The following is a 111862-nucleotide window of genomic DNA, read 5'->3' as shown; positions in this document are numbered from 1 at the left end:
ACTCGGTTCCGACCTTCCGTCGAATGGCCTCCAGATCCTCTGCCGATACGATGGACAATTGCCGTGTGTTGCGGATTTCCGTGCCCGGTTCGTATTGGGCCGTCACCCGCAGGCAGGACGGACGGGTTAAACCGGCATGATCCTCCCCTTCCGGGCCGGCAAATGTCAGGTGCAACCTGTCGCGCGGGCAAGACGAGAGGGTGAGGTCCCGGGCCGGAACGACCCCAACCCAAGTGACATGGCCTGATATCAGCGTGGCTTTAAGTGCTGGCATGGAAACCTCCGAAAACCCCTCAGGCGTAGCCGCGGATCCAAAGGAACAGAGAGATCAGCAGTGCCGTGGCAAAGCCAAGCTCCAGGAATTCTTCGACGAAGATTGTAAACAGTCCCTGTGCTTCGCTGAGTTCGACGCCGAATGGGGCCAGCTTGCGACCCAGCCCGTCCACGCTCTTGGCCACCACGCCACTGACGAAGCCAAGCGCAATGGTGATAGCCCAGCCTTCCCGCGCACGCAGGGCAACCAGAAAAGCGCGTCCGTTGTGGCGGACCACCCGATACAGGCAGATCAGGACAATCGCGATCACCATGGCCCCGATGAATTTCAACACCAACGGCGCATCGCCGCTATAGAGCCGTAGTTTCAGCACGCCGACTTCCATGAATCGTTTGTCAAAATCCAGTTCCCGAAGGACAAAAAGCAGGGTCAAAGCTGGCAGATGCCATTCCGGACCCATCGCTAAACTTGGCAGTCGGAGAATGAAAAGGCCGAAAGTCAGCACCAAGGCGATCACCGTTGCCAGCTCCAGCGCACCACCTTCATTGATCAGCCCTGCTTTCCACCACCCAAAGGCAAAAGCGGCAATAATCCCCCAAACGCAGAAATCCCCGTAGGGGCGTATCTTTGTCGCATCATCATGAATCGGCATCATCTTCCCCGGCCCGTTCGATCTTTACGTGGTCTTAGAGGGGCTGCGATCCCAAGAACACCTATTTGAACGAAAACCCCCGGCGCGAGGCCGGGGGAGTGTCCTGTCAGGCACTTGGTTCGGGACTTAGGTCGGGTCCCTTGGGCTTGGGCTTGGTCTTTGGCACCGCAGTCAGGCTGCTGCCGCCGGTATCGGCGTCGTCGTCATCGTCGCTCCGGGTCAACACTTCGCCGTTGATCACCTTCATGATCTCTGCGCCCGTCAGCGTTTCGTACTCCAACAGACCTTGAGCCAAGTTCTCCAACGCGTCTGACTTCTCGGTCAGGATACGCTTTGCAGTTTCGTAACCATCGTTGATGATCTCGATTACCTTCTCGTCGATCTTACGCTGGGTATCGGCGGAATGGCTTGCACCGCCGCCGTAGTTGCCCAGGAAGGACTGTTGCTCATTAGCGTAGTCGACGAAGCCCAACTCCTCATGGGCGTACCCATATTGCGTGACCATCGCTCGCGCCATCTGCGTGGCCTGCTTGATATCTTGGCTCGCACCTGACGTGATGTGCTCTTTGCCGAAGATCAGCTCCTCCGCGACGCGGCCGCCCATGGCCATCGCAATGCGCGACGTAAACCAAAGATAGCTGGCCGAAATACGGTCTCGTTCGGGCAACGACAGAACCAATCCCAAGGCACGGCCCCGTGGGATGATCGTCGCCTTATGGATCGGGTCGTGCTGCGGGACGTTCAGGCCGACAACGGCGTGCCCAGCCTCGTGGTAGGCTGTCAGCTTCTTCTCGTCCTCGGTCATGACCATTGAGCGGCGCTCCGCTCCCATCATGACCTTGTCTTTTGCGTTCTCAAAATCCTCCATCGTGACGACGCGTCGCCCGATCCGCGCAGCCGCAAGAGCAGATTCGTTCACGAGGTTTGCAAGGTCGGCACCCGAGAAACCGGGCGTGCCGCGGGCAATGATACGCAGATCGACATCAGCCCCCAGCGGGACCTTCTTGGCATGCACGCCAAGGATCTTTTCGCGGCCCTTGATGTCCGGGTTAGGCACTTGCACCTGACGGTCGAACCGACCGGGGCGCAAAAGTGCGGGATCCAGAACGTCGGGGCGGTTGGTCGCCGCGACAATGATGATGCCTTCGTTGGCCTCAAAGCCGTCCATCTCCACGAGCAACTGATTGAGCGTCTGTTCGCGCTCGTCGTTGCCACCGCCGTATCCCACGCCACGGGACCGGCCCACGGCGTCGATCTCGTCGATGAAGACAATGCACGGTGCGTTCTTTTTCGCTTGCTCGAACATGTCGCGTACGCGGCTGGCACCGACGCCCACGAACATCTCGACAAAGTCGGATCCGGAGATGGTGAAGAAAGGTACGCCCGCTTCGCCGGCCACAGCGCGGGCCAGCAGGGTCTTACCCGTTCCCGGAGGACCAACAAGCAGAGCGCCTTTGGGGATTTTTCCGCCCAAACGGGAGAATTTCTGCGGGTTGCGCAGGAATTCCACTATTTCTTCAAGATCGTCCTTGGCTTCGTCGATGCCCGCGACGTCATCGAACGTAACACGGCCCGACTTCTCGGTAAGCAGCTTCGCCTTCGACTTGCCGAAGCCCATTGCACCGCCTTTGCCGCCACCCTGCATCCGGTTCATGAAGAAAATCCAGACGCCGATCAGGACGAGGAACGGAAGCCATAGGCCAAGCGCGGACAAGAAGCCCGACTGTTGTTGGCTTTCGGCGCTGATCCGCACGTCATTCGCAAGAAGTGTGTCGGTGACGTCCACCTCGGTCGGTTTGATCGTCACCATGTCGGTGCCGCCGCTGCCGCGGAAATAGATCTGTTCGCCGTCCAGCGTCACTTCCGATACGGAGCCGTTCTCGACCTGGTTGATGAAGTCCGAATATGGCACTTCGCGGCCCGACATGGCCGAGTTGCCGCCTGAGAACAGCTGGAACAGGGCCATGACCAAGACGAAAAGCAGCACCCAGAAGGCGATATTGCGCGCGTTACCCAAGAAAATTCTCCGATCTGGGCGCGGATGGGCCGCGCCGTGTCTTTGTATTGAACATAGGGCGCGCAGGGCAGGGGTTCAATCAAAGACGGAAGGCGAGGGACGGAGTGTCGCGGAAAATTGTTCCGAAGCGTGTGCCGTATAGCCGTGCGAAAGGCCCGCAACGGGTGCCGCCACCAGCGCGCCGTCCGCATCGCGCACCGCCGGAGACGCCATCAGAGAGACGCGAGGCAGGCCTACATCGCGCCAGGGCGTTTGGCTGATGGCATCGCCGAGTGCCCCGATTTCAAGGCCGGAACGTTGCGGGCCAATAACCGCCCATCGTCCGTCCCACAGCGTAACCGTCGCCGCATCGCCCGGGGTTTGTGGCACGGCCGGGGCCGCCGCTGACCACTCCCTCGCGAAGCGGATGGCATGATCCGATGAGCCGTCGGGCAAGATAATGCAGCCAGCCAGGGTCTGCGGGGCCTGCAACCTCGGTAACTGTGAAAGGAGACGGGTCTGCTCGGCCTCGCGGGGGGGGGGCTTGCCTGTGATGGAGGTCAGAATCAGCATGACCAATCGGCGCAACCGGTCGCTTTGAAGGGAGTCGATTGCATTGCCCTGCAAGACAAAATCGCCGCGGTCTTCGCGTACCAGTTCACGGCGGTCCTCCATGGCGACCGTATCAAGGGAGGTACGGGCATCGCTGAGGTGGCGGGCGCTTCGGGCAAGCATGGTCGGGTCAAGGCCTAGAGCCCGCATTGTTTTGCGCACGGCGACCCGCTCGAACCTCGTATCGTCATTGGATGGATCCTCCAGCGGGACGATGCCCCGCGAGGCGAGGTCCGCGCGCAAGTCTGTTCGGGACTGCCCAAGAAAAGGGCGCCCGAAGTTAACGTCCTCGACCTGCCGCCACTCGGGGATGGAGGCAAGGGCGTCGAGGCCCATGCCGCGCTTGAGCCGCATCAAGAGTGTTTCGGCAACGTCGTCCGCGGTATGCCCCAGAAGAACCTGCGACAGGCCCTGCGCCCGCGCCCAGCCCGCCAGCGCGGCATATCGCGCGTCGCGGGCACGAGCCTGAAGCGCGGGGCCGTCATGTAATGTGGTCAGACGCAGCGTGGTATGCGGGATCGCGCAGCTTTCGCAGAGCGCGGCAACCCACGCCGCTTCGGCCGCCGCGCCTTCGCGCAGCCCGTGATCCACGGTGGCCGCAAGGACCGGAATGTCGCGCTGGGTGGCCCAATCCTGCGCCGCAAGCAGAAGAGCGGTGGAATCCCCACCGCCCGAAACCGCCACGCCGATCGAGCGCGGCGTACGAACCGACGAACCTGAAAGCAGGCGGTCGATTGCTGCGGTCAGCGCGGTCTCATCCGGTGCAGCCAAGGCCTGCCCGTGCCGAATTGGCCTGTGCGACGGCGGGGGACTGCGGAAAGCGAATCGCCACTTCCGACAAGGTCAGGCAGGCTTCGTCGGTCTGTCCTAACGAGCCGAGCGCGGTGCCCAGCCCGACGAGCGACTCGGCCGCACGCGGGCCTTCGGGAGTGCCGGAAAACGCCTCCAGGTACGCGCGGGCGGCCGCGGCGTGCTGGCTGTCACGCGCCAAGGCCTGGCCCCGGAAGAAATGCGCGTCGGTCGAGAGCGGACCCGTGGGATAGGCGGTCACGAATTGCTCGAACAACTGCGCGGCTTCGGCGTTGTTGCCGGCATCCAGCGCGGCGCGGGCCCGGTCGAAGTCTGCCTGTTCGCCAACCGCCAGTTGCGCCCCGCCCGATGCGTCACCGGTCGGGGCCGTGCCACCGCTTGCTGCCGGTTCGGCCCCGGTTTCGGCCCCCCCAAGGGGCGTAGGGCTTGGAAGTGCGGCAAGGTCGCAATCGGATGTCAATTCGCAGAGCTGGAAACGCAGGTCCTCGATCCGGGCCGAGCCGTCACGCGCAACGCTTTCCACGCGAAAGGACAGACGCTCGGTCTGCTGGGTCAGGCGCTGAAGCTCGCTTTCGATCGCGTTGACGCGGTCCGGGACGGTTGACCCACCGACCGAAACGCCGGGGGCCCCGGTCGTATTCAGCTCCCCGGTCAGTTTCTGCATTTCGACACGGAGCACGCTCAACTGCTGACGGATGTCGGCCAAAGTCTGATCCTGTTGCGCCAGTGCCGCCACCGGCGTGACGGCAAGGGCCAGCGCAAGTGTGGCGGCGCGCAACATCAGAAGCCCGCCCCGGCGGCCAGCACCGTTACTGCGCGGCGGTTCTGACTGTAGCAGGCTTCGGTCGAGCAAACCTGAAGCGGGCGCTCCTTCCCGTAGGAGATGGTGCGCAGCCGGTTCGGGGCGACACCCTGGCTGATCAGGTAGTCGCGGGCCGCATTCGCGCGCCGCCCGCCAAGGGCCAGGTTGTATTCCCGCGTGCCCTGTTCGTCTGCGTGCCCCTCGACCAGCGCGGTGTAGCCGGAGTTCGCGTTCAGCCATTGCGCCTGACCGGCCAGAACAGTCTGCCCCTCGGCGGTCAGCGTGGACTGATCAACCGCAAACAACACGCGATCGCCCACGTTCTGTTGGAAATAGGCGACCGAGGCGGGGTCGTTCACGCTGCCGGGTGCGAAGCCGCCGGCGCCACCCGCGGAGTTCAGATCGACGGCACCGCCGGCACCCGCGCCACCAAGCCGGTTGCCGCAGGCGGTGAGTGCAAGTGCGGAGATCAGGAGTAGAGCCGTAAATTTCATCATTAAGTCCTCAGGGAAGGAGCGGACCCCAGGATGGGTCCGATGCCGCCGCGGGTGTCGCGGCGCGTTGAAGATTCCGGCCGGTGATATCGACCGTATAGAGCGCAGGGGCACCGTTTGCCCCGGCGGTTTCGCGGGTGAACATGACGACGCGCCCGTTCGGGGCCCATGTCGGACCTTCATCCAGGAAGGCACCGGTCAGCAACCGTTCCTCGGAGCCGTCGGTGCGCATGACGCCGATATGGAACCGGCCCGCATTCTGCTTGGTGAATGCAATGTAGTCGTTGCGCGGCGACCAGACGGGCGTGCCATAGCGACCGTCGCCAAAGCTGATCCGACTGCCTTCACCGCCGCCCGCGGGCATGATGTAAAGCTGCGGCGCGCCCGAGCGGTCGCTTTCGAAGACGATGCGGGTGCCGTCCGGGCTGAAGCTGGGGGCGGTTTCGATCGAGGGGGCGGTCGTCAAACGTGTGGTCGCGCCCGAATTGATGTCGAGGACGTACAGGTCCGTATTGCCCGCGACTTCGGCCGAATAAACGACCCGCCCGCCGTCCGGGCTGAAACGGGGGGCGAAGCTCATGTTCTGATCCACACCGCCGACCGTCTGCTTCTGAAGGGTCGCCACGTCGATCAGGGTGACCTTCGGAAAGCCGGATTCGTAGCCCGTATATATGATCTTGTCGCCGCGCGGGCTGAACCGGGGTGCCAGCACGATGCTGTCGGAGGAGGTCAGATACTGCACGTTCGCGCCGTCGTAATCCATGACCGCGAGACGCTTGAGGCGCGCATCCTTGGGTCCCTGTTCGGATACGAAGACAACGCGGCTGTCGAAGTAGGGGCCCTCGCCGGTGATGCGCGAATAGGCGGCATCGGCCACCTTATGCGCCATGCGCCGCCAAGCTTCCTGCGTGCCGACGAATTGCAGGCCCTCGCCGAGGGGCTGTTCGGAAACGACGTCGAACAGCCGGAACTGGACCACGACGCGACCGTCACTTTCCACAAGGACGGACCCGGTAATCAAAGCCTGGGTGTTGATCGCCTTCCAATCGGAGAACTGGATCGGGGCATCGAAGCTGGTGATCCGGGCGACATGCGAGTCCTTCGAGATTTCGCGGAATAGGCCGGTGTTGGAAAGATCCGCAGAAATCACGCGGGTGATATCTTCGGACAGGTCGGCTGCGGCCGCGTTGCGCGCCACGAACGTCGGCACCGCGAAGGGCATCGGCGACAGGGTGGGGTCGGTGATGGTAATGCGCAGCTGGGCCTGCGCCGGTGTCGCCAAGGTGGCCGACAACGCCGCACAGCCCATCAGCAGTGCCGTAGCAAGCTGCCGCAAGATCGATCCGTTGAACCTTTGTGTCACCTGAACCTCTTTGTTTCCTCGGGGGCACCTGAGTCGGTATCACCGGAGTAGGATATTTTCTCAACCTTTCGCGCGATGCGGCGTGTTGAAAAGCGAGTGATCGTGCGGATTTCGAAAGCCAAGTTCATCACCGCCGGGTCGGGTCGAAGGTGATGATGATGTCTTTCCAGTCGTCATAGCTTTCTGCCGGTAAGTCGTAGCCGCCATTCTGACGGGAGCAGCCGATGATCGCCTGGCGCGCCCGTTCCAACGCGATCTGGGCCGAGGCATCGGTGCCGCCGCGTGTGCCTTCCAACCGTATGGAAGAGGACACGGGGAAGCCGTCTTCGCGCATCTGGAATCGGACTTCCACAATCGTGTTCGTCACATCTGTCGAGACGGCCCCAAGGTCCCAGCAGGCCTGCACGGCAAGGCGGAAGCCTTCTTTCTGGCCGTCGGTCAGTTGCGGACCCTCCTGTGCGGCGCTGCCACCGCCGGAAAGCGCTTCGCGCAGCGCGTCGGACGTGTCGACCTGCCGCGGCTCGCTGGCGGGCGCGGTGCTCGACGGCTCGGTCGTCTGGGCAGGGGCCGGAGTCTCGGTCGCGGCGGCCGCCGTCTGCGTGGGTTCGGGCCGGGCCGGACGGCGACCGGGGCGTGGCGAATCCTCGGGGGCAAGGGACGTGATCTCGGCTGCCGCGGGCTCGTCGGCCTCGGTGACGACGGCGGTCGTCGTCTCTTCCGGGGCGGCCTGCTCCTCGGGTTCCACGGGTGCTTCCGGTTCGGGCAGCTCGCTGGGCTCGGACGAAGCTTCGACGGTTGGCGCGATTTCGACCAATGGCGGCGGGGCAGGCGTCGGGCGTTGCGTCACGATGTCAGCCTGGCGCGGCGTGGGCCGGGTAGACACGGGAGCATCCTCCGCCGCGGGCGGCGGCGGCGCGTCCGGCGTTTCGGTCACGGCCTCGGTTGTTGGTGGCGTCACCAGTTGGGCCACGTCCGGCGTGGTGTCCGGCGGCGTCGGCGCGGGCGTTTCCGGGCGTTGCGGCGGCTGCGGGGGCGGTGTCTCGGCGACGGGTGCGTCGGGAGTGGTCGGTGCTTCGGGGGCGGTCGGGGCGTCAGGCGAGGGGGTGCCGGGGCCGGGTGTGCGCGAAACCAGGGCGTCGAATTCGGCGGTCGAAACGATCCCGACCGAGGCGATCTGAAGGCTTTCCTCGTCCTCGACAGGATTGAAGAAGCCGGCAAGCAATGCCCAGACGATGACCCCTGCGTGGGCCGTGCCCGACAGGGCCAGCGCCGTTCGCTTTTCCATCTAGTTGCCCTGCGTCCCGCCGCCGTCCAGCGTCGGGCCGCCCGCGTCCGTCACCAGGCCAATGTCTCGGAAGCCACCCGCATTCAGCGCGCCCATGACCACCATGATCTCACCGTAGGGGACGTCGCCGTCGCCGCGCAGGTAGACCTTGTTCGACGTCCGCTCTTGCGCGATGCCACGCAGGCGGGTCAGCAATTCGTCCCGTTGCACTTCAGTGGAGCCGATCAAGACGCGTCCATCGGCGGCGACCGTCACGGCCAGCGGCTCCTCGTCTTCCTGGGGCAGGGGCGCGGCAGCGGTTTCCGGCAGCTCGATCGGCACGCCGGCTGTCAACAAGGGGGCCGCAACCATGAAGATGATCAACAGCACCAGCATCACGTCGACGAACGGCGTGACATTGATTTCGGACATGGGTTTGGCACCGCCGCCACCGCGTCTGCGGCGGCGTGACCCGCCTCCATCCGATTGAATCGTGCCCGCACCCATATCAGGCCGCGTCCAACTGGCGCGACAGGATCGTGGCAAATTCGTCCGCGAATGCTTCGTAGCTGGAGAGGATGCGGTCGGAATCGCGGCTCAGCTTGTTGTAGAAGACAACCGCCGGGATGGCCGCGACAAGGCCGATGCCCGTTGCCAACAGCGCTTCGGCGATGCCGGGCGCGACGACGGCGAGGTTGGTGTTCTGGCTGATGGCGATCTGCTCGAACGCGTGCTTGATGCCCCAGACCGTGCCGAACAGGCCGATAAACGGCGCGGTCGATCCGATGGTCGCCAGAAATGTCAGGCCGGAGGTCAGGCGGTCGCGTTCCTTGGAGATTGCCACATCCATTGTCCGGTCGATGCGCGATTGGGTTCCCGCGATCAGGCCACCGTCATCGCGGTGGCTGCGGGACCATTCCTGCATGGCGGCGGCGAAGATACGCTCGGACGCCGATTTCGGCCGGTCGCCGATCTGTTCATATAGCTCGTCCAGCGGCTCCCCGGACCAGAAGGCCCTGTCGAAAGCGGCAGCGCGCGCGCGCGCGCGTCTAAATTGGACAACTTTCTGGAACAGGATTGCCCAGACCCAGATCGATGCTGCAAACAGCATGATCATCACGAGCTTCACGATGAAGGTCGCGCGGATGAACAGCGACCAGAGCGAGAAGTCGATCTCGCTGGCGGCTGCCAGTACTTCGGTTTCCATACGGACTGCCCGTCCTTGGTTGTGAGGGCCGTTTATCGACCGCTGTGCATTACAGCCTGTTTAACAGACGGAAAGCGCTTTGTGTAGGTCGATCAGCGTGTGGGCGGATTGTTGCGTGCCCTGTCGGCGGCTTGGGGTGACCCGCTCAAGAAATGCCCTGCACTCTCCGGCGGCGGTGCGTTTGGGGGCCTGAACGGCGATTGCTGATCGTGATCGTGGGTGTTGACTGCGCCCTCCACCGGCAGGGGGCGCGGGCCGATTTCCCACGACGGGACCGCCGCCCAGTGGCAGGCCGTCTTCAGGGTGTCGAGGCGACTGCCCAGTCCACTCAATGGGAAGTGCATACGGTTCGCAATGCCGTCCGCGTCGGCGAAGCCAAGATGAAGCGTATCGGCTGTCAGCAGGCGTTCAATGAGGATGCGGGCGGCTTGATGTTCCCAGTGGCCCAACGCTTCGCCCTGGCTGTCCACCTGCATAAGCATCCGGGTGGCCGGTCCATCGCCGAGCCGGAGATCAACCGGCCAGCCATCTGGATCGGTGGGTGGCGTCGCGCAATCGTGGGCAATGTAGACGGAGGTTTGATCCTCAAGGCAGCGCAGAATCAGGGAGGCCCGTCGTCGCGGACCGCAGGTCAGCGCCTCCTCGCTGGGGACTGACAGGTAGACATTGGTCAGGTCGGTGACTGTCGCCGCCTCCTGTCGCAGGGTCCACGGCTGTCGCGGGGCCGGTGGTTCCGGAACAATAATGGGCGCCATGGGGCGCGGCGGCATCGGGTGGCTTGGCGGAAGGGCGATGCGATCGGCCGCTGTCACGTTGATCTGCGGGCTTGGTCGGAGGGCGAGGCCGTAGTACCCCAAGGTCACGCCCGCCGCAGCCGTGCCGGCGAAAGCGAAGAGACGAAGAAAGAAGGACATTGGTGCTCACTGCTTTTGCGCACCCTTCCACGTCGAGGTTTACAAAAAGTTACTGCGCCATCTGCGACACGACGACCGGCAGGCGCGTCGGACGGCCTTTCAAATCCATGCAGACAATGGTGACCGCCGCGCGGAACACGACCGTCTGGTCCCGTTTGACCACTTGTTCCATGTCGAACCGCGCCGGTGTCATCCGCGTGAGCCGCGTTTCGACGACAAGGTTGTCGTCGTAGTGGGCGGGCTTGAGGTAATCCGCCTCCACCCGCGAGACGGCAAAGACAATGCCATTCCGGCGCATCGCGACCTGATCGACGCCTGCTTCGCGAACCATTTCCGACCGGGCCCGTTCGATATATCGTAGGTAATTGGCGTAATAGACGATCCCTGCCAGATCGACGTCTTCATAGTACACGCGGATTGGCCAACTGTGGGTCATTGCAGTTTTCCCGTGCGCGCGAACAGGCGCAGCGCATGGCTGCTGTCCTGCGCCATCGCGGGCAGAACCGGATCGTAAGATGCGCGCATCAGGTCCGCGATGTCTGGGCGCAGTGCGGCGCGGTCCCCGACCATGGCGAGGGGCGAGGCGTCCTGAAAGGCGGTGTCCGACCACAGGACCATCGCCTGAACCATCTGGTTCAACGCCAGCGTTTCGGCCGGTACGTCGGCCAGATGTTCATCCATGCGTATAAAGGTGAAACAGGCCTTGATCGCGCCGTCGGAGTCGAAGCGGAAAATTCGGTACTGGTTGGCCCCGGCTTGCTCCAGGCGTTCGGTCAGGGGGCCGAGCTCGGGGATCAAGCGGTCCAAGTTCGGGGTTTCGGGCAATTCGGACCAGTCGCGCACGAAGAATACCATCATGTTTGCCCCCAGTTCGGGGTCCGTTTCGGCCATCTTGTGGCTGGTCAGCACGCAGAGGGCCTCGATTGCACCCTTAAGCACGCCGACTGTCTCGTCGGTGACGCCAAACACGACCGGCACGATCGGGCGGCCCCATCGGGCGAAGAGGAATTGGCCGTCGGCGCGGGTGAACAGCGCTTCGATGGCCTCGGGTGTCAGCGGGGCAAGGGAGGGGGGTGTCTCGGTCATGCGCCCGACGTGCCACGGGAGCCGCCGGGATTCCAGTGGGGGAGCAGTTGACGGGGCAGCCCGATGTGCCCAAAGCAACGGCACACCGCCAAGGAGACCCCAATGTCCGATACGACCTCCGACATCACACCCGCCAGCTGGACCGCCCTAACCACGCTGAGATCGAAGGCCCAGGCCGAGGGGCTGGGCAATGCTCTGGAAGAGGTGATCGAGCCGGACGGGGTCGGCGTCTTCGAAATGGAGGACGGGTCCGGCCTTTGGGAAGTGGGGGCCTACTTCGCGGAGGAACCAGACGGCACCGAGCTGGCCCTGCTGGCCGCAGCCTTCGACGCGAAGCCCTTCGTCATTTCGGAGGTGCCGCCCACAGACTGGGTCGCGCATGTGCGCCGGGAACTGCAACCGGTCGAGGCGGGCCGGTTCTTCGTCTATGGCAGTCACGACGCAGACCGTTTGCCCGATGGACGCACGGGCCTGTTGATCGAGGCTGCGATGGCCTTCGGCACCGGACACCACGGCACGACGCTTGGCTGCCTTCTCGCGTTCGAAGCGTTGCTGGAGGATGGGCTTGAACCCTGTCCGACCGCCGACATTGGTGCCGGAACGGCCGTACTGGCAATGGCGGCGGCCAAGGTCTGGGACGGCGCGCCGGTCATCGCGTCCGATATCGACTCGGTCGCGGTCGAGGTGGCGCAGGCGAATGTCGACGTGAACGACCTGTCCGGCCGGATCGAATGCGTCGAGGCGGCAGGCTTCGACCACCCGCGTCTGGCTGAATCGGCCCCCTATGGCGTGATCTTTGCGAATATCCTGAAGGGGCCGCTCATCGAACTTGCGCCCGATCTGGCGGCCCATGCCGCGCCGGGTGGCTTTGCAATCCTGTCGGGCATTCTGAATCCGCAGGGCGACGATGTGGTCTCGGCCTACGAGGTGGCCGGCTGGGATCTGGTCCGGCGCGGCGAGATCGGAGACTGGACGACGCTGACGCTCAGGCGGCGTTAACGCCGGGGCACGCGGCCAAACGAAAACGAGCCGCCCCGGCAGGGCGACCCGTTCGAACGGTTGGCAAGTAGACTTGGCCTCAGTTGCTGGACCAAGTTGTGATATCGCCACGTTCCAGGCCGATGTCAGAAAGTTCGCGGTCTGTCAGACCCCGGAGCATCTTCAGGGTCACGCGGCGGTCGTTCCACGCGATGATGCGACCCATCAGGTTAGAAAATACGCCCATGGAGGGGGCGCGGCGGGCGGGGGTAAATGCGTCGAAAGTGGCCATTGGGCTATCCTGTCAGCGAAGGGGTTCAAAAGGGTGTGCAGCCCATTTTCGGCTGCCTCGGATGACCAGCACCTAGGTAGAGTTTGCAAACTGCACAATTATCAAGCTTACATGCCCGCTATGTGCTTTCTGCATGGCAGAATGAAAACTCGTTAAGCATCCCTGCGGCGGTGCATTCGGATGGGCGAACCTCGCCGCCATTCTGGATCGGCCATGCGGGGCAGTATCACGAGGCTGGCCCTGTCGATCTTTGCGTGCTAGCGAAGGGTAAAACAAGAACATCGAAGCAGGCACGGGATTTGGGCAGATGCGCGTGATGGGAATAGATCCGGGACTCGTGAATTGCGGCTGGGGCGTTATTGAGGTGGACGGACCGCGGCAACGTCACGTCGCGAACGGAACCGCCCGCCCCACCGGCAAAGCGATGGCCGAGCGCCTGCTGTCGCTGCATGAACTGCTGACCGAGGTTCTGGCCCAACACGCGCCAGATGCCTGCGCGGTCGAGCAGACATTCGTGAACCGCGACGGAGCCGGAACGCTGAAGCTGGGTCAGGCGCGAGGCGTGGTGATGCTGGTCCCCGCGCAGGCTGGGCTGGTCGTGGGGGAATACGCGCCCAACGCGGTCAAGAAGGCGGTCGTCGGCGTCGGTCACGCCGACAAGGCGCAGATTTTGCACATGGTGAAAATGCAATTGCCCGGCTGTGCGCCGCATTCCGCAGATGCCGCCGACGCACTTGCCATTGCGCTTTGCCACGCGGCGCATTTGCAGACGGCTGGACGGCTGGCCGCTGCGGTCGCGCGCGGATGATCGGGCGTTTGACGGGGCGTCTGGCCCACAAGGGATCCGACCACGTCCTGCTTGATGTGAATGGCGTGGGTTACATTGTCTATTGCTCGGACCGGACGCTTGTCGCGCTGCCGCCGGTCAAGTCGCCCATCGCCCTTTGGACGGAGCTTCTGGTGCGCGAGGACCTGTTGCAATTGTTTGGCTTCCTGACGGTGCAGGAGCGGGAGTGGCACCGCCTGCTGACGTCTGTTCAGGGGATCGGGGCCAAGGGGTCGCTTGCCATTCTCGGCACGCTAGGGGCGGAAGGTGTGGCGCGGGCGATCGCGCTTGGCGATGCGGCGGCGGTGAAGGCGGCACCGGGCGTCGGCCCCAAGATCGCTCAACGTGTCGTGTTGGAATTGAAGGGCAAGGCACCTGCGATGATGCTGATGGAGGGCGAGGCGGAGGATCCACTTGTGGACAGGTCCGCCGCCGTACAGGTCGCGACCGCAAATCCCGGAGCGGCCGCCGCGCAGGCCGAGGCTCTCTCCGCGCTGTCGAACCTGGGTTATGCGCCCGCCGATGCGGCCCGTGCTGTCGCCGAGGCCACCGGCACGGCGGACGACACGGCGGGCCTGATCAGGGCCGCACTTAAGCTGCTGGCTCCCACGGAGTGACCCTGACGGTTCCAGATATCCCAGCCAGGCAGGCACTTGCCGCGCCGGACGCGACCGCAATGTGCCGCAGGCCGGGCAGCGTAGATCGGCAAGCTGTCTGTTTCGAAAAGGTCCGCACCCCGTGTATTGCCATTCAGATATTTCAGTCAACGCGCAGCTGCGGCACCGGGCGCGTGCGTCATCGGGGGCGTGCTTTCCCCGCATTTTTCGTTGAACCTTGGGAAGATTTTGATCCGCGCGGATACAATATTCTATTCACATGGCTCTGCCGGAAGAACGATGTGCAGCGGCGTGATCGGGCCGAAATTTCAGGTGGCCCACAAGCGAAAAAGCGCCGCAAGGTGTTCGGACGGGCTTTGGCGCGTTTGAGCGACTGGCGAGGGATGCCACGCACCAAGGATCGGTTCGACGACAACCGGCATGTCGGTCCCGCCATCAGCAAGAGGATGCTGACGGGTTGGCGATACAGGCATATCGCGCGGGTGGCGGATGTGAGCCTGGCGGTGATGCGGCAATGCCCCGCCGGATCCGGAATTTCGATCCTGACGCAGGTCTCGCCCACGAGGGGGGCAAGGCTTTACACGGCCGTGGAACAGGGACGGGTGATACGGATTTGGAGAAAGACGGATAGGTTGAACCGATGATGGACCGTGACCCCCTGCTGGACCCGACGGTACCGGACGACGTTCCCGATGACCGGGCACTGCGTCCGCAGAACCTGGGCGAATTCATCGGGCAGGCCGAGGCGCGGGCCAACCTGGGCGTCTTCATCGAAAGCGCGCGCCGTCGGGGACAGGCGATGGACCACGTCCTGTTCCACGGGCCGCCCGGTCTTGGGAAGACGACGCTTGCGCAGATCATGGCGCGGGAACTGGGCGTGGGCTTCCGCATGACCTCGGGGCCGGTGCTCGCCAAGGCGGGTGATCTGGCTGCGATCCTGACCAATCTGGAGGCGCGGGACGTTCTGTTCATCGATGAAATCCACCGCCTGTCGCCCGTGGTCGAAGAGGTGCTTTATCCGGCGCTGGAGGATTTCGCGCTCGACCTCGTAATCGGGGAGGGGCCGGCGGCGCGCACTGTGCGGATCGATTTGCAGCCCTTTACACTGGTCGGGGCGACGACGCGTCTGGGCCTCTTGACGACGCCCCTTCGCGACCGGTTCGGAATTCCGACACGGTTGGAGTTCTACACGGTGCCGGAGTTGCACCAGATCGTGACGCGCGGTGCGCGACTGATGGGGGCCCCGGCAACCGAGGACGGCGCACAGGAAATCGCGCGGCGTGCCCGCGGCACACCCCGGATCGCGGGGCGGCTGCTTCGGCGTGTCGTGGATTTCGCCGTGGTCGAGGGTGACGGTACCGTAACATCGGAAATCGCTGATCGTGCGCTTACCCGGCTTGGCGTTGACCATTTGGGTCTGGATGGCGCGGACCGTCAGTACCTGCGGCTGGTCGCCGAGAATTATGGCGGCGGGCCGGTCGGGATCGAGACGATGGCCGCCGCCCTGTCAGAAAGCCGCGACGCGTTGGAAGAGGTGATCGAACCCTACCTTCTGCAACAGGGCCTGATCGCGCGAACGCCGCGTGGGCGCGTCCTGGCGCAGAAGGGATGGACCCATCTTGGACTGGACGCGCCCAAGCGCGACGATCTTTTCGGTTGATCGCAAGAGCGCCGCGACCAACCGGTTAGTATCAGCCGTGCAAAGCCGCTCGCATGCGATCGAGATGTTTGTCCCACCCGGCGTCAAGCGCAAGGATCAGATCGAACGCTTCGGTCGCGTCACTCAGGCCTTCGTGACGCAACGACACACGCGTGCCGCCGGGCGTGTTTTCGAGTGTCCAGCGAACGATGCTTACGGCCCCACCCATTGGGGCGACCGTGAATGTATAGTCTAGGCGGGTGAAAGGCTCTGCCAGGAGCACTTCACCCCAGATCACACGGTCCCCGCTGTCGGCTCCGAACATCTCGAATGACCCGCCGGTCAGTGGTGCCTTGGGGCGGTGAAACCAGACTGCCAGCTTGTCAGGCTCGGTAAGGTAGGCCCAGACCTGTGCTGGCGTGGCGCGCAGGTAGATCGTCTTTTCCAGAATACGTTCGATCATTGGATATCCTTTTCGATGGCGTCTTTGAGGTTGGAGAGCTTTTCATCCCAGAAGGTGTCGAAATACCCGAACCAGCTGGCCACCTGTTTCAGGCCGCCCGGGGCCAGCGCGTTGACGCGCGTACGCCCCCGGGTTTCGGTCGTGATAAGTTGCCCTTCATGGAGCACGGTCAGGTGTTTTTTTACTGCTGCGCGGGTGATGGCGAAGTTGTCCGCGACTTCGGCGATCGTCATTTCCCGGTGCGCAAGCAGGCGAAGGATGTCGCGGCGCGTCGGATCGGCCAGCGCGCGGAATCCCAACTGCTGTCCATCGCTCATTGTTGCACGGGGACGAAGTCGAAGGCGGCGTCCTGATAGAGGTAGGCCACGCAGGGTACGATCGAGACGCAGGCCGAGATGTGGGGCAGATCCGCGGGAATGGCGTAGAATGAACCGGGCCCGATTATCTGGGGTTCGGCCGTGGAACTGCCTTCGGCGACATGGGTCATCCGACCCGCGATCATGACCCCGAACATATTGGCGGATTTCACGTGCATTGGGCTGACGGTGCCTGCGGGAAGGCGGACCATGGCCTGATAGGGTCCGGCAAAGCGGTCGCCCTGCAACGGCGCGAAGGCGACGCCTTCAGTCGTCTTGTCCCACGCCATGATCGCGGGTTCGATCAGGGTAATCTCCTGCGCAAGCGTTGGCGTCGCGAGAAGTGCTGCAAGAAGTGTGGATCGGAGGAGCATTTGCCACCTTTGTAATACTATTTGGTATTCTTTTATTGCAACACCAAATGGTATCATGTCAAGACCCTGTGCTGACCGCATTCGGGAAGGCACATTTGCATGTCTCGGGGTTTCAACCGGTGCAGGCCGAGCCTAGGGTGCGGAAAAATCAATACCTAGGCCTCCGATGATCAAGCTTGATATTCTTTCCGACCCGATTTGCCCGTGGTGTCATATAGGGAAATCACATCTTTTCAGTGCCCTGCAGAAGCATCCCGACCACCCCTTTGTTCTTGAATGGCATCCCTTTCAACTCAACCCCGACATGCCAGCAGGGGGAATGGACCGCCGCACCTACCTGGAGACGAAATTCGGCGGCAAGGAGGCCGCGGTGCGCGCCTATGCCCCCGTCGTCGAAGCAGCGGAGAGCGCCGGACTTCAGATCGACTTCGAAGGCATCAAGATCACGCCGAACACGATCAACGCCCACCGCCTAATCCATTGGGCCGGACTGGAGCAGAAGCAGACGCACGTCGTGCAAGCGCTGTTCGAAGCCTATTTCGAAAAGGGGCGCGATATCGGCGACGTGCCGACTCTGGTCGATATCGGGGTCGAATGTGGTCTGGACCGGGATCTGCTTGAACGGTTGTTCGCATCGGATGCGGATATGGAAGAGACCCGCGCCCGAGACGCACACGCGCGAGAGCGTGGCGTCAGCGGTGTGCCGACTTTCGTGGTGGCGAACCAGCATGTGTTGCGCGGGGCCCAGTCGCCCGAGGTCTGGGGCGAGGTGATCGAGCAGATCTTGGAGCAACTGCGCGCGCAGGAGCGGGAAGCGGACAAGGCACCGCCTACGTGACCGGGCCAATGGACGCGACCAATCAGGCCCGTCCTGAAGCGCCGCCGCCCCAACCGCCCCGCTACGCTCCGCGTAGTGAAAAGGCACTGTCGATGCCGGAATTCGTGGCTCTGATGGCCATGACGTCTGCGACGATCGCCTTCTCCATCGACGCCATGCTGCCGGCGTTGCCGGAAATCGGCGCAACGCTTGCTCCTGACGCACCCAATGCCGCGCAACTGGTCATCGTGGCCTTCGTGTTCGGCATGGGGCTGGGCACACTGTTTTCCGGGCCATTGTCGGACGCCCTGGGTCGTAAACGGGTAATGATCGGTGGGGCGGTGGTCTATTCGATTTCCGCCGCACTTTGTACCATCGCTCCCAGTCTGGAACTGCTTGTCGCGGCGCGCGTGATGCAGGGAATCGGCGCGTCCGGTCCCCGGGTTGTTGCACAGGCGATGGTCCGCGATCTCTATGCCGGGCGGGGGATGGCGCGTGTCGCCAGTTTCATCATGATGACGTTCACGCTGGTCCCGGCGATTGCGCCGCTCATCGGGTCGTTCATCATCATGGGGTTCGGGTGGCGGGGCGTCTTCTGGGCGTTCGTCGTGTTTTCCGCGATTTCGAGCGCGTGGCTCATAATCCGGCAGCCCGAGACGCTGCCTGTTGAGCTGCGTCGTCCGTTGCGGATGTCCAAGCTGAAAAGCGCCGCGGGCGAGGTCTTTGCCCACGGGAACGTCGTTCGTGCCATCACGATCCAGACCCTCGTCTTTGCGATGCTCTTCGCGACAATCACCAGCGTGCAGCAAACCTATGCCGTGACGTTTGATCGCGCCGAGAGCTTCCCGCTCTGGTTTGGCATGGTAGCCTTGCTGTCCGGGCTGGCTTCCTTTGCGAATGCGTCGCTGGTCACGCGGTTGGGGATGCCGTTCCTGATCCGCGTGGCGCTGACCTGGCATCTTATGCTATCTTTCGGTCTAGGGCTCTTCTGGTTGTTGGGGCTAATGCCTCTGATCTGGATATTTCCGACGTTCGTGATTTGGCAGGTCAGCGTTTTCGCCATGGCCGGTCTGTGTATTGGTAACCTGAATGCGCTCGCCATGCAGCCGATGGGGCACATCGCCGGAATGGCGTCATCGGTCATCTCGGCGGTTTCCACCATCATGGCGGTCATCGTGGCCGCGCCTATCGGGTTGGCTTTCAATGGTACGCCGGTCCCGCTTTTCTTCGGGGTCGGGGTCTGCGCGGCTGTCGGGCTCTTTTTGGCCCGTCGTCTGCGCGAGGTGTGATCGATCGTCGCCTGCGTGCGGCACTCATTCCGATTTCTGTTTGGTGGCACCCGCGTGCACGGCCAGGTCGCGCGCGATGCTGAACGCGCCCTTGATGCGGTCGGCTTCCGATGGGAACTCCTGAATCACTACCAGCTTGTCGCCCTTGATCTTGGCCGCACCGCTTTTCGACCTGATGAAATCGACGAGGCCCTCCGGCCGGGCGAAGCGGTTGGCGAAGAACTCCACGGTGGCACCCTTTGCACCGACATTGAGTTTCTCCACGCCCGCGGCCTTACAGAGCGCCTTGATGCGTACGATCCGAAGAAGGACGTTCACGTCGCGTGGCAGTGGGCCGAAGCGGTCGATGAGTTCGGCGGCAAAGCCCTCCAACTCGACCTTGCGATCAAGGCCGGACAGGCGACGGTAGAGGCCCAGGCGCGTGTCGAGGTCGCTCACGTAATCCTCGGGGATGAGAACGGGAACGCCGAGGTTAATCTGTGGCGACCAATCGTCCGAGAGCGCGTCGGGCAGATCAGCCTTGCCGGATTTCAGCTTGTCGATCGTTTCCTGAAGCATGGATTGATAAAGCTCCAAGCCGACTTCCTTCATCTGGCCGGACTGCTCCTCGCCGATGATGTTGCCGCCGCCGCGCAGGTCGAGATCCTGACTGGCGATGTTAAAGCCCGCGCCGAGTGCGTCGATCGAGCCCAGCACTTTCAAACGCCGTTCGGCAGCCGTTGTCAGCTTGGCACGCGGCTTGGTCGTCAGAAAGGCATAGGCGCGGGTCTTGGAACGGCCGACGCGGCCCCGGATCTGGTAAAGCTGGCTGAGGCCAAACATGTCAGCCCGCCAGACGATCATCGTGTTCGCCGTCGGGATGTCGATGCCGCTTTCGATGATCGTGGTCGACAGCAGCACATCGTACTTGCCGTCGTAAAAGGCATTCATTCGGTCATCGAGATCGCCGGCCGCCAGTTGGCCATGGGCAATCACGTAGGTCAGTTCGGGCAGCTGGTCGCGCAGGAACGCTTCCATTTCGGACAGATCCGAAATACGGGGGACGACGACGAAACTCTGGCCACCGCGGTAGTGTTCCCTCAGCAGAGCCTCGCGCGTCTGCACGGTGTCGAATTCGCTTACGTAGGTACGGATGGCGAGGCGGTCTACAGGCGGCGTGCCAATGATCGACAAATCGCGCACGCCTGTAAGCGACATCTGAAGCGTGCGCGGGATCGGCGTGGCCGAAAGTGTCAGAACATGCACGTCCGAGCGCATCTCCTTGAGCCGCTCCTTGTGTGTGACACCGAAGTGCTGCTCCTCGTCGATGATGAGCAGGCCGAGGTCCTTGAACTTGACCGCCTTCGCCAACAGGGCATGAGTACCGATCGCGATATCAACCGATCCGTCGGTGATTCCGGCGCGGGTTTCATTGGCCCGCTTTGTGGAGACGAACCGCGAGAGTTGCCGCACCGTGACGGGTAGGCCACGGAATCTGTCTTCGAAGGATTTGGCGTGCTGACGGGCCAGCAAGGTGGTCGGAGCGATGACGGCAACCTGCTTCCCGGCGGTGGCGGCGACGAACGCGGCGCGCATCGCAACCTCGGTCTTGCCGAAACCCACATCGCCGACGATCAGCCGGTCCATCGGGCGGCCAGACGCAAGGTCCTCGGCCACATCCTCGATTGCCTGAAGCTGATCTTCGGTTTCCTCGTAGGGGAAACGCGCAGCAAAGCCTTCGTACATATCCGCCGGGGGTTCCAGAACCGGGGCCTGGCGCAACGCACGTTCGGCGGCGATGCGCATCAGGCGCTCGGCGATTTGGCGGATACGCTCTTTCAGGCGGGCCTTCCGTGCTTGCCATGCGCCGCCGCCCAGCTTGTCGAGCATACCGTCTTCATGCCCGTAGCGGGACAGCAGTTCGATGTTTTCCACCGGCAGGAACAGCCGGTCGCCACCCGCGTACTCCAGCGAGAGGCATTCGTGCGGGGCACCTGCGGCGGTCACCGTCTCCAGCCCGATGAACCTGCCAACGCCGTGATCGACGTGGACCACAAGATCGCCCATCGTCAGCGCCTGCGCTTCGGTCAGGAAATTTTCGGCCCGGCGTTTCTTCTTTTTGCCGCGAATCAGCCGCTCGCCCAGAACGTCCTGCTCCGAAATGACGGTCAGCTTTGACTTACCTACGGGACCTTCCCAGCCGCGATCCAGCGCCCAGATCGCCAGCCCGACTTCACCCTTGGCGACCTCTTCCAGTCGCCGGATAGCCTTAGTGCCGGTGACGCCCTGATCTTCCAGAAGGCCCTGCAGGCGTTCCCGCGCGCCACCCGAATAGGACGCGATGACCACGCCGCCCGACTGCCGTTTGTCCGCGATGTGATCGGCCAGCGTGGCGAACAGGCCGACGTCCTCCATCTGCCGTTCCTGCGCGAAGCTGCGCCCGATGCGCCCGCCCGCGTCGATTACGCCGGGCCCAGGCGCGGTCTGAAGCGGCGAAAGGTGCATGGTGCGGGTTTTTCCGAGCATCTGTTCCAGATTGTCCGGCTGAACGTAGAGGGTCTCGGGCCGCGCGGGCTTATAGACGCTGTCGACGCGCCCCTTGGCATTCATCGCTTCGGCCCGGTTATCGTACATGTCCGCGATCTGCGTCCAGCGTTCGGCGTGGTGACCAAACGTGCCATCGTCCAGCACGAATGTCGCGTCAGGCAGGTAGTCGGGCAGGGTTTCCAGCGTTTCATAGAAGAACGGCAACCAATGCTCGGCCCCCTGCGGTTTGCGCCCGGCGCTGATCGACTCGTAGAGCGGGTCGTCAGTGCCTGCCGCGCCGAATTCGATGCGATAGGTTTGCCGGAATCGCGTTATCGCGGGTCCGTCCAGAATGACCTCTGATACTGGGGCAAGTTCGATCATTTTAAGCTGGTCAGTCGTGCGTTGCGACACCGGATCGAATCGTCGCAGCCCGTCCAGGGTATCGCCGAACAGGTCCAGACGGACGGGGGACGACTGTCCCGGCGGCCAGATGTCGATAATCCCGCCCCGCGGCGACCAATCGCCCGGCTCCATCACCGTGGGGGTCTGGGTAAAGCCCATCCTTACCAAGAACTGTCGCAGCGCATCTTCGTCAATGCGCTGGTTCAAGCGGGCCGAAAAACCCGACCCCTTGAGTATCTCGCGTGGTGGCAACATTTGCGTGAGCGCCGACAGCGTGGTCAGCAAGACGAACTTGCCGGTGAAGCCGTGCGCGAGCGCAGTCAGCGTTGCCATGCGGGTGGCGCTGATTTCCGCGGCGGGCGACAAACGGTCGTAGGGCAGGCAGTCCCAGGCGGGGAAACGCAGAACGGTCACGCCGCCTTGGTGCATGCGGAGCGCCTCGGCCATCGCCTCAGCCCGCTTGTCGTCACGGGCAACGTGGACGACTGGCTTGCCGGATTCCAGTTCCTTGAGAAGAACACGGGCATCAAAGCCTTCGGGCGCACCGCCGACGCGGATGTGCCCGGCGGGCAAAGCGGAGAAAGCGGTAGGAGGGGCACTGTCGGGCATGGCCGTCAGCTAACGGGCGGGGGGGCGGTGTCAACCGCCCTGAACGCAGGTCAGCCGTGCAAGACGCTGCTGTTCAGGTTGACCCACATGCCCCACATTGACGTGACGAAAATCGACAGCATTCCCGTCAGCTGAATCCAACGCCGTGTTCGGAACAGCAGGTTTCCAAGATCTTCGGGCTCCAACCCTTCGACCTTGCGGGCCGCGCGCAGCGTGATCCATCCGACGACGGCCATGGGCAGAAACAGCAGCAGGATCGCCTGCGCGAATTCGACCTCGTAAAGAAATCCTAGCAGCGACATTGTCGTGACCAGGAAAAAGCTGAACGCCGTGGTAATCAACCCGGTCTCATCTGCGATGAACAATATGCGGCGCGCCTGGATGTTTGCCAGGACGTGCATGTCCCGCAGCGAAACCTCGTTTCCACGGGCGGCGCGGCGGACCATATCGAATGGGACCCCGATCACCCAGTGCGACATCGTCGACCACAGGGCGGCCAGCGCAATCCAGAACCACAGATTTGAGAACGACCGCAGGTCGATGGCTTCAGACACAAGTTTGAGGAAGTAGAAATCCAAGGTCACGCCGTTCTGTTTGATGACCATCGTGTCGCCCGCGATGGACGAAATGACAAGATGCGGGGGTGTTGATCGCGACCTCGGTCCGTGCGACCGGAAGGGAACTGTCGCAAAGGTGCATCATGATGGCTCAAGCTTACGCCCCCTTTCCCCTGTCGCGTCCGCGTCGTCTGCGCCGGACGCCCGCGTTGCGCGGACTGGTTCGCGAAGATCGGCTGTCGGTCAAGGACCTGATCTGGCCTGTCTTCGTCTGCGATGGAGAGGGCGTGATCCAAGAAGTGGCGTCGATGCCCGGGGTGATCCGGCGTTCGGTCGATCTGATCGTCGAGGCCGCCGCCGAGGCCCACGAATTGGGCATTCCGGCGATCTGCTTGTTTCCCTACACCGACCCGTCCCTCAAGACCGACGGATGTGAAGAGGCGTGGAATCCTGACAACCTGTCGAACCGTGCGATCCGCGCGATCAAGGCGACCGTGCCGGACATCGCGATCATGACGGACGTCGCGCTGGACCCGTACAACGCGCAGGGTCACGACGGCATTGTGCGAAACGGCGAGATCGTGAACGACGACTCGGTCGAGGCACTGGTCAAGATGGCCTTGGCGCAGGCGGAGGCCGGGGCCGACATCCTGGGTCCGTCGGACATGATGGACAATCGGATCGCCGCCATGCGCACGGCCCTGGAGCAGGCCGGGCACATTCACACGACGATCATGTCCTACGCTGCGAAGTATGCGTCTGCCTACTACGGGCCGTTTCGCGATGCGGTCGGTGCGTCGGGGGCGCTGAAGGGCGACAAGAAGACCTATCAGCTTGACCCGCTGAATGCCGAGGAGGGCCTGCGGTGCGTCGAGCGCGACCTGGCAGAAGGGGCAGACATGGTCATGGTGAAGCCCGGGATGCCGTACCTTGATCTTTGTCACCGGGTGAAGACCCGGTTCGGCGTGCCGACGTTCGCCTATCAGGTGTCGGGCGAATACGCGATGATACAGGCGGCGGCGGCCAATGGTTGGATCGATGGTGAGAGAGTCATGATGGAAAGTTTGATGGCGTTTCGCAGGGCTGGATGCGACGGTGTGTTGACGTATTTAGCGCCCGAAGCTGCCAAGCGGATCAGGGCTGGCTGGGAATAAGGCAGGGTGCGGCATCCTGCCGCCGATGGCTTGTGTCCGTCGACTCAAACCTTGCTTTCTTACGCGTGCTGGCGTATCCAAATCTCGCGACGTTACCCATATCGACGACCCAGACCATACGGCTCTGTCTTTCGATCTTGCACTGACTTAGCCGACCTGCCGCATTTCGTGGGCAGTATTATGAAGGAAATCGACGATGGCTTCTGGCACCGTAAAATGGTTCAACTCCACTAAAGGCTTCGGCTTTATCGCTCCCGATGGGGCTTCCAAGGACGTTTTCGTCCACATCTCTGCTGTTGAGCGCGCCGGTCTGACCGGTCTGGCCGACAACCAGAAAGTGAACTTCGACATCGAGCCCGGCCGTGACGGCCGCGAGAGCGCTGTGAACATCACTCTGGCCTGATAGCCAGTCGCACGAAATTTTAAGGCGCGCCCTCTCGGGCGCGCCTTTTTTGTTTTGAGTTGGCCCGGAATTCAGGTTGCGCGTCTTACGGGTGGCTGCTTGCGCGCCGAATGCGAGGAGGCCGAAGGATACTCGGAACGCATCAGGGCCTGGTCGATTCGAGACGGTAGCGTCTTCAGGTCATCCCCATCCGAAATTTCGATCAAGGGTAGGCCGGCGGCTTTGAAGGCCGCGCGCTTCACCCGGTCGCGTTCGGCTGCCTTGTTCCCCCAATGTCCCGAGCCGTGGTACTCGACGCCGCAAACCGGCACGAAGTTCTCGTCTGTCAGAAGCAAATCAACGTACTTTTGACGGATCGCACCAAAGCCGGTGAAGGCACGCTTTCGATCTCCGCCTGCAGTCACCTTGAAGACCGCGGAAAGGCTTACTTCTGCGAGCAGATGCAAATCACGCTGTTCCGCATAGGGACGAAGGGTCCTGAAGACGCTGGCCTGTTCGCTGCTCATCAAGGGGCGGATGGCAACCTTGCAGAGGCGAAGGGCCTCAATTCCGGGACTGTCCCCCGACCCCGGTTTTGGCATGACATTGCGCCGCCCTCGTTTGCGCGCGTTTCCCAAGGCCGCTACGAAACCATACAACACAAGGAGTCCGGCGATCAGCCAGGCGTACTCCGCAAGGAGCGGCGTCAGGATCTGGCTGATGGGATCTGGCATGACTGAACTCCTTATGTGTCGGGATCAATCTGCCAGGTCGGAAGTGAAAATCTTGGGCGAAAGGTCGGTCTTTTCAGGGCCTTCGCTACACCCCCACCCCAATCGGACACGTCACGCCAGTCCCGCCGATGCCGCAGTACCCGGCGGGGTTCTTGGACAGGTACTGCTGGTGGTAGTCCTCGGCCATGTAGAACGTCGGTGCCTCGACGATTTCGGTGGTGATCGCGCCGTAGCCCGCGTCGCGCAGGCGCTTGGCGAACACCTTTTCGGAGGCTTTGGCCGCCTGCATCTGGGCGTCAGAATACGTGTAGATGCCCGAGCGGTACTGCGTACCGACATCGTTTCCCTGGCGCATGCCCTGAGTCGGGTCGTGACCTTCCCAGAACACGCGCAGCAGGTCATCGTATGTGACCTTGGTCGGGTCATAGATGACGCGCACGATCTCGTTGTGCCCGGTCCGGCCCGAGCAGACCTCCTCGTAGGTCGGATTCGGTGTATAGCCGCCCGCATAACCCACAAGCGTCATGTGGACGCCGGGCATTGCCCAGAACATCCGTTCCACGCCCCAGAAGCAACCCATGCCGAACATGGTTTCCTCCATGCGCTCGGGCACATCGTTGGATAGCGGCGTGCCGAAAACGTGGTGCGTGCCCGCGGTGGGGATCGGGCTGGCACGGCCGGGCAGGGCGTCGGCTTCGGTGACCATCTCGGCTTTCTTACTTTGAAAGAACATCATCGGGGTCTCCTTTGCTTATGTATATATGCCGCTATTCAGCAATGGCGAGGGGGCGCGTCAGGGTCGTTTCATGTCCTTCCACCGGATGGCGCGGAACCAACAGGGACAGGCCGAAGGACGCGATTGCCAGGAAGGCGGCCAACACGAAGACCGTCACCGGCGATGACAGCCAGATCAAGCCCAAGACCGCCGGCAAGAAGACGGCCGCAATATGGTTTATGGTGAACGCCACTGCAGCCGTCGGGGCGATGTCGCCGGGGGCCGCGATCTTCTGGAAGTATGTCTTGATCGCCAGCGCCAATGCGAAGAAAACGTTGTTCACCACGTATAGCCCGGCCGCGACAATTACGCCCCAGTCAAAGACGTAAAGCCCGGCGTAAAGGACGAAGACCGTCGTCAAGCCGCCATATTCGATCAGTAATGCGCTCCGCTCGCCGAAGCGCCCCACGGCCCGGCCCACCAGCGGCGCGCTGACCATGTTGATCGCCAACGTCGCCATGAAGAGCGCGGTCACCTGGTGCACATCGAGGCCGTAGCGTTCGACCATCATGAATCCGGCGAAGACGACAAAGATCTGGCGTCGCGCGCCGGACATGAATTGCAGGAGGTAATACAACCAATAGCGCCTCCGCAGGATCATCTTCTTGATCTGCGGGTGCGGGGCCTCAAATTGGGGAAAGGCGAAGTGGGCGATGACGGCGGCAACTGCGGTGAATCCCCCGGCCAACCAGTAGACCAGATCATAGGACAGATCGAACGCCCGCCAGGTCAGCACGATTAAACCGTAGGTCAGGAACGTGGCCCCCGATCCGAATGCCAGCAACTTGCCCAGCATGGCCGGTGCGCGCGCCTTGGGCAGCCATTGCAGTTGCAGGGACTGGTTCACCGTCTCGTAGTAATGGAACCCAATCGAAGAGATCATCGTAATTGCAAGGATTCCACCTAGCGATGGAAACGAGGCGGTCAACGCGGTGGCGATCCCCAGCATGGCGAGCGACACGACGGCCAGCACCTGTTCGCGGACGAACATGATGACCAGGATTACGCCCACGGCAAGAAATCCGGGGATCTCCCGGACGGTGTGCAAGAGGCCGATATCGGCCCCGTCGAAGGCTGCGACCTCAACAACAAAGTTATTAAGCAATGCCAGCCACGTGGCGAAGGCCACGGGCATGATGAAGGCGAACAGCATCAATAGCGCTTCGGGCCTTTGCCACCGGGGCAAGGTATGGGCGTCTGAGAGTGGAAAAGTGCGCATGGCGAAGGGCTACGCCCGGCGACTCGTCCTGTCCATCCGCGGCAACGCACAGCTGCCACGCAAAACGACCCGAACGCGGAAGACGGGCCAGTTTCGCGGTGCCGATGACGGGATAAGCCGACACTGGTATCGTGCAAGTCATCGGTGCGGGTTATCTGCAACGCCTGGTATGGTCGCCAACGCGATGCCATGGTGCGCCGGCGTGTTTTGTTCTCTCCGGCGTTTCTATTCCGGGGCATGCTGAAATATCAGCTCGCCAGAACGTTCCGAAATTGCCAGGGGTCGCTTTCGTCGATGTCCTCTGGGAAGTGCTGCCAGCGGTCTTTTAAGGGCGTCCAGTCGGTATAATGCGCTTCAACCGGACCAAGATACGGCGTTTGGACCTCAAGGCAGCGGGCGTGGTCCATCTCGTCGGTCTCGACGATGCCCGCATTCGGGTTTTCAAGCGCCCAAACCATGCCCGCCAGCACCGCGGAGGTTACCTGCATTCCGGTCGCGTTCTGATCTGGCGCGATGCGCCTGGTCTCCTCGTTGGACAGGCGGGAGCCGTACCACAGCGCGTTCCTGTCGTGCCCGAACAGCAGGACGCCAAGTTCGTCGATACCTTCCACGATTTCATCTTCCGAAAGGATGTGATGCTCGGTCTGCTGGACCCCGGCCCCGAACATCTCATGCAGGCTGAGCACCGCGTCATCGCAGGGGTGGTACGCATAATGGCAGGTCGGGCGGAAGTCGGGGTTCGGACCGGTTCCGACGGTGTAATAGTCCGAGATGCTGATCGCCTCGTTATGGGTCACCAGGAATCCGAACTGCGGGCCGGGCGTCGGGCACCAAGTGTGCACGCGCGTGATCGCTCCCGGGCGGTTCAACCAGATCGCCGACTGACACCCGGTATCGTGCCGATGCGCGTTTTCGGGAAACCATGTCTCGTGCGTGCCCCAGCCGAGTTCGGCGGGTTGGAAGCCTTCGGCGATGAACCCCTCAACAGACCAGGTGTTCACGAAGACGTCGCGCGGGCGCGGTTTGCGACGGGCTTGGGTGTCGCGTTCGGCGATATGGACGCCCTTGACCTTTAACGACTGCATCAGCCGGGCCCAGCCGTCGCGATCCGCCGGCACGGCGACTGGCGCGCCGAGGTCTTCGGCCAATTGCAGCAGGCCTGCCTTCACGAACCAGCTGACCATGCCGGGGTTTGCGCCGCAGCACGACACCGCCGTGGTGCCGCCCGGATTGGCCGCCCGTTCGTCGCGAACCTTCTGGCGCAAGGCATAGTTGGTGCGCTGCGCGTTCTCCAGATCGTCGAAATAGAAGCCGGCCCAGGGTTCGACCACCGTGTCGATATAGGGTACGCCCCGCGCGCGGCAGTGCTTCATCAGGTCGAGTGACGAGGTGTCGACCGACAGGTTCACGACGAACCCCGCACCGGGCGTGATGACCTCGTCCAGCACGGCCTTGTAGTTCTCGGGCGTGAGCGCGACCTGCCTGTGGGCGACCCCGCGCTCACGCAACTCGGTGACGCCTTTGTCGTTGGGCTCAATCACGACAAGCTTGTCCCTGTCGAACTCGAAATGACGCTCAATCAACGGCAACGTTCCCCGACCGATAGAACCAAAGCCGATCATGACGATGGCACCGTCTATACGGGCGTGAATGGGATGATCGGTCATGGCAAGCTCCGGTCTGGGTATTGGTCCGGGGTGCCTGCCACATGGCGCAGCGCCCGTCAAAGCCCACGGGAAATGGCCGCCCTGGGTGGCCAGCCGTTTGCGATAAATGGTGCAGCGTTCGGCAAAAGCCCGTGTATCTCCGAGACGATTTTAAGCAATGACCCCCGAGGATTTCTTCAGGGGGCTGCTTGTTTTTGATGTCTGCTCTGCCGGACGGAGCCGACTTTCATCGAATTGGGTGAAATGTCCGCTCCAAAACCCTCAGCAACCAAGTTTCATTGCGCATCGGACGGTGCCTGATCGATGGAAAAAAATTCCAATACGTTGTTGTCGGGGTCGCGGACTCGGAAAAACCTAAAGGGACCTTCTATAATGACGGCAGAGCCTTCTAAACGGTTTGGTGCTATTGCTCGCGTCCTCAGGAAAGCCTCATCAATATCGGCTACATTAATGTAAGCCCGCATCGTATCACCGCGGATCGCATCGGTGGCATACGTTTCGCGCGAGACAACAGCATAGAGGCCACCCGAAACTTCGAAGCCGACGAGGCTTGGTTTCTGAAACTCTGGAACGCCAAATAACTGCTCATAGAATGCGCTGGCTCGATCCATATCATCGACAACGACATAGAGACCAAAGCGATCAGTGTTGATCGATTCAGCATTCACTGAGGACGCAGCTATATTAAACACCAAAGCAACGAGGCTGAAGTATTGGCTTGATATCATGCGTTTCATCAAGTGTTCGACTCTGCTGGGTGCCCATCGTTCTGAGGCGCATCATCACAAATGGTATACCATGTAGGCTTCTCACCAACGAACTCATGGGATTGGTTCGAGAGGGCAATATCTCCATCAAGGGCATTTGCTGCGATTGGGAAACTGTCTTCGGTTGATAGTATCTCGCCAAGTGAAGTGCCGCAGACTTTGCAAAAGCACCGCGCATAAATGTATGGCGTAGTCGGTGCAAAAACCTGAACGCAGTCCTTACCTGTAGTCCATCTAAGGTCTTCCTTTTTGACAAATGCGATGGTGCTTGCGCCAACCTTACGACACCTCGAGCAGTGACATGTACCAACGAATGACGGCTCATTCGTCAACTCAAACTGAACCGCTTTGCAGCAACAACTTCCCCGTATCATAATCTTTCCTCTCATGTTTCAGCGACCTTACTTACACGTTTGCTTAAAAATGATAATATGGCATGCTGACAGCATCATGGCAGCATTGTATGCGAGGAACTGATTTTGCGTAAAGCGGAGCGATTATTTGAAATTGTCCAACTTCTCCGCATTGTGAGAGAACCGATTTCTGCCCAGCATATCGCGAATGAGCTGGGATCATCCAAACGTTCCGTATATCGCGATATCGCGGCACTAAAGGCGCAGGACGTCCCCATCCGAGGAGAAGCTGGCGTCGGCTACGTCCTTGAAAAAGGCTTTGATATGCCGCCGTTGATGTTGACGTCCGATGAAATGGATGCCGCCGTCTTGGGGGCGCATTGGGTTGCAAGCAGAGGCGAGCCAGATTTGGCAAAAGCCGCCCTTAACTTACTTGCTAAGATCGAGGTGGTCGTACCAGAACGCCTGCGGGCACACGTATTGGAGCCGGCTATGAGTATCGCACCTGTTGTTCCAACTTTCGAGGTGGTCAATTCCTCATCCCTTAGAAATGCCATCCGTAGGCATCGAAAGGTAACATTGGTTTATGAAGGTGCTTCAGGAGTGCCCACGGAGCGCATCGTCTGGCCAATTCTACTCGGCTATCGGGACGCTGGCCGCATTCTCGCAGCTTGGTGTGAGCTTCGGAACGGCTTTCGTTACTTTCGGACGGATCGTATGATTTCAGCCGATATTCTAGAGCAACGAATACCAGAAAATGCGCTGTCCTTACGCGCACGCTGGCGTTCTGAAATGGATCAGGAACGCGCAAGCTATTCAATACAAACCCAAAAGGACGGATGAGGGCATTCATCACTTCTATTCACCAAAGCCGCCATTTGTTCAGACCGCAGCAATCAGTAGTATGGGCTCAAACGTGCCGTTTGCCGTGTTTGCACCATTTACTGGAAAGGGCCGCCCTCGGTGGGCGGCCCTTTAAAAAATAACAGCTCTCTAATCAAGCCGGGGACGACTCGCCAACGCAGATCAGTTCTGCGCGTAGTATTCGATGACGAGGTTCGGTTCCATCACGGCAGCGTAGGGGACGTCGCTCAGGCCGGGGGTGCGCACGAAGGTCGCGGTCAGTTTGGAGTGGTCGGCCTCGACGTAGTCGGGGACATCACGTTCGGCCAACTGGGTGGCTTCCAGAACGACGGCAAGCTGCTTGGACTTCTCGCGAACGGCGATCACGTCGCCTTCCTTTACGCGGTAGGAGGCGATGTTCACCTTCTGGCCGTTCACGGTCACGTGGCCGTGGTTCACGAACTGGCGCGCGGCGAAAATGGTCGGCACGAACTTGGCGCGGTACACGACGGCGTCCAGGCGACGCTCGAGCAGGCCGATCAGGTTTTCACCGGTGTCACCCTTGACGCGGGCGGCTTCGGCGAAGATGCGCTTGAACTGTTTTTCGGTCAGGTCGCCATAGTAACCCTTCAGCTTCTGCTTGGCGCGCAGCTGAAGACCAAAGTCCGACAGCTTGCCCTTGCGGCGCTGACCGTGCTGGCCGGGGCCATATTCACGACGGTTAACGGGCGACTTGGCGCGGCCCCAGATGTTTTCGCCCATGCGGCGGTCGAGTTTATACTTGGCAGACGTGCGTTTGGTCACGGCTGATCTCCTTCTGAGTGCGCCTTACGGCGCGTGAAGGGCGTTGTCCTCTGGGTGATCTGCACCCTGACAGGAGTCCCCTTGCGGGGCCCACCAACACCAATGAAGGGCCCGCATAGAACCGGGGTAGTCAGGTGTCAACACAGAGCGGATCAGGGCCTGAGATAACGTGGCGCGCCGGCGTGCTGTTGGATCGCCAATTCGGCGGCCGACAAGCAGCGGCGGGCGTGCGCGCCATAGGCCGTATCGTCGATGTCGATGCCCGGCACCTGATCCAGCAGATCCTCCAGATCGCCGGGGTCCACATGGCCCAGATCGGCTTCGCCGGGATGGAAGCTTTCGGTCCACAATCCGTTCGCGCACAACACCTCATGCTTGCGCGTCAGGATGTGCAGATAGTGCGCATCAGTTGCCGAATGATCCACCGTGATGCGGCGGTCGTCGATCAGATGCTGCGCGCGGACCAGGACTTCGGGCGTATTCCAAAGGGCGCGTGGCGCATCGCCGGTCAACAGAATCTGATGTCCGGGCGAGACGGTAATGTCGCGGTGGGTGCCGAATGTATTGGCCTTGATCCGCACGGGGCGCAGGGCGGGCATCGCGAACATGCGTGCGCCCGAAATCCGGCGCAGGCCCATCCAAAGTATTTCCTGCGGGCCATTGTCACGCGTGCTGACCATATCGCCGGGATAAAGGTCTTCCACATCGCGCGAACCGTCCGGCGTCTCGATTGCCGTGCCCGCCGTGAAGCAGAGTGTCTTCTTGTCCGTGCCTGCGTCGAATTGAACCGTCGGGGCCTGCGCGATTTTCAGATCGGTGTTCGCGGGCGGCAGGCCGTCGTCGAACATCAGCAAGGCCTCGCCGTGGGCGACGGGCACGAAGCGTGCCGCCCATCGGTCTGTGCCATCCGTCACGATCAGGGCGTCCGGGTCCTCGGTCGGATCAGTCAGAACCAACGGGACGGCATTGCTGCCCCGTCCGCGGCTGAGCTTTGCGATTGTCTGGGGAACACGGGAGCGCAACTCGTTCTGGCCCTCGGCCCCGTTCAGCAGGAGGGCCGCACGTGCCCCATCCAAGCGAATTGGCGCGCCAAACCAGCGAAAAGAAGTATTCACGATATAGGGCGTTCGGGCGGACGGAAATTTACCGCCCACCCGTGCCTGAACTGTGGAAATGACTTGTGCTCCCGCACACGTCCCCAACATGTCTGCCCCAATCTTACCGACTGTTTTATAGTCTTTTTTAAGCCGCTGCCCGGCCGATAAGCAATTCTTAGCCTATTGGCGAATCATAGGTCAAACACTGATTCGCGAATGATTCGTTTTTTTTGAAATTGAGTCTTTTGTGGTCAGATTTCCACGTCACGGAAATACCAGCGCCCCCGAGTCGAAGCCGTTGAAATCCAGAACTTCCAGCGCCGCGCGCAGTCGATCCACCGGCAATGCGGGGGTGCGATTCAGGATCTGCCCGCCGGTTCCGTCCGGAGAGACGAGGATAGCCGTCCGATACCCGGTGTCCGCCCAAAGCACCCAGACAGGTGCAGATCCCGATGCATCTGCAATGATAAGCCGACCCAGCGGCGCGACCTGTACAGTTCCTTCGCTGCTGCTGCCATACGAACACCGGACGGTCTGGCGCAGCGCCGCCGTCCCCGACATGGTGAATCGCACTTGCGCACCCGCACACCCCGCACTGCCGGGAAATCGCGCAACTTCGTGCCAGTCGCCGGCAAAGGCCGTCAGATCGAAATCAGCCTTGGACGCGATAATTGCAGTCGGGTCGCGGTAGGTTTGTCCGGATGTCAGCGTCGCGTTTGGCTGACAGGCAGCCAGCACCAGAACAAAAGGGAGAAGCGCGCGCATACGGCGGGTCTAACGGGGCATCGGGATTTCGACCATCGGCGACCCGGCCAAGATGGCCCGCGCGTCAGGGGCCATCAAGCGTGTCAGTGCCGGATCGTGGCATTGCAGCCCGCCGGTATAGGTGCCGTAGGCCGGAAGGATCATGCGCGCGGCATCCCGCAGGAAACAGCGTCGCGATACCGCACGGCCCCGCATCCGCAGGCTGGCCTTGGGGTGATAGTGCCCCGAAATTTCGAACTGCGCGTCGCCGCTTGCAATGTGCCGGAGAGTAACATCGGCACAGCATACTGTTGCAGCGGATTCACCGCCCAATCCTGTCGGCGCAGGATCGTGGTTGCCGGTCACCCAAGTCCAGTCGCGCCCAAGGGTCAATGCCTTGATCCAGTCAAGGTGTGCGGGCTGCAGGTGGTGAGCGGCCATCATGTCGTCGAAGGTATCGCCCAGAGAGATTACGGCATGGGGCTGCGTGGCTTCGATATCAGCGTCCAGCCGGGTCAGCGTGTCCTGCACCTCGTATGGCGGAAGAAGCGCGCCGCCGTTACGGGCCATCCGCTCGGATTTCCCAAAATGCAAATCGCTGACCACCAACAAGCCCTCCGCCGGCCAATGCAGCGCACCGGACGCGCGTGCGACCATGGTGTGGCCCGCAAAGGTGAAGGTGTGGTTGTCGCGCATGTTCCAGATGGATCACGCCCGTAGAGGTTGTTCAAGGTAATCGTGACACCGCGCCTATTCCGGCGGCAGACCGGCCTCTGCCATGAGGCGGGCGGCTTCGTCCTGCATCATCCGACCCTCGGCCTTTCCCTCTATGGGCACCTTGCCCATTTCCAGAAACAGGGGGGCGGCCAGGGGTGATACGCGGTCCAGCGCAACATGGTCGATGCGGTCGCGCACCGTTTCAAGCAGCAGATCGACCCGACCGAAATCGATATGACCTCGCATCGCCTCCTCCTCGGTGATCCGCAGCATTAAATGCTCCGGATCGTAGCGGTGCAGCGTGTCATAGAGGATGTCGGAGGAAAACGTCGCCTGTTTCCCCGATGAGCGTTTGCCCGGATAGTTCCGGTCGATCAGCCCGGCGATGATCGCGGCATTTCGGAACGTTCGCTTCATTACCGCATTTCCTTGAAGCCAGCCGTCCAGAGCCGCGCGAATTCCATTGTTTGCCAGAAGGGGTGCGACATCGCTGACCGGTTTCAATCCCCAGATCAGAACAGCATAATCCGTGGCAACGAAACCCAGTGGGTCCAGCCCTGCTTCCTCCATCCGACGCGTCACTAACAGGCCCAGTGTCTGGTTCGCATTGCGCCCGCAAAAGCCATACAGGCAGATATGTTCGCGCCCGTCCCGGGGAAAGGTTTCGACCAGCAGACGACCGGGTTCGGGCATCCGCGAGCGTTCCAGCTGCAGGTTCAGCCAGTCGCGCGTGTGATCGGGAAACGCGCTGAAATCGCCATGATGCAGGATGTGCTGGATTCGGTCGGCCAGATGAACGGACGTGGCCCATTTGTATCCCATGAAGGTCGCGACCTTGGGTTCCTTGCTGGGGTTCGGGCTGACCTCTACGATCAATTCCCGCAGGCCTTCGAACCGCACGACCTTGCCGCCCATCAGAAACGTGTCGCCCTTGGTCAGCGTGGAGGCAAAGCCCTCCTCAATCACTCCCAAGGGCAGCCCACCGCGTCCCTTGTAGCGGACCTTGAGCGTGTCAGTGTCGATGATGGTGCCCAAGTTCATCCGGATTTGCCGGGCTGATCGCGGGTCGCGCAGACCCCAAGACCCGTCTGCGCGCTGCTTCAGGCGTTGATAGCGATCATAGGCCCGCAGCGCATAGCCACCCGTCGCCACGAAATCCAGGCAATCGTCGAAGGCCGCGCGGCTGAGCGTGGCATAGGGTCCGACGCTGCGGACCTCCCGGAACAGGGTCGCTGCATCGAAATCACCCGCGCAGGCGACACATGCGATGTGTTGGCAGAGCACGTCACGTGGCCCGTCCAGCCGCAGATCGCCGTCCAGCGTCCCGTCGCGCACGGCTTGTAGCGCCGCAATGCATTCCACCACTTCGAACCTGTTGGCCGGAACCAGCCGTGCCTTGGACGGCGCGTTATAGCGGTGGTTGGCCCGACCGATCCGCTGCACCAGGCTCTTGACCTTCTTCGGGGCTCCGATCTGGATCACAAGGTCCACGTCGCCCCAATCGATACCAAGATCCAGCGATCCCGTCGCCACGATCGCACGCAACTGCCCCGTGACCATCGCGGCCTCGACCTTGAGCCGTGCTTCCTTGGACAGCGCCCCGTGGTGAATGCCGATCGGAAGATCCTCGTCGTTGGCGAGCCATAGGTTGCGGAAGAAGATCTCCGCCTGCGCTCGGGTGTTATGGAAGATCAGCGTTGTCTTGTGTGCCTTCACCGCGGCCAGAACATCCGGGATGGCATAGCGCCCGCCGGCCCCCGCCCAAGGGGGGGCATCCGTTGTCTCCAGCATCGCAATGTCTGGCATCGGGCCGGGGTCGGCGTGCAAGATCGGGCAGGGGTCGGGATGCCGGGCCATGTAATGGGCGATCACCGCGGGGTCATCAACCGTCGCCGAAAGACCGACCCGGCGCAGGCCCGGGGCAAGCGTCTGAAGCCGCGATAGACAGAGCATCAACTGATCACCGCGCTTGCCTTCGGCCAGCGCGTGAATTTCATCGATTATGATCCGTTTTAGGCCTGCAAACGTGCGCTGTGCGTCCGGGTAGCTGATCATCAGGGCCAGGCTTTCCGGGGTCGTCAGCAGGATGTCCGGTGGGTCGGCACGTTGGCGTCTGCGCTGCGTCTGGCTGGTGTCGCCGGTGCGATCCTCGACGCGGATGGGCAGGCCGGTCTCTTCGATGGGGCCGCGCAGGTTGCGCTTGATGTCGTTTGCAAGCGCCTTGAGCGGACTGATATAAAGCGTGTGCAACCCATCGTGCGCCCCGTCGGCCAGTTCCGCCAGGGTCGGCAGAAAACCTGCCATCGTCTTGCCCCCGCCGGTCGGTGCAATCAGCAACAGAGACGGCTCATGCGCGCGGTCCAACATCTCGGCCTGATGAGGGTGGAGCGACCAGCCGCGATCGGAAAAATAATGGGCGAGAGAGGCGGGCAAGTCCATAAAGTTCAAGGTAATATCCGCCGGCCCAGAGAAAAGGGCATACTACGAGGTATATGCCGCTTGATCCTGCTAAACGGATTAGTTTCGCGAAAAGGGGGAGGTTGGGCCGGAACCGCACCGATTTCGAAAGCCGAACGGTGAGGGGATCAGCGCTCCGCCAACTCTGCCTCATAGAGGGCAGCGATCTGTTCGGCAGCGCGGATTTCCATCTCGGCCATCCGCGCTTCATCCGAGGAGGGCAAGGTACGATTGCGAATAGCTAGGCTTTCACTCTGAGCACGACCCTGCGCGTCCAGTGCTGCCTCTAACTCAGTGGGTGTCATCCGGGCGGTCGATGCCAAAATCATCGGGTGCAGCACATCCGCCTCACAGCCGTTTAAATCGCAGGCCCGCGTCAGGGCAGTACGCAAGGCTGGGGCCGCAGACTGGTCGGCGAGGGCAAGAAATTCGATTTCTTCGAATGAAGCAGGGTCGAGGGCCACGTAGTCCGTGGGGGCACCGTTGAGATCGTTGAGTACGATCAGCCAAGCGACCAGCGCGCCGGCCGCCATTACCATCGGTAATAGCAGAGTCCTGACGCGGCGCGCGCGTCGGCCTTCGATAAAGTCCGTCATTGTCGTACCTTGATGCCTCGGTCGCGCTGTTTTCGCGCGTTGCCAAAATTGCTATGGCCCAAATGAGGCAAAAATGGGGCACCCTGCGGCACGGAACCACGGGCTTGTCAGACTATTAATGGAGAGGGGGTGTCCCCGGTATGCCGACGGGCATACGCGGGGGACAAAACCATACATCAGGCGCGGAAACCGGTCTCAGCGCTTGGCTTGCATTTGCTTGGTGTAGTAATGCGCGATCCGCGCAGCCGCCGTCAGTTCCATCTGGGCCTTGGCGGCAGCTTCTGAACCGGGGGTCGCCGATTTCATGGTCTGCATGCCATGGGTCAAGAGGCGTACCTGAGCCCAACGCGCGGCATCCAGTTGTTCGACATCCATCTGCGACGCGTAAGTCTTGATCATTGGGTGAAGACTTGCGTCGTCACACCCTGTCATGGTGCAGGCCTCTTCGATGGTGCGGGTCACATCACCTTCCGAAAATGATGTGAACTCGATGCTTGCAACCGCTTCGACGGCGGCGTTCTCGGCCGTCAAAGTCGATGCGGGCATCTGCCCGAGTGCAACTACTGTTGTTACTGTTGTGCCTACTGCTACGATCGCCGGAATAGCGAAACGGGCGATCATATTCTTGACTGGTCCTCCTTCCGAGCCGTCAGTCATTTGTCTTTCCTTTCTGGGGGCCACACAATGTGGACGTTGACAAAAATCAGACTAGGGACGGAATTAGGCAACAATCGGGTCGTTCAATACTTTGTTTGCGAAACCGCTCCTGCAATAATGTGCATGCGCGCAACTCTCCAAGAGATCAGTGCGTGATCTCGATTTCTTCGACGAAGAGGTTGGCCCATGCCCGGTCAATCAGTTCCGGCGTCATTCGATAGGGCAGGCCCTCGAAGTCACACGCGGCGATCATCTGATCGATCAGGAACACCCCGTGGAAGTTCGCGTAGACGTTATTGATCTCGGGATACTTCTTCTTGAGTAAGTGAACGAGGGACGCCTCGTCGAGTTCGAACTTCTTCTTCTTTGCAACCATGGCAAAAATCTTGAGAAATTCTGCTTGTGACGGCCCGTCGATCAGCACCTTGAAGAAAATTCGGCGCAGGGCGGCTTGGTCGAAAATCTTGTTTGGGTGGAAGTTGGTCGAGAACACAACAAGCGTGTCGAACGGCACCTCGAATTTCTCACCTGATTGCAGCGCAAGAATATCGTAGCCCATCTCCATCGGGACGATCCAACGGTTGATGATCTTCTGCGGCGGCTCTGCCTGACGGCCAAGGTCGTCCACGATGAACACGCCGCCTGAGGATTTTAGCTGCAGGCTGGCCTGATATGTTCGCGCGGTGGCATTGTAGTTCAGATCGAGCATGTTCAGCGACAATTCACCGCCCGTCATGACCGTCGGGCGCTGACACAGCAGGTAGCGACGATCCACGCGGGTGTTCACCTTGCGCAACTCGTTCACGCTGCTTTCCTGCACGACCGGTGTGTGCACGATCGGGTCGAAAAGGGTGATGACCTGTCCGGCGTATTCGATGGCATATGGGATCCAGATGTTATCCCCCAATGCGGCGCGAATGCCTTCGGCAATCGACGACTTACCATTGCCCGGCGGGCCGTACATGAGAACCGAACGGCCGGAGCCGACCGCAGGACCAAGTTGATCGAGAAGCCCGCTTGGAAGGATCAGGTGCCCCATCGACTGGATCAAAAGCTGACGTGTAATCTGGATATTCTTGACTGATTGCAGATTGACCTGGGACTTATACCGCTCAAGCGGGACCGGCATTGGGCCATAGTACTCCGACTGCGAAAGCGCGTCGCCGGCGCGGGCCTTGCCGGCATCGGTCAGTTGGAACCCCATTTCGCCGGATGATCCGGCGTGCATTGTTCCCGTTGCCTGCATCAGGCCGGCATCGCGCGCCTGATCGATCAGTTGCTGCGTCAGGCCGGTGGTCAGGCAGATCGCCTCGGACACCTCGCGCGTGGTTTCGACGGACTTGCGAAACATCGTCTTGAGCAGGATATCCCGCATCATCGTTCCGGTCAGACCGGTATCTGACAGGTTGCGTGGCTGCTCGGGGGCGGGAACGCCCAAGACGGTGGGATCGGGACGCATATTCATGGGGCGGATCCTCTGAGTTCGTTCAGTCCTAGGGAAGGAGGCTTAAGGATTCCTGAACCCTTGGTCCTCCGGCGAGATAGCCGAATAGGAAATAGCTTGAGACGGTTGGTGCCAGCGCCAGTCCGAATGGCACGTAGCCCTTTCGATCGTCGGAAAACCAAATCCAGTCGGGTTTCGCGCGGCGCAAGCGCCCGCTGCGGCGGGCGATGAACATTCCTACCAGCAGGAGCACCGACCAGATCGCGTAAAGCAGAGCAATCGAACCGGTATCATCCAGCGCAATGAAAGGGGCCACCGCGGCGATGTACTTCGCGTCACCGGCCCCCATTCCGATCGTCGCCGAAAGGGCGAAACAAATCAGAAGCATGACGACGAAATGCAGGTACCGCCAAGCGTAATCTCCGAAGGGCATCAGGAAGAAGCCGGCGAAGACAAAGATTGCCAGCATTGCCAAAACGGCTTCGTTCTTGATCTTCATCTCGAACAGATCGGTCCAGACGATCCAGACGGTAATCGGAAAGGTCAGCAGGCCGAAAACGAGAGCCTGCATCCGTGTGATCGCGAGATCAGAAAACAACTCCATCTGCGAGCCTTACCCGTTGAGCGCCTGAAGCGCGCGAACCGCGGCTTCGAAATGACGCGGGTGGGTATCGATCGCATCCTGGAGGAGGTTGCGGCTGATATCGACATCACCCTGTTTGGCGGCAGCTAGACCGGCAGTATGCAAAAGCTGCGCGCGTTCTTCCTGCGTCATGGGCACAATCGGCAGGGAATAGACCCGCCGCGCGGCGCGCGCCAAGATCAGGTTGTTCTTCGCCGTGAATAGCCCCTCGTCGTACGTAATAGCCTCGATAAAGAGCCGCTCGGCCGCCTCGGTGTCGCCCCGCGTAAGTTTGGAGTAGCCCCAATTGTTGAGGACGCCCGCAGGTGTAGTCGTCAGCCCGATCGCCGTCTCATAGAAACTGTCGGAGCGGGTCCACTGCTGATTACTGTCGGCAACCATTGCTTCGAGGCGATAGCGGGCGAATGTCTCGTGCGTTGGGGGGATAGTATCGAGAACGATCTTTGCTGCCGGCCATTCGGACCCCCGGATCATTGCATCGGCAAGGAATACGAGGTCTTCGTTTGTGGACCCGTCGCTATCAACAATCGACTGCCAGGCTTGCTTGCCCTCGGTCGTGCGACCCGCCTTGATAAGAGCTCCGGCCAGGTCACGCTGCTTGTCCAAATCGTCGGGATCATCCTGCACTTGCCGCTTGAAATAGCTTACCGCCTCGCGGGGATCCGCGACGGTCAGCATGATTTCGCGAATGCTGTCAGCCTCCGCACGGGCGGCCCCGCTGACAGCGCGGGTTACGTCGGTTTGCCCCATCTGGCCACAGGCCGAAAGCGCAACAGTGCCTCCTAGTAGGAGGGCGAGAAAGCTAGGGTGGCGCATTTTGCGTCCTTTTCTGCTCGATGCCTTCGCCTCTTATGGAAACTGTCCATCCGGGGCGTTGAGGTCATAGACCCCGTTGATCCGCCGCGTCAGAGTGAACGCTCCATCCTTCTGAGAACCATAGCCGCCATTTTCGATTTTCGCACCTGCGATGCGTAGATTATCGAGAATTTCCGGCGAGGGTTGCAATGCGAACGCAGTTTCGAAGACACGCAACGCTTCGCCGTGCTTTCCCTGTTCAAGAAGCGCTACGCCAAGGTTGTTCCAGGCTTCGCCGTTCCGGGGTTCGACGGCGACGACATCCCGAAGAAGGCGCTCGGCTTGGCCAAGACGCCCGAGCTTGATGTTCGCTCCAGCCATCGCTCCTTTGATTTCCGGCGTCAGCCCTGACCCCGCGGCCGCGCGAACATAGCTGTCCAAGGCCAGTTCGGCTTCGCCGGCCGCCAGCAGGCGATCCCCGACGATCAACGGATCCACGACGTCGTCGCCACGCGCAAATCCAGGAGCGGTCAGCGGATCGTCCGTCACCGCACTGCGGCCCGCGATGCCGGATTGGCAGGCAGATAGGACTGTACCAGCAATCAGAAGGGCTAACAGCCGCTCGATCATTAGAATGCGCTCGTTCCGGATAGTGCTTCTGAGATACCGTGTAGCGACGGTCCGATCAAGATTATCAGCAGGGGCGGCACACAAAACATCATTGTTCCAACGGTCAGCTTGGTCGGAAGGACATTCGCCTTTTCTTCCGCTCTCATGACGCGCTTGTCCCGCATCTCGTCAGCGTAGACGCGAAGGGCGTCCGCAATCGACGTGCCAAAGCTTTGCGACTGGATCAGAACGGTCACGAAACTCGTAATGTCCTTGATGTCGCAACGATCCGCCATCGAGCGCAGAACCTCCGACTTATCTTTGCCAGCCTTCATTTCCTGCGCAACCATCAAGAACTCGCCAGCCAACGCGGGGTATGAGGGTTCGATCTCGGTCCCCATGCGAATGATCGACTGGTCAAGCGATTGGCCCGCCTCGACGCATACTAGGAGCAGGTCGAGCGCGTCGGGAAAGCCGTCTTGAATTTCTTCCTGGCGCTTGGCAACCCGCTTCTGCACCCAGTACTTCGGTGCGTAATAACCCAGTGCGCCGGGCACCATTGTATAGATCAATTTCATGTGCGCAGCCACGTCATCGGCTGTTAGGAACAGCGTATACACCGCTCCCAGCATCAGCAGGCCCAACCCCAAAAGGAACTGTGCGGCGGTCAAGGTCCGCACGGCATCCTTGTGTGGATACCCTGCACGTATCAGCATTGTGCGGGTGGCCGACGCCTGGTCCTCGTCTTGAGGGTCGAGATACTGTGCGTATTTTGCCAGATGCTCATTGCGCGTTCCGTGGCGTGACAGCTTCGCGTCACTCTCATCTTCGTCCAGAACGACGCCTTTGCGCTCCCGCGCGATGCGGTCCATAGGCTCAACTTTCTTGTTGAGTACCAAAGGCAGCATCAGGAGGACGATCATCAGGCCGGTACCACCGGCGATGTAGATCCAGCCGTCGGGCCCGAGCGTATCGGTCACCATGAGGGAGATTGCGTCGAACATAGTGACCTCAGACCTTGATGTTGACCATCATGCGCATGAAGATCACGTTGACAATTAGGAACACGATCACCACGGCAGCAGCCGGTATAAAGTAAGCAGTTTCAGATACTTCAGAGTAGTAGTCCGGCTTCATTACGTTGATTCCTACGGCCGCCAAAACAGGGAATGCCGATAGGAATACACCGGACCAGCGTGCCTCGGCGGTGATTGCCTTGACCTTACGGAACAGTTTAAATCGCGCGCGGACAACTCTCGCAAGGCCTTCTAGAATTTCGGCCAAGTTACCACCTGATTTCTGCTGAATGGCCACGGCGACCGCCAGGAAGCGAAGATCCTGCAGTTCGACCCGCTCGGCCAAGGCACGCAGCGCTTCGGGCACATCGCGACCATAGGCGGCCTCGTCGGCGATGAATCCCATTTCTGATCCCAAAGGATCGGCAATTTCCTTGGCCACGATACCAATTGCCGAGTTCAGCGGGTGACCCACGCGTAGACTTCGAACGATCAGTTCAACCGCGTCGGGAAGCTGCTCTTCCATCAGGGCGAGGCGTTTCTTGGCCTGACCGTTAACCCAGAAGTAAACGCCACCGATCCCGATAAAGAGCGCCAGTGGAATCCGGATCAGCATAACCGCCTGCGTGAAAATGGTCATCAGAAAGAATGACATGAAAACCATGAGGACCATGACGCCCATCAACATACCCGGAGTGAATGCCAGATTGGCCTTCTGCGCTTTTTCAGCCAGCAGCGAATAGAGCGGAATGGATTTCGCGCCGTCGTGCTGGGACATTTCCTTGCGCAACTGGGCCATGACCTCATCACGCGTCTGGCCCTTTTGCAGCATCTCGAGCCGGCGGTTCACCCGGTTGTTCAACTTGATCGACTTGCCGAACACCAGCATGTAGATGCCGCCGATCGACATGAAGACTGCGCCGAAAATCGCGATGTAAATCAGTGGTTCAATTGACAGTTCCATGGTTCAGTTTCCCGCAGGTTCGTAGATGGAGGCGGGCAGATCGTAGCCCCATGCCTTGAAACGGTCGGAGTAGTGGCTTCGGATACCGGTTCCGGTGAAGCGGCCGATGATCTTGCCGTCTTCCTGAAGACCCATCCGCTCGTACCGGAAGATTTCCTGCAGGGTGATGACCTCACCCTCCATACCCGTGACTTCTGTGATCGATACCATTCGACGGGAGCCGTCCTGCAGGCGCGACGCCTGCACGATCAGGTTCACGGCCGAGGCAATCTGTGCCCGAACGGCTTTGAGCGGCATCTCGATGCCGGCCATTGCGATCATGTTTTCCAGGCGGCTGATGCCATCGCGCGCGTTGTTGGCGTGAATTGTGGTCATCGAACCGTCGTGGCCTGTGTTCATGGCCTGAAGCATGTCGATGACTTCCTCGCCGCGGGTTTCGCCCACGATGATGCGATCGGGGCGCATGCGCAGCGCGTTGCGCAAACAGTCACGCTGGGTAACGGCACCCTTACCTTCGACGTTGGGCGGGCGGCTTTCCATCCGGCCCACGTGATCCTGCTGCAGCTGGAGTTCGGCCGTATCCTCGATCGTCAGAACGCGTTCGGCGTTGCCGATGAAAGACGACAGGGCATTCAATGTGGTCGTCTTGCCCGAGCCGGTACCGCCCGAGACGATGACGTTCAGGCGGCAGGCAACGGCGGCCTGCAGATAGGTCGCCATTTCCTCGGTGAAGGCACCGAAGTTGACGAGGTCGTCGACGGCCAGTTTCTCTTTCTTGAACTTACGAATAGAGACCAGCGATCCGTCCACGGCCACCGGAGGGACCATTGCGTTGAAGCGCGAACCGTCCTTCAAGCGCGCGTCGACATAAGGGTTCGATTCATCGACTCGCCGCCCCACAGCCGACACGATCTTGTCGATGATCCGCATCAGGTGCTTTTCGTCCTTGAAGCGGATTTCCGACTTTTGAAGCTTACCGTCGCGTTCGATGAAGATCGAATGCGGGCCGTTCACCAAGATATCGTTGACCGTTTCGTCCTTCAGAAGCGGCTCGAGAGGGCCGAGGCCCATGACTTCGTCGAATAATTCGGAATTCAGGGTGTCCCGGTCCTCACGACCCAGAACAACGCCCATGTCCGACAGCTCTTCGCCGGTGATCGACATGATTTCACCGCGCAGGGCGGTGGGGTCGGCCTTTTCGATCGCGCCTAGGTTCAGGTTGTCGAGCAACCTGTGATGCATCTCGGTCTTCAGCTCCTCGATCCGCTCACGGCGCTTCATGTCCTTGTCGGGCGGCGGTGGTGCCGCGGGTGCCTTGGGTTTGGGCACCTTTGGGGCCGGTGCCGGTGGGACTTTGGGCTCCTGCTTTTTGGTGTCAGCAGCCTCGCTTTCGGGACCTTGGGGCGCATCGATCGGCTTCGCACCATCGATTTGTGGTTTCTTGTAACGTGAAAACATTGCTCGGATCCTTGCGATCTATCAGCCGAATTTCAGGCCGAAGATCGCCCTTTTGGCGGGTTTCTTGGCACTGCTCGGGGCAGCACCGGTGTTGATGGCCTCGCGGGCCTCCAACAAACTTCCAGCCAGTTTCTGAATTTCCTTAGCCAGGGCATTGCGCGGGGCCATTGTGCTCAACGGCGCTGCCTGGTCGTTTATTTCGGTGACCTGCTTGCCGCCATCCGGCAGCACGGCATGAAACTTGACGTCCAGGCCCTCCGCCATTTTTTTGACGCGCGCCTTGCCGGTCATATCCATCTTGCCTGGGCCTCGGTTCAACACGAAGGTCATCCGTTCGACCGGCAGGCCTTCTGACTTCAGGAGTTTCTGGAACCGGAGGGCGTTCTGAGCCGAGCGCACTTCCATTCCGCAGACGACGAAATACAGGTCCGACTGGCTCAGGACGGTATCCGTCCATCCGGTTATCGTGTTGGGCATGTCGACGATCACGATGTCGAAACAGGAGCGGGCGAGGGTCAGGAGGCCGACCACGTCTTCCGGGCCGATCAAATCCAGCGGCAGGATGTCGGCCGGCGACGTGAAGACGCTCACCTTGTCCTTGTAGGTCCTTAGGGCCTGGCGGAAGGCCTGTTCGTCCATGGACGATACATCGGACAGAATTTCCAGAATCATGGGCTTGCGCGGCAGATCGAGGTAGGTCGCGACCGAACCGAATTGCAGACCCAGATCGATGACGCAGACCTTCGGGGCATCCGACTTGCTGGCATTTGCCAGCTCCCACGCGAGATTGACGGCCAGCGTCGTTCCGCCATCACCGCCGGCGGCGGACTGGACGGCAAAAATTGCACCTTCCGAATGCGCGCCACCACCGGTGGTCGTGCGTGCGGGGAGCTTTGCTTCGTTGCCGACATTTTCGGCGTTGATCACGTCGGCTGCGTCAGCCCCCGCGCGCTTGAAAACGTCGGCATTTCCTTTGCGGCTGCCGGGAGCGCTAAGGCGGGCCACGGCGTCATGCAGGGCCGCTTCAGGGAGAGGGTAGGGCGCAAAATCATCGGCACCCGCGCGCAGCAACTCGTGCAGGGACATCGGGCCCAGGCCATCGGCAACAAGGATGACCTTCAGCCCGGCACGCTTGGCCTGGCGGATGACATCTGCAACCTGTGGCAGATGCGGTTCGTCCTGGACGTCGGCGGCGATTACGATGAACTCAAGCTTTGCCGCTTCGTCCTGTCGCAGGAACGCGATTGCCTCCACGAAGTCCAGGTCACCCCATGCTTCGCCGAGTTCGGCTTCCATGTCCTCGATCAGCAGGTCAAATTCCTGCACATCGCGCGATACCGTAACGGCGCGAAGCGGTTCGGGCTCGGGAAGAAGGGCAAGGTTGCTCGCCATCGGACATCACCACACATTCTATCGGCACCCCTTCGGGGGCAAAATTCGGGCCCCTACCTGGGGTTCAATCTAGGCCGGGCGGCTGGCCGATAATCCAGCACGTCGGTCACGGGGGAACGCCTCCGCACCCAATCTTTGCCCGGCAATTCAGGCAACAATTGGACCGAAAAGATGAAATTATTGGAAACATCGGCATCAAAACTTGGCCATAATGGCTCAGGCTCGTCAAAATACAAACGGCCCCGCATGTAACTGCGGGGCCGCTGACTGTTTTCCTGGTTCTGGTTTGATCGACCGCTGGTCTATTCGGTGGACACGCTTCCGGTATCGGCTGCCGTGGGTGCGGTAACATTGCCGCTGGAATAGTTGCGATAGATAATGCGGCCGTATTTCCCATCCAGAACCAAGGGGTTGTCGGCAACAAACCCCGACACTTCCGTAACGGTCCGACGATTTGCGCGCTCCTGCGACTGTGTCGGCACGAGGGGGCGCGTTTCGCCGAAACTGACGAGGGCTTCAAGGCGGGTACGAGAAATCCCGCGCTGTTCGAGATACGCCACGGCAGCTCGAGCGCGTCGGAGGCCCAAGCGCTGGTTGTAGCTGTCGGAGCCGACCTTGTCGGTGTGACCGTAGACGCTGAAGCGAACTTCCGGGAATGTTCGTATGAAGTTCGCCTGCTGATCCAGGACTGCGCGCGCCGTCGCGTCGAGGACGACGCTGTTGAACGCGAAGTTGATGGTCGTGGGCACTTCGGCTGCGAACCGTGCGCCCAGATGACTCAGGGCAGGGGCCTCCCCGTTCATGACCAGCATGTTGCGCATGGTCGGGTCGCCAAACCCGCCCTCGTCGATTTCGGCCCCGGCTACGCGGTTGAACCGGGTGCCGGTGCAGGCCGTCAACACCCCGGCGGCAAGGCCGGTCAGGAGCAGTCGTCGTGTGGTTGAAAAATTGCTCATCATCTCACTCCATCACGTAGCCATAGTTGCCCGAGAAGTCCTGCGAAGCGGTTTCTCCGCTCCGCGTGGACGCTTGGGTCCGCGTCTGACCGGCCGTCACACGACCATAAAGGAACAATTCGTTTTCCGTCGGCGGGCGGATGCGGTCCGTCGGAACTGCCAAAGCTCCGGCGGTGGTCGGCTGCACCAGATGCGCCGTCACGATAATCACCAGCTCAGTCTGCTCGCGCTTGTAGTTGGCTGACCGGAAAAGGGCACCAAGGATGGGAAGGTCGCCGAGGAACGGCACCTGCGTCGTGCCGTCTCGGAAATCGTCCTGCAGAATTCCAGCGATCGCAAAACTCTGACCATCGCGCATCTCAACTGTTGTGGACGCACGGCGAGAGCTAACCGCTGGGACGTCGCCACCATTAATTCTGACAGCATTTTCCTTATCTATGGAGGAGACTTCACTCTCCATAACCAGGTTGATGATGTCGTCGTCGACCACCGTCGGCGTAAAGGCGAGAGAAACGCCAACCGGCTTGAACTCTACGCCGACGTTCCCGTCCGTGTCGACGGACGGGATCGGAAACTCACCGCCAGCAAGAAAACTGGCCGTTTGCCCCGAAAGAGCGGTCAGGTTCGGTTCCGACAGGATTCGGGATGCGCCGTTCGTTTCAAGTGCCTCGAGCAAAATCCGGAAGTTGGCGGAGTCTATTCCGAAGCTCAGGTCGAGTTTCCCGGCGCTGTTCGCAACGGCACCAGTAGACGGCGTGAAAGACGCGTCGGTTCCCGTGATCCCCAGTTGTGCGCCAAGTTCCTTTGCCACGTTCCGCGACATTTCGGCGAAGCGCACCTTCAGTTGGACCTGTTGTGTGCCGCCGACGACCATGAGGTTCATAACCCGGTCGGGGGCATAGCGCTCCGCGATCTCGATGGCCTGGTCCAGCTTTTGTACCGACGACACGATGCCCGAAAGCACGATCCCGTCGTTTGCCGTGCGGACTTCGATCCGTTCGCCGGGCAGCAGCTCGCTAAGACGCTCCTTGAACTCGGCGATGTCCGGCGTGACCTGAACCTCCACGTTGGTGATCAGGCGACCGTCCGGCCCCAGAAGCGTAAGCGTCGTGCGGCCGGGCAGCTTGCCCAGCACATAGACGGTGCGCTCCGAGAGTGTTGCGATGTCCGCGATCTGCGGGTTCGCCACCGACAATTCCGCGAAGGGGACGTCGGACTCCAAAACGATTGCACGGTTCAGCGGAACCCGCAGTGCGGTTTGCGTGGTGCCTTGGCTTATTTGAAGGGTCTGGGCGTAAGCGTTCCCAGCCGGAGTGCCAGATACTAGCACCCCGAGCATTGTTGCCCTTAGGATAGTACGAAATTTCATTGTGACCTGCCTCTCTGATCACGCTGCCCAAAATAAACGGATCTTACGCCCGCACTCGATTTACGATGCCAGAACTGAGCTTTTTTGCAACCGAGACGGCCAGATTGATTTGAATGTCCGACGTTTCGGACACAGTTTGCCGCTTTTGGGTCACATTCCGAAACGTGCCACTCTGACGCAAGGGAAAGGCCGCGGTCCTTTTGGGAACGCGGCCTCAAGCCAGTCGATACGAAGGCTGGTGGTGTCAATCTCAGCCTCAGCCGTTTTCCGTGCAAGGGATCTGGATCAGGTCGACATCGGCACCCTTTCGCGTCCGAATGGTGCAGGCCTCCTGGCGTTGGATGATGGGTGCCACTTCTCTTGGCCCCAATATCTGGTCCAGCGTGGCTTCAACGGTGGGCGATTCCGTCTCATCACGCACACCAACAAGTGCCAATGCCAGACGACCTGTCGCCTGTGCCTGTGCAAGCTTTGCGACGACTTCCGGCGTGACCTCCACGGTGATGTTGCGGGCGACGGTCGGGCCGCTGCGCTCCGAGTCGGTTTTTTGATCGATCGCGATCAGGGGGAGGTTTGCATGGATCAGGCGCGTCACGCTGCCCTCACTGCTGCCGCCAGTCCAATAGACGTCAACACGGTCGCCCGGACGCAGGAAGCCCGAGACACCGGAATTCACGTCGACCTGAAGGGTGAAGGCCCGCATTCCCGGGGTCAGCGAGGTGGCAAGACCGGCTTCCTGACCGGGTTTCGTCACCTTGGTCAGCAGAATTGCTTCGTCCCGCTCCATCACGCGCAGGACGGTGCGCTGTCCGTCATTGTCCGGCGGAAAGATGGCGTCCAGCGAATTGAAAGTGCCGTCCGGAATGGCGTCCGCAGGCCACGATACAGCCCGGACGTCGTTGGGACCAAGAACGTCACCGTAGCTCATTTGGCGCTTGACGACGAAGACGTCGCGAACCGGAACGACGGCCTGTTGGGTGCGGACCAACGCATTCTGATACTGGTTGAAACGATCCTTCGCGGTGTTGACGGCAAAGCCGGCCAAGCCAAGACCGGCGAGTAGCAGGAGGCCAAAGATAAGGCGCATCGGATACATCCTTTTTAAAAACACTATACCCTGGCGACTGCAGGGCGATCGTTTCCGGTTTAACTCCGGAATGCGGCAATACGATGGACGGGTCCGGGTTATCCCGTGGCCGCCTCAAGTCCGCGCTAGAACGAAAAAGACGCCCCGAAGCGTAAGGCTTCGGGGCGTCATTTGCTTTGCCGCTAGGGACGTATCAGCCGCCGGACGGAGTTTCAGTGAACGTCGTGTTGCTCGTGAAGGGATTGGTCAGCGGATCGGTATCGGTGAGCGCCTGGCCGATATCGGTCGACAGGTCCTCGATGCCTCCGGACACGACCGACATAACGGCCAGGCCAAGGCCCACGAGGGCTGCGGTCAGAACGACCCAGTCGACCGTCACGGCACCGGATTCGTCATTGATGAAAGCGTTGATGTTGATCATGTCTTTATTCCTTTAGGTCCGGTTCTTGGCAAATGTGATGGCCTGAACCGGACTTTGATTTATGAGAAGCTAGAATTAGCCGCCGGACGGAGTTTCAGTGAACGTCGTGTTGCTCGTAAAGGGATTGGTCAGCGGGTCGGTATCGGTCAGCGCCTGGCCGATATCGGTCGACAGGTCCTCGATGCCGCCGGACACGACCGACATAACGGCCAGGCCAAGGCCCACGAGGGCTGCGGTCAGGACGACCCAGTCGACAGTCACGGCACCGGATTCATCATTGATGAAAGCGTTGATGTTGATCAGCATGGTTTGGTTCCTTGGTAAAGTTACTCGTGTGTTCTCGTCGGGCCGTATCGCCCTTTCGATGAAGCCGTTCTGCCCATGAATCGGGGCGGGAATTGGGCGTCGCCGGGACAAGTCGGAGGAAATACGCAGGTCAAATGATGGTTAAAAATTCATAAAATAGTGTTTTTTATTAATTTTAATTGTTCACGCCCCTATCCAGATAATTGAGCGTAGATACATTTTTTGCCTTTGCGCGGCGTTGATTCCCTTCAACTTCTACGTGCGACTCGCCATTGCTTGCATGAAGTGCCGGGTATGGATGTGCCGATGCCAGCTGCGAAGGCCTGCCTGGCACTCAACAAGGCCGTTGGGGGACTTCTGGCCGCAGGTGTCTCGTGTCATGGGAAGAAACGAAGTGAGGGCCGCGCCTGCCAGCACGACCCCCTGTCCCTCGGTCTAGCCGATGGAAGCTTAGTGACGTTTCCCTCGTTGTCCGCTCCGCCTGCCAACAGAGTGGTGGGGACTGCTCAATCGCCACGTATCTTGCCCGAGTGTTTCGGTGCTTCTTTTTGATCCGATGTCTGGGGCGGTCTGCCGTCGCCCGTTGCCATCCGACGATTTCGGTATGAGGGCCAATTGCGGCGAGATCGTGTCGCATTTCGTTCAAATTGCGGACAATGCGGTTTTCACCAAGGATTGATGGGGGTTTGGGAACAACACCGGGGCCATGGCGGGGCCACGCGGCGGCGAGGGGCGAAAAAGCGGGGCCGACTTGCGGCAATTGTCACAGCCGGGACACTTCCTGAAGCCTCCACGATGACAGGCGCGGCGGAAACATGGCACACAGAACCCAATAATACGCCCCAACGGCCGAGCAGTCAGACATGAACCCCATATTCTCCCTCACGCTGGTGGGTGCGATCGCACTCATGATGCCTGCCAGCCCGGCAAGCGCGGAATTCACATTCAAGCGCGTGCGTCCCCCGTCGGCGACCTCGACCGGCAACCGAATCAACATCCAGGTCGAAGCGGATACGTTTCGCGAACAGCTTTCCCCATCTAAGGCCCCGCGTCCCGGCGCGCCGCAGGCACCGGGTGAAGCCGTCGCGCGCACGACCCCGTCCGAGCCGCAGGCGGGCCGCTCCGACCATCAGGCGTGGTTCTGGTCAGCGATATCGCCCAGCATCGAAGCAACGCCCGGTCGGTTTCTCAAGGCGGCGCAGGTCGCGGCGCGCCCCCCGTCCGGCAGTGGCATCGCGGCACCGTCCCTGGCGCAGCTTCAGGCCATCGCCAAGGCCCACGGTCGCGAAATCCTGTCACGGTCGGTCGGCACGCGGGTTTCGCCCGCCTTGGTGCTGGCCTTGATTTCGGTCGAATCCGGGGGGCGCGTCACGGCCGTGTCGAACAAGGGCGCGCAGGGATTGATGCAGTTGATTCCCGCGACCGCCGAACGGTTTGGCACCAGCGACGCAAACGACCCCTCGCAGAATATCAGGGCCGGCGTCGCCTATCTCGATTGGCTGATGGGGGAGTTCGGGAACGACCCCGTTCTCGCGCTGGCCGGATATAACGCGGGCGAGGGCGCGGTGCGGCGCAACGCTGGCGTTCCGCCCTTTGCCGAGACGCGGGCCTATGTGCCCAAGGTTCTGGCCGCCTGGAATGTCGCGCGGCAGATGTGCACCACGCCTCCGACACTTCCGGGTGATGGCTGCGTATTCAACCCGACCTTGACCGACTCCTGACACCGTAACGGCGGGCATCGCGGACGGCTCAGCGGCCCCCGCTTCGCCACCCTGCCGCGAGACCTCGCAAGGCAGGCTTGTCAGTCGACCAGTGTCGCCTCGGTCACGTCGCGCAGTTCCTGCTCCGTCACGCCGTCGGCAAGCTCGACGATCTTTAGGCCACCCTCGACCACGTCGAGCACACCCAAGTTGGTGATGATCCGATCAACGACGGCCTGACCGGTCAGCGGCAGGGTGCATTCCTTCAGCACCTTCGATTGCCCGTGCTTGTTGGCGTGGTCCATCACGACGACGACGCGACCCACACCGGCCACAAGGTCCATTGCACCGCCCATCCCCTTGACCAGCTTGCCGGGAATCATCCAGTTCGCCAGGTCGCCGTTCTCGGCAACCTCCATTGCGCCCAGGATCGCCATGGCGATCTTGCCACCTCGGATCATGCCAAAGCTTTGCGCGCTGTCGAAATAGGCGGTCTGGGGCAGTTCCGTAATTGTCTGCTTACCGGCGTTGATCAGGTCGGCGTCCTCGGTGCCCTCAATAGGGAAGGGGCCCATGCCAAGCATCCCGTTCTCGGATTGCAGCGTCACCTCGATCCCGTCGGGGATGTAGTTGGACACGAGCGTCGGAATCCCGATGCCAAGATTCACGTACCAGCCGTCCTGCAGTTCCTGCGCGGCACGGGCGGCCATCTGATTGCGATCCCAGGGCATGTATCGTCCTTGTCTTGTGCTTGGCGACTTGCGCGCCGTCGCGGAAGTCCTGCGACAGTTTTCCGGCGACGTAAAGTCAGACGTCCATCATCCCGGCGGGGACATCCAGCATGACCACCGTACCCGCCGCGCCCCGAACCGGCGTGATCGTGGCGTCCAGTCCATCGGCAAGCGTCGCGATCAGGCGACCGCCGATTGTCGTCATATCCGGAAAACAAATGTTCGACGGGAGGCCCACGCCGTCATCGGTCACGACAAGGCGCAAACCGCCCGCCGCAAGACGCGTGAGGCGCAACTCGATCAAGCCTTCCTCCAAGCGGTCAAACGCATGGTGGAAGGCATTGAACAGTACTTCTGACAGGAGCAGCGACACGCGAACCGAGGCTTCGAGGTTCACCACTACGCTTTCGATCTGCTGTTGGTAGCGGATGCCGGGGCGTCCCTCTTCGTAAGCGATCGACGCTGCGACCCGGCTGATCAATGCGCCCAGGTCGATACCGCGTGATCGCAGCCCCTGGCTGTCCGACAGGAGCATGGCTTCATAGACCAGTTGCAGACACTCCATCCGGCGCGTCATCGCTTCGAATTCGAGGGGCTCATCTTCGGTAGTCTCTCCGAGGCTTTTGAGAACCAAAGACAGGTCTTCCTGAACGCGCGACTGGAGAGAGCTCAGCTTTTCGTTAAGTTCCCCATCCTCGCGCTCGGTGTCATGCAGGGGTTTCTGAATCCCCAGATAGTAGATGATGTCGCCGTTGCCGTCTGTAATCGGCGCGATGATAAGGCGGTTGACGAAAGGGCGCCCATCCGCACGGTAATTCTGGATGTCGATGCTCAGATCGCGACCGTCATTCACCGCGGCGCGCAGGTTGTCGACATCGGTCTTTCTGGTCTCGTCGCCCTGAAGAAACCGGCAATTCCGACCGATCACGGCCGAGCGGGAGTAACCCGTCATCTTTTCGAACGCGGCGTTGACGTAAACGATGGGATTATCGTCGGCACGCGGGTCCGTCAGGACCATGGCCACCTTTGCATTGCTGAACCCGTCGATGGCATCTTTTTCGTCCATGACCGCGGCGAGCTTGCGCTTCGTTGCGTCCAACTCTTTGTGTCGCGGTTCGGCACGAAAATTCTGTCGTGGTCCGCCCGTAGTTCCGTCTTGGTCGTTCGTCATGGTGCCCCTCCCTGCAACCAAGCCCCGTGGAACGTTCCGTTTTCCGGAACGCTCCGCGTACGATCAAATCTTGTATCGCTCGCCATGGTCCCGACCCGCGGCGAGGGCAGTCTTGTCCCGATTGTCTTCGGCGGAACCACTGGACTGCCGAAGCTTTTGACATTGTAGGGCGGCAAAGTAGTTTGGCTAGGCCGCGCGTGTGGTCCGCTGCTCGATCCTCTTTTCGTGTTCCCCCTGGATCAGGCGATGAACGTAGATTCCCGGCAGGTGAATGCCATCAGGGTCCAATGATCCGGTCGGCACGATTTCCTCGACTTCGGCCACACAGATCTTGCCGCACATGGCAGCGGGCGGATTGAAGTTCCGTGCCGTCTTGCGGAAGACGAGGTTGCCCGTCGCATCCGCTTTCCACGCCTTCACAATAGACAGATCGGCGAAAATACCCTCCTCAAGGATGTATGTCTCGCCGTTGAAGTCCTTATGTTCCTTGCCGTCCGCTATGACCGTGCCCACTCCTGTCTTTGTGTAGAAACCCGGTATGCCGCAGCCGGCGGCCCGCATCCGTTCGGCCAATGTGCCTTGCGGATTGAACTCCAGTTCCAGCTCACCCGACAGGTATTGGCGCATGAATTCGGCGTTCTCCCCGACGTAGGAGGAGATCATTTTCCTGACCTGCTTGGTCTGCAAAAGGATGCCGATGCCGAAATCGTCGACCCCGGCGTTGTTCGACGCAAACGTCAGATTCTTGGTCCCTGCATCCCGTATCGCTGTGAGCAACAACTCGGGTATGCCGCAGAGGCCGAAGCCCCCTGCCGCGATCAGCATTCCATCGTGCAGGATGCCGTCCAATGCCTCGGCGGCCGATCCGTAGACTTTCTTCATTTTTCCCCCGGGAGCGTCAAATTTCAGGCAGAGTTACGCCGTCTCGAACGGCTTTTCAATCGAAGAGGCGGACCAACGCCTTGACCGTTCCACCGCCTTACTCTGGCTTGCATTGAGGCTTTCGGGCAAGGCATTTCTTCTGGCTGGACAGGGCCATCGCGACGGTTGCGCATCCTGCGGGGGTGGCTGCAAAGTTCATGTCGGCATCAGCCCGCCCGGCGCGATGCGCTCGGTGACAGCATCGATCTGGTCCGCGCTTTGCTGTGGCAGATGTTTAAGCCATGACGAAAGGGGCAGGAAAACCTGCCCCTTTCGGTCCAGCATGAACAGAAGCCGATCGCGTCTCAGAGATCCGGGTAGATCGGGAAACGGTCGCAAAGCTCCTGCACTTTGGCCCGTACCGACGCTTCGACCTCGGCGTTCCCTTCCGCTCCGTTCGAGGCGAGGCCATCGACCACCTCCACGATCAGGTCGCCGATCAGGCGGAACTCCGGCTCGGCAAAGCCGCGCGTCGTTCCCGCCGGAGAGCCGAGTCGGATGCCGCTGGTGACGGTCGGCTTCTCGTCATCGAAGGGAATGCCGTTCTTGTTGCAGGTGATGTGCGCGCGGCCCAGGGCATCTTCGGTCGCGTTGCCCTTCACGCCCTTGGGGCGAAGATCGACCAGCATCAGGTGCGTGTCGGTGCCGCCGGTCACGATGTCCAACCCGCCTTTCATCAACTGATCCGCCAATGCCTGTGCATTCTTGATGACCTGCGCTTGGTAATCTTTGAAGCCGGGACGCAACGCCTCGCCAAAGGCGACGGCCTTGCCAGCGATGACATGCATCAGCGGCCCGCCCTGGATGCCAGGGAAGATGGCCGAATTGAACTTCTTGGCCAGAGCTTCGTCGTCGGTCAGGATCATTCCGCCGCGCGGCCCGCGCAGCGTTTTGTGCGTGGTCGTGGTGGCGACATGGGCGTGGGGGAAGGGGCTGGGGTAATGGCCGGACGCGACCAACCCCGCGAAATGCGCCATGTCCACCAGCAGGATCGCACCGACCGAGTCGGCAATCTCGCGCATCTTGGCAAAGTCGATGATGCGCGGAATGGCCGAGCCGCCGGCGATGATCATCTTGGGCTGATGCTCGGTCGCCAGCGCCTGAACCTGATCGTAGTCCAGCGTCAGGTCCTGCCGACGCACGCCGTATTGGATCGCGTTGAACCACTTGCCCGACTGGTTCGGCCGCGCGCCGTGGGTCAGGTGGCCGCCTGCGTCCAACGACATGCCCAGAATGGTGTCGCCGGGCTTGAGCAGGGCGGTGAACACGCCCTGGTTGGCCTGGCTTCCCGAGTTCGGCTGCACATTGACAAAGCCGCAGCCGAACAAGGCCTTGGCGCGGTCGATGGCCAGGTTCTCGGCGATGTCGACGAATTGGCAGCCGCCGTAGTAGCGTCGACCGGGGTAGCCCTCGGCGTATTTGTTCGTCATCACGCCGCCCTGCGCTTCCATCACGGCGCGGCTGACGATGTTCTCGGAGGCGATCAGTTCGATCTCGTCGCGCTGACGACCAAGTTCGAGCCGCGTGGCCTCGGCGATTTCGGGGTCGGTATCGGCCAGTGTGGCGGAAAAGAAGTTTGGGTCGCGGTAGGGCGCATTCATGGCAGACACTCCGGGCTGTTGTTCCGTTGCGGGCGTCATACGCCTCTCGTGCTTCGTTTGAAAGCGGCCAAAGCGGCGCAGGGTGGGGTCGTCGTCATACTTGTGTTTCCGATCCGCGCACGCCAACCCTTGGGTGTAGACGAAGGAAACTCATGCCCCGCGCTAAGAATATCGCCTTTCTCGCTTCCGATACGCCTGAGGCGCAGACGGCCCTTGATCGCCTGACCGCGCGATATGGTCAGGTCCCCGTCGCCAAGGCGCAGGTCATCGTGGCCTTGGGCGGGGACGGTTTCATGCTTGAAACGCTGCACGCGACGATGGCCGTGGATGCGCCGGTTTACGGTATGAATCGCGGAACGGTCGGATTTCTGATGAACGACTATCGCGAAACCGGTCTGACTGGTCGGTTGGCCGAAGCCGAAGAGGCCGTCATCAATCCGCTGCGCATGGTCGCAACGCGCGCTGACGGAGAGACGGTTGAAGCCTTGGCGATCAACGAAGTGTCCCTGCTGCGCGCGGGTCCGCAGGCCGCACGCCTTCGCATTTCGGTCGACGGCAAGGTCCGGATGGAGGAGCTGGTCTGCGACGGGGCGCTGGTCTCGACGCCCGCTGGCTCGACGGCCTACAACTACTCGGCGCATGGTCCGATCCTGCCAATCGGGTCGGGCGTGCTCGCGCTGACGGCGATGGCGGCCTTCCGGCCGCGCCGCTGGCGCGGGGCGCTGTTGCCGCAAGTGGCCAAGGTGCGGCTGGACGTGCTTAATCCAGAAAAGCGCCCCATGATGGCCGAGGCCGACGGCCATTCGGTGCGCGATGTGGTCTCGGTCGAAATCATGATCGATGCTTCGATCACCCACCGCCTGCTGTTCGATCCGGGTCACGGGCTGGAAGAACGGCTGCTGCGCGAACAGTTCACCTGACACGGGCCGCAGTGAAGGGGTCAGCCTCGCGCCCCCGGCATGCTTTTGATCCGCGGAGGCCAGAGCGGCGGCTTGCGAGGGTCCGGGCGGGGGCCTAGAAGCTGTCCGACTTCTGGAGACACCCATGCCCCGCACGCTCATCACTTCGGCCATACCCTATATCAACGGCATCAAGCACCTTGGGAACCTCGTCGGCTCCCAATTGCCGGCGGATCTCTATGCCCGCTATTGCCGGGCGCGGGGGCACGAAGTGATGTTCATCTGCGCGACCGACGAGCATGGCACCCCCGCCGAACTGGCCGCTGCAAAGGCGGGCAAGCCCGTGGCGGAATATTGCGCCGAGATGTGGCAGGTGCAGAAGGACCTGGCTGACGGATTCCGCCTGTCGTTCGATCATTTCGGCCGTTCCTCCAGTCATCAGAACCACAAGTTGACGCAACATTTCGCGGGCAAACTGGACGAGGCCGGGCTGATCGACGAGCGTTCGTCCAGGCAGGTCTATTCCGTGGCCGACGGGCGCTTTCTGCCGGACCGCTATATCGAGGGGACCTGCCCGAACTGCGGCTTCGAGGATGCGCGCGGCGACCAGTGCGACAATTGCACCAAGCAACTCGACCCCACGGACCTGATCAATCCACGGTCGGTCATCTCGGGCTCCACCGATCTGGAAGTGCGGGAAACGAAGCACCTTTATCTGAAGCAGTCGCTGCTGAAGGATCGGCTGGATCAATGGATCGACAGCCAGCAGGGCTGGCCAGTCCTGGCCACGTCGATCGCGAAGAAATGGCTGCATGACGGCGACGGCTTGCAGGACCGCGGCATCACGCGCGACTTGGACTGGGGCATCCCCGTTATGAAGGGGGACAAGCCCTGGCCGGGGATGGAGGGCAAGGTCTTCTACGTCTGGTTCGATGCGCCGATCGAATACATCGCGGGCACTGTCGAGTGGGCCGACGCGACGGGGGGCGATTGGGAGCGTTGGTGGCGCACCGACAAGGGGGCACGGGATGTCCGCTACGTGCAATTCATGGGCAAGGATAATGTGCCGTTCCACACGCTGTCCTTCCCAGCGACGCTTCTAGGGTCGGGGGAGCCTTGGAAAACCGTCGACTACCTCAAGGCGCTCAACTACCTGAACTACGACGGTGGCCAGTTCTCCACCTCGCGCGGGCGCGGCGTGTTCATGGACCAGGCGCTGTCGATCCTGCCGGCGGACTACTGGCGCTGGTGGCTGCTGTCTCATGCCCCCGAGAACAGCGACACCGAGTTCACCTGGGAGAACTTCCAAGGGTCCGTGAACAAGGACCTTGCCGATGTGTTGGGCAACTTCGTGAGCCGGGTGACGAAGTTCTGCCGGTCCAAGTTCGGAGAGGAAGTGCCCGCAGACGGCGAATGGGGCACCGCGGAGGCCGCCCTGATTGAGACGTTGAGCACCCGCTTGAAGGCCTATGAGGCCTTGATGGACGGCATCGAGATCCGCAAGGCCGCGGCTGAACTGCGCGCCATCTGGGTAGCGGGCAACGAATACCTGCAAGAAGCGGCCCCTTGGGCCACCTTCAAGGAAGACCCCGCAAAAGCGGCGGCGCAGATCCGCATGGCCCTGAATCTGATCCGTTTCTACGCTGTTTTGTCCCGACCGTTCATTCCAGATGCCGCCGACGCGATGCTGGCAGGAATGCGAACCGAGCAGGACACCTGGCCCTCGGACGTCGATGCCGCACTGCGGGTGCTGGAACCCGGTCACGACTTCACGGTTCCGGACGTCCTTTTCGCCAAGATCACGGATGAGCAACGCGAGGATTGGGCCGAACGCTTTGCCGGAACGCGCGACTGATGCGTTTGGGTGCGGTTGCCTACATCGTGCCCGACTACGACGCGGGGATCGCGTTCTTTGTGGACGGTCTGGCGTGGCGACTGACGGCCGACGAGGATCAGGGGGCGCAAGCGCTGGGTTACGGTCGCCTGCGGTGCCATCGAGTTGATCCTCGCCCGTGCCGATACGCCCCGGCAGACCGCGGTCATCGGCAACCAGTTCAGCGGGCGCGTGGGGTTTTTCCTTCACACCGACGACTTCGCTCGCGATGCAGCCCGAATTGTGGCGGCGGGTGGCACGTTCGAGGACTCACCGCGTTACGAACCCTATGGCACCGTTGCCGTCTGGCGTGACCCTTGGGGCACGCGGTGGGACCTGATTGAACCTGCACACACCGTCGATTGAACGCCGTACGCCCTTCAATCCTGGTCATTTTGTCAAACTGTTTCCCCAGACGGTGGGAAATGTGGAAGCGGCTTGACTTTATCGTGGCAGATTTGACCGTTAATCTTGTTTGGTTAGGGGTGGCTTCGGGTGTTTGGTCTTTTCATTATCGGTCTGCTCGGCGGGGGCTTGCTCTACACGGTTATCGATTCCGATGACTCCGACGATGCGGCTTCGTCCCAAAGCGGGACCGAGGACGACGATGAACTGAACGGGACCGAGGGACCGGATCGGCTGTTCGGTGCCCAGGGCGATGACTTGATCAGGGGATTTGGTGGAGAAGATACCCTTGAGGGCGGAACCGGGTCCGATGCCCTGCTTGGCGGTGCCGGGAACGACCAACTCCTGGGTGGGTTCGGTGCAGATGCGCTGGTCGGCGAAGGTGGCAACGACACGCTGTTGGGCGGGCCGGGCGGCGATCTTCTGATCGGCATTGACGGCAATGACGTTCTGTTCGGTGAAGACGGAAACGACCTGTTGTCAGGCGACGACGGCAACGACTCCATTGGCGGTGGGGCCGGGGCGGATCTTCTTCTCGGGGGGGGCGGGGCCGACACGCTGCTGGGCGGCTTGGGCAATGACATCATCGACGCGTCCGAGGCCTCCACCGTGGATGGAGAGGATTTGGCCGAGCTGGGGGTCCGGACTGACTCCGTTCCCGGCATCCCCGCGGGCGACGTGGTCAACGGCGGCTTCGGTGCCGATACGATCCTTTATGACGCGGGCGATACGCTGACCGGCGGCGCGGGGGCCGATACCTTCACGACCATGGGCGAGGTCGATGAAGATCTCGGGACGCCGGTAATCACCGACTTCGAGCCGGGTCTTGATCAGATTGTGTATCTGACGGACGAGGCGGACGGCAATGGACCTGTCGGCCCGGAATTTCGATTCGAGGACAGTACGGAGGGTCTGCGCGTGTACGCTGACGACGACGTCATCGCCATCCTGACCGGACGTACCACGGCGGACGATATCGAAATTGTTCTGGAGTTTTTCGCCTGATCAGCCCATGCCGTCCGCAGCTTGCTGTGTCTTACGGTCTGCCGGGCCCACAATTCCTGCATTCTCGCACTATAAGTCCCCAACCTGCGATCATCGGTGCGATCGGATATGGGTGACGCGGATTACCCGCCGATCACCCGTCCATCACCGATGAAACCATCTACGCCTCCAAGCGGATCAACGCGTTGCAGGCCGTGACGGGTCGCGGCGACGATTGAAGTCACGAAAAATTCAAAATGACTGCGATTGCCCCCTCTTGAAGGCGCAATTTGTCATTCCCACGTCGTAATCATCGGATGCCTGAATAGGGTCCGGTAACAGAAGAGGCCCCTGTCCGGTCATGGAAGGGGTGATGTCAGAAACGTATCGCTTTGAACAAGGATGCTACAATGAGAACCTATGATTTCACGCCCCTGTATCGTGCCACCGTCGGCTTCGACCGGATGGCGAACTTGGTGGATCGTGCAATGACTGCGGATACCGCGACAACTTATCCGCCCTATAACATCGAGAAACTGGGTGAGAACGACTACCGCATCTCGATTGCCGTGGCCGGTTTCACCGATGACGAACTTTCGATCGAAGCCCGCGAGAACCAGCTCATTGTGACGGCGCGCAAGGCCGAGATGGACGATAAACGCACCTATCTCCACCGTGGTATCGCGACCCGCGCCTTCGAGAAGTCGTTTCAGCTCGCCGACCACGTTCAGGTGACTGGTGCGACCCACACCGACGGAATGCTGCACATCGACCTGGTGCGCGAAGTTCCCGAGGCGTTGAAGCCGCGTCAGATCCAGATTGCGACGGGCAAAACCGCGCGCGCGCTGGAAGGAACCTCCGAAGCCGTCGAGGCCTGACTTCCCCGAGAGAGTGCCTCCGGTAGACGGAGTGTCGCGCGTCCCTGTAAAGGGGCGCGCGTCTTGCGTAGGCAAATGCCTTGCCTCGCTGACGTCAGAACCATTGCCCCGGTTCCATCAGCCCCAGGTCCATCAACTGTTGCGCACGCCATTCAAACCGCGTGGACCCATCCCATTTGAAACCCCGGATTGCCGCGCGCGATCCTGGATTGGTGGCAAGCGCCTTGGCGGCCCGGAATGAGGCCAAGGATGCCGTCATCGAATGGTGCCAAGGGCACGAAAAGGTGTTCATCTCTTCGTCCGACAAACGATGGTCAGGCAACAGCCGCAGGCTCTTTCTGACGCGGAACAGCGACACGCGGTCGATGCGGCGACGTTCCCACGGAATATGTTCCTCGAAGCGCCAGCGCAGTCCGCCGAAGAAATCCAGTTGCCGGTCCAACGGGCCGTCTTCGCCCGTCCGGGCGAGCGCGAAGTATCCCGCCTCGTCGATCCAGGCATTTTGCGTGTCCACGGCATTGGAGCCCTTCGTCAGATCTCCTGCATAAAGGTCCACGATGAACGTGAGGACGGCATCGCGGCGCTCTTCGGTGCAGAACGTCAGGGCCTCGCCGATGCGGCGTGTTTCGGCGAACGGGTGAAACAGGTATTCGGCGTTGTAAACATAGGCCATCCATGCCCCTTCGGGCAGCCCGTCGATCAGGGCGTTGACGCAAGTCGCGGCGAAATTGTCAGGCCGTTGGTCGAGCGTCAGGCGATGAACGCCTTCCGGCAAAACGTCGGGCAGGCGCACGGCGGGTGGCACGGCCAGCACGATCTGCCGGAAGCCCGCATCGATGTGGTGTCGGATTGTCCCTTCGATCTCGGTATCATCTTCGCACAGGATCATGAGCACCGGCCCCCTGCCAAGGATGCCGGCACGGGCGCGTAAATCCTCGGGTGAGATGAAGTCCATCGGAGCCTGCCTGTGGTTTGTGGGCACTGTTTCTCAAACCGCAGCCTACCGCAACAGGGGGCGCGTTGCGGCTGGGCCGGGGCTGCGGTATTGCCCCCATGGATATGTCCGGGGGCCTGCCATGACCGCGCCGAAAAAGCTGCACATCAAGACCTACGGCTGTCAGATGAATGTCTATGACAGCGAGCGCATGGCCGAAGTCATGGGCGAGCAGGGATATGAAGTCACCGACACGCCGGAAGACGCCGATCTGATCCTGCTGAACACATGCCACATCCGCGAAAAGGCGGCCGAGAAGGTCTATTCCGACCTGGGCCGTCTGAAGCCGTTGCGCGACGCCAGACCCGACTTGAAGATCGGGGTTGCGGGTTGCGTGGCGCAGGCCGAGGGGGCCGAGATCATGGCGCGCCAGCCGATGGTCGACCTGGTCGTCGGGCCGCAGACGTACCACCGTCTGCCGGCAATGATGGAGAGGGTGAACGCGGGTGAAAAGGCGCTGGATACGGACATGCCCGAGGAGGACAAGTTCGACTACCTGCCCAAGCTGCGCGGCGCGGCCCGGCCCGCGGCCTTCCTGACAGTGCAGGAGGGCTGCGACAAGTTCTGTGCCTTCTGCGTCGTGCCATACACCCGCGGGGCCGAAGTCAGCCGCCCCGTTGCCCGCCTTCTGGCTGAGGCGCGCGACCTGGTGGCGCGCGGGGTAAGGGAAATTACCCTCCTGGGCCAGAACGTGAACGCCTATCACGGGACGGGGCCCGATGGCGGCACCTGGTCGCTGGCCGACCTGATCTGGGCGCTGGACGAAATCGACGGGTTGGAGCGGATCCGTTTCACGACCAGCCATCCCAACGACATGACCGATGATCTGATCGCGGCGCATGGCACCTGCGCCAAGCTCATGCCGTACCTTCACCTGCCGGTGCAGTCCGGCAGCGATCGAATCCTCAAGGCGATGAACCGTAAGCATACAGCCGAGGAATATATCGCCATCATTGATCGCTTGCGGTCCGTGCGGCCCGATCTGGCAGTTTCGGGCGATTTCATCGTCGGTTTTCCCGGCGAGACAGATGAAGATTTTGAGGCGACGATGGATCTGGTTGGCCGCGTACACTACGCCGCCGCGTATTCCTTCCGTTACTCGGCCCGTCCCGGTACGCCGGCCGCCGAGCGTGAAGACGTGCCGATGGAGGTCGCCGCGGACCGTCTGCACCGTCTTCAGGCCCTGATCACCGAACAGCAGCACGCCACGCAAGAAGCGATGGTCGGGCGCGAGACGGCTGTCCTGTTCGAAAAGGCTGGTCGCAAGCCCGGCCAGCTGATCGGCAAGTCGGAATACCTGCAGGCTGTTCATGCCGAGGCATCCACGGATTTGCTGGGGAAGGTGGCTCGTGTTCGAATCATCGCGGCAAAGACAAACTCGCTTGAGGGCGTGTTGGTCTGATTGCAGCTGATTTGAGAGGCCGCATGGGGATTGCCCCGAATACCGAAACAGTTGCCCGTGTACCGTTGGAAATGTTTCGCGCTTACGCTGATTTGCCGCTTTTGCTTCACAAATGGTGGCGGGCCGCAGATAGTTTGTGGAGTGTTACCGCAGCGCGGGCCGGTGTAATCCGGCGCGATGCGCCCGATTTGTAAAGGTTCTTCAACATGTCCACTCGTATCTTGGCAGCCGTCGCCGCCCTGGCAACTTTCGTTTCCGGTGCCAGCCTTTCCGCCGTCCCGGCATCTGCGGACCATCACGCCCGCGCGCAACCGATGCAGATCACCGTTAAATGCGCGCGCTACATTAGCCGTGCCGTCATCTGGGATCGGGCAATGCCGATCTTCCTCGATGATCTGCGGGCTGCCGGCTATACTTTTGAGGAAGCCGATGCGATCGGCAGTCGTGTCTGCCGGGACGAGGCCGGTGTCGGCAATGCTGCCGTCTTGCGGGACACAATGCTAAACATTCTGCGTACCAGTCCGCCGCGTGGCGGCCGCTGACGCCAACTTTCCGACCACCTGTTGAAGGCGGATCCCGGGGGCATGAAGCGCTTCCGGTGGCCTTCAACTACCTGTCCAAGTTCAAATCTCGACCAGATCCCTTGGTGCCCAGATACCGCTCAATATGTGGCCAAGTATGAAATTTGCCGCAATATCTAGTAATTTGGCCTATGAAGACGGGCCGTGTTTGGTAAGGTCGATCCAAGCGGCTGCCTGACCGGTCTTTCCATCGCAAAGGCGATGTCGGGGCAGGGTCAGTCGCGCGCACTTGGCTCGGATGGAATTGGGGAGGTATTTCGTGTCTCGAATTGGAACGGAAATTTTCAAGGTCGCCGCAATGTCCCTGGCCACGGCGGCGATGCTTGCGGCCCCTGCGCTGGCGCAGAACGCCGGCGACGTTGGGGCGGACTCCCGTGGCAACGTTTATACTTACGTCGTTCGTGACGGCGTTGGCGTCTGGACCCGGGGCCGGACTATCCCCGAACCCACGACCGAGCGCCGGATCCTCGCGGAGCGCTATACGCCCACGATCTGGATCGATCCAGACGGGTGCGAACATTGGGTCATGGACGACGGGGCAGAAGGATACATGACGCCCCATGTCACCCGCGACGGCATTCCCGTCTGCAACCGTAGGGGTCACTAAGATGACACACCTTCGCATTTCCGCCGCGCTCGCCTGTCTGGTGGCGCTGGCCGCCTGCGACGTCGACAACAGTAACGACAAGACCGTGGACGGCCAATTGATCGGACGATCCTCGTTGCAGGAACTGGTGCCGGGCATCTGGGTCGACCCGCGCGGTTGTGACCATTGGCTGATTGATGACGGGGTCGAGGGATATCTTTCCGCCCGTCTCGATCGTCACGGCAAGCCCGTGTGCTCGGGTGCGGCCCCGCCCGAATACGTGACCGGCCCGTTCCGGGCGGGTGCCGACATCAACGACCCCCTCTGAGTGCCGTGCTCGCAAACCGAATACGGGGGCCGTGGCAGAGATGTCATGGCCCCTTTTGTATGGTGGGGGTGAAATCCCGCTCGTAGACCCCAAGTTGACTTGTGCCCCTCGGTCGACCGAGGCACGATCATGGAAACCCCGACGAAAAAGGAAGCCTGCTTGCCCACCTTGCTTGATCCGGAAGAGAAGATCGCCGTCCAGCTGGACTTCCCCGACAACCGCCTGATGATCGACATGGTCGGCCCGAACGGGGCGCATCTTGCCCAGATCGAACAGCTGATGGGCGTTCAGATCGTGCACCGTGGCAACGCGCTCGTCGTACATGGCGAAGCGGCAAGTGATGCGGAGCGTGTTCTGAACGCCCTCTATGCTCGTCTTGAAGCGGGCAAGGACGTCTCCATGGGCGTCATCGACGGTCTGATACGTCTGCGGGCAGAGGAAGATGTAGAGGGGACGCGTGAAGGCGATCAGACCGAGATGTTCCCTGGACCGGCCCTTGAAATCCGCACCCGCAAGAAGACGATGGAGCCGCGGACCGAGGCGCAGAAGGCATATACGCGGGCCTTGTTGGAGAACGAACTGACCTTCGGAATCGGGCCTGCGGGCACGGGCAAGACTTACATCGCCGTGGCGGTTGCCGTGTCAAAGTTCATTACCGGTGAGGTCGACCGCATCATCCTGACCCGCCCCGCCGTGGAGGCCGGAGAGAAGCTCGGCTTCTTGCCGGGCACGCAGGACGAGAAAGTCGACCCCTACATGCAGCCGCTCTATGATGCGCTGAATGATTTTCTGCCTGGAAATCAGCTCCAGAAACTGCGCGAGGACAAGCGCGTGGAAATTGCGCCGCTGGCCTTCATGCGGGGGCGGACGCTGTCCAACGCGTTCGTGATTCTGGACGAGGCGCAGAATGCCACCACGATGCAGATGAAAATGTTCCTGACTCGATTGGGGCAGGGGTCCCGCATGGCGATTACCGGTGATCGCAGCCAGGTCGACTTGCCGCGCGGTGTGCAATCGGGTCTGCGCGATGCGGAGAAGATCCTCGAAGGGGTCGATGGTATCAGCTTCAATTACTTTACCGCGACCGACGTGGTCAGGCACCCGCTGGTGGCAAAGATCATCACCGCCTACGAAGCGGAGGATAACCGGCGCGAGGCCGAGCGCGCCGCTCCGCGCGAGTACAAGTGATGAGCGTCGACTATGAAGTGCAAAAGGCCGAGACCGAAAGGCTCTGGGCCGAGATGTCGACCCAGCCCGGCGTGCCCGCCGAGGGCCTGCTCGATCTGCGGTTCGTCGCGGATGCCGGTGCGGGCGCGGATGCGACCGAGTTCATGGGCTGGCTGGAAGACCGGGGGTATGACGTCGAGTATTATCCAGCCGATCCGGACAGTGACGACCCTGAAGACGCGTTGGACGTGATCGAGGTGCAGACCGACGTGATGCCCCTGTCCGCAGCCACCATCCACGCGGAGGAGCGCAAGACGACGGAAGCGGCTTTGGGTTTCGGTTTTCGGCCCGATGGCTGGGGATTCATGGGCGCGTGAGCCACGAGATCGACGTGATCATTGAAGACGACCGCTGGGCCGATCTGGACCGCCTGGCGCAGATCGCCGTGCCCGCGGCCCTGACGGGAGCGGGCCTTTCAGGCGATTTCGAGGTTGCGATCATGGGCTGCGACGACGCGCGGATCGCAGCGCTGAACGCCGACTTCCGGGGCAAACCCAAGCCAACCAACGTCCTGTCCTGGCCCTCCGAGGAGCGCAACCCGGACACCGCTCCCGACGATCCTGAACTGGGAGATATTGCCATCTCTTTTGACACCTGCGCGCGGGAAGCCGCCGAGCAGGGCAAGCCGTTCGACGCGCACGTGATTCACCTGCTGGCCCATGCCACCCTTCATCTGTTGGGCCATGACCATATCAGGGATGCCGACGCGGAACGGATGGAGGCACTGGAAGTTCAAATCCTTGCTGGATTGGGTTTCCCCGATCCCTACAGTTCTGATAAGAAGTGAAAACGCGGATGTATCTCGCCGCATTATCGAAAGGGGCCACAGGGTCCGATGGACAACGACGGATCGTCTAGGGCCGCGCAAGGCGCGCCTGACGTAAACATATCGCAGGACGGCGGCATCGGTCCGCGTCCCGGCTTCATTTCACGCGTGTTCGGAGGCTTTATGTCCGAGCCTGACGGGGCGGATGAAACGAAACAGGCGTCCAGTGCACGCACGATGCCGGGTCTTCTTAACCTTCGACTGAAGCGGTTGGACGATGTCCTGATCCCGCGAGCAGAGGTCGTGGCCGTGCCCGCCGACATCTCCTTGCCGGATCTCGTGTCCAAGTTTCGCGACAGTGGCATGACCCGGTTGCCGGTTTTCGAAACCACCCTGGACGAGCCATTGGGCATGATCCACCTTAAGGATCTTGCCCTGAACCACGGGTTCAACGGCGACCGCGACAAGCCGTTCGCGCTCAAGCCGTTGTTGCGGGGGCTGATCTACGCGCCACCTTCAATGCCGATCGGTGTCCTGCTGACCAAGATGCAGACGCAGCGCATTCACATGGCGCTGGTGATCGACGAATATGGCGGCGTCGACGGGCTGGTTACACTGGAAGACCTGATCGAACAGGTCATCGGTGAAATCGAGGACGAGCACGATCAGGAAGAGGGCAAGCTCTGGCGTCAGGAAAAGAGCGGTTGCTACCTCGCCCTTGCCCGCACGCCGATCGATGATTTCGAAGAGGAGATCGGCTTCAAGCTGGTCGAAGCCGAAGACGAGGAAGAAATCGACACGCTGGGTGGATTGGTCTTCATGCTTGCTGGCCGTGTGCCGGAGCGTGGGGAAGTAATCCCGCATCCCTCCGGGGCCGAGATAGAAGTCGTCGATGCCGATCCCCGTAGGATAAAACGCCTGCGCCTGCGGATGCCGCGCGCGGCCTGATCAATGCGTCGTCTGTCCCTGTTTCTGCCGGCTCTTGCGGGGCTTCTGGCCGCGTTGGGGCAGGCACCGTGGAACCTGTGGTTCATCGCGTTGCCCGCCTTTGCCGTCGGTATTGCGGCGATTGCGCGGGCAAATCGGCCGTTCGTAGCTGGGTTGATGTTCGGCACGGCCCACTTCGCGCTGGCGCTGCACTGGATCGTAGAACCTTTCCTGATTGATGCCGCAGCGACCGGGTGGCTTGCGCCGATCGCGTTGCTCCTGATTTCGCTGGGATTCGGTCTGTTCTGGGCGAGTGCGAGCAGTTTGGGCATGCGGCTTTCAAATGGACCGATTGGGGTGGCCTTGGCGATCGCCGCGGCCGAACTGATCCGGTCCTATATCTTCACCGGCTTTCCTTGGGCGCTGCCGGGCCACGTCCTGATCGCATCGCCCGCCTTGCCCGCGTCATCGCTTGTCGGAGCGCACGGACTGGGGCTTGCCGTTCTTTTGGGGGCGGCGCTTCTGGTTTCGCGCGGTCCGGTCGTCCGTGCTTTTGGGGCGGCGCTTTGGATATTGCCGTTTGGCGTCGGCGTGATGCTTCCGGTTGCGCCTCCCGTTGCTGCCGACGCACCCGTAGTCCGCCTTGTTCAGCCAAATGCACCGCAACACCAGAAGTGGGATCCTGACTTCACCCACGTCTTCTTCCGTCGTGGTCTGGAAGAGACGGCGAGCGCGCCCGATGGCCCGCCGCCGGATGCTGTCATATGGCCCGAGACGGCGTTGCCGGAATTGCTGCGCTACTCCGAAGACGTCCGTCCAACGATTGCCAATGCAGCCGGCGGAAAACCGGTCGTAATCGGTGCGCAGCGGTTCGACGAGGATCGACGCCCAAGGAACTCTCTTGTCGTGCTAACGGGTGAGAATGGAGATGTCGCACTGGTCCACGACAAGTATCGACTTGTGCCCTTTGGCGAATACCTGCCGCTGGAGCCGGTCTTTAATGCCGTCGGCATCGGGGCCCTCGCCGCGCAACTGGCGGGGGGATATGTTCCCGGCGACGGACCTGTTCTGATCGACCTGCCGGGCGTCGGGCTAGTCTTGCCGCTGATCTGCTACGAGGCGATCTTCCCACAGGACCTGCGTCGCCTTGACCGGCCCCGCGCGATCCTGCACCTGACGAACGACGCATGGTTCGGCACCGCGGCGGGACCGCAGCAGCATTTGGCGCTGGCGCAACTGCGTGCCGCCGAATCCGGACTACCTTTGCTGCGGGCGGCCAACACCGGCGTCTCGGCCGTAATCGACGCGCGGGGGAATGTCGTGGCGTCGCTGGGCTTGGGGCAGGCCGGGCACCTGGACGCCCCGGTCCCGCCGGCCCTGTCTGCGCCGCTCTATATCGTGACCGGGGACTGGGCCGCGCTGGCTGTGCTTATGGTGTTGATCACGGGTTTTTGGGCGCAACGCCGCGCGATTCCGGTTGCCCCCATGCGGGAACGGCCTTAGCCAGTGCCGCATTGCACCCCAACGGCTTCCTGACGGGGTGTTAATTACAAATCGGAGCGTTTCATGAGCAGTCGAGCCAGCTATTCCTTCACCTCGGAGTCCGTGTCCGAAGGGCACCCGGACAAGGTCTGTGACCGTATCTCGGACGCTGTTCTTGATGCCCTCATCGCCGAGGAACCCGAAGCGCGTGTCGCCTGCGAAACCTTTGCCACGACCAATCGCGTTGTGATCGGCGGCGAGGTCGGCCTGTCCGACCGCGACAAGCTGTCCGACTATATGCAGCGGATCGAGGGGATCGCCCGCGAGTGTATTCGCGACATCGGCTACGAACAGGACAAGTTTCACCACGAAACGGTCGAGGTGACGAACCTGCTGCACGAACAATCCGCGCATATTGCGCAGGGTGTGGATTCCAACGGTAACAAGGACGAGGGGGCCGGCGATCAGGGCATCATGTTCGGATATGCCTGTAGGGAAACCGACGCGCTGATGCCCGCCCCCATTCAGTTTGCCCATGCGATACTTCGCCGTCTGGCCGAAGTGCGCAAGAACGGAACCGAACCGACCTTGGGTCCGGACGCCAAGTCACAGCTTACGGTTCGCTATGAAAACGGCGTGCCGGTCGGCGTGTCGTCGATCGTGCTTTCGAGCCAGCATCTGGACGAGAGCATGAGCAGCGCCGATGTCCGCGTCGTGGTCGAGCCCTACATTCGCGAGGTCCTGCCCGAAGGATGGATCGACTCGGAGACCCGCTGGCACGTCAACCCGACCGGCAAGTTTGTCATCGGTGGGCCGGACGGCGACGCTGGGCTGACAGGGCGCAAGATCATCGTCGATACCTATGGTGGGGCAGCTCCCCATGGAGGCGGTGCCTTCTCGGGCAAGGATCCGACCAAAGTCGATCGCTCAGCCGCTTATGCGGCGCGCTATCTGGCCAAGAATGTGGTGGCCGCCGGGCTGGCGACACGCTGCACGTTGCAATTGTCTTATGCCATCGGCGTGTCAGAGCCGCTTTCGATTTATGCCGATCTGCACGGGACAGGGGCGGTTGATGCGGTCGCTGTCGAGGGTGCGATCCGAAAGACGATGGATCTGACACCGCGCGGCATCCGGACACAGCTTGATCTCAACAAGCCGATCTATCAACGCACTGCGGCCTACGGTCATTTTGGGCGCGCGCCCGATGCGGACGGCGGATTTTCTTGGGAACGCACGGATCTGGCAGAGGCGCTGGCCGCCGCTGTCTGAGCGCGCATCGCGGCAGGATACGGGTATAGCGGACCTGGGCAGCTATTCGGTTGTCCAGCTGTGAAGCAGGTCGGTGCCAAGTCTTCGGGCCTCGGTCAGACGCAGGCGTGGAGCGTCGGCAAGAGCGCTCAGCCCCATCGCACCCAGACCCGGCGTACCCTCGGCACCGATCACGGCCCCAGCCGTGTAGCAGTCAAGGCGATCGACCAGGCCCTGTGACAGCAACGCCGCGGCAAGCGTGCCGCCGCCTTCACAATACACGCGCGTCAGGCCACGGCTTCCCAGCTCGATGAGCGCGGCATCAAGATCGATATGCCCACCCGGCCCGGCGGAACACGGAATGAGCGTGACGTTTCGCGCCTTGAGCGCGGCCTGTCTCTCCTGCGGCGCATCCCCGTGGAGCATCCATAAGGGTGCCGCGCCGCGTGTCATGGCGCTGTCCACCGGCACATTCAGGTGCCGCGACAAAACGATCCGTACCGGCTGCGGCACATCGCCCATGCCCCGAACCGTCAGTTGAGGGTCATCGACGCGTGCGGTGCCGGCCCCAACCATCACCGCATCGTGGCGCGCGCGCTGCGCGTGGACATGGGCGCGGGCTGCGGGCCCGGTAATCCACTGGCTTTCGCCACTCGCCGTTGCGATCCGTCCATCCAAGGTCATCGCAAGTTTCAGCGTCACGAAAGGGCGTCCGTGTTCAACGCGCGACAAGAAACCTGCCTGCAAGGCGCGGGCTTCAGCTTCCATCACTCCCCCGGTTACCTTGATCCCGGCGTTCCGCAGCATCGCAAGGCCCCCCCCGTTGACCCGCGGGTCGGGGTCGCGAGCGGCGACCACCACCCGCGTCAGGCCCGCGTCGACAAGGGCTTGGGCACAGGGCGGCGTCTGGCCATGGTGGGCACATGGCTCCAGCGTGACATAAGCTGTAGCTCCGCGCGCCGCAGCACCGGCTTGCGTCAATGCCTGCGACTCGGCGTGCGGTCGCCCCCCGTCAGCCGTAAATCCACGTCCTACGACGACGCCGTCGCGAACGATTACGCAGCCCACGGCGGGGTTCGGCCAGACGCGGCCCAGCCCCCGCGCCGCCAGAGCCAGCGCATGGGCCATGAACTGCGAGTCCGTCACGTGTCTAGGGTAGGGGGGCGAAGTTCATGGACAAAGTCCTCGAAATCGTCAGCCGCCTGGAAATTCTTGTAAACGCTGGCAAAGCGTACGTATGCGACGGTATCGATCCGGGCCAGGCTCTCCATCACGATCTCGCCGATCTGCTTGGAGGGTATGTCGGTATCGCCCATCGACTCCAGCCGCCGGACGATACCCGAGATCATCTGGTCGATCCGCTCCGGCTCGATCGGGCGTTTCTGCATTGAGATGCGGATGGAACGTTCCAGCTTGTCGCGGTCGAATTCCTCGCGTTTACCGTTTGTCTTGATGACAACCAGATCGCGCAGCTGCACCCGTTCGTAGGTGGTGAAGCGACCGCCGCACGACGGGCAGAACCGCCGTCGGCGAATGGCGACGTGGTCTTCGGCGGGACGCGAGTCCTTCACCTGGGTGTCAACGTTTCCGCAGAAGGGGCAGCGCATGTGTCGTCTCCGGGCCAGGTGATCCTGCCAGATGTGGCGGGCGGGACCATTGCTTGATGCGCTGATACTGTGCCCCCCCAAAAGTGGTGTGGCAAGACCGGTCGACCATCGTGGCAGCCGGGTGTGGCCTCTGCATCAGCGTGGCCGGAAGATGCGCGTGGTGTGGGTGGGCAGCACGTCGTGGATCTGAATTGCGCCAAGGCTCTCGAAATCCTGCCGATACTGACGCGCTAAGACTTTGTAGTTTGATTGCTTCTCGATTCCGATGACGACGAGGTACCCTTCGGTGACGCGGAGCATTTCGCCGAAAATCCATTCGCTGTCAGGATGGAGATGCAGCAGAACCGCCATCGTTAAGGTCAGCCCGAACTTACCACTGGCGAGCTTCGGCATCGCCGGCTGGGCGGCCTGCAACAAGATGGTTGCGTTGCTCTTCAAATCAGGAAAGGGCTGACCCATCGCTGCCACCGCATCCGCGTTGATTTCAATCCCCGTCAACGGGTAAGGCCTGCGTCCCGCATTCAGGTAGCACCAGACGTTGCAGCCAACTTCCAGTGGGCCGCCCGGACCGATTTCCTGCTGTTTAAGTAGCGAGACGAGATAGTCTTTCGGCTTCGGTGGCTTGTGCGAGGGGGGCGGCTGATTGCCCTTGTTGGGTGGTGCTACCAGTAGGCGGCCAACCTTTCACGCGATCCTCAGGTGGGCAGGTTCCCATCCCCTTTGATCGCGCGACCGATGCGATGGCAGTTCTTTCGGTAGGCGTTTGCGAGCGCATCAGGCACCTGAGCATACGCCGTTGTGGCTGTCCCGCTTGGCAGTGACCGCGTGAGTAGGGCAACGTCGTGCAGTCCTAGGTGTCGGCCCTGAAGTGCGCCGAAACCTGTCTGTCGTGCGGCCTATCCCGGTGTTCGACAAGATAGATGCCCTGCCATGTGCCCAGCATCATGCGCCCGTCGATGACCGGGATCGACAGGTTGACGGGCAGCAGCATCGACTTGATGTGGCCGGGCATGTCATCCGGCCCCTCGTAGGTATGTGTCAGGTAGGACATTGATGGGTCAGACGTGCGTGGCACCGCGCGGCCCAGCCAGGCGATCAGGTCGGTCTGCACCTCTGGATCGGCGTTCTCCTGGATCAGCAGGCTGGCGGAGGTGTGGCGAATGAAAAGCGTCAGCAAGCCCGAGGCATTGGGCACCCACGCAGCGACCTGATCCGTGAACTCAGTCAGGCCCGGTCCGTTCGTCTGGATGTGGAATCGACCGTGCATCAGGCCGGCAGGTCCAGAAAGCGGCTTTTCACGTCGGGCGCGGGCAGGATGCAGGTCGATGTCCGACCGAAGATCTTATAACGGTTTCTGGCGATTGCATGGTACAGTAGGTTCTTTACGGACCCGGGCAGCCACGATGCGACAGCTAGGGCCTTCCACGGCCAGCCGATGGCGCGCATCGCGGCGGCAAAGGCGTCGAGCCGCTGGTATATCACGCCGTCAACGATGACGAGGTTCGTTTCGAATGCGTCCGTGGGCAACCCCAGATCGCGGTACATCGACTGACCCAGAACCGACTGTGCGGTGACGAAGCGGAACCGGCTGTCGGTATCGGTCCGGATGATGAACTTGAAGAAACCTGAGCAGAGCACGCAGACGCCGTCGAAGACGTCGTTCTGACCGATAGCGGCCCGCGTTTCGTGGGAAAGTGCGGTGATCATGTCCATTGGTGGACTTTAGGCGTGTGGCGCGTCCTCCGAAAGGCGTCAGCGCGCCGCGCGTCGCCGCATGTTTGCCTCCGATTGCGACTGCGGCAATCCCGCCCGCCTGTGGAACGGGCCGGGCGCGGTCGGGTTTTTTACCTGATGTGCCCTGACGGGCAGGAAAAGACAGGAGGGCGTAATGACCGATAATGCAAAACTCGACAGAACCGTAAGGATAAAAGGCGGGGCAGTTGCCGCGCTGACGCCAGCGCAGGGCACGACGCATGACCCGAATTCCGTGACCACCGGAACGTCTGTCGAACCCACACGCGATGTCTACCCGCCCAAGGGCGAGGATGATTACAAGTTATGAACGCGCAAGGCCCCGGAACTTCCGGGGCCTTGTGTTTCTGTGAATAAGTGAGCGCCAGTCCTACTGATCAAGGAAACTGCGCAGTTTCCGCGAGCGGCTCGGGTGCTTCAATTTTCGAAGCGCTTTCGCCTCGATCTGACGGATGCGTTCACGAGTGACCGAGAACTGCTGGCCGACCTCTTCCAGCGTGTGGTCGGTGTTCATTCCGATGCCGAAACGCATCCGCAGCACCCGCTCCTCGCGCGGGGTGAGCGAGGCCAAAACCCGCGTCGTGGTTTCCTTCAGGTTTTCCTGAATAGCGGAATCCAGCGGTAGAACGGCGTTCTTGTCCTCGATGAAGTCGCCAAGCTGGCTATCTTCCTCGTCACCGATTGGGGTCTCAAGCGAAATTGGCTCCTTGGCGATTTTCATCACCTTGCGGACCTTCTCCAGCGGCATTTGCAGCTTGGCTGCCAATTCTTCGGGCGTCGGTTCGCGGCCGATTTCGTGCAGCATCTGCCGGCCGGTGCGGACCAGTTTGTTGATCGTCTCGATCATGTGGACCGGAATCCGGATCGTGCGAGCCTGGTCGGCGATCGACCGGGTGATTGCCTGACGGATCCACCAGGTCGCATAGGTCGAGAATTTGTAACCGCGGCGGTACTCGAACTTGTCGACGGCCTTCATCAGGCCGATGTTGCCTTCCTGAATCAGGTCAAGGAACTGCAGGCCGCGGTTGGTGTATTTCTTGGCGATCGAGATCACGAGGCGCAGGTTGGCCTCGACCATTTCCTTTTTCGCCTGACGCGCTTCCTTTTCGCCCTTCTGAACCTGGTTCACGATGCGGCGGAATTCGTTGATGTCCACGCCGACGTATTGACCGACCTGCGCCATATCACCGCGCAATTCGTCCACCTTGTCACGCGATCTTTCAAACAAGGCTTGCCAGCCACGACCGGTCTTTTCAGACATCCGATCGACCCAGCCGGGGTCGAGTTCGTGGCCACGGTATTCCTCGATGAATTCGCGGCGGTTGATGCGAGCCTGGTCTGCCAGTTTCACCATACCCGAGTCGATCGACATGATCCGCCGGTTGATGCCGTAAAGCTGATCGATGAGGGCTTCGATACGGTTGTTGTGCAGGTGAAGCGCGTTCACCATTTCCACAATCTCGGAGCGCAGCTGCTGGTATGCGGCCTCTTCCTTTTCAGAAAAGCTGTCATCTTCATTCAGCGTCGCGGAGATCCGCAGATCCTGCATTTCGGCCAGCTTGGTGTAGTGATCGGCGATGACGTCCAGCGTTTCCAGGACACGCGGCTTGAGTGCGGCCTCCATCGCGGCCAGCGACAGGTTCGCGCCCTCATCCTCATCATCATCGTCGTCGTCATCGGTGCTGATCGGGTTCCCGTCTGCGTCCAATTCCTGCTTGTCTTCGGTCTTGGCGGCAGCGCTGACGCCCGGAACAGCCCCGGCAACCGGCGTCTCAGCCTCCTCTTCCATCTGGTCGCCGAACGTCGTTTCAAGATCGATAACGTCGCGCAGCAAAATATCTTCGGACAGAAGTTCGTCGCGCCAGATCGTGATCGCCTGGAACGTCAGCGGGCTTTCGCAAAGCCCGAGGATCATGGTGTTGCGGCCGGCCTCGATGCGCTTGGCAATCGCGATCTCGCCTTCGCGCGACAGAAGTTCGACCGATCCCATCTCGCGGAGGTACATCCGGACCGGGTCGTCGGTACGGTCAAGTTTGGTCTCGGCGGCGTCGGTCGTCGCGACATCGCCACCCTTCTTGGAGGCGTCCACGACGGCGGTGGAACCCTTGGACTTCTCATCGTCGTCGTCTTCGGCTTCCTCGGCCTCGACGATGTTGATGCCCATCTCGGACAGCATCGACATCACGTCCTCAATCTGCTCGGACGAGACCTGCTCGGGTGGCAGAACCTCGTTCAGCTGATCATAGGTGATGTAGCCACGCGTACGCGCGTCGGCAATCATGCGTTTGACGGCGGCCTGGCTCATATCGAGCGAATGATCGCCCTCGGGGTCCCGCTGCTTGTCGTCGTCAGTGTCCTTGGCCATCGCCGCGCTCCGATCAGGAGTGATTCTTCGGTGTTCGTTAGCGAATCACTATCGCGAATCGCTGGGGACCGCACCCCGAATCACTTTTCAGTATTTGTTTTGCCCGCCGGCGTTGCCAGAAGGCTGTCATAATAGTCAGCGAAGGAACTTTCGCCGTCGCCGCTTGCCACATTTTCGTCCCCGATGCGCAACGAAGCATCGTGTCGCTTGCCTGCCTGTGCCAACCGCCATGTCATTGCCTCGTCGGCCCCATCCTCGAAATCCTCGATGGCCTCGCGCGCTTCGCGAACCGCCCCACGTCGGGCATCCAGCCGGGTCAGCAGATCGCGAATGCAAAGCCGCGCCCCGTCACTGTCGCTCCGCGTCACCGGTGATATTCGGACATGGCGCTGAGCGAGCAGCGTTTCAAGGGCTTCCGGACCGATCCGATCAACAAGGATGTCCATGATTTCACCGGCTTCCAGATTTGGATCAACCGTGAGCAGGGCCTGCGCGATCCAGGTGTGCTCGTCCCGGCCCCATATCCCGGTTTCCAGCAGGTCGGTGAATTCCGCGATCAATTCGGGGTGACGGATCAGCCCGGCAAGAATGACTTGTTCCAGAAGAATGTCTGGCGTGGTCGATCCCGAAGCCAGATCCGAGGTTCGCGCAGTCGCCGTGGCCTGCGCGGGGGGCTGCCATTTCTTTCCGGGCGTGAAGGGTCTGTCGCGGCGATATCTTGGGTTGGGCACGAAGCCCCGGTCCTGTCCCCGATCGGGCGTGGCCGGCGGCGGGGCGTCGAAGGCGACCGAGCGCGAAAGGGGGATGCCGAACAGCTCCGCTCGCAGGCGTGCGATTTCCTCGCCGTAATGGCGGCGCAGGCTCGTGTCCTTGATCCGGCGCAGAATGGCCCGAAGTTCGCGGTCCAGCATGGCGCGGCGTTCGGGGCTGTCGAAGCTTTTGCCTTCTATCTCTCGCTTCCAGAGCAGGGCGAGCATCGGACGCGCATCATCCAGCACGGCGCGCATGGCGCGTGTGCCGTCTTCACGGATGAGATCGTCGGGGTCCTTGCCTTTCGGCAGGATGGCGAACCGCAGGCTCTGCCCCGCTTCGATTAGCGGAAGGGCCAGGTCGGCCACGCGCAGGCCCGCATTTTGGCCCGCGGCATCACCGTCCAGAGCGATCAGCGGTTCGGGCGTCACGCGCCAAAGCATCTGCAATTGCCGCTCCGTCACCGCCGTGCCCAAGGGGGCGACGGCGGCTTCGAACCCGGCCTGAACCAAGGCGATAACGTCCATGTAACCTTCGGCCACTACGAGGGGCTGGCCTTTGCCCGCCGCAGTGCGCGCGTCGCGCAGGTTGTAGAGGTTCGATCCCTTGTCGAAGAGCAGCGTCTCGGGCGAGTTGAGGTATTTCGCCTTGGCATTGGTGTTCATCGCGCGCCCGCCGAAACCGATGCATCGGCCGCGCGCATCCCGGATCGGAAAGATGATGCGGTGGATGAACCGGTCGCGCGCGGCCCGCCCTTCTTCCGCTGGCACGGCCAGCCCTGCGCCTTCAAGCATCTCGAACGAGATTCCCTTGCCGGTCATCGCGGTAAGGAAGGCATCGGAAGCATCGGGTGCGAACCCTATTTCGAACCGGTCCAGCGTCTGGCGGCCCAGACCGCGCCGTTCGAGGTAGGCGCGCGCCTCTGACGCGCCTTGCGTTGCCAGTTGAAGGCGGAACCACTTCACCGCTTCTTCCGTCACTTCGGCCAAGCGGGTGCGCAGGTCGGCCTTTTCGGCGGCCTTTGGATCGCGGGCGGGCATTGGCATTCCGGCTTCGCCAGCCAGGATCTCTACGGCCTCCATGAAGCCGACGTTCTCGGTCTCCTGTACAAAGCCGAAAACGTTCCCCTTCGCCTGGCAGCCGAAGCAGTAGTAGAACCCCTTCTGGTCATCGACGTGGAAACTGGCCGATTTTTCCTGATGAAACGGGCAGGGGGCCCACCAGTCGCCTTTGGCCTGATTGGTCTTCTTCATGTCCCACGTGACCTTGCGCCCGACGACGGCCGATAGGCTCAGTCGATTGCGCAGGTCATCAATGAAACTGTCGGGTAGCCGCATAGTTACAATATCGGGGCACCCCTGATCAGAGTCGAGAGGCGGAGAGAGTGTATTTGGCGTCAGCCCGAGAACCGGCAGTGTCGTGGTGATGCGGGCGACGCGATCCGCTTCGGAAGACGGGCGGCCCTTCTGTTTCTCGGCGTCATTTGCCCGACAGGGTGACCAGCCGGGTTGAAACGCTGATGCGTGCCCTGATCGTCAGACCGGCCGATCTCCCTGCTACGGGTCATCCAAATGACCCCGCCCGGAACTTCGCCGGGCAGAAGGACACTATTCATGCGGGATATCTCAGGTGCCTTCGGCTTCGCAGTTCCCGGCCCCGATCAGCGGCAGACCGTTGACCTCCGTAACCGATGGTCCGCAGTCCGTGTCGTTCGCAATCACGCTCCCATCTCCGGGGTCCGTTTCGTTGCCAGGCGCAAAGGCGAGGCGGGCGGCATAACGCTGACTGATGGGGACGAAGGACGGGATGATCCGGTCTTCCAAGCCTACATTGAAAAAGGGTCTGTCGTAGGTGTAGGCTTCGACCAGTGTGACACGCTGGTTGTCGTCAAGACGCGGAATTTGGTTCAGGTATTCGTCAAGGCGCTCTCGCGTCATCGCCGGCTGGCCGTCGGTCGCATAGGACCAGATGACCTCCAGCGAGTCATCGATGCGACGCACCTCAGTGAATCGCATGAAGCTTGCGTCATCGGAACAGGTCAGCGTTTCATAGACCTTTTCCAAGCCGTCCGGGTCGGCCGGGCGTGACGATATCCAGACGGCGCTGGGCCTCCCCCAACGAAGGCTGATCATAACCAATGCGGCAATCTGGGCGCGAAGCTGTCGATCGCTGCGGCTTGTGCCCCGGTCGAACATGCAAACCCTGAGAGGATGCGCTTGAGCAGCCGGATCTTGGCCTAGAGGGCCTCCGGGTAATGGGCCTTTCCTGTCTCTCTATGCGGAGGCGTCAAGCAAGGTCGCATCAGCCGATGGCAGGCCGCTGGAGATCTTGGTGATTGCCGACTGGAAAACCATCGCCAGGCTCCGGTAAGGTCACATGCACCGGCGCGAGCGCGAAAAGATCACGCCGGATGCAATGATATTTCAGCGTCAGGGTAGATTACCGGGCCTTGATCCGCGATTCCCCGGGAAACAGCGGCGAATCATTGCACGATGCGGAAAAACTCCGGCTCATACCATATTGGCAATCCGTCCGGACCACAGAAGCCAATTCGCCCACTCGCGGTCGCATTGATGTGCTGATCGCTGATCACCGATGCGCCGTTTATGCTGCCGACGTCCGCGGCGAAAGAAACCGAACCGGCTGCGACGATGCGCGAGCCGTTCATTTCCATGCCGGCAGGAGCACGGAAACCGCCAAGGCTAAAGAATTGCGCACCGCCGCCGGGAGCGCAATCATCTTTACGTCCCATGCGGATGCCCGATGCGCCAGTAATCGAAGCCTCGGCCGTGCTGGTGGTGATGATCGTGACGTCCTCCGCCGCGGCACCGCTACCGAATGCAACCTTGCAATTCGTAATCAGAACACCCTCGCGCAGCACTGTGCTGGTCGGAATTGAGATACTCTGATTAGTGTTGGGGCAGGTGATTTGATGGATGCGCCCTTCTTGCCAGACGGTTTCGTCGAGCTGGCCCTTCCATTCAACTGTGACAGGCAAAGGGGAGGTCAGGTAATCGGGATAGACCGGTGAATTTATGTCGATGATCCCATTCAACATCATATCCACGCGGCCTGCCGCGTTGATCTCGTAATATCCGTCGCGAAGCGACTCCTCGAGGCCATCATTACTCTCCATCCCACTGCTAGGCAGGACTACGTCACGTTTGTCCGGCATCGATACGATGACACCGGGCTCATAAATATTGTTGCTGTTCAGAGCGACATATCCGTTGGAGTGAATGCAAAACCCTGAAGTATAAAGATTGTTGCTGGTGACATCGACATATTGGTCGCCGACAAACCCTTCGAGCATGCAGGTGGGAACATAAGTATCGGCGATGGACCGGCGAACGACGTCGAAGCCTGGAACACCAGCGAAGCGCAGCAGAAAGGCCCGAACCCTGTTGCCGCGACCGACCAACCGTGACGTGTCAACCATCACGGCATCGTCTGCGCCGATACTGGGCGTGAAGGTCCGCGTTCCTTGGTCCCAGAGGCCGAAAACGATATCCTCCGGCAGCAGGGTATTGCCGTACACCTCGGAAGGAAGCGCGCGCTCGACGACAGCCAGAGCGGCAACGATTGCCTCGGGCTCAGTCCCGCCGGATTGCCGTTCCACGAGGGCAGCATGGGCCGCGCTGTCAGCCGCGACCTGAAGTTGCGTCCGAACCTGAAGCGCGTTGGACATGTCGAGTGCTATTCCGCCAAGAGCGCAGGACGATACGAACATCAGCAGCCCGAACGCCGTCATCGCACCGTCTTCGCTGCTCGCCTTGGTCTGCAATTTGCGCGTTAACTTTGAAAACGTCGTGTTCATGGCATCCACTCCAACCTGTGGCTCGCGGTGAAGGTCACCGGTGCCGATTGCGAATTTGCGAGAATTCCCATCATCCGCAGTGAGGTCCACGGGATGTCGACAGTTGTGACCACCATGTTCCCGTCGATCTGAACCGTCGCATCGGCAGCTGGATAAACATCCTGAATCTGGCTCTCGATGTAGGCTTCGGTTTCGGCAGCCGTCTTGAATATACCGATCGACATCTTGCGATCACCGTCATGGATGCTGCGATTGACGTAGGAATAGCTGTAAAAGGTGTTGCTGGTATCGACTATGATGCCTGTGATCAGGATCATGAGAGCGAACCAGAAAAGTGCCTCAACCGTGAAGGTCCCAGACTCCGAAGTCACGAAACGTCTGATGTGGCTTTTAAAATACAACATCAGACCTCAATATATTCCTTAAAGTGACTTGCGGTGATCGACAGCTCTCCGTTGGCCAGCAGACGCGCGACGATGCCGAACATGTCGACATCGGCAAGCGGCACGGTCACCTCGGTGCGCACCATTCCCATCAGAATGAAGCTGTCGACCGTGCTGAGTTCGCCATCCGCCGATGGCGACAGGGCATTCCTTATCGCCGTTTCTGCTTCGAGGTTGGAGTTGAGGACGCCAATGGAGTACATTCGGTTTCCGTCCTCCACGATCCGAAGCATGTTCGAGCGGTTGAACATGATGTAGGACGCGTCGGCGACCAACATGAAGAACCCCATGACAAAGGGCACCCAAATCACGAAGGATACCGTCTCGACGCCGCCGTGCTCCTCGCGCAAGAAGCGCCGGGTCTTATGCAAATGTCGCTGATACATGATGAGCACGAACGCTCCTTAAAATAACACTTCTCAGGACTTATCCGGTAAAGACGGCTAAATTTTGGCGTTTTCCTGTCTGCTAAGGTGGGCGAGCGGATCATGAGTCAGGGTTTTGGAAACGCTGGCAATGCTCCGCCCGCCGGACCCGGAAACCATCGTATCGATGAATCCAAGGCCAATCATGCACTAACACTCAAACTGGCCCTCTCAGGTGGGGCTGATCATCCGCGCTGCGCCTCGGCCACCCTCGCCTTGCCCTCGAGCGTTCGCGGGCCGGTGCTGCATGACCTGTGAAAGCGACAACGCCACCGCCCAGACTCGGACAAGGCGAGCCGCGACACCCCAAGCCATTTGCGGTACGCCTTGAATTCGCCCCCAGGTCGTGGCTCCCTTCTTGCCCCCTGCGCCGACGCTTCGCGTAGCTGAGCGGCCTTCTTTCTCGCTCTCGAGGCACGTTTACGGCATCCCTCCCGGCAGTAGCGCGCATCAGCCCGGCGAAAGAGCGGGATAGGCGCACGGCACCAGTCGCAGAACCAGCCATTGCGCTTCATGTTGCGGGCCACGGCCACCATGCGGGCGATGCGCGCGGCGATTGCTCTCCAGCCAGACTGCGGCGCTGACGGTGAAGCCGCCTCCGTCGTGTTCTTCAATTTGCAGCCCTTGCGGGTCAGGTCCAGGCATCTGCTTTCCTTTGAATAGACCGGGGGCGATAGGCGGGCGAATCTGTTGCTTATGCTTGTGTCTGCGAGAAAACTCCTCTGGCGTCCCGCTCCGACAGTGCCAACTACAACCCAATCTGTCAGTGAAGGAGCCAGCAGCATCAGAATGCCGAGGAAGCAAGCATGACTAAGCCACGAAACCTGTTCGCCGTCGGCTTTTGCGCCGTTCTCGTCGCGCCCCCGGCTGTTGGGCAAGTGAACGACGCTTTCCCATTCGTCCTCGAATGCACCTTTTCGGCAAGCGTGACTGCCAACATCTCGACGAAGTTTGGTATCCAAGTGAAGAACGACAGTGAAACAATTATGGACTTCAAATTCCTGCTGGCTTCGGAATCAGAAGCCCGCATGGTTGGAGACCGAGGCGATGCGAAGGTGGTACCGGTTTGGGGCATCAATCGGGTTACCTTCGTCGAGACGACTTCTACAGGGACGATGCAGACCACCACGATGTACGGAATAGGGCGGGGGAAGAAAGCCGCAGTTCACTCCCGGTCTTCCGGTAATGAAGGCTTGGAGATACCATCACAGTGGTACGGCTTCTGCGAGGCGCAGTAAAAGGTTCTCCGCTACAGCGCGCGCCCAGGCTTTCTGCAATGCCTATGGCTAGATGTATATATGTCCTGTTTTCTGTGACGCGCTGGGCGTGATTTCGGGCCATCACGTCACAATTTTCAGGACGGCACCTGCCTTTTTCCGGCCTTCCGGTGCAACAGTGTCACAAATTGAGCCACCCCCAACGAAGTGGTCTGCCCCTATGATTAGGAAACCGGAGGACCATAGATGGCCATTTAGAGACCGAAGTCCGAAGAGATTGTCGTGACGTTACGGCAGGTTGAAGTTCTGATGGGGCAAGGCATGCCGCGGATCGATGCGATCCGTCAGATCGGTGTGACTGAGCAAACCTATTACAGCTGGAAGAAGAAGTGCGGTGGAATGGGCACAGAGCAACTCAAGGAACTGAAGCGGCTGCAGAAGGAAAACGAGCGCCTTCGCCGGGCTGTGTCGGACCTGACGTTGGATAAGCTGATCCTTTCGGAAGCCGCCCGGGGAAACTTCTGAGCCCCTCGCGACGTTGCGCCTGCATCGACCTGGTTCGCAGCCAGATGAAGGTTTCCGAGCGTCGCGTTTGCCGTGTTCTGGGCCAGCACCGATCCACGCAACGGCGATTGCCCCAGGGGCGTTCTGACGAAGACCGCCTGCTTGCGGACATGATCGAGCTGACGCGTCAGTTTGGCCGATATGGCTATCGTCGCGTAGCGGCTCTTCTGAGAGACGCTGGCTGGCAGGTAAATGACAAACGTGTCGAGCGGCCTTGGCGACGCAAGGGGCTCAAAGTGCCTGTAAAACAACCGAAAATGGGACGGCTCAGGCTGAACCCCTCTCGTGACATCACTTTGCGATGCCCTGCCGGGCAATGGACAACGGCCCTGAGTTCATCGCTGAGGCCGTTAGAGGCTGGATCAAAGCTGTCGGAGTCAAGTCTGCCTACATTGAACCCGGATCGCCATGGGAGAACGGATACTGCGAGAGTTTCAACGGGCGAATGCGCGACGAGCTGCTGAACGGCGAAATCTTCTATTCACTGCGCGAAGCTCAGATCATCATCGAAAGCTGGAGGAACCACTACAATACCAAACGACCACACAGTGCACTGGGCTACCGCCCGTCGGCCCCGGAAACCATCATATCGATGGATCCAGGCCAATCATGCACCAACACTCAAACTGGACCATTCAAGTGGGGCTGATCATAACTGCCGGGCGTTATTGCGTTGAAAATTTGTCATTGTGCCCGCATTTCCCATAGTCCGTGCGAATTGTCTGTGTCGTTTCGAAGTTCCTACCCTAAGCTGTCTGCGTAATCGAAGGAGTGGCCGTTCTGGCCGAGGGGGATCGAAAGATGAGCATCAAAAGCGGCGGTTTCAGCGCGTCGGTCAATGCAATGTATGATCGGGCGGTCGGGCTGATGGATCTCGGTCCCGGTCTCGTGGAGAAAATCCGCGTATGCAACGCTACCTATACGGTGCGCTTCGGCGTACGTCTGCGTGGCAGCATTCATACTTTCACCGGATATCGATCCGTCCACTCCGAGCACATGGAGCCGGTCAAGGGCGGCATCCGCTACTCCCTCGCCGTCCATCAGGACGAAGTGGAGGCGCTGGCGGCGCTGATGACTTACAAATGCGCTCTCGTGGAAACGCCGTTTGGCGGATCGAAGGGCGGGTTGTGCATAGATCCCAACGCATGGGAGCCGCATGAGCTTGAGATGATCACGCGGCGTTTTGCCTACGAACTGATCAAGCGCGATCTGATCAACCCCGCCCAGAACGTTCCGGCCCCCGACATGGGAACCGGCGAACGGGAAATGGCCTGGATCAGTGATCAGTACCAACGCATGAATACGACCGACATCAACGGTCGCGCCTGCGTCACGGGCAAGCCGCCCCACGCGGGCGGCATCGCCGGCCGCGTTGAGGCGACAGGTCGGGGGGTACAGTATGCGCTGCAGGAGTTTTTCCGCCATCCCGAAGATATCAAGGCTGCCGGGTTGTCCGGCTCGCTCGATGGCAAGCGCGTCATCGTTCAGGGTTTGGGCAACGTCGGCTACCATGCCGCAAGTTTCCTTGCCGCCGAAGACGGGGCCAAGATCACCGGCGTGATTGAGCGTGACGGAGCTGTCCACAATGAGGAAGGTCTCGATGTGGACGCCTTGCGGGCGCACATCCGGACCACCGGCGGCGTGGCGAATTTCGCGGGCGGCCATTACGAGCGTGATGGCACCAAACTTCTGGTAGCCGAGTGCGACATCCTGATCCCGGCTGCGCTGGAAGGCGTGATCCATGCCGACAACGCGGCCAATGTGAAAGCCCCCCTGATCATCGAAGCGGCCAACGGCCCGGTCACCGCCGAGGCGAACGAGATACTGCTTCAGAAGGGCTGTGTCATTATCCCCGATCTCTATGCAAACGCGGGTGGTGTAACGGTGAGCTACTTCGAATGGGTCAAGAACCTGTCGCATATCCGGTTTGGCCGCATGCAGCGCCGGGCCGAGGAGGCCCGCCACCACGTCTTGGTGAACGAGTTGGAGCGTCTGTCGACGAACAAGTCGGTTCCCTGGACCCTCTCGGATGACTTCAAGCGCAACTACCTGCGCGGTGCCGGAGAGCTGGAGCTGGTGCGCTCAGGTCTCGACGATACGATGCGTGCCGCCTACGGCGCGATGCGCGACGTGTGGCACGGGCGTGAGGACGTGCCTGACCTCCGTACCGCAGGGTTCATCGTCTCGATCGGTCGTATTGCCGCCAGCTATCAGGCAAAGGGCCTCTGACCGGTCCGCTGCCCCGCCTGCTGCAATCGGCGGGGCACCCCCACGATGGTGATCCGAGTTTCGGTTTATTCAGTCGGATGACTTGGCCGCTGCTGCGGCGTCTTCGTCTTCGCCGAACCGCGTCAGCAGCGCGTTTTCCAAGCCCTTGCTCAATTCGCGCGCCAGCTCGGCGTATTCCGGATTGTCCTCGATTGGAACGCCTGGTTTCCAAAGTTTTGCCAGGGCAAGCATCGCTTCGCGATCATGCTTGAAGAATGCTTCGCGCGCCTCGTGAGCCTCCTTTTCGGACCAGCCCATTTGCTCTAATGCGTAGCGCCCGACACGCAGGGAGCTGTCGAACATTTCCCGCACGATTTGATCGGCACCGGCGCGGAACAATTCGTAGACGTGCACGCGGTCGTAGGCGCGTGCGATGATGTGGATGTGGGGGGTCGCCGCCTTTGCCTGTTTCACCAGCCTGATCGAATCGGCCCGGTCATCCAGCGCGACGATCAGTATCTTCGCTGTGTTCAGGCCCGCCGCCCTAAGCAATTCAGGACGCGTCGGATCCCCCATGTAGGTTTTGACGCCGAATTTACGCAGTAGTTGAATTGTCTGGATATCGCGATCGAGCACCACCGTGCGCAGGCCCGCGCCGTGCAACATCCGCTGGACGACCTGACCAAAACGCCCAACGCCCGCGATGATGATGCTCGCCTGCTCGTCGATGTCGTCGTCGGGCGCGCTTTCGCCTGCGGGGTGCCTTGCTGCCAATCGCTCGTAAGCGATGAACAGCAGTGGAGTCAGTAGCATCGACAACGCGATGACCAGCAAAAGAATGCCGCGCAATTCCGGGCCGATCACCCCGTCGCCGAACGCGACCGAGACGAGGACGAATCCGAATTCCCCGGCCTGCGCCAGCGACAAGGTGAAGAGAATGCGGTCACGCCCCTTCAGCTGGAAAACAAGTGCCAATATAAAGAGTATCGCGCCCTTCACCAGGATCAGCGCCGCAGTCGCGCCGAGGACGATCAGGGGTGCGGATGCGAAGGTGTTGAAGTCGATACCCGCGCCGACGGTGATGAAGAACAGCCCCAGCAGGATGCCCTTGAACGGTTCGATATCGGCCTCCAGCTCATGCCGGAATTCGGAATTGGCCAGCACAACGCCGGCCAAAAATGTTCCGAGCGCCGGAGAAAGTCCGACCGCCGACATCAGGACAGCGACACCGATCACGAAAAGCAAGGTTACCACGGTATGCATCTCGCGCAGGCGCGCGGCCCCGACGAAGGTAAACACATGCCGGGTCACGAAGGTCCCGCCAAGAACGACGACCCCGACCGCCCCCACCGTCAGCAGGGCCAGGCCCCAGCCAGGGACAGTATCGACCCAATGCCCGACATCGGCCATCATGGTGGCGCTTTCGCCGTCGCCCACCGTCGGCGCGTCGCCGTGGCCTCCGCCCTGTGAGCGGCTTCTGCCGCCCCCAACCGCCAGCAATGGCATTATGGCCAGCATCGGGATAACGACGATATCCTGCGCAAGCAGGACCGAGAAGGCGGACCGTCCTCCGCGCGTCGCCGTCAGGTTCTTTTCCGACAGGGTCTGCATGATGATCGCCGTCGATGACAGGGCCAGGATCATCCCGATCGCGGTGGCAACCTGCCAAGTGAGTCCAAGCGCCATCGTGCCTGCCACGATGGCGGCTCCGGTCAATAGAACCTGACCCAGACCAAGACCAAGCAGCCGCGCGCGCATGTCCCAAAGCGCCCGGGGTTCCAGTTCCAGACCGATCACGAAAAGCATCATGACCACGCCGAATTCGGCGAAATGCTGCAATTGCTCGGTTTCTGACCCGACCAATCCCATCACTGGGCCGATCATTATGCCGGCGACAAGATAGCCCAGAACGGAGCCCAGCCCGAAGCGCACGGCGAGCGGGACGCAGATCGTCGCCGCCCCGAGGTAGATGGCCGCCTGAAGAAGGAATGTTTCCATTTCTACTGTGTAGTGCAGGTCGACAGGTGCGACAATCGTCTCGGTTGGCCCGAGATGTCAGATCGGCAAAGGACCGTCGCGTTTGGGTTGATCCATCACGATCTGACTCTGGACTCTCGCGACCGCCGGATGAGGCAGGAGAACCTTGTGGACCAGATCGTTCAGCGCGGTGAGGTCAGGGCACCAGACCCGCAGAAGGTAGTCCGCCTCTCCGGTCAGGGTCCAGACCGAGGCGACGCGTGGCTCCGCCTCAAGCAGGCGAAGAAAGGCACGCGCGCCTGTCGGTGCGTGGCTGGTCATCTGGACCTGCACGAAGGCCTGCACGTCCAGACCGACGCGCGCCGGATCCAGCCGGGCAACCGTCGCGCGAACCACGCCGTCTGCTTCCAGTTTCGCGCGGCGCCGCCCTGCCTGGCTGGTGGATAGGTTGAGTGCCTGACCCAATGCATCGGCCGTCAGGGTTGCGTCGCGCTGAATCAGGCGCAGTAGTTTTCGGTCCGTATCATCCATATCATGTCCAATGCATATTTTGCGCGCTCAATAGTTCACGTCCAACGAAGTCGCGCATATTATAGCGCGAAGCGCCGCATGATGCGCAAATCGCGGGCTGAATTCCTGTCACAAAGGCATCAAACAGGAGTACGCCCCATGGGACCTTTCCCCCACGACGCCCCTTATGCCGAAATCAGCGCCAAAAACCCTGCCGGGACCGACGGATTTGCCTTTGTCGCCTTTGCCCATGAAGACCCGCAACAATTGCGCGATGTCTTCACGCGACAAGGTTACATCCATGTGGCGAACCACAAGTCCAAGCCACTGGAGGTTTGGCAGCAGGGCGACATAAGCTACCTGATCGACGCGACGCCCGGCAGCCATGCCATGGAGTTCGTCAACGAGCATGGTCCCTGTGCCCCGGCGATGGGTTGGCGCGTTGCCGACGCGCAGCACGCGTTCGACCACGCCGTGGCAAAGGGCGCGCAACCCTACGAAGGGCCGGGCAAGATGATGGATGTGCCCGCGATTGTCGGGATTGGCGGCAGCCTGATCTACTTTATCGATCAGTATCGCGACGCCTCGCCCTTCAATGCTGAGTTTAACTGGATTGCCAAGGCCCACCCCGCCGGCGTGGGCTTCCACTACCTCGATCATCTGACGCACAACGTGCACAGGGGGAACATGGACAAGTGGTTCCATTTCTATGGCGACTTGTTCAACTTTCGTGAAATTCGGTTTTTCGACATCAAGGGCAAGTATTCCGGCCTTCTGTCGCGAGCGCTCACCTCACCCTGCGGTCGCATTCGCATTCCGATCAACGAGGATCGGGGCGAGACCGGGCAGATTGTCGAGTACCTCAAGCGCTACAACGGCGAGGGCATTCAGCATATCGCCGTCGGCGCGCGTGACATCTACGAGGCGGTGGATGCCATAGCTGAGAATGGCGTAAAGTTCATGCCCAAGCCTCCGCAAACCTATTATGACCAGAGCCGCGAGCGTGTGACCGACCACCAGGAGCCGCTGGACCGCATGGCCAAGCACGGCATCCTGATCGATGGCGAGGGCGTCATCGATGCTGACGGCGGCGAGCGTGAGACGCGGATCCTGCTGCAGATCTTCTCCAAGACATGCATCGGCCCGATCTTCTTCGAGTTCATTCAGCGCAAGGGCGACGACGGCTTCGGCGAAGGCAACTTCAAGGCTCTGTTCGAATCCATCGAGGCCGATCAGGTGGCGCGCGGCGTTTTGACTGCGACCTGACCGATCCCGGTCGGTGATCGCGCCGTACGGGGGCGGGAACTAAATTGGGATCCGCCTGTTCATTTGATGAACCGCATACACCGACTTTCGCAAAGATCACGTCTTTCCTGGCTCCGGTTGTCTTCCGGTGGTTGTGCGGTGCGGGAGGCAATCGTTTGAGCGACACCCCGGCCCCGTGAAAAGGGTCGGGGTGTTCGAATTTTGCGACATGGGGCGGTGCGGCGAACGCGGGTGATCCCGGTCAAGTTCCAATAATTGTTTACTAAAAAATTCGAAACTATCGCGGGACGGAGGGTGTTGGACTGTCAGCAAATGGCAAACAGCCGATTGTAACAGAAAGGACTACTTATGACCCGCTTTACCGTAGTAACCGCCGCCGCACTTACCGCAACATCCGCCGCAGCATACACCGGGGTGTCCCCGACAATTGTCGAATCGGTCGAGACGACGCTCGCCGGTGCAGCCTACGAGGGCTACTCAGTGGAGCAGATGTCGGACGCGCAGGTGCTGGAAATCTATCTGGCGACGACTTCCACTGACAACGTCAACGCAGGCACGGGCCGCATTGATGCCGTCTTGGCCGAACTGCGCGATCCGGAAGCCGAGACGGTCGTTGTAACGCCGGAAGAAGCAGCCCGCATAAAGGCCGCGCGCGATGCCGAACCTTCGGTTGTAGAAACCGTCCAAGCCCAGATGAACACGCGTGGCATTGAGATCGACGTGAGCACTCTGACGGATGCACAGGTCGCGGAGTTGTACTTTCTGACCTCGTCGGAAAGTGAGTCCCAGCAACAGCGGACCGAAATCGAGACGATCATCGCCAACGGCTAAGGACGTCTTCGTATTAACGAGTTCTAAAATATTGAGGGTCGCCTGCGGGCGGCCCTTTTTTCATGCTGCCGACAGGCGGGCCACAGTGATCCGGCGGCGCACGAAAGCGGCCAGGAACACGGTCGTCAGAACCAATACAACTGTGGGGGCAGGCGCGCTGTCGAGGAAAAAACTGGCATAGATTCCTATCATCATCGATCCGGTACAGGCGACCACCGCAACAATCATCATTCGCCCGAAGCTACGCGTCAGAAGAAAGGCTATCGCGCCCGGAGTCACCAGCAGTGCGACCGCCAGGATCAGGCCCACGGCCGTCAGCACCGCAACGACGACCAATGATAAGATCGTCAGCAAGCCGTAATGGAGCGCCTTCGTATTCAACCCTGCCGCCTGCGCCTGTGCGGGATCGAAAGCATGGAGGAGAAAATCGCGCCATTTTACGACGAAAATCATCGCCACCGGTGCCGAAATCGCCAGCGCGGTCCACAGATCGGCGCGTCCGACCCCAAGCATGTTGCCGAACAAAATATGGTCCAGGTGCGCATCGGACGGAAAGGCCACAAAGATGATCAGACCGACCGCGAACATCCCGGAAAAGACGACGCCCATAACTGTATCGCGTTTCACGCGGGAGTTTTCCGCAAGGTAGCCCGTCAGCAACGAACAGCCCATACCCGCGACGAACGCACCGAAAATCAACGGCAAACCCAGCAAGTAGGCCAGCACAACCCCCGGCAGGATCGCGTGGCTGACGGCATCGCCCATCAGCGCCCAACCCTTGAGCACAAGGAAGCACGACAGCATAGCCGCAGCTGGTGATACGATCAGTGCGATCAGGAAACCGTTCTGCATGAACGGGAATTGAAACGGCAGCAGAAGGGCCTCCATCACGCGCCGCCCTTTGCCGACCGCCGACGTGCAGCCAGAATGCCGTGTTGGGGTGCAAAGACAAAGGCCGTCAGGAAGATGAGCGTCTGCAGCGCCACGATGATGCCGCCCGTGGCTCCGTCGAGAAAGAAACTCAGGTAGGCCCCGACGAAAGATGTGCCCGCCCCGATGCCCACCGACAGCGTCAGAAGACGCGGGAACCGGTTGGTCAGAAGATAGGCCGTTGCCCCCGGGGTGACGACCATCGCGATCACCAGGAATGCGCCTACCGTCTGCATGGCGGCGACGACGCAGGCGGACAGCAGCGTGAAGAACACCGCCTTCAGCAGGCCGGGCCGCAACCCGATCGATCGCGCGTGGCTTTCGTCGAAGAACGTGACCAGCAAGTCCTTCCATTTCAGCAAAAGCACTGTCCCGGACACGACGCCGATGATGACCAGTTGAAGCGTATCTTCCGGCGTTATGGCGAGGATGTTGCCCATCGTGATTGTCTGGACCGAGACGGAAACGGGGTTCAGGGACACCATGAATAGGCCCAACCCGAAGAACGAGGTGAAGATGATCCCGATGATGACGTCCGGTTTCAGCCCCGATCGATCGGACAGGAAAAGCATCGCCGCCGCGGCCAGCCCGCCCGCGATGAAAGCTCCGAAGGCAAAGGGCAAGCCCAGCAGGTATGCCCCGGCCACGCCCGGCACGACCGAATGGGACAGGGCGTCACCGATGAGTGACCAGCCCTTGAGCATCAGGAAGCAACTGAGAAATGCGCAGACGCCGCCCACTAGGGCCGATACCCACATCGCATTGACCATGTAAGAATAGGCGAAGGGCTCAAGCATCCTCGTTCTCATCGCTGTCGCGTTTTTCGCCATAGAGAACGAAGGGCCGTTCGTCGTCCGTGATGATCCGGACCTCGCGGGTGTCTTCGTCGTCGTGGTGCAGGTCCGTGCCCCCGAGCGTGAAATGCCGCAGCACGCCGCCAAAGGCTTCCTCAAGGTTTTCGCGTGTATAGATTTCGTCCGTCTTGCCGTAAGCCGTCACGGTTCCTTTCACCAAGACGGTCCGGTCACAGAATTCGGGCACGGAGCCGAGGTTGTGCGTCGAGACGAGCATCACCCGCCCTTCGTCGCGCATCTCGCGAAGCAGTGTGATGATCTGCTCTTCCGTCTTCACATCAACGCCCGTGAAAGGCTCGTCCAGAAGGATCACCTGGCCGTCCTGCGCCAGCGCCCGTGCAAGAAAGACCCGCTTTCGCTGACCACCCGACAGTTCTCCGATCTGGCGATGGCGGTAGTCGGTCATTCCAACGCGGGCCAGGGCATCTGCCACGGCGGCATGGTCCGCAGGTCGGGCCCGCCGCAGAAATCCCATGTGCCCGTAGCGGCCCATCATTACGACGTCCTCGACAAGCACTGGGAAGGCCCAATCGACCTCTTCCGACTGGGGCACATAGGCGACGACGTTCGATTTGAGCGCCTGTTTTACCGGTTGCCCCAGCAGGCGGATTTCTCCGTTGCTGGCGGGGACAAAGCCCATGATCGCCTTGAAAAGGGTGGACTTCCCAGCACCGTTCACACCGACCAGAGCCGTGACTGTCCCGCGCGGTATGTGAAATGTCGCATCGCGCAGGGCTGTGTGGCCGTTTCGATAGGTGACCGTCACGCCCGTCGCATCAATTCCCCCGCCATCGGCGATATTGTTGATCATTCCGTCCCTGCCAAGCCGTTGGCCACCGTTTCCGAGGTGACGCGCAGCAAATCCAGATAGGTGGGGACTGGCCCTCCGGCCTCCGAGAGGCTGTCGACGTAAAGCTCGCCGCCGTAGCGCGCGCCGGTTTCGCGCGCGACCTGCCGCGCCGGATCGGTGTTGACGGTGCTTTCGCAGAAGACCACCGGAATCGCGTTGTCGCGCACGCCGTCGATGACGCGGCGCACCTGTTGCGGTGTGCCGACCGCGTCGGTGTTCATGGGCCAGAGATACATCTCCCGCAGCCCGAAGTCGCGGGCCAGGTAACTGAACGCGCCTTCGCAGGTCACCAGCCAGCGGCGATCCTCTGCCAAGCTGGCCAGACGTGCCCGCAGCGGTTCCAGGACGGCTCTGATCTCCGCTTTGTAGGCTTCCGCGTTGGCAGCATAGGTTGTCGCATGTTCGGGGTCGGCGTTGGACAAGGCGTCGCGAATGTTGTCGACATAGATCATCGCCGCGTCCGCGCCCATCCAGGCATGGGGGTTCGTTTGGCCTTCATAGGATCCTTCGGAAATCGGGATCGGGGTGATCCCGTCGCTGACCGTCGCGGCGGGGACATCGCCCAGGTTGTTCAGGAATTGAGCAAACCACAGCTCCAAGTTCAGACCGTTCCAGAGGATCAAGTCCGCGTCGGACGCGGCCACGAGGTCGCGCGGAGTGGGGGAGTAGCCGTGGATTTCCGAGCCGGGTTTTGTCACCGATACCACGTCCGCCGCGTCGCCCGCGACATTGGCCGCCATGTCGGCGATCACGGTGAAGGTTGTCACGACCTTCAGCTTGTCCTGCGCAATCGCGGGCAGGGCGGCGGTCGTCAAGAGGAGTGCGGTAAAAGCAATACGGAGCATGGTTCACCTGCGATTGAGAATTACTCGCAAAAAGAACTCCAAGGCTGAAAATGTCAAGGGCCGCCCCCAAAGGGCGGCCCCTGCAAACTTGCACAAGTCAAATTGCTTCAGTCGATCTTCGGCAGCAGCGCGTCCAGCGATTGCTTGGCATCGCCATAGAACATCCGCGTGTTGTCCTTGAAGAAGAGCGGATTTTCGATACCCGAATACCCGGTGCCCTGACCGCGTTTGGACACGAAGACCTGCTTCGCCTTCCAGACCTCCAGAACCGGCATGCCTGCGATGGGGCTGTTCGGGTCGTCCTGTGCGGCGGGATTCACGATGTCGTTGGAGCCAATGACGATGACAACGTCCGTGTCCGGGAAGTCATCGTTGATTTCGTCCATTTCCAGAACGATGTCGTATGGCACCTTCGCCTCGGCCAGCAGGACGTTCATATGTCCGGGCAGGCGTCCTGCGACAGGGTGGATGGCGAAGCGGACTTCCTTGCCCTTTGCGCGCAGTTTGCGGACCAATTCGGACACGGCCTGCTGCGCCTGAGCGACGGCCATGCCGTAGCCGGGAACGATGACCACGCTGTCCGCCTCGTTCAGGGCGTTGGCGACACCATCGGCGTCGATTGCGACTTGCTCTCCCTCGACTGCCATCTGCTCACCCGCCGGGCCGCCGAAGCCGCCCAGGATGACTGACACGAAGGAGCGGTTCATCGCTTTGCACATGATGTAAGACAGGATGGCACCGGAGGAGCCGACCAGCGCGCCGACCACGATCAGAAGATCGTTTCCAAGGCTGAAGCCGATCGCCGCCGCCGCCCAGCCTGAATAGCTGTTAAGCATGGACACCACGACGGGCATGTCCGCGCCGCCGATGCCCATGATGAGGTGATAACCGATGAACAGTGCGGCCAGCGTCATCAGAAAGACCGGGATGAAGCTTCCCGTGTTGAAGTACCAGATCAGGCAGATCAGCGAGAGACCTGCTGCACCGGCATTCAGCATGTGCCCACCCGGCAACTTCTTGGCGGAGGTGTCGACCTTGCCCGCCAGCTTGCCATAGGCGACGACCGAGCCGGTGAAAGTCACCGCACCGATGAAGATTCCCAGGAATAGCTCCACCCGCAGGATGTTGATTTCCACGGTGGTCTTTTTCGCAATCAGCGATGCGAACGTCCCGAAAGTTGAAGGGTCGGTTCCCGCCGCCAATTCGGTGGCCACGCGCCCGATTTCGAAATGGGCGATCAGGCCCACGAAGACAGCCGCCAGACCGACCAGCGAATGCATCGCCGCGACCAGTTCCGGCATCTGCGTCATCTGGACCCTTGTCGCCAGTTGATAACCGATGACGCCGCCAAGTCCGATCAGCACGATCGACAGCAGCCAAAGGCCCGCGCCCGGTCCGATCACGGTGGCAAAAATCGCCAACGCCATTCCAGCGATGCCGTACCAGACGGCGCGTTTCGCGCTTTCCTGACCCGATAACCCGCCTAGTGACAGAATGAAGAGGACAGCTGCGACCACGTAAGCCGCGGTGGTGAATCCGTATTCCATGACCGGTCCCCCTTAGGATTTCTGGAACATGGCGAGCATGCGCCGTGTCACGAGGAAGCCGCCGAAAATGTTGATTCCGGCCATGAAGACGGACAGTGCCGCCAGTATGATGACCAGGAACGAACCCGATCCGATCTGCACCAAGGCACCGAGGATGATGATCGACGAGATCGCATTCGTGACCGCCATCAACGGCGTGTGCAGGCTGTGCGAGACGTTCCAGATCACCTGGAATCCCACGAAGATCGACAGCACGAAAACGATGAAATGCTGCATGAAGCTAGCAGGTGCAAAGAGACCGACTAGCAAAAGCAGGCCGCCGCCGACGGCCAGCAGGCCGACCTGTTGCTTGGTCTGGGCCTTGAAGGCGGCAATTTCGTTGGCGCGCTTTTCCTCTCGTGTGAGTTCCTTGACCTTTTCCTTGGGCTTGGCCGCGATTGCCGCGACCTTGGGCGGCGGGGGCGGCCAGGTGATCTCGCCCTCATGGGTGATCGTCGAGCCCCGGATCACGTCGTCATCCATGTTGTGGTTGACCACACCGTCCTTTTCAGGCGTCAGATCTGCCATCATGTGTCGGATGTTGTTGCCATAGAGCGTGGACGATTGCGTCGCCATGCGGCTGGGGAAGTCGGTATAGCCGACGATGGTCACGCCGTTGTCGGTTACGATCTTTTCTTCCGGCACGGTCAATTCGCAGTTTCCGCCACGTTCGGCGGCCAGATCCACGATGACCGATCCGGGCTTCATCGCCTCGACCATGTCCTTCGTCCACAGGACGGGGGCAGGGCGGTTCGGGATCAGCGCGGTGCAGATCACGATGTCGATGTCGGGGGCCAGTTCGCGGAATTTCTCAAGCTGCTTCGCCTGGAACTCGGGTGAGGACGGTGGGGCATAGCCGCCGGTCGCCGCCCCGTCGGGCAATTCGCTATCCTCGAACTCAAGAAAGACGAACTCGGCACCCATGGACTCGATCTGTTCCGCAACCTCGGGTCGTACGTCGAACGCATAGGTGATCGCGCCCAGAGAAGTGGACGTGCCGATCGCGGCCAGCCCGGCCACGCCAGCCCCTACGACCAGAACCTTCGCCGGGGGCACCTTGCCCGCCGCAGTCACTTGCCCGGTGAAAAAGCGACCGAAATTGTTGCCGGCCTCGATTACGGCGCGGTAGCCGGCGATATTCGCCATCGACGAAAGCGCGTCCATCTTCTGTGCGCGCGAAATCCGGGGCACCATGTCCATCGCGATGGCTGTTGCACCCTTGGACTTCACCAGGTCCATTAGCGCCTCGTTCGACGCGGGATAGAAGAAGGAAATCAGCGTCTGGCCCTTGGTGAGGCGCTTGGCCTCGGTGTCGGTCGGCGGTCGGACCTTGGCGACGACGTCGACCATCTTGAAAAGCGAGGCAGCGGACTTCACCACCTCGACGCCAGCGGCCTTGTAGGCCTCGTCGGTAAATCCGGCGGCCATGCCGGCCCCGGCTTCGATGAATACGTCGTGGCCCAGCTTTTGCAGGTGCCCCGCGCTTTCGGGGGTGATGGCAACGCGGGCTTCGCCCTCGAGTACCTCTTTCGGTGCGCCGATCTTCATTGCATGGTCATCCCGTGGTGGTGTCGGTGTGACCTTCTATCTGCGGCGCAGCGAAGCCTCAAGGCAACAGCCTTGCTGAGATATTTTATTGCGAGAAGGGTAGAGACGTTGGGTAAACTGGCTGGACGGCATGCGCTAATCACCGGGGGCGGCACCGGTATCGGGCGCGCGATGGCCGAAACACTTATGGCGCAGGGCGCAATCGTTTCGATAACCGGACGACGGCAGGCGGCACTGGAAGAGGTCGCTGGAGCATTTCCCGTTGTCATGGACGTGACCGACCCGACATCCGTGACCGACGGCGTGGCCGTCGCCCGGGCTGCGCAGGGGCCTGTGCAAATCTGCATCGCGAACGCCGGGATCGCCGAGGGAGCTTCTTTACCCAAGACCGACGAGGCGATGTGGCGGCGAATCATGGCCACGAACCTTGATGGGTCGTACCGGGTGATCCGGGAATGCCTGCCTGACATGGATGACTGGGGCCGCGTCATCGCCGTCAGCTCCATCGCCGGTCTGAAGGGACTGAAAGGTGCGGCGGCCTACACGGCCTCCAAACATGGGATGATCGGACTGATCCGTGGGTTGGCCGCTGACTACCTGGGCCGTGGTGTCACCTTCAACGCGCTCTGTCCGGGTTATGTCGACACAGATATCGTGGCCGACAATACAACCCGCATCGTGAAAAAGACCGGCATGACCGAGGCCGATGCCCGCGACATCATGGTCGGACTGAACCCGCACCGGCGGCTGATCGAGGTGGACGAGGTTGCCGAGGCTGCCCTCTGGCTGTGTTCGGACGGGGCCCGCAGCGTCAACGGGCAGGCCATCCAGATCGCGGGTGGAGATTACTGAAGCAATTGCGGCGCGTGACCCGAAAGCCGCCATGCGATGGAATACCGCAACCACCGGCTTACATCTCGTACAGGACATGCCCCCTATCGCGCATCAACCGTCCGCCGGAGGCCTCATGCTCAAAGACTACCCGCTGCGATACGAGCTTTCCAACGAACTCCACGCACGCCCCTTTCCGGCAGTTCAAGCCGGGGCGGAGGCGGCATTCCTTGCGATCAAGCGCCCCGATGACGCGGCCAATCGAGACCGCGATGCGGACCGCGCGCATCTGCTTGCTCTGCTCGACCGATTTGGGGCTGACCACCCCAAGCCCGGTGCGACACATTACTTCGGAAAGATCGGACGGTATCGCCTGAAGTGGGAAAGCCACACGGAATTCGTGACCTATACGCTGTTCTCCGACCGTTTGGCGGACAAACCATTCGACGGTGAAATCTTCAAGGCATTGCCGAGTGACTGGCTGGCCGAGGCACCGGGAATGCGCCTGACCTCCGCGCTTTTGCGCATCGAGGAGGCGAGCGACAGCATTCCCGACAAACTTGCGGAGTGGTTTGTGCCCGAAAGCCTGGCCGCATCGAGCGTGCTTGACGACACGGCCACGGTCGCAGGCGACTTTCGCATCGATTCAACCGGCCACGTGCGCTTCGCCCTGTTCCCTGCAGCGGCCACAGGGCGGCGGCGGATCGGGCGGATCGTGCAACGCCTGTTCGAGATCGAGACCTATAAGACGATGTCCATGCTGACCCTTCCACGGGCGCGCGAATTGGGAGCCCGTTTGGGTGAAATGGACGCGCAGCTGTCCGATCTGGTCGGCGATCTTCGGCGCGCCGACTGCGATTCAGACGCGACGCTGGGTAGTCTGCTTGCCATCGGGTCCGAGCTTGAAACGATGCTCGCACGATCGGCTTTCCGCTTCGGCGCGATGGAAGCCTATACCGCGCTGGTCGAACAACGCGTCGAAGTGTTGCGTGAAGAACGGATGGACGGGCGTCAGACGTTTGCGGAATTCATGATGCGCCGGTTCGATCCGGCGATGCGCACATGCCGCTCGGTCGAGAAGCGCATGGGTGTCCTCGCCGAACGGGCGCGGCGCGCAGGCGATCTGTTGTCGACCCGCGTCAACGTCGAACGCGCCGACCAAAACCGCGAACTGCTCACGTCGATGGATCGTCGCGCGGCATTGCAATTGCGCCTGCAACGGACGGTCGAGGGGTTGTCGGTTGTTGCAATCGGATATTACGCGGTCAACCTCGTTTCTTATTTGGCCTATCCGATGGGATCGCTGGTCGGCCTGTCGAAAGAGATGATTTCCGCCTTCGCCGTCGTACCGGTTGTGCTGGCCGTCTGGTGGGTGGTGCGGCGCATCCGCGAACGAGTCGAAAGCTGAGAGCAGCGGGACATGGCCTTACGCGTCGCTTGCCCCTGATCACACAATGCGCGTCAGTCGATGCGGATCATGCTACCTGCGCCGTGGCTGGTGAACAGTTCCAGCAAGACGGCGTTGGGCACACGCCCGTCAAGAATGACGACGGCACGAACGCCCTTTTCCAGCGCATCCAGAGCGGTCTCCGTCTTTGGGATCATGCCGCCGGCGATGGTACCATCGTCCGTCATCTCGCGCACGCGGGCGGTCGTCAATTCGGTGACCACGTCGCCGGTCCGGTCCTTCACGCCGGGCACATCGGTCAGCAGGAGCAGACGGTCGGCCTTTAACGCGCCGGCAATCGCCCCGGCCGCGGTGTCACCATTGATGTTGAACGTCTCGTCTCCGTCGCCAGTGCCGATAGGGGCGATCACCGGGATCATTTCGTCACGGAACAAGCTGTGGAGCAGGGCGGGGTTCACTTCCTTCGGCGTGCCGACGAATCCGAGATCCGGATCGGTCTGATCGCAGACAATCATGTCCGTATCCTTCCCCGATAACCCGACGGCCTTGCCACCGGCAGAATTGATTGCCTGCACGATGCGCTTGTTGACTTGGCCGGCCAGCACCATTTCGACCACCTTGACCGTTTCGGCATCGGTCACGCGTTTGCCGCGCACAAACTCCGACTTCACGCCAAGACGCGCCAACAGGTCGTTAATCATCGGGCCGCCGCCGTGAACGATGACGGGGTTGATGCCGACTGTCCGCATCAGAACGACATCACGCGCAAAACTCGCCATACCCTCGTCGGATCCCATTGCGTGACCGCCCAGCTTGATGACGACGACGGCATTGTCATACCGGGTCAGGAAGGGAAGCGCCTCGTTCAGGGTGCGGGCGATGGCGGCGTTGTCGCGGGTGATCATGGCGTCTTGAATCCTCATCGTCGGGGCCTTCCCGTCACTCCATCGTGGCGATGGTTGCACGTAGCGTCGGAATGCCCCAGCCCTTTTCGCTGCTGGTCACGATCAACTCCGGAAAGGCCGCGGCGTGCTTGGCCAGGGCCGCGCGAGTCTGGTCAAGGGCCTGTTCGCGTTCGGCGTCTTTCACCTTGTCCGCCTTGGTCAGAACGGTCTGGAACGGAACCGCCGAGCGGTCGAGCAGCGTCATGATTTCCTCGTCCACGGATTTCACCCCGTGGCGCGCGTCAATCAGTACGAACGCGCGTCGCAAGCTGGGCCGACCAGACAGGTAGGCCTTGAGCAGGGCCTGCCATTTGGCCACGACTGCGACCGGCGCGTTGGCGAAGCCGTAACCGGGCAGGTCGACCAGATAGTGGCTCTCGGCGAGCGTGAAATAATTGATTTCCTGCGTCCGACCCGGAGTGTTTGAGGCGCGCGCCAACGCCTTGCGCCCGGTCAGCGCATTGATCAACGATGACTTCCCTACGTTCGAGCGGCCCGCAAAGCAGACCTCCAATCGGTCGGCTGGGGGCATGCCGGACATCGCAACGACACCCTTCAGAAACTCCCCGCCCGTTGCGAAAAGCTTGCGGCCCAACTCCTCCGCTTCGGGGGATGGTGCATCGGCGACCGGAAATGGAAGCTTCACAGGATTTCCACTTTTGCTCCGGGCGCGATTTCCCCACCCTCGATTACTTCGGCGTATATGCCGAAATCCTGATGGTCCCAAGTTCGCAACACGCCCAGCGTATCCGCGTCCCGGCGACCGGTCTTCGGGTTCGCCTCGGTCGCGCGACAACGGGTGATGCGCTGCGTCCCTTTCAGGACCGCGTCGCCGATACGGAACGTCCGTCCCACCAAGTCAAATTCTTCCCAAGGTGCAAACCCGTCAATCCAAAGATTCCCGCGCCAGCGGTGGATCGAAAGATCTCGCCCCAGCTTTTGTTCGACTGCGCGGTGGCTGGCCAGGCTGTGAACCGACACCCAGGCATCCGGCACATCGGTGAAACCAGTATCGCTCGCCACAACGGCCTTGGGTTGTGGCAAATCATCCGGCCAGATCGCGCGCAACCAGGCGACTAACATCTCTGGCGCATCATCGGGCGCGACAGTCAGATCCGTCTGGTCGGGATGGTGAAGTGTTACAGATCGGCCTGGCTCGTCCAGCGTCGCCGTCACGGCCATCAGGCCCGGCCCGCTGACCCCTCGCAGGAAATTCGCCTTTTGGGCCCATCCGCCGTCAACCGGATTGGCCTTGTCGTGGGTAACGGCCCAATGCCTGTCGAACGGCAAGGTACAACAGGGCGAAAGTGTAACACGATCAAGCGGTTCACGGCCGATCGCCTTTATTGGATGTCGCCAGATCTGGGCCAGATCCACCTACTTGTCCTTCTTGTTGTCGACCACAGCGGCCTTCTTCTTAAAACCGGACCTGATGTTGCCGAACAGGTCGGGCTTTGATCCATGACTGCGCATAATGGAATACTGCTGGATAAACGTAATGGTGTTGTTCGCGATCCAGTAAACAACCAGGCCCGAAGCAAACCCACCCAGCATGAACATGAACACCCAGGGCAACCAGGCAAAGATCATCGCTTGCGTGGGGTCGGTGGGGGCCGGGTTCAGCTTTTGCTGGAGCCACATCGAAACGCCCAACATGATCGGAAGTATCCCGATGAAGACCAGCGACAGGATCGACGCCGGCTCTGGCGCGGCGAAAGGCAGCAGGCCGAACAGGTTTAGCAGGGATGTCGGATCCGGCGCGCTCAGGTCTTGGAACGGGCCGAAGAAGGCGGCGTGGCGAAGCTCGATCGTGACGAAAATAACCTTGTAAAGGCTGAAGAAGATCGGAATTTGCAGCAGGATTGGCAAACAGCCCGCAGCGGGGTTAACCTTATTCTTCTTGTAAAGCTCCATCATGCCTTGCTGAAGCTTCTGGCGGTCGTCGCCGGCCTTCTCCTTCAGCTTTTCCATCTCTGGCTGCAATTCCTTCATCCGCGCCATCGAGACATAGGATTTATACGCCAGCGGCAGCAGGATCGCCTTGATCCCCAGAGTCAGGACGATGATCGCGATACCCATGTTCCCGATCAAGGCGTGCAGGAAGTGCAAGGCGGCGAAGATCGGTTTGGTCAGGAAAAAGAACCAGCCCCAGTCGATCGTGTCGATGAAACCGGGCACGCCCTCTTCATTCTGGTAGTGCTGTAGCTCTTCCCATTCCTTTGCCCCGGCAAAGATCTTGCTATCGGACGCGGTCGTGGAACCTGCGGGCACTTCCACGACGGGCAGGCGTGTCTCGGTCTGGTAGATTTCCGCGCCGGGGACATATTTCACGACAGTCGTCGCTTGGGTTGTGACGTCCGGAATGAGGGTCGTCATCCAATACTTGTCCGCGAACCCGATCCAGCCCTCTTCGGTGATGGAATAGCTTTCCATCGGTGCAGCCTCGACCGGATTGAGGTCAAGGTCGGGCATGTCGCCGTACTCGATACGTTCAACGATGCCGTCGGCATGAGCAACGACGCCTTCATGGCTGATGAAGAAATTCTCGACGTCTGGCTCGCCGTGGCGCGCGATCTGGCCAAAGGGAAACAGGCGTACAGGATTATCCGTCCGGTTCTCGACCGACTGCCTGACCGAAAACATGAAGTCTTCGTCAACGGCAATCGTCTTGGTGAAAAGCAGACCGGCTCCATTGTCCCAAGTCAGAACCAACGGTGTTTCCGGGGTGAGGACTGCATCATCGGGTGCCGACCATGCCGTCTGCGGTGTAGGAACGGCATCATTCGCCAGATCTCCCGCCGGGACCCATCCATGCAATGCGTAGTAAGCGTTCGGGGCATTTGCGGGTGAGAGCAACGTCACGATTGGTGAATTGTCATCCAGCGTTTCACGATACCCTTTGAGAGAGAGGTCGTCGATGCGCCCTCCGATCAGGGAAACCGAGCCTGTGAGGCGTGGTGTCTCGATCGTGACGCGCGCGGTCCCAGCGATGGCCTTGGCGCGTGTCTCTGCGGGGTCCGCGATGACTGCCCCCGGTGCAACGACTGTTCCGCCCGGTATCGCGGGGGTGACTGCCGTGGTCGCGGCAGGTGTGCCATCTGACGTCACGGCGTCACCGGGCACCTGCGTCTCCGGCGGGAAAACGAGGAACCAGACCAACAGGACCGCCGCGCTCAGCACGGTGGCAAGTATGAGATTCTTATTCTGATCGTCCATGAAAGACCTGTCACGCGCGGATGGGAGGTTGCGCGCCGTTCAACAGACCGCAGTCCGGAACGTCAAGGCGAAAGCGGGATTTGGGATATTGGCTAGGCCGCAATGACCGGGGTGTAGGCGTGGGGACGGTTGCGTCCGGGTAATATCTAAGGGCCGATCCCTCAGGCGGAACGTAGTTGTTGCTTCACGCCGAAATTGCCTGACCGCAGAGAAGTGCCGCAGTCGCCCAGACGTCCCTCTTTGAACAGTATAGCCTTGGCGATGCCGAGTTTCTGCACGAACGGGCCCCCCGGTTTCTGTCAGCGTGGCCTGCCCTTGCGGGGTCCCTACGGCATGGGTGAGGGTGTCGGTCAAAGCACCGCTCAGCCACGCCGAGGATGGCGACAACGGCTTTGCGTTGCCCATGGATTGCGGTCGATCGGATGAATAAAGCTACGACCGATCTTGAAACGGTGGTGCCGAACTGCGCAATTCGGGCGACGAAGGCGGGGCCGAGACCGAAATCTTCGTGGACGCCCTCCATAAGTGCTGAGGGGGGGGAGCCGCGTCACACGCTGATCCGCTCCGACAAGCGCAGATTGTTACGCGCGTGACCCTGGGTTTGGTGTGGACGTGGAGTGCGATAGGCAGTGGCAATATTTCGACGGGAACCATGGCCAAGGTATCTTGCTCCAAAATCCAAGCCATTGCCGCGAGAGCGGGAAAGACCGTCATCCGGTCGACTCGCGCAAACAATCCGGGCAGCTGAATGCTCCACTTGCGTCCGACTTGGCCCCGATCTGCCGTTGCGTCCTCCAGGACCTTTCAGGGGCAGGATTGGCAATGGAAGCCTCAAGCAAGCCCTAACGAAGGGCTGGTATGTCGCTGAAAGTGTTCGGATCGTGAACGTCCGTCACGGTCGCGCCGGGCGCAAGGCCTGCGAAATCGAACAGTTCCGGGTCCAGCATATGGGATGGCCGCACCTGCATCAGGGCCGAGAACATCTTGGCCCGCCGCCCGGGTGCCCGCGTTTCCCATTCGTCCAGCATTCGCTTTATGACCTGTCGTTGCAGGCCGTCTTGAGACCCGCACAGATCGCAGGGAATGATCGGGTAATCCATCGCGCGCGCAAAGGTCTCGCAATCGGACTCTGCCACGTGCGCCAGGGGGCGAAGCAAAGTGAGGTCGCCTTCGTCGTTCAACAACTTCGGCGGCATGGTTGCGATCTTGCCACCGTGAAACAGGTTCAGGAAGAACGTCTCAAGGATATCGTCGCGGTGATGCCCCAGAACGACAGAGGTGCAGCCTTCCTCCCGCGCGACACGATAGAGATTCGCGCGCCTCAGGCGGGAGCAGAGCGCGCAATAGGTTCGCCCGGCGGGGACTTTGTCCTTCACCACGGAATAGGTGTCGCGATATTCGATGCGGTGGGGTACGCCCATCCTCTCCAGAAACGCTGGCAAGACCGTGGCCGGAAATCCCGGCTGCCCCTGATCCAGATTACACGCCACAAGGTCGACGGGCAGCAGGCCGCGCCATTGCAGCTCGGTCAGAACGGCCAGCAGGGTATAGCTGTCCTTGCCGCCCGACAGACAAACCAGCCATTTCCTGCGGGGCCCGTCGCGGTCAATCATGCCGTAGCGCTCGATCGCCTCTCGGGTTTCGCGGATCAGCCGTTTGCGTAACTTTCGAAATTCGGTCGTCTTGGGCGCGCCGTGGAACAAGGCGTGGATGTCGTCGCCCGTGTCGGGTGCTTCGTGCAGGGTGTCGGGCATGTGAGTCTCCGGGAGTTGCCTGCGAAATATGGGCCTCAGGGGACGTTGTCGATGCCGGAGCCGCCCCAGGGATGGCAGCGCGCGATTCGCCGTGCCGCAAGCCAGCCGCCCTTAAGTCCCCCATGTTTGCGCAAGGCTTCAAGAGCATAGACGGAACAGGTGGGCTGATACCGGCAGTTGTGCCCCACGTGCGGCGAGAACACCGCGCGATAGGCATGGACTGGCCAGGATAGAATGCGGGCAAGTGGGGTCACGGGCGGCCCCGCTGCGCACGACCGGAGTGCGCCTTGTCCAATGCGTGTTGCAGATCACCACGCATTGCCGCGAAGTCGCGCGCGGCGGTCGCGCCAGCCCGTCCGATCAGCACATAGTCCCATCCGGGCCGACCCTGCGTTGGCAAGTCAAGCCGCGCGACCTCGCGCAGGCGCCGTTTGGCGCGGTTGCGTGCAACGGCGTTGCCGACTTTCTTGGAACAGGTGAACCCTACGCCGATCATCGGATCGTCGTCGCCCCGATCGCGCGCCTGAAGTAGGAACGATCCGGCCGGAACGCGTAGGGCGCGGTTCATCGTCAGGAATTGCGCGCGGACCTTCAGCAGCCGAAGGGGTGGCATGCGCAAAGACGCCGGAGAGTTCGTCCTCTCCGGCGTCGAAACCGTAACGTCGCTCAAGTGGCTTATGCCGACAGGGACTTCCGACCGCGGGCGCGGCGGGCGTTCAGGATCTTGCGGCCGGCTTTCGTAGCCATGCGCGCGCGGAAACCGTGACGCCGCTTGCGTACGAGGTTCGAGGGCTGAAAGGTGCGTTTCATCGCAGGCTCTCCGACATCATGTTGGGCCGGATCCTTGGTGAATCGACGACCGGGTAAACTGGAAGCCGCCACCTAGGCGAGGGCGTCCGGGGTGTCAACAAGGCGAACGCCGCTCTGACGCCTTTCTTGCCGTAGCACCTGGGCGCGGAGTCCGTCATGACATTGTAACAATCGGGCCGGATGGGCGGTAGAGGCACACGCTCCGTCAACTGCCCGTGAACGGGGATGTCGCCCTGCGGACTTTGACGTCATGCCCGGTTCTGACGGCTCTTTACACACAGGACCTAGATATGACCGATGGAACGATGAAGCAGTCAGACAAGCCGCGCCGCGCACTCGCCCGCTATCTGCCTCTCGCCTTCGTCGTTACGGTCGCGGCGCTTGGCGCATTCTTTCTGCGGGATTACCTGACTTTTCAGACACTCGCCGACAACCGCGAGGCGCTGATCGCTCTCCGGGACGCCAACTACCTGGCGACTGTGACGGCATTCATGCTGGCCTATATCGTGATTGTCGGATTTTCTCTGCCGGGTGCCGCCATCGCCACTCTGACGGGCGGGTTTCTGTTCGGGCTGTTCCCCGGTGCCCTTTTCAACGCGGTCTCCGCGACCATCGGGGCGACCGGTATCTTTCTAGCCGCAAAATATGGGCTGGGTGACAGGCTTGCCGCGAAGATGGATGCGTCCGGTGGCGCGGTCAGAAAAATCAAGGACGGAATTCGCGAGGATGAGACTTCATACCTTTTCATCATGCGCCTTGTACCGGCGGTACCATTCTTTGTCGCCAACCTGGTACCTGCGTTCGTTGGTGTTTCCTTGCGTAAGTTCATACTAACCACGTTCTTCGGCATCTTGCCGGGCGGCGTAGTCTATACTTGGGTTGGTGCCGGATTGGGCGATGTCTTTGCCCGTGGAGACACGCCGGACCTAGGCATCATTTTCGAGCCGCAGATTCTTGGCCCCATACTTGCGCTGGTCGCGTTGGCCTTCTTGCCCGTCGTCGTGAAGAAATTTCGCAAGAAGCCGGGGGCCTGAGATGAATCCACCGAATGCACCGCGAGACATGCAACGCCATCAGGAGTTTCCCATGGAAGTCATCAAGACCGACGTTCTCGTGATCGGGGCAGGGTCCGGAGGGTTGAGCTTTGCGGCGGGTGCCAGCCAAATGGGGGCCGATGTGACCCTGCTGGAGGGCCACAGGATGGGCGGTGATTGCCTGAACTTTGGTTGTATTCCTTCGAAGGCGTTGATCGCTGCCGGCAAACACGCTCACGCAATGACCACGGGCGGGGCCTTCGGCGTCACACCCGTCCAGCCAAAGATCGATTATGCCGGAGCCAAGGCGCATGTACAGAAGGTCATCGAAACCATCGCGCCGGTTGACAGCAAGGAGCGGTTCGAGGGTCTTGGTGTCCGGGTTATCCGTGAATTCGGTGCCTTTACCGACAAGGATACCGTCGTTGCGGGCAACTATCGAATCACGGCGCGGCGCATCGTCATCGCGACCGGGTCGTCCCCCTTCGTGCCGCCCATTCCGGGTCTGGCGGACGTGCCGTATTACACGAACGAAACCATTTTCGATCTTATGGAGAGGCCCGATCACCTGATCATCATTGGTGGCGGCCCCATCGGGATGGAGATGGCGCAGGCCCACGTTCGTCTCGGGTGTAAAGTCACGGTGATCGAGGCGGCCAAGGCCATGGGCAAGGATGACCCAGAGCTGGCCGCGATAGTGCTGCGCAACCTGCGGGCCGAAGGGATCGAGATCGTGGAAGGGGCGAAAGCCGAAAAAGTGTCGGGCAAGGCGGGCGACGTTACCGTCCAGACCGACAAGGGTACCCATACGGGCACGCACCTTCTGATGGCAGTGGGGCGCAAGGCCAACATCGAGCGGTTGAGCCTGGATGCTGCCGGGGTCAAGCACGACCGCGCGATCAAGGTCGGGGCCGATCTGCGCACGACGAACCGCAAGGTCTATGCGATCGGCGACGTCGCGGGCGGTCTGCAATTCACCCACGTCGCGGGCTACCACGGGGCAACGGTAATCCGGCCAATCCTGTTCGGTCTGATGGCCAAGGCACGCACGGATCACATCCCCTGGGCCACCTATACCGATCCGGAACTTGCGCAGGTCGGTCTGACCGAGGCAGAGGCCCGCAAGAAGCACGGTTCGGCCCTAGAGGTGCTGCGTTTCGAATATGATGAAAACGACCGCGCCATCACCGAAGGCAAGACCGATGGATTGATCAAGGTGATGGTCGTGAAGGGACGTCCCGTCGGGGCGTCGATCGTCGGTGCCCAAGCCGGCGAACTGATCGCGCTTTGGGCGCTGGTCATCGCCAACAAGCTCAAGATCGGGGCGGTCGCGAACATGGTCGCGCCCTATCCGATACTTGGCGAGATCAGTAAGCGCGCGGCGGGACAATATTACGTCCCCCGACTTTTCGACAGCCCCATGGTCAAGAAGGTGGTCGCGCTTATCCAGCGTTACGTACCCTGACCCTTTGCCCCGGTCGCCAAGCCGCCGCCGGGGCGCTAGACTTGTCGCAATGAACCTTCGACCGGACATCAAATGCTGAAGACTCTTTCCGGCCGCTTCCTGATCTTGACCGTTGTCTTTGTGATGCTGGCCGAGGTTCTAATTTTTGTGCCGTCGATCGCTCGTTTCCGGCTCGAATATCTTACTGACCGGATGGAGCGAGCGCAGATCGCATCCCTCGCCCTTCTGGGTGCGCGCGACATGATCGACGAGGCGGTCGAGGTCGAGCTGCTCGAGAATGCCGGAGTGCTCAACGTGGTGTTGCGCCGGGACGCGTTGCGGCAGTTGGTCTTGTCGTCCGACCTGCCGGGGCCCGTGACCCAAACCGTGGATCTGCGGGATCCATCGCCTGCAATCCTGATCCGCGATGCTCTTGCCCGTTTCGTGACGCCCGAACCCGAGATCATCCGCGTCATTTCCGAACCCGCGCGTGGCGGCGGCGTGCAGATCGAGGCTGCGATCGATACCGGCGATCTGCACGCTGCAATGATTGATTACGGGATTAATATTCTCTGGCTGTCATTGGTGATCTCGGTCATCACCTCAGCCTTTTTATTCATAGCTGTTCGTCGCTTGATGGTCATGCCGGTCAAGAAGTTGGCCCGCCACATGATGAGTTTCGCCTCGGCCCCCGAGGACGCGCGCCGCATCATTGAGCCATCAAGCAATGTACGCGAACTGCGCGAGGCGGAGACAGCACTGCACGACCTGGAGACCCAGCTTTCGCAATCCTTGCGGCAGAAGGAGCGTTTGGCACAACTGGGAAGCGCCGTCGCAAAGATCAGTCATGACCTGCGCAACATCTTGACGACCGCAACGTTGCTGGCCGACCGTATGGAGACGGTCGACGACCCAACGGTGCGACGCGTAGCCCCAAAGATCGTGAAGTCCCTGACCCGCGCGGTCAACCTGACCGAGGGCACATTGGCCTTTGGAAAAGCAGATGAAGCGCCACCCGCTCTGCAACTTCTGGATGCCTGCGTCTTTTTCGAGGAGATATGCGAAGGAGAGCAACTGGCCGTCGACCCCGATATCGTCCGGATTCGACATTCAGTTCCCGCGGGCCTCCAGCTGCGCGCCGATCCAGAACAGATGCACCGCATTATCGGCAACCTGATCCGCAACGCGCGACAGGCGGTACAAGCCACTGGTAAACCGGGCGAAATCGAGGTGATCGCAGCCGATGCGGGCAACTGCTGGCAAGTGCGCGTGACCGATACCGGCCCCGGCCTGCCGCCACGGGCGCAGGAGAACTTATTCCAAGCGTTTCAGGGCAACGTGCGCAAGGGTGGCACGGGGCTGGGCCTCGCGATCGCGTCGGAACTGGTTCGCGGCCATGGAGGTACCCTGACTTTGGAAAAGACGGGGGAGACGGGCACGACTTTTCTCATTGTATTGCCGCAGCAGATGGGTGTTGTCTGAGCGGTCAGTCGCCGCAGATGGCCGAGAGACATGGGTCCGAACGCTCCCAAATTTCGCTTGCCGCAAGTGCGTGTTATGCGCTCCGAGATTTCCGCACGATACCCCTTGCGCCTCCGTCGCGCTGGGTCTATCCCGCCCCACGTAGTGCGCTGGTAGCTCAGTTGGATAGAGTACTTGACTACGAATCAAGGGGTCGGGGGTTCGAATCCTCCCCAGCGCGCCATCATCCAAAAAAAATTAAGCATAAACAGTCACTTGCGGGCGTGTGTGCGACTTGGCGCGGCCTGTGTGCTTGTGTTCCGTTCTTGTTCCGGTCCCATATTGGCCCGTCGGCGCGACGCGGCGCGGGTGTAGCGTTCAACCTCTTTCAGCGACTGATGGCCGGTCCACGCGGCGATCTGGTGCGTCGTGGCCCCGCCTTCGGCCAGCGCGACGGCACGGGCCTTGCGCAGCCCGTGCGCGGACTTTTCGACACCGGCTTCGCGGGCGGCGGTGCGGATCATCTGGCCGAGACTCTTAGAGGACTTCGGGCGACCCTGCGTCGTGGCAAGGAAGGTCATCTGTCGCGGTACATGGGTCAAAGCCTGGTGCATCAGGTCGCGGTCGGCCTGCAGGTGCGCGGCGTGATCGGCCAGCGGGCCGGTCCATGGAACGTGTGCGTCGTCGCCGGTCTTGCCCTGGCGAAATGACAGGACGCCGTCACGGATGTGTCCCGGTCCGATCACGCAGGCGTCGCCGATCCGCACGCCCGTCCAGAACAGGAGTTCCATCGCCCGGCGCGGCGCGGTGCTGATCGGCCAGCGCGCGCGGAATGCGGCGACGTCGGCGGCGGTCCACGGTGGGTGGCCGTCCGTCTTCGGGCGATCAATCCTGACGCCGATCGTCGGGTCGTTCGCCATCCGCCGCTTGTTCACGGCGCAAAGGAAGCGCCACGCTTTCAGGCGGTCGATCGGTGATGCTGCGCGGTCGCAGTCAGTTTCGACGTGATGTTGTTTCAGGCCGGTGTGCATGGCGTTCGTGCTCGCTTGCGCAATTGCGTCGAGGTTGCGGGCCAGCGCACGGCGGTAGCCGTCTGAGAAGGCGGCGAATGCGTCGCTGGCCTTCGCGATCCGGGCCAGCGCCGCGACTGATCCTTCGCGTGGCGGCAGGTCGCGGGGCGCGTTGCCGACGGCGATGTCGTCGGCTTCGCGTTTGCGCAGGGCGATGATCTTGCGCATGACCTTGGTGTCGTAGCCGCGCCCCTTGGCTTCGGACATGACATCC

114 protein-coding genes, 1 tRNA gene, 3 pseudogenes and 1 riboswitch (1 of these 119 cut by a window edge) are annotated in these 111862 nt (G+C 61.2%); of the genes and pseudogenes, 37 read left to right on the top strand and 81 right to left on the bottom strand.

Features of this window, described 5'->3' with window-relative positions:
* The 13 genes from BLV27_RS03350 to BLV27_RS03290 form a co-directional block, all read right to left on the bottom strand.
* Nucleotides 1-274: the start of an MOSC domain-containing protein gene (locus BLV27_RS03350; protein ID WP_092642388.1), read on the bottom strand. It extends 308 nt beyond the left edge of the window; the window shows 274 of its 582 coding nt (coding positions 1-274); the start codon lies at nucleotides 272-274; its stop codon lies beyond the left edge, outside the window.
* A gap of 19 nt (nucleotides 275-293) precedes the next feature.
* Nucleotides 294-926 (bottom strand): hypothetical protein, encoded by a 633-nt coding sequence (locus BLV27_RS03345; protein ID WP_139176544.1) that lies wholly within the window; start codon nucleotides 924-926, stop codon nucleotides 294-296.
* A 106-nt stretch (nucleotides 927-1032) separates the two neighbouring features.
* Entirely contained in the window at nucleotides 1033-2943 is a 1911-nt protein-coding gene (gene ftsH, locus BLV27_RS03340; RefSeq protein WP_092642382.1) for an ATP-dependent zinc metalloprotease FtsH, read from the bottom strand.
* 75 nt (nucleotides 2944-3018) lie between these two features.
* A complete protein-coding gene (tilS, locus tag BLV27_RS03335; RefSeq protein ID WP_170831336.1) occupies nucleotides 3019-4305 on the bottom strand; it encodes a tRNA lysidine(34) synthetase TilS in 1287 nt (428 codons plus the stop codon).
* Nucleotides 4289-5125, bottom strand: a complete 837-nt coding sequence (gene ybgF, locus BLV27_RS03330) for a tol-pal system protein YbgF (protein ID WP_092642376.1) — start codon at nucleotides 5123-5125, stop codon at nucleotides 4289-4291. Before ybgF ends, tilS begins: the two co-directional genes overlap by 17 nt.
* Complete coding sequence (gene pal, locus BLV27_RS03325) at nucleotides 5125-5640, bottom strand: peptidoglycan-associated lipoprotein Pal (protein WP_092642976.1); 516 nt, start codon at nucleotides 5638-5640, stop codon at nucleotides 5125-5127. Before pal ends, ybgF begins: the two co-directional genes overlap by 1 nt.
* 10 nt (nucleotides 5641-5650) lie before the next feature.
* Complete coding sequence (tolB, locus tag BLV27_RS03320; RefSeq protein ID WP_092642972.1) at nucleotides 5651-6949, bottom strand: Tol-Pal system beta propeller repeat protein TolB; 1299 nt, start codon at nucleotides 6947-6949, stop codon at nucleotides 5651-5653.
* A gap of 181 nt (nucleotides 6950-7130) precedes the next feature.
* Complete coding sequence (locus BLV27_RS03315; protein ID WP_092642373.1) at nucleotides 7131-8288, bottom strand: hypothetical protein; 1158 nt, start codon at nucleotides 8286-8288, stop codon at nucleotides 7131-7133.
* Nucleotides 8289-8774: a protein TolR gene (gene tolR, locus BLV27_RS03310; RefSeq protein WP_092642370.1), complete on the bottom strand. Its 486-nt coding sequence runs from the start codon at nucleotides 8772-8774 to the stop codon at nucleotides 8289-8291.
* A 1-nt stretch (nucleotide 8775) separates the two neighbouring features.
* A complete protein-coding gene (tolQ, locus tag BLV27_RS03305) occupies nucleotides 8776-9474 on the bottom strand; it encodes a protein TolQ (protein ID WP_092642365.1) in 699 nt (232 codons plus the stop codon).
* 92 nt (nucleotides 9475-9566) lie between these two features.
* Entirely contained in the window at nucleotides 9567-10388 is an 822-nt protein-coding gene (locus BLV27_RS03300; RefSeq protein WP_092642361.1) for a type VI secretion system-associated protein TagO, read from the bottom strand.
* A 49-nt stretch (nucleotides 10389-10437) separates the two neighbouring features.
* Nucleotides 10438-10824 (bottom strand): tol-pal system-associated acyl-CoA thioesterase, encoded by a 387-nt coding sequence (gene ybgC / locus BLV27_RS03295; protein WP_092642358.1) that lies wholly within the window; start codon nucleotides 10822-10824, stop codon nucleotides 10438-10440.
* The gene (locus tag BLV27_RS03290) at nucleotides 10821-11474 is read right to left on the bottom strand and encodes a hypothetical protein (RefSeq protein ID WP_092642354.1); all 654 of its coding nucleotides are present in this window, start codon (nucleotides 11472-11474) and stop codon (nucleotides 10821-10823) included. Before BLV27_RS03290 ends, ybgC begins: the two co-directional genes overlap by 4 nt.
* A 102-nt stretch (nucleotides 11475-11576) precedes the next feature.
* Here BLV27_RS03290 and BLV27_RS03285 point away from each other — a divergent pair, with 102 nt between their 5' ends.
* Nucleotides 11577-12473 carry a 50S ribosomal protein L11 methyltransferase gene (locus BLV27_RS03285; protein ID WP_092642350.1) on the top strand — a complete coding sequence of 299 codons (897 nt, stop codon included), beginning with the start codon at nucleotides 11577-11579 and terminating at the stop codon, nucleotides 12471-12473.
* 79 nt (nucleotides 12474-12552) lie between these two features.
* Here BLV27_RS03285 and BLV27_RS03280 read toward each other — a convergent pair whose 3' ends face one another.
* On the bottom strand, nucleotides 12553-12744 hold the full coding sequence (locus tag BLV27_RS03280; RefSeq protein ID WP_092642347.1) for a DUF1127 domain-containing protein: 192 nt from the start codon (nucleotides 12742-12744) through the stop codon (nucleotides 12553-12555).
* Nucleotides 12745-13051: 307 nt separating this feature from the next.
* Between BLV27_RS03280 and ruvC the strand changes: the two genes are divergently transcribed.
* From ruvC to ruvB, 3 genes are all read left to right on the top strand, one after another.
* Nucleotides 13052-13552, top strand: a complete 501-nt coding sequence (gene ruvC, locus BLV27_RS03275; RefSeq protein WP_092642344.1) for a crossover junction endodeoxyribonuclease RuvC — start codon at nucleotides 13052-13054, stop codon at nucleotides 13550-13552.
* Nucleotides 13549-14187, top strand: coding sequence for a Holliday junction branch migration protein RuvA (gene ruvA, locus BLV27_RS03270; RefSeq protein WP_092642342.1), 639 nt, complete (start codon nucleotides 13549-13551; stop codon nucleotides 14185-14187). Before ruvC ends, ruvA begins: the two co-directional genes overlap by 4 nt.
* Nucleotides 14188-14827: 640 nt before the next feature.
* Nucleotides 14828-15847, top strand: coding sequence for a Holliday junction branch migration DNA helicase RuvB (ruvB, locus tag BLV27_RS03260; protein WP_092642336.1), 1020 nt, complete (start codon nucleotides 14828-14830; stop codon nucleotides 15845-15847).
* Between the two features lie 31 nt (nucleotides 15848-15878).
* Here ruvB and BLV27_RS03255 read toward each other — a convergent pair whose 3' ends face one another.
* From BLV27_RS03255 to BLV27_RS03245, 3 genes are read right to left on the bottom strand one after another with little or no spacing between them, the layout of a single operon-like run.
* Nucleotides 15879-16289, bottom strand: coding sequence for an SRPBCC family protein (locus tag BLV27_RS03255; RefSeq protein WP_092642333.1), 411 nt, complete (start codon nucleotides 16287-16289; stop codon nucleotides 15879-15881).
* The gene (locus BLV27_RS03250) at nucleotides 16286-16606 is read right to left on the bottom strand and encodes an ArsR/SmtB family transcription factor (protein ID WP_092642330.1); all 321 of its coding nucleotides are present in this window, start codon (nucleotides 16604-16606) and stop codon (nucleotides 16286-16288) included. The genes BLV27_RS03255 and BLV27_RS03250 overlap by 4 nt, the downstream gene beginning before the upstream one ends.
* Complete coding sequence (locus tag BLV27_RS03245) at nucleotides 16603-17019, bottom strand: cupin domain-containing protein (protein WP_092642327.1); 417 nt, start codon at nucleotides 17017-17019, stop codon at nucleotides 16603-16605. Before BLV27_RS03245 ends, BLV27_RS03250 begins: the two co-directional genes overlap by 4 nt.
* Nucleotides 17020-17185: 166 nt before the next feature.
* Between BLV27_RS03245 and BLV27_RS03240 the strand changes: the two genes are divergently transcribed.
* Both BLV27_RS03240 and BLV27_RS03235 read left to right on the top strand, forming a co-directional pair.
* Nucleotides 17186-17857 (top strand): DsbA family oxidoreductase, encoded by a 672-nt coding sequence (locus BLV27_RS03240; protein WP_092642324.1) that lies wholly within the window; start codon nucleotides 17186-17188, stop codon nucleotides 17855-17857.
* 92 nt (nucleotides 17858-17949) lie between these two features.
* On the top strand, nucleotides 17950-19125 hold the full coding sequence (locus BLV27_RS03235) for a multidrug effflux MFS transporter (RefSeq protein WP_092642321.1): 1176 nt from the start codon (nucleotides 17950-17952) through the stop codon (nucleotides 19123-19125).
* A 24-nt stretch (nucleotides 19126-19149) separates the two neighbouring features.
* Here the strand turns inward: BLV27_RS03235 and mfd are convergent, their stop codons facing one another.
* The gene (gene mfd / locus BLV27_RS03230) at nucleotides 19150-22644 is read right to left on the bottom strand and encodes a transcription-repair coupling factor (RefSeq protein WP_092642318.1); all 3495 of its coding nucleotides are present in this window, start codon (nucleotides 22642-22644) and stop codon (nucleotides 19150-19152) included.
* A gap of 50 nt (nucleotides 22645-22694) precedes the next feature.
* The gene (locus tag BLV27_RS03225; RefSeq protein ID WP_092642315.1) at nucleotides 22695-23249 is read right to left on the bottom strand and encodes a hypothetical protein; all 555 of its coding nucleotides are present in this window, start codon (nucleotides 23247-23249) and stop codon (nucleotides 22695-22697) included.
* Between the two features lie 98 nt (nucleotides 23250-23347).
* Here BLV27_RS03225 and hemB point away from each other — a divergent pair, with 98 nt between their 5' ends.
* Nucleotides 23348-24355: a porphobilinogen synthase gene (hemB, locus tag BLV27_RS03220; RefSeq protein WP_092642967.1), complete on the top strand. Its 1008-nt coding sequence runs from the start codon at nucleotides 23348-23350 to the stop codon at nucleotides 24353-24355.
* A gap of 196 nt (nucleotides 24356-24551) precedes the next feature.
* Nucleotides 24552-24758, top strand: a complete 207-nt coding sequence (locus BLV27_RS03215) for a cold-shock protein (RefSeq protein ID WP_092642312.1) — start codon at nucleotides 24552-24554, stop codon at nucleotides 24756-24758.
* A gap of 71 nt (nucleotides 24759-24829) precedes the next feature.
* Here the strand turns inward: BLV27_RS03215 and BLV27_RS03210 are convergent, their stop codons facing one another.
* From BLV27_RS03210 to BLV27_RS03185, 6 genes are all read right to left on the bottom strand, one after another.
* Nucleotides 24830-25471 carry a DUF2726 domain-containing protein gene (locus tag BLV27_RS03210; RefSeq protein ID WP_092642309.1) on the bottom strand — a complete coding sequence of 214 codons (642 nt, stop codon included), beginning with the start codon at nucleotides 25469-25471 and terminating at the stop codon, nucleotides 24830-24832.
* 85 nt (nucleotides 25472-25556) lie between these two features.
* Complete coding sequence (msrA, locus tag BLV27_RS03205; RefSeq protein WP_092642306.1) at nucleotides 25557-26207, bottom strand: peptide-methionine (S)-S-oxide reductase MsrA; 651 nt, start codon at nucleotides 26205-26207, stop codon at nucleotides 25557-25559.
* A gap of 31 nt (nucleotides 26208-26238) precedes the next feature.
* Nucleotides 26239-27465, bottom strand: a complete 1227-nt coding sequence (locus tag BLV27_RS03200; protein WP_092642303.1) for an MFS transporter — start codon at nucleotides 27463-27465, stop codon at nucleotides 26239-26241.
* A gap of 248 nt (nucleotides 27466-27713) precedes the next feature.
* Nucleotides 27714-29132, bottom strand: a complete 1419-nt coding sequence (locus BLV27_RS03195) for a homospermidine synthase (protein ID WP_092642300.1) — start codon at nucleotides 29130-29132, stop codon at nucleotides 27714-27716.
* Between the two features lie 275 nt (nucleotides 29133-29407).
* Complete coding sequence (locus BLV27_RS03190) at nucleotides 29408-29869, bottom strand: VOC family protein (protein ID WP_092642297.1); 462 nt, start codon at nucleotides 29867-29869, stop codon at nucleotides 29408-29410.
* Entirely contained in the window at nucleotides 29869-30273 is a 405-nt protein-coding gene (locus BLV27_RS03185; protein ID WP_092642294.1) for a GFA family protein, read from the bottom strand. The genes BLV27_RS03190 and BLV27_RS03185 overlap by 1 nt, the downstream gene beginning before the upstream one ends.
* Before the next feature lie 105 nt (nucleotides 30274-30378).
* On the opposite strand from BLV27_RS03185, the gene BLV27_RS03180 reads away from it, so the two are divergent.
* A complete protein-coding gene (locus BLV27_RS03180; protein WP_092642291.1) occupies nucleotides 30379-31095 on the top strand; it encodes a helix-turn-helix transcriptional regulator in 717 nt (238 codons plus the stop codon).
* 183 nt (nucleotides 31096-31278) lie between these two features.
* On the opposite strand, the gene rpsD is transcribed toward BLV27_RS03180, so the two are convergent.
* The 20 genes from rpsD to BLV27_RS03080 all read right to left on the bottom strand — a co-directional run bounded on the left by rpsD (nucleotide 31279) and on the right by BLV27_RS03080 (nucleotide 50627).
* Nucleotides 31279-31899, bottom strand: a complete 621-nt coding sequence (gene rpsD, locus BLV27_RS03175) for a 30S ribosomal protein S4 (protein WP_092642288.1) — start codon at nucleotides 31897-31899, stop codon at nucleotides 31279-31281.
* Between the two features lie 152 nt (nucleotides 31900-32051).
* The gene (locus BLV27_RS03170; protein WP_170831335.1) at nucleotides 32052-32975 is read right to left on the bottom strand and encodes a Hint domain-containing protein; all 924 of its coding nucleotides are present in this window, start codon (nucleotides 32973-32975) and stop codon (nucleotides 32052-32054) included.
* A 285-nt stretch (nucleotides 32976-33260) separates the two neighbouring features.
* Nucleotides 33261-33761: a lipocalin family protein gene (locus tag BLV27_RS03165; protein WP_092642282.1), complete on the bottom strand. Its 501-nt coding sequence runs from the start codon at nucleotides 33759-33761 to the stop codon at nucleotides 33261-33263.
* A 9-nt stretch (nucleotides 33762-33770) separates the two neighbouring features.
* Entirely contained in the window at nucleotides 33771-34436 is a 666-nt protein-coding gene (gene pdeM / locus BLV27_RS03160) for a ligase-associated DNA damage response endonuclease PdeM (protein ID WP_092642279.1), read from the bottom strand.
* Nucleotides 34437-34490: 54 nt separating this feature from the next.
* Nucleotides 34491-36896: a ligase-associated DNA damage response DEXH box helicase gene (locus BLV27_RS03155; protein WP_092642276.1), complete on the bottom strand. Its 2406-nt coding sequence runs from the start codon at nucleotides 36894-36896 to the stop codon at nucleotides 34491-34493.
* 146 nt (nucleotides 36897-37042) lie between these two features.
* On the bottom strand, nucleotides 37043-37510 hold the full coding sequence (locus tag BLV27_RS03150; protein WP_139176543.1) for a hypothetical protein: 468 nt from the start codon (nucleotides 37508-37510) through the stop codon (nucleotides 37043-37045).
* 195 nt (nucleotides 37511-37705) lie between these two features.
* Nucleotides 37706-38167: a hypothetical protein gene (locus tag BLV27_RS03145; RefSeq protein WP_092642271.1), complete on the bottom strand. Its 462-nt coding sequence runs from the start codon at nucleotides 38165-38167 to the stop codon at nucleotides 37706-37708.
* A 145-nt stretch (nucleotides 38168-38312) separates the two neighbouring features.
* Nucleotides 38313-39632, bottom strand: a complete 1320-nt coding sequence (locus tag BLV27_RS03140; protein WP_092642268.1) for an ATP-binding protein — start codon at nucleotides 39630-39632, stop codon at nucleotides 38313-38315.
* Between the two features lie 28 nt (nucleotides 39633-39660).
* Nucleotides 39661-40209, bottom strand: a complete 549-nt coding sequence (locus BLV27_RS03135; RefSeq protein ID WP_170831334.1) for an A24 family peptidase — start codon at nucleotides 40207-40209, stop codon at nucleotides 39661-39663.
* A 15-nt stretch (nucleotides 40210-40224) separates the two neighbouring features.
* Nucleotides 40225-41070 (bottom strand): tetratricopeptide repeat protein, encoded by an 846-nt coding sequence (locus tag BLV27_RS03130; protein WP_092642263.1) that lies wholly within the window; start codon nucleotides 41068-41070, stop codon nucleotides 40225-40227.
* Between the two features lie 33 nt (nucleotides 41071-41103).
* Nucleotides 41104-41679 (bottom strand): tetratricopeptide repeat protein, encoded by a 576-nt coding sequence (locus tag BLV27_RS03125; RefSeq protein ID WP_092642260.1) that lies wholly within the window; start codon nucleotides 41677-41679, stop codon nucleotides 41104-41106.
* The gene (locus BLV27_RS03120) at nucleotides 41679-42662 is read right to left on the bottom strand and encodes a type II secretion system F family protein (RefSeq protein WP_092642256.1); all 984 of its coding nucleotides are present in this window, start codon (nucleotides 42660-42662) and stop codon (nucleotides 41679-41681) included. Before BLV27_RS03120 ends, BLV27_RS03125 begins: the two co-directional genes overlap by 1 nt.
* 7 nt (nucleotides 42663-42669) lie before the next feature.
* Nucleotides 42670-43638 (bottom strand): type II secretion system F family protein, encoded by a 969-nt coding sequence (locus tag BLV27_RS03115; RefSeq protein ID WP_092642253.1) that lies wholly within the window; start codon nucleotides 43636-43638, stop codon nucleotides 42670-42672.
* A gap of 3 nt (nucleotides 43639-43641) precedes the next feature.
* Nucleotides 43642-45096, bottom strand: a complete 1455-nt coding sequence (locus tag BLV27_RS03110) for a TadA family conjugal transfer-associated ATPase (RefSeq protein ID WP_092642249.1) — start codon at nucleotides 45094-45096, stop codon at nucleotides 43642-43644.
* Between the two features lie 21 nt (nucleotides 45097-45117).
* Nucleotides 45118-46488 carry a CpaE/TadZ family protein gene (locus BLV27_RS03105; RefSeq protein ID WP_092642246.1) on the bottom strand — a complete coding sequence of 457 codons (1371 nt, stop codon included), beginning with the start codon at nucleotides 46486-46488 and terminating at the stop codon, nucleotides 45118-45120.
* A 302-nt stretch (nucleotides 46489-46790) separates the two neighbouring features.
* Entirely contained in the window at nucleotides 46791-47444 is a 654-nt protein-coding gene (locus BLV27_RS03100; protein WP_092642964.1) for an OmpA family protein, read from the bottom strand.
* 4 nt (nucleotides 47445-47448) lie between these two features.
* Complete coding sequence (locus BLV27_RS03095) at nucleotides 47449-48813, bottom strand: type II and III secretion system protein family protein (protein WP_092642243.1); 1365 nt, start codon at nucleotides 48811-48813, stop codon at nucleotides 47449-47451.
* A 256-nt stretch (nucleotides 48814-49069) separates the two neighbouring features.
* Entirely contained in the window at nucleotides 49070-49900 is an 831-nt protein-coding gene (cpaB, locus tag BLV27_RS03090; protein ID WP_092642240.1) for a Flp pilus assembly protein CpaB, read from the bottom strand.
* Between the two features lie 193 nt (nucleotides 49901-50093).
* Nucleotides 50094-50321, bottom strand: coding sequence for a Flp family type IVb pilin (locus BLV27_RS03085; RefSeq protein WP_092642237.1), 228 nt, complete (start codon nucleotides 50319-50321; stop codon nucleotides 50094-50096).
* A 75-nt stretch (nucleotides 50322-50396) separates the two neighbouring features.
* A complete protein-coding gene (locus BLV27_RS03080) occupies nucleotides 50397-50627 on the bottom strand; it encodes a Flp family type IVb pilin (protein WP_092642234.1) in 231 nt (76 codons plus the stop codon).
* 863 nt (nucleotides 50628-51490) lie between these two features.
* Here BLV27_RS03080 and BLV27_RS03075 point away from each other — a divergent pair.
* The gene (locus BLV27_RS03075; protein WP_092642232.1) at nucleotides 51491-52348 is read left to right on the top strand and encodes a lytic transglycosylase domain-containing protein; all 858 of its coding nucleotides are present in this window, start codon (nucleotides 51491-51493) and stop codon (nucleotides 52346-52348) included.
* An 80-nt stretch (nucleotides 52349-52428) separates the two neighbouring features.
* Here the strand turns inward: BLV27_RS03075 and BLV27_RS03070 are convergent, their stop codons facing one another.
* From BLV27_RS03070 to glyA, 5 genes are all read right to left on the bottom strand, one after another.
* Nucleotides 52429-53058 (bottom strand): 3-oxoacid CoA-transferase subunit B, encoded by a 630-nt coding sequence (locus BLV27_RS03070; RefSeq protein WP_092642229.1) that lies wholly within the window; start codon nucleotides 53056-53058, stop codon nucleotides 52429-52431.
* A 76-nt stretch (nucleotides 53059-53134) separates the two neighbouring features.
* On the bottom strand, nucleotides 53135-54229 hold the full coding sequence (locus BLV27_RS03065) for a PAS domain-containing protein (RefSeq protein ID WP_092642226.1): 1095 nt from the start codon (nucleotides 54227-54229) through the stop codon (nucleotides 53135-53137).
* A 186-nt stretch (nucleotides 54230-54415) separates the two neighbouring features.
* The gene (locus BLV27_RS03060) at nucleotides 54416-55111 is read right to left on the bottom strand and encodes a CoA transferase subunit A (RefSeq protein ID WP_092642223.1); all 696 of its coding nucleotides are present in this window, start codon (nucleotides 55109-55111) and stop codon (nucleotides 54416-54418) included.
* A 195-nt stretch (nucleotides 55112-55306) separates the two neighbouring features.
* On the bottom strand, nucleotides 55307-55435 hold the full coding sequence (locus BLV27_RS19985; protein WP_280140285.1) for a hypothetical protein: 129 nt from the start codon (nucleotides 55433-55435) through the stop codon (nucleotides 55307-55309).
* Between the two features lie 20 nt (nucleotides 55436-55455).
* Nucleotides 55456-56751, bottom strand: a complete 1296-nt coding sequence (glyA, locus tag BLV27_RS03055) for a serine hydroxymethyltransferase (protein ID WP_092642220.1) — start codon at nucleotides 56749-56751, stop codon at nucleotides 55456-55458.
* Between the two features lie 152 nt (nucleotides 56752-56903).
* On the opposite strand from glyA, the gene BLV27_RS03050 reads away from it, so the two are divergent.
* The 5 genes from BLV27_RS03050 (at nucleotide 56904) to BLV27_RS03030 (ending at nucleotide 61790) form a co-directional block, all read left to right on the top strand.
* Nucleotides 56904-57671, top strand: a complete 768-nt coding sequence (locus BLV27_RS03050; protein WP_092642217.1) for an NAD kinase — start codon at nucleotides 56904-56906, stop codon at nucleotides 57669-57671.
* Nucleotides 57672-57795: 124 nt separating this feature from the next.
* Complete coding sequence (gene metG / locus BLV27_RS03045; protein WP_092642214.1) at nucleotides 57796-59505, top strand: methionine--tRNA ligase; 1710 nt, start codon at nucleotides 57796-57798, stop codon at nucleotides 59503-59505.
* A 144-nt stretch (nucleotides 59506-59649) separates the two neighbouring features.
* Nucleotides 59650-59889 (top strand): VOC family protein, encoded by a 240-nt coding sequence (locus tag BLV27_RS20175; protein ID WP_425283634.1) that lies wholly within the window; start codon nucleotides 59650-59652, stop codon nucleotides 59887-59889.
* 129 nt (nucleotides 59890-60018) lie between these two features.
* Nucleotides 60019-60933: a calcium-binding protein gene (locus BLV27_RS03035; protein ID WP_092642211.1), complete on the top strand. Its 915-nt coding sequence runs from the start codon at nucleotides 60019-60021 to the stop codon at nucleotides 60931-60933.
* A gap of 389 nt (nucleotides 60934-61322) precedes the next feature.
* Nucleotides 61323-61790, top strand: coding sequence for an Hsp20 family protein (locus BLV27_RS03030; RefSeq protein ID WP_092642208.1), 468 nt, complete (start codon nucleotides 61323-61325; stop codon nucleotides 61788-61790).
* A gap of 94 nt (nucleotides 61791-61884) precedes the next feature.
* Here BLV27_RS03030 and BLV27_RS03025 read toward each other — a convergent pair whose 3' ends face one another.
* Complete coding sequence (locus BLV27_RS03025; RefSeq protein WP_092642204.1) at nucleotides 61885-62745, bottom strand: hypothetical protein; 861 nt, start codon at nucleotides 62743-62745, stop codon at nucleotides 61885-61887.
* A 121-nt stretch (nucleotides 62746-62866) separates the two neighbouring features.
* Here BLV27_RS03025 and miaB point away from each other — a divergent pair, with 121 nt between their 5' ends.
* The 10 genes and pseudogenes from miaB (at nucleotide 62867) to metK (ending at nucleotide 71352) form a co-directional block, all read left to right on the top strand.
* A complete protein-coding gene (gene miaB / locus BLV27_RS03020; protein ID WP_092642201.1) occupies nucleotides 62867-64186 on the top strand; it encodes a tRNA (N6-isopentenyl adenosine(37)-C2)-methylthiotransferase MiaB in 1320 nt (439 codons plus the stop codon).
* A 206-nt stretch (nucleotides 64187-64392) separates the two neighbouring features.
* Nucleotides 64393-64728 carry a hypothetical protein gene (locus BLV27_RS03015; protein ID WP_092642198.1) on the top strand — a complete coding sequence of 112 codons (336 nt, stop codon included), beginning with the start codon at nucleotides 64393-64395 and terminating at the stop codon, nucleotides 64726-64728.
* A gap of 502 nt (nucleotides 64729-65230) precedes the next feature.
* Nucleotides 65231-65362, top strand: a pseudogene (locus BLV27_RS03010) (OmpA family protein); the annotation flags it as partial.
* A gap of 13 nt (nucleotides 65363-65375) precedes the next feature.
* Complete coding sequence (locus BLV27_RS03005; protein WP_092642195.1) at nucleotides 65376-65681, top strand: hypothetical protein; 306 nt, start codon at nucleotides 65376-65378, stop codon at nucleotides 65679-65681.
* A gap of 129 nt (nucleotides 65682-65810) precedes the next feature.
* Nucleotides 65811-66869: a PhoH family protein gene (locus BLV27_RS03000; RefSeq protein WP_092642192.1), complete on the top strand. Its 1059-nt coding sequence runs from the start codon at nucleotides 65811-65813 to the stop codon at nucleotides 66867-66869.
* Complete coding sequence (locus tag BLV27_RS02995; protein WP_092642189.1) at nucleotides 66869-67225, top strand: ribonuclease E inhibitor RraB; 357 nt, start codon at nucleotides 66869-66871, stop codon at nucleotides 67223-67225. Before BLV27_RS03000 ends, BLV27_RS02995 begins: the two co-directional genes overlap by 1 nt.
* On the top strand, nucleotides 67222-67695 hold the full coding sequence (ybeY, locus tag BLV27_RS02990) for an rRNA maturation RNase YbeY (RefSeq protein ID WP_092642186.1): 474 nt from the start codon (nucleotides 67222-67224) through the stop codon (nucleotides 67693-67695). The genes BLV27_RS02995 and ybeY overlap by 4 nt, the downstream gene beginning before the upstream one ends.
* 48 nt (nucleotides 67696-67743) lie before the next feature.
* Nucleotides 67744-68622 (top strand): hemolysin family protein, encoded by an 879-nt coding sequence (locus BLV27_RS02985; RefSeq protein ID WP_092642183.1) that lies wholly within the window; start codon nucleotides 67744-67746, stop codon nucleotides 68620-68622.
* Between the two features lie 3 nt (nucleotides 68623-68625).
* Complete coding sequence (lnt, locus tag BLV27_RS02980) at nucleotides 68626-70104, top strand: apolipoprotein N-acyltransferase (RefSeq protein ID WP_092642180.1); 1479 nt, start codon at nucleotides 68626-68628, stop codon at nucleotides 70102-70104.
* A gap of 10 nt (nucleotides 70105-70114) precedes the next feature.
* Nucleotides 70115-70163, top strand: a riboswitch (SAM-SAH riboswitch).
* A 4-nt stretch (nucleotides 70164-70167) separates the two neighbouring features.
* A complete protein-coding gene (metK, locus tag BLV27_RS02975; protein WP_092642177.1) occupies nucleotides 70168-71352 on the top strand; it encodes a methionine adenosyltransferase in 1185 nt (394 codons plus the stop codon).
* 42 nt (nucleotides 71353-71394) lie between these two features.
* On the opposite strand, the gene ribD is transcribed toward metK, so the two are convergent.
* The 5 genes from ribD to BLV27_RS02950 all read right to left on the bottom strand — a co-directional run bounded on the left by ribD (nucleotide 71395) and on the right by BLV27_RS02950 (nucleotide 74651).
* A complete protein-coding gene (ribD, locus tag BLV27_RS02970; RefSeq protein ID WP_244504514.1) occupies nucleotides 71395-72477 on the bottom strand; it encodes a bifunctional diaminohydroxyphosphoribosylaminopyrimidine deaminase/5-amino-6-(5-phosphoribosylamino)uracil reductase RibD in 1083 nt (360 codons plus the stop codon).
* Complete coding sequence (gene nrdR, locus BLV27_RS02965; protein ID WP_092642171.1) at nucleotides 72474-72938, bottom strand: transcriptional regulator NrdR; 465 nt, start codon at nucleotides 72936-72938, stop codon at nucleotides 72474-72476. The genes ribD and nrdR overlap by 4 nt, the downstream gene beginning before the upstream one ends.
* Nucleotides 72939-73073: 135 nt before the next feature.
* Nucleotides 73074-73436: a hypothetical protein gene (locus BLV27_RS02960; protein WP_092642168.1), complete on the bottom strand. Its 363-nt coding sequence runs from the start codon at nucleotides 73434-73436 to the stop codon at nucleotides 73074-73076.
* Between the two features lie 352 nt (nucleotides 73437-73788).
* Nucleotides 73789-74205: a secondary thiamine-phosphate synthase enzyme YjbQ gene (locus tag BLV27_RS02955; RefSeq protein ID WP_092642165.1), complete on the bottom strand. Its 417-nt coding sequence runs from the start codon at nucleotides 74203-74205 to the stop codon at nucleotides 73789-73791.
* Nucleotides 74205-74651, bottom strand: a complete 447-nt coding sequence (locus BLV27_RS02950; RefSeq protein WP_244504513.1) for a thiol-disulfide oxidoreductase DCC family protein — start codon at nucleotides 74649-74651, stop codon at nucleotides 74205-74207. Before BLV27_RS02950 ends, BLV27_RS02955 begins: the two co-directional genes overlap by 1 nt.
* Nucleotides 74652-74826: 175 nt before the next feature.
* On the opposite strand from BLV27_RS02950, the gene BLV27_RS19265 reads away from it, so the two are divergent.
* Nucleotides 74827-75000 carry a hypothetical protein gene (locus BLV27_RS19265; protein WP_170831333.1) on the top strand — a complete coding sequence of 58 codons (174 nt, stop codon included), beginning with the start codon at nucleotides 74827-74829 and terminating at the stop codon, nucleotides 74998-75000.
* 60 nt (nucleotides 75001-75060) lie between these two features.
* Here the strand turns inward: BLV27_RS19265 and rpoD are convergent, their stop codons facing one another.
* From rpoD to BLV27_RS02915, 7 genes are all read right to left on the bottom strand, one after another.
* Nucleotides 75061-77055, bottom strand: a complete 1995-nt coding sequence (rpoD, locus tag BLV27_RS02945; protein ID WP_092642161.1) for an RNA polymerase sigma factor RpoD — start codon at nucleotides 77053-77055, stop codon at nucleotides 75061-75063.
* An 80-nt stretch (nucleotides 77056-77135) separates the two neighbouring features.
* Nucleotides 77136-79142, bottom strand: coding sequence for a DNA primase (gene dnaG / locus BLV27_RS02940; RefSeq protein WP_092642158.1), 2007 nt, complete (start codon nucleotides 79140-79142; stop codon nucleotides 77136-77138).
* Nucleotides 79143-79430: 288 nt separating this feature from the next.
* The gene (locus BLV27_RS02935) at nucleotides 79431-79820 is read right to left on the bottom strand and encodes a hypothetical protein (protein ID WP_139176542.1); all 390 of its coding nucleotides are present in this window, start codon (nucleotides 79818-79820) and stop codon (nucleotides 79431-79433) included.
* A 467-nt stretch (nucleotides 79821-80287) separates the two neighbouring features.
* Nucleotides 80288-81622, bottom strand: a complete 1335-nt coding sequence (locus BLV27_RS02930; RefSeq protein ID WP_092642152.1) for a pilus assembly protein TadG-related protein — start codon at nucleotides 81620-81622, stop codon at nucleotides 80288-80290.
* Entirely contained in the window at nucleotides 81619-81939 is a 321-nt protein-coding gene (locus BLV27_RS02925; protein ID WP_139176541.1) for a hypothetical protein, read from the bottom strand. The genes BLV27_RS02930 and BLV27_RS02925 overlap by 4 nt, the downstream gene beginning before the upstream one ends.
* 86 nt (nucleotides 81940-82025) lie before the next feature.
* On the bottom strand, nucleotides 82026-82460 hold the full coding sequence (locus BLV27_RS02920) for a hypothetical protein (protein ID WP_139176540.1): 435 nt from the start codon (nucleotides 82458-82460) through the stop codon (nucleotides 82026-82028).
* Between the two features lie 480 nt (nucleotides 82461-82940).
* On the bottom strand, nucleotides 82941-83135 hold the full coding sequence (locus BLV27_RS02915; protein ID WP_092642143.1) for a hypothetical protein: 195 nt from the start codon (nucleotides 83133-83135) through the stop codon (nucleotides 82941-82943).
* Nucleotides 83136-83296: 161 nt separating this feature from the next.
* On the opposite strand from BLV27_RS02915, the gene BLV27_RS02910 reads away from it, so the two are divergent.
* The 3 genes and pseudogenes from BLV27_RS02910 to BLV27_RS02900 all read left to right on the top strand — a co-directional run bounded on the left by BLV27_RS02910 (nucleotide 83297) and on the right by BLV27_RS02900 (nucleotide 86500).
* A complete protein-coding gene (locus BLV27_RS02910) occupies nucleotides 83297-83728 on the top strand; it encodes a hypothetical protein (RefSeq protein ID WP_092642140.1) in 432 nt (143 codons plus the stop codon).
* 255 nt (nucleotides 83729-83983) lie between these two features.
* Nucleotides 83984-84920, top strand: a pseudogene (locus BLV27_RS02905) (integrase core domain-containing protein).
* Nucleotides 84921-85072: 152 nt separating this feature from the next.
* Nucleotides 85073-86500 carry a Glu/Leu/Phe/Val family dehydrogenase gene (locus BLV27_RS02900; protein WP_244504512.1) on the top strand — a complete coding sequence of 476 codons (1428 nt, stop codon included), beginning with the start codon at nucleotides 85073-85075 and terminating at the stop codon, nucleotides 86498-86500.
* A 69-nt stretch (nucleotides 86501-86569) separates the two neighbouring features.
* On the opposite strand, the gene BLV27_RS02895 is transcribed toward BLV27_RS02900, so the two are convergent.
* Nucleotides 86570-88477 carry a cation:proton antiporter domain-containing protein gene (locus BLV27_RS02895; protein ID WP_092642136.1) on the bottom strand — a complete coding sequence of 636 codons (1908 nt, stop codon included), beginning with the start codon at nucleotides 88475-88477 and terminating at the stop codon, nucleotides 86570-86572.
* 57 nt (nucleotides 88478-88534) lie between these two features.
* Nucleotides 88535-88987 (bottom strand): Lrp/AsnC family transcriptional regulator, encoded by a 453-nt coding sequence (locus BLV27_RS02890; RefSeq protein WP_092642133.1) that lies wholly within the window; start codon nucleotides 88985-88987, stop codon nucleotides 88535-88537.
* A 138-nt stretch (nucleotides 88988-89125) separates the two neighbouring features.
* Here BLV27_RS02890 and hppD point away from each other — a divergent pair, with 138 nt between their 5' ends.
* Nucleotides 89126-90232 (top strand): 4-hydroxyphenylpyruvate dioxygenase, encoded by a 1107-nt coding sequence (gene hppD / locus BLV27_RS02885; RefSeq protein WP_092642130.1) that lies wholly within the window; start codon nucleotides 89126-89128, stop codon nucleotides 90230-90232.
* 348 nt (nucleotides 90233-90580) lie between these two features.
* Complete coding sequence (locus BLV27_RS02880; RefSeq protein WP_092642127.1) at nucleotides 90581-91063, top strand: hypothetical protein; 483 nt, start codon at nucleotides 90581-90583, stop codon at nucleotides 91061-91063.
* Nucleotides 91064-91123: 60 nt separating this feature from the next.
* On the opposite strand, the gene BLV27_RS02875 is transcribed toward BLV27_RS02880, so the two are convergent.
* From BLV27_RS02875 to BLV27_RS02850, 6 genes are all read right to left on the bottom strand, one after another.
* Nucleotides 91124-91954, bottom strand: coding sequence for a metal ABC transporter permease (locus BLV27_RS02875; RefSeq protein ID WP_280140284.1), 831 nt, complete (start codon nucleotides 91952-91954; stop codon nucleotides 91124-91126).
* Nucleotides 91951-92802: a metal ABC transporter permease gene (locus BLV27_RS02870; protein WP_092642954.1), complete on the bottom strand. Its 852-nt coding sequence runs from the start codon at nucleotides 92800-92802 to the stop codon at nucleotides 91951-91953. The genes BLV27_RS02875 and BLV27_RS02870 overlap by 4 nt, the downstream gene beginning before the upstream one ends.
* Nucleotides 92783-93658, bottom strand: coding sequence for a manganese/iron ABC transporter ATP-binding protein (locus BLV27_RS02865; protein WP_092642120.1), 876 nt, complete (start codon nucleotides 93656-93658; stop codon nucleotides 92783-92785). Before BLV27_RS02865 ends, BLV27_RS02870 begins: the two co-directional genes overlap by 20 nt.
* Nucleotides 93655-94542: a metal ABC transporter substrate-binding protein gene (locus BLV27_RS02860; protein ID WP_092642117.1), complete on the bottom strand. Its 888-nt coding sequence runs from the start codon at nucleotides 94540-94542 to the stop codon at nucleotides 93655-93657. The genes BLV27_RS02865 and BLV27_RS02860 overlap by 4 nt, the downstream gene beginning before the upstream one ends.
* 107 nt (nucleotides 94543-94649) lie before the next feature.
* Nucleotides 94650-96089 (bottom strand): NAD(P)(+) transhydrogenase (Re/Si-specific) subunit beta, encoded by a 1440-nt coding sequence (locus BLV27_RS02855; protein ID WP_092642114.1) that lies wholly within the window; start codon nucleotides 96087-96089, stop codon nucleotides 94650-94652.
* 12 nt (nucleotides 96090-96101) lie between these two features.
* A complete protein-coding gene (locus tag BLV27_RS02850; protein ID WP_092642111.1) occupies nucleotides 96102-97676 on the bottom strand; it encodes a Re/Si-specific NAD(P)(+) transhydrogenase subunit alpha in 1575 nt (524 codons plus the stop codon).
* A 108-nt stretch (nucleotides 97677-97784) separates the two neighbouring features.
* Between BLV27_RS02850 and BLV27_RS02845 the strand changes: the two genes are divergently transcribed.
* Nucleotides 97785-98528 (top strand): SDR family NAD(P)-dependent oxidoreductase, encoded by a 744-nt coding sequence (locus BLV27_RS02845; RefSeq protein WP_280140283.1) that lies wholly within the window; start codon nucleotides 97785-97787, stop codon nucleotides 98526-98528.
* 76 nt (nucleotides 98529-98604) lie between these two features.
* On the top strand, nucleotides 98605-99915 hold the full coding sequence (locus BLV27_RS02840) for a DUF3422 family protein (protein WP_483094897.1): 1311 nt from the start codon (nucleotides 98605-98607) through the stop codon (nucleotides 99913-99915).
* 53 nt (nucleotides 99916-99968) lie between these two features.
* On the opposite strand, the gene argB is transcribed toward BLV27_RS02840, so the two are convergent.
* The 8 genes from argB to rpmH all read right to left on the bottom strand — a co-directional run bounded on the left by argB (nucleotide 99969) and on the right by rpmH (nucleotide 106639).
* Nucleotides 99969-100838 (bottom strand): acetylglutamate kinase, encoded by an 870-nt coding sequence (gene argB / locus BLV27_RS02835; RefSeq protein WP_092642100.1) that lies wholly within the window; start codon nucleotides 100836-100838, stop codon nucleotides 99969-99971.
* A 16-nt stretch (nucleotides 100839-100854) separates the two neighbouring features.
* A complete protein-coding gene (yihA, locus tag BLV27_RS02830; RefSeq protein WP_092642096.1) occupies nucleotides 100855-101505 on the bottom strand; it encodes a ribosome biogenesis GTP-binding protein YihA/YsxC in 651 nt (216 codons plus the stop codon).
* A complete protein-coding gene (locus BLV27_RS02825) occupies nucleotides 101502-102236 on the bottom strand; it encodes an MOSC domain-containing protein (protein ID WP_092642093.1) in 735 nt (244 codons plus the stop codon). Before BLV27_RS02825 ends, yihA begins: the two co-directional genes overlap by 4 nt.
* Complete coding sequence (yidC, locus tag BLV27_RS02820) at nucleotides 102237-104075, bottom strand: membrane protein insertase YidC (RefSeq protein WP_092642091.1); 1839 nt, start codon at nucleotides 104073-104075, stop codon at nucleotides 102237-102239.
* 842 nt (nucleotides 104076-104917) lie between these two features.
* A complete protein-coding gene (ttcA, locus tag BLV27_RS02815; protein WP_092642088.1) occupies nucleotides 104918-105829 on the bottom strand; it encodes a tRNA 2-thiocytidine(32) synthetase TtcA in 912 nt (303 codons plus the stop codon).
* Nucleotides 105830-105864: 35 nt separating this feature from the next.
* Nucleotides 105865-106083 carry a membrane protein insertion efficiency factor YidD gene (gene yidD / locus BLV27_RS02810; RefSeq protein WP_092642085.1) on the bottom strand — a complete coding sequence of 73 codons (219 nt, stop codon included), beginning with the start codon at nucleotides 106081-106083 and terminating at the stop codon, nucleotides 105865-105867.
* Nucleotides 106080-106442 carry a ribonuclease P protein component gene (rnpA, locus tag BLV27_RS02805; protein WP_092642083.1) on the bottom strand — a complete coding sequence of 121 codons (363 nt, stop codon included), beginning with the start codon at nucleotides 106440-106442 and terminating at the stop codon, nucleotides 106080-106082. Before rnpA ends, yidD begins: the two co-directional genes overlap by 4 nt.
* Nucleotides 106443-106504: 62 nt before the next feature.
* Entirely contained in the window at nucleotides 106505-106639 is a 135-nt protein-coding gene (rpmH, locus tag BLV27_RS02800; protein WP_012177012.1) for a 50S ribosomal protein L34, read from the bottom strand.
* A 290-nt stretch (nucleotides 106640-106929) separates the two neighbouring features.
* On the opposite strand from rpmH, the gene BLV27_RS02795 reads away from it, so the two are divergent.
* From BLV27_RS02795 to BLV27_RS02780, 4 genes are all read left to right on the top strand, one after another.
* The gene (locus tag BLV27_RS02795; protein ID WP_092642080.1) at nucleotides 106930-107673 is read left to right on the top strand and encodes a TVP38/TMEM64 family protein; all 744 of its coding nucleotides are present in this window, start codon (nucleotides 106930-106932) and stop codon (nucleotides 107671-107673) included.
* 52 nt (nucleotides 107674-107725) lie between these two features.
* Complete coding sequence (locus tag BLV27_RS02790) at nucleotides 107726-109138, top strand: dihydrolipoyl dehydrogenase family protein (protein WP_092642077.1); 1413 nt, start codon at nucleotides 107726-107728, stop codon at nucleotides 109136-109138.
* A 72-nt stretch (nucleotides 109139-109210) separates the two neighbouring features.
* Nucleotides 109211-110599: a sensor histidine kinase gene (locus BLV27_RS02785; protein ID WP_092642074.1), complete on the top strand. Its 1389-nt coding sequence runs from the start codon at nucleotides 109211-109213 to the stop codon at nucleotides 110597-110599.
* A 146-nt stretch (nucleotides 110600-110745) separates the two neighbouring features.
* A tRNA-Arg gene (locus BLV27_RS02780) sits at nucleotides 110746-110822 on the top strand.
* A 28-nt stretch (nucleotides 110823-110850) separates the two neighbouring features.
* Here the strand turns inward: BLV27_RS02780 and BLV27_RS19660 are convergent.
* Both BLV27_RS19660 and BLV27_RS19655 read right to left on the bottom strand, forming a co-directional pair.
* A complete protein-coding gene (locus tag BLV27_RS19660) occupies nucleotides 110851-111609 on the bottom strand; it encodes a tyrosine-type recombinase/integrase (protein ID WP_342023736.1) in 759 nt (252 codons plus the stop codon).
* A 135-nt stretch (nucleotides 111610-111744) separates the two neighbouring features.
* Nucleotides 111745-111862, bottom strand: a pseudogene (locus BLV27_RS19655) (GapR family DNA-binding domain-containing protein); the annotation flags it as partial.

Source organism: Jannaschia faecimaris (assembly GCF_900107415.1).
Taxonomy (GTDB): domain Bacteria; phylum Pseudomonadota; class Alphaproteobacteria; order Rhodobacterales; family Rhodobacteraceae; genus Jannaschia; species Jannaschia faecimaris.
The sequence above is the reverse complement of the archived record's forward strand: the minus strand, read 5'-3'. Positions and strand labels throughout refer to the sequence as shown.

Bases quoted from the DNA above. Each gene is read 5' to 3' on its own strand.
- BLV27_RS03000 (WP_092642192.1), top strand. From the start codon at position 65,811: ATGGAAACCCCGACGAAAAAGGAAGCCTGCTTGCCCACCTTGCTTGAT.
- BLV27_RS02995 (WP_092642189.1), top strand. From the start codon at position 66,869: ATGAGCGTCGACTATGAAGTGCAAAAGGCCGAGACCGAAAGGCTCTGG.
- BLV27_RS03120 (WP_092642256.1), bottom strand. From the start codon at position 42,662: ATGTTCGACGCAATCTCCCTCATGGTGACCGATACGCTCGGGCCCGAC.
- pdeM (WP_092642279.1), bottom strand. From the start codon at position 34,436: ATGCGCGACAACCACACCTTCACCTTTGCGGGCCACACCATGGTCGCA.
- BLV27_RS03065 (WP_092642226.1), bottom strand. From the start codon at position 54,229: ATGACGAACGACCAAGACGGAACTACGGGCGGACCACGACAGAATTTT.
- pal (WP_092642976.1), bottom strand. From the start codon at position 5,640: ATGAAATTTACGGCTCTACTCCTGATCTCCGCACTTGCACTCACCGCC.
- tolQ (WP_092642365.1), bottom strand. From the start codon at position 9,474: ATGGAAACCGAAGTACTGGCAGCCGCCAGCGAGATCGACTTCTCGCTC.
- yidC (WP_092642091.1), bottom strand. From the start codon at position 104,075: ATGGACGATCAGAATAAGAATCTCATACTTGCCACCGTGCTGAGCGCG.
- BLV27_RS03140 (WP_092642268.1), bottom strand. From the start codon at position 39,632: ATGAATATGCGTCCCGATCCCACCGTCTTGGGCGTTCCCGCCCCCGAG.
- BLV27_RS03240 (WP_092642324.1), top strand. From the start codon at position 17,186: ATGATCAAGCTTGATATTCTTTCCGACCCGATTTGCCCGTGGTGTCAT.
- BLV27_RS03070 (WP_092642229.1), bottom strand. From the start codon at position 53,058: ATGCCCTGGGATCGCAATCAGATGGCCGCCCGTGCCGCGCAGGAACTG.
- hppD (WP_092642130.1), top strand. From the start codon at position 89,126: ATGGGACCTTTCCCCCACGACGCCCCTTATGCCGAAATCAGCGCCAAA.
- BLV27_RS03200 (WP_092642303.1), bottom strand. From the start codon at position 27,465: ATGCGCACTTTTCCACTCTCAGACGCCCATACCTTGCCCCGGTGGCAA.
- rnpA (WP_092642083.1), bottom strand. From the start codon at position 106,442: ATGCCACCCCTTCGGCTGCTGAAGGTCCGCGCGCAATTCCTGACGATG.
- BLV27_RS02890 (WP_092642133.1), bottom strand. From the start codon at position 88,987: ATGGATGATACGGACCGAAAACTACTGCGCCTGATTCAGCGCGACGCA.
- BLV27_RS02915 (WP_092642143.1), bottom strand. From the start codon at position 83,135: ATGCCTGGACCTGACCCGCAAGGGCTGCAAATTGAAGAACACGACGGA.
- dnaG (WP_092642158.1), bottom strand. From the start codon at position 79,142: ATGCGGCTACCCGACAGTTTCATTGATGACCTGCGCAATCGACTGAGC.
- BLV27_RS03165 (WP_092642282.1), bottom strand. From the start codon at position 33,761: ATGCGCGCGCTTCTCCCTTTTGTTCTGGTGCTGGCTGCCTGTCAGCCA.
- BLV27_RS02850 (WP_092642111.1), bottom strand. From the start codon at position 97,676: ATGAAGATCGGCGCACCGAAAGAGGTACTCGAGGGCGAAGCCCGCGTT.
- BLV27_RS03185 (WP_092642294.1), bottom strand. From the start codon at position 30,273: ATGATACGGGGAAGTTGTTGCTGCAAAGCGGTTCAGTTTGAGTTGACG.
- BLV27_RS03345 (WP_139176544.1), bottom strand. From the start codon at position 926: ATGCCGATTCATGATGATGCGACAAAGATACGCCCCTACGGGGATTTC.
- BLV27_RS03110 (WP_092642249.1), bottom strand. From the start codon at position 45,096: ATGTTTTCACGTTACAAGAAACCACAAATCGATGGTGCGAAGCCGATC.
- hemB (WP_092642967.1), top strand. From the start codon at position 23,348: ATGGCTCAAGCTTACGCCCCCTTTCCCCTGTCGCGTCCGCGTCGTCTG.
- BLV27_RS03245 (WP_092642327.1), bottom strand. From the start codon at position 17,019: ATGCTCCTCCGATCCACACTTCTTGCAGCACTTCTCGCGACGCCAACG.
- BLV27_RS03030 (WP_092642208.1), top strand. From the start codon at position 61,323: ATGAGAACCTATGATTTCACGCCCCTGTATCGTGCCACCGTCGGCTTC.
- BLV27_RS02795 (WP_092642080.1), top strand. From the start codon at position 106,930: ATGACCGATGGAACGATGAAGCAGTCAGACAAGCCGCGCCGCGCACTC.
- BLV27_RS03255 (WP_092642333.1), bottom strand. From the start codon at position 16,289: ATGATCGAACGTATTCTGGAAAAGACGATCTACCTGCGCGCCACGCCA.
- BLV27_RS02895 (WP_092642136.1), bottom strand. From the start codon at position 88,477: ATGGAAACATTCCTTCTTCAGGCGGCCATCTACCTCGGGGCGGCGACG.
- rpmH (WP_012177012.1), bottom strand. From the start codon at position 106,639: ATGAAACGCACCTTTCAGCCCTCGAACCTCGTACGCAAGCGGCGTCAC.
- BLV27_RS03130 (WP_092642263.1), bottom strand. From the start codon at position 41,070: ATGCGCCACCCTAGCTTTCTCGCCCTCCTACTAGGAGGCACTGTTGCG.
- metK (WP_092642177.1), top strand. From the start codon at position 70,168: ATGAGCAGTCGAGCCAGCTATTCCTTCACCTCGGAGTCCGTGTCCGAA.
- BLV27_RS03190 (WP_092642297.1), bottom strand. From the start codon at position 29,869: ATGAAACGCATGATATCAAGCCAATACTTCAGCCTCGTTGCTTTGGTG.
- BLV27_RS03050 (WP_092642217.1), top strand. From the start codon at position 56,904: ATGCCCCGCGCTAAGAATATCGCCTTTCTCGCTTCCGATACGCCTGAG.
- cpaB (WP_092642240.1), bottom strand. From the start codon at position 49,900: ATGCGCCTTATCTTTGGCCTCCTGCTACTCGCCGGTCTTGGCTTGGCC.
- rpoD (WP_092642161.1), bottom strand. From the start codon at position 77,055: ATGGCCAAGGACACTGACGACGACAAGCAGCGGGACCCCGAGGGCGAT.
- BLV27_RS03060 (WP_092642223.1), bottom strand. From the start codon at position 55,111: ATGAAGAAAGTCTACGGATCGGCCGCCGAGGCATTGGACGGCATCCTG.
- BLV27_RS02935 (WP_139176542.1), bottom strand. From the start codon at position 79,820: ATGCGATTCACTGAGGTGCGTCGCATCGATGACTCGCTGGAGGTCATC.
- argB (WP_092642100.1), bottom strand. From the start codon at position 100,838: ATGAGGATTCAAGACGCCATGATCACCCGCGACAACGCCGCCATCGCC.
- tolR (WP_092642370.1), bottom strand. From the start codon at position 8,774: ATGGGTGCGGGCACGATTCAATCGGATGGAGGCGGGTCACGCCGCCGC.
- BLV27_RS03115 (WP_092642253.1), bottom strand. From the start codon at position 43,638: ATGGAACTGTCAATTGAACCACTGATTTACATCGCGATTTTCGGCGCA.
- BLV27_RS03210 (WP_092642309.1), bottom strand. From the start codon at position 25,471: ATGCCAGATCCCATCAGCCAGATCCTGACGCCGCTCCTTGCGGAGTAC.
- BLV27_RS02925 (WP_139176541.1), bottom strand. From the start codon at position 81,939: ATGATCCTGATCACAGGCATCATAGTCGATACCAGCAACACCTTTTAC.
- BLV27_RS03080 (WP_092642234.1), bottom strand. From the start codon at position 50,627: ATGCTGATCAACATCAACGCTTTCATCAATGATGAATCCGGTGCCGTG.
- BLV27_RS03085 (WP_092642237.1), bottom strand. From the start codon at position 50,321: ATGATCAACATCAACGCTTTCATCAATGACGAATCCGGTGCCGTGACG.
- BLV27_RS03215 (WP_092642312.1), top strand. From the start codon at position 24,552: ATGGCTTCTGGCACCGTAAAATGGTTCAACTCCACTAAAGGCTTCGGC.
- mfd (WP_092642318.1), bottom strand. From the start codon at position 22,644: ATGCCCGACAGTGCCCCTCCTACCGCTTTCTCCGCTTTGCCCGCCGGG.
- ruvB (WP_092642336.1), top strand. From the start codon at position 14,828: ATGATGGACCGTGACCCCCTGCTGGACCCGACGGTACCGGACGACGTT.
- BLV27_RS03225 (WP_092642315.1), bottom strand. From the start codon at position 23,249: ATGGTCATCAAACAGAACGGCGTGACCTTGGATTTCTACTTCCTCAAA.
- BLV27_RS02855 (WP_092642114.1), bottom strand. From the start codon at position 96,089: ATGGAATACGGATTCACCACCGCGGCTTACGTGGTCGCAGCTGTCCTC.
- BLV27_RS03145 (WP_092642271.1), bottom strand. From the start codon at position 38,167: ATGACTGACGGCTCGGAAGGAGGACCAGTCAAGAATATGATCGCCCGT.
- BLV27_RS03250 (WP_092642330.1), bottom strand. From the start codon at position 16,606: ATGAGCGATGGACAGCAGTTGGGATTCCGCGCGCTGGCCGATCCGACG.
- BLV27_RS03155 (WP_092642276.1), bottom strand. From the start codon at position 36,896: ATGGACTTGCCCGCCTCTCTCGCCCATTATTTTTCCGATCGCGGCTGG.
- ruvA (WP_092642342.1), top strand. From the start codon at position 13,549: ATGATCGGGCGTTTGACGGGGCGTCTGGCCCACAAGGGATCCGACCAC.
- BLV27_RS02880 (WP_092642127.1), top strand. From the start codon at position 90,581: ATGACCCGCTTTACCGTAGTAACCGCCGCCGCACTTACCGCAACATCC.
- BLV27_RS19265 (WP_170831333.1), top strand. From the start codon at position 74,827: ATGACCGATAATGCAAAACTCGACAGAACCGTAAGGATAAAAGGCGGG.
- BLV27_RS03100 (WP_092642964.1), bottom strand. From the start codon at position 47,444: ATGAGCAATTTTTCAACCACACGACGACTGCTCCTGACCGGCCTTGCC.
- BLV27_RS03025 (WP_092642204.1), bottom strand. From the start codon at position 62,745: ATGGACTTCATCTCACCCGAGGATTTACGCGCCCGTGCCGGCATCCTT.
- BLV27_RS02865 (WP_092642120.1), bottom strand. From the start codon at position 93,658: ATGATCAACAATATCGCCGATGGCGGGGGAATTGATGCGACGGGCGTG.
- BLV27_RS03150 (WP_139176543.1), bottom strand. From the start codon at position 37,510: ATGACGGACTTTATCGAAGGCCGACGCGCGCGCCGCGTCAGGACTCTG.
- ruvC (WP_092642344.1), top strand. From the start codon at position 13,052: ATGCGCGTGATGGGAATAGATCCGGGACTCGTGAATTGCGGCTGGGGC.
- metG (WP_092642214.1), top strand. From the start codon at position 57,796: ATGCCCCGCACGCTCATCACTTCGGCCATACCCTATATCAACGGCATC.
- BLV27_RS02985 (WP_092642183.1), top strand. From the start codon at position 67,744: ATGGACAACGACGGATCGTCTAGGGCCGCGCAAGGCGCGCCTGACGTA.
- glyA (WP_092642220.1), bottom strand. From the start codon at position 56,751: ATGAATGCGCCCTACCGCGACCCAAACTTCTTTTCCGCCACACTGGCC.
- BLV27_RS03235 (WP_092642321.1), top strand. From the start codon at position 17,950: ATGCCGGAATTCGTGGCTCTGATGGCCATGACGTCTGCGACGATCGCC.
- BLV27_RS03315 (WP_092642373.1), bottom strand. From the start codon at position 8,288: ATGGAAAAGCGAACGGCGCTGGCCCTGTCGGGCACGGCCCACGCAGGG.
- BLV27_RS02955 (WP_092642165.1), bottom strand. From the start codon at position 74,205: ATGCACGGTCGATTCCACATCCAGACGAACGGACCGGGCCTGACTGAG.
- BLV27_RS19660 (WP_342023736.1), bottom strand. From the start codon at position 111,609: ATGCACACCGGCCTGAAACAACATCACGTCGAAACTGACTGCGACCGC.
- BLV27_RS03300 (WP_092642361.1), bottom strand. From the start codon at position 10,388: ATGTCCTTCTTTCTTCGTCTCTTCGCTTTCGCCGGCACGGCTGCGGCG.
- BLV27_RS02790 (WP_092642077.1), top strand. From the start codon at position 107,726: ATGGAAGTCATCAAGACCGACGTTCTCGTGATCGGGGCAGGGTCCGGA.
- BLV27_RS02860 (WP_092642117.1), bottom strand. From the start codon at position 94,542: ATGCTCCGTATTGCTTTTACCGCACTCCTCTTGACGACCGCCGCCCTG.
- BLV27_RS03290 (WP_092642354.1), bottom strand. From the start codon at position 11,474: ATGACCGAGACACCCCCCTCCCTTGCCCCGCTGACACCCGAGGCCATC.
- BLV27_RS03195 (WP_092642300.1), bottom strand. From the start codon at position 29,132: ATGACCGATCATCCCATTCACGCCCGTATAGACGGTGCCATCGTCATG.
- ttcA (WP_092642088.1), bottom strand. From the start codon at position 105,829: ATGCCCGACACCCTGCACGAAGCACCCGACACGGGCGACGACATCCAC.
- BLV27_RS03075 (WP_092642232.1), top strand. From the start codon at position 51,491: ATGAACCCCATATTCTCCCTCACGCTGGTGGGTGCGATCGCACTCATG.
- nrdR (WP_092642171.1), bottom strand. From the start codon at position 72,938: ATGCGCTGCCCCTTCTGCGGAAACGTTGACACCCAGGTGAAGGACTCG.
- BLV27_RS03105 (WP_092642246.1), bottom strand. From the start codon at position 46,488: ATGGCGAGCAACCTTGCCCTTCTTCCCGAGCCCGAACCGCTTCGCGCC.
- BLV27_RS03095 (WP_092642243.1), bottom strand. From the start codon at position 48,813: ATGAAATTTCGTACTATCCTAAGGGCAACAATGCTCGGGGTGCTAGTA.
- BLV27_RS02900 (WP_244504512.1), top strand. From the start codon at position 85,073: ATGAGCATCAAAAGCGGCGGTTTCAGCGCGTCGGTCAATGCAATGTAT.
- ybgC (WP_092642358.1), bottom strand. From the start codon at position 10,824: ATGACCCACAGTTGGCCAATCCGCGTGTACTATGAAGACGTCGATCTG.
- miaB (WP_092642201.1), top strand. From the start codon at position 62,867: ATGACCGCGCCGAAAAAGCTGCACATCAAGACCTACGGCTGTCAGATG.
- BLV27_RS03015 (WP_092642198.1), top strand. From the start codon at position 64,393: ATGTCCACTCGTATCTTGGCAGCCGTCGCCGCCCTGGCAACTTTCGTT.
- BLV27_RS03280 (WP_092642347.1), bottom strand. From the start codon at position 12,744: ATGGCCACTTTCGACGCATTTACCCCCGCCCGCCGCGCCCCCTCCATG.
- BLV27_RS03005 (WP_092642195.1), top strand. From the start codon at position 65,376: ATGACACACCTTCGCATTTCCGCCGCGCTCGCCTGTCTGGTGGCGCTG.
- BLV27_RS02930 (WP_092642152.1), bottom strand. From the start codon at position 81,622: ATGAACACGACGTTTTCAAAGTTAACGCGCAAATTGCAGACCAAGGCG.
- BLV27_RS02910 (WP_092642140.1), top strand. From the start codon at position 83,297: ATGACTAAGCCACGAAACCTGTTCGCCGTCGGCTTTTGCGCCGTTCTC.
- BLV27_RS19985 (WP_280140285.1), bottom strand. From the start codon at position 55,435: ATGCTGGACCGAAAGGGGCAGGTTTTCCTGCCCCTTTCGTCATGGCTT.
- BLV27_RS02950 (WP_244504513.1), bottom strand. From the start codon at position 74,651: ATGGACATGATCACCGCACTTTCCCACGAAACGCGGGCCGCTATCGGT.
- BLV27_RS02785 (WP_092642074.1), top strand. From the start codon at position 109,211: ATGCTGAAGACTCTTTCCGGCCGCTTCCTGATCTTGACCGTTGTCTTT.
- tolB (WP_092642972.1), bottom strand. From the start codon at position 6,949: ATGGGCTGTGCGGCGTTGTCGGCCACCTTGGCGACACCGGCGCAGGCC.
- BLV27_RS02840 (WP_483094897.1), top strand. From the start codon at position 98,605: ATGCCCCCTATCGCGCATCAACCGTCCGCCGGAGGCCTCATGCTCAAA.
- ybgF (WP_092642376.1), bottom strand. From the start codon at position 5,125: ATGTTGCGCGCCGCCACACTTGCGCTGGCCCTTGCCGTCACGCCGGTG.
- BLV27_RS03125 (WP_092642260.1), bottom strand. From the start codon at position 41,679: ATGATCGAGCGGCTGTTAGCCCTTCTGATTGCTGGTACAGTCCTATCT.
- msrA (WP_092642306.1), bottom strand. From the start codon at position 26,207: ATGATGTTCTTTCAAAGTAAGAAAGCCGAGATGGTCACCGAAGCCGAC.
- BLV27_RS02870 (WP_092642954.1), bottom strand. From the start codon at position 92,802: ATGAGAACGAGGATGCTTGAGCCCTTCGCCTATTCTTACATGGTCAAT.
- BLV27_RS03285 (WP_092642350.1), top strand. From the start codon at position 11,577: ATGTCCGATACGACCTCCGACATCACACCCGCCAGCTGGACCGCCCTA.
- lnt (WP_092642180.1), top strand. From the start codon at position 68,626: ATGCGTCGTCTGTCCCTGTTTCTGCCGGCTCTTGCGGGGCTTCTGGCC.